Source organism: Nocardiopsis chromatogenes YIM 90109, assembly GCF_000341185.1.
Classification (GTDB): Bacteria; Actinomycetota; Actinomycetes; order Streptosporangiales; family Streptosporangiaceae; genus Nocardiopsis_A; species Nocardiopsis_A chromatogenes.
Map to the genome: position 1 here is coordinate 1 of NZ_ANBH01000048.1, position 108,094 is coordinate 108,094.

General features: G+C 74.0%; 79 protein-coding genes and 5 pseudogenes. 47 read left to right on the top strand and 37 right to left on the bottom strand.

The features are described from left to right. The coding region (locus D476_RS0104330) for an NHL repeat-containing protein (protein ID WP_017622748.1) at positions 1 to 980 on the top strand (980 nt) is incomplete at its 5' end. A gap of 378 nt (positions 981 to 1,358) precedes the next feature. Here the strand turns inward: D476_RS0104330 and D476_RS0104335 are convergent. Then, entirely contained in the window at positions 1,359 to 2,342 is a 984-nt protein-coding gene (locus D476_RS0104335; RefSeq protein ID WP_017622749.1) for an NAD(P)-dependent alcohol dehydrogenase, read from the bottom strand. Between the two features lie 88 nt (positions 2,343 to 2,430). Between D476_RS0104335 and D476_RS0104340 the strand changes: the two genes are divergently transcribed. Beyond that, a complete protein-coding gene (locus D476_RS0104340) occupies positions 2,431 to 3,081 on the top strand; it encodes a TetR/AcrR family transcriptional regulator (RefSeq protein ID WP_017622750.1) in 651 nt (216 codons plus the stop codon). Positions 3,082 to 3,089: 8 nt separating this feature from the next. Here the strand turns inward: D476_RS0104340 and D476_RS0104345 are convergent, their stop codons facing one another. From D476_RS0104345 to D476_RS0104355, 3 genes are all read right to left on the bottom strand, one after another. Then, positions 3,090 to 4,085 carry a glycerophosphodiester phosphodiesterase family protein gene (locus tag D476_RS0104345; RefSeq protein ID WP_017622751.1) on the bottom strand — a complete coding sequence of 332 codons (996 nt, stop codon included), beginning with the start codon at positions 4,083 to 4,085 and terminating at the stop codon, positions 3,090 to 3,092. 94 nt (positions 4,086 to 4,179) lie between these two features. Continuing rightward, positions 4,180 to 5,310: a phosphoserine transaminase gene (gene serC, locus D476_RS0104350; RefSeq protein WP_026123232.1), complete on the bottom strand. Its 1,131-nt coding sequence runs from the start codon at positions 5,308 to 5,310 to the stop codon at positions 4,180 to 4,182. Between the two features lie 460 nt (positions 5,311 to 5,770). Then, positions 5,771 to 6,886 (bottom strand): citrate synthase 2, encoded by a 1,116-nt coding sequence (locus D476_RS0104355; protein WP_017622753.1) that lies wholly within the window; start codon positions 6,884 to 6,886, stop codon positions 5,771 to 5,773. A 48-nt stretch (positions 6,887 to 6,934) separates the two neighbouring features. On the opposite strand from D476_RS0104355, the gene pdxH reads away from it, so the two are divergent. The 3 genes from pdxH (at position 6,935) to D476_RS0104370 (ending at position 10,907) form a co-directional block, all read left to right on the top strand. Further along, positions 6,935 to 7,597 carry a pyridoxamine 5'-phosphate oxidase gene (gene pdxH / locus D476_RS0104360; RefSeq protein ID WP_026123233.1) on the top strand — a complete coding sequence of 221 codons (663 nt, stop codon included), beginning with the start codon at positions 6,935 to 6,937 and terminating at the stop codon, positions 7,595 to 7,597. Positions 7,598 to 7,774: 177 nt separating this feature from the next. Beyond that, positions 7,775 to 8,482: a metal-dependent transcriptional regulator gene (locus tag D476_RS0104365; protein ID WP_017622755.1), complete on the top strand. Its 708-nt coding sequence runs from the start codon at positions 7,775 to 7,777 to the stop codon at positions 8,480 to 8,482. A 160-nt stretch (positions 8,483 to 8,642) separates the two neighbouring features. Beyond that, on the top strand, positions 8,643 to 10,907 hold the full coding sequence (locus tag D476_RS0104370; RefSeq protein ID WP_017622756.1) for an ATP-binding SpoIIE family protein phosphatase: 2,265 nt from the start codon (positions 8,643 to 8,645) through the stop codon (positions 10,905 to 10,907). Between the two features lie 204 nt (positions 10,908 to 11,111). Here the strand turns inward: D476_RS0104370 and D476_RS38180 are convergent, their stop codons facing one another. Both D476_RS38180 and D476_RS0104380 read right to left on the bottom strand, forming a co-directional pair. Next, the gene (locus D476_RS38180; RefSeq protein ID WP_017622757.1) at positions 11,112 to 11,279 is read right to left on the bottom strand and encodes a hypothetical protein; all 168 of its coding nucleotides are present in this window, start codon (positions 11,277 to 11,279) and stop codon (positions 11,112 to 11,114) included. Between the two features lie 42 nt (positions 11,280 to 11,321). Beyond that, the gene (locus tag D476_RS0104380) at positions 11,322 to 12,464 is read right to left on the bottom strand and encodes an acyl-CoA dehydrogenase family protein (protein ID WP_017622758.1); all 1,143 of its coding nucleotides are present in this window, start codon (positions 12,462 to 12,464) and stop codon (positions 11,322 to 11,324) included. 218 nt (positions 12,465 to 12,682) lie between these two features. On the opposite strand from D476_RS0104380, the gene D476_RS0104385 reads away from it, so the two are divergent. Both D476_RS0104385 and D476_RS0104390 read left to right on the top strand, forming a co-directional pair. Continuing rightward, positions 12,683 to 14,737, top strand: a complete 2,055-nt coding sequence (locus D476_RS0104385; protein ID WP_017622759.1) for an MFS transporter — start codon at positions 12,683 to 12,685, stop codon at positions 14,735 to 14,737. A 121-nt stretch (positions 14,738 to 14,858) separates the two neighbouring features. Next, on the top strand, positions 14,859 to 16,001 hold the full coding sequence (locus D476_RS0104390) for an acetyl-CoA C-acetyltransferase (RefSeq protein WP_017622760.1): 1,143 nt from the start codon (positions 14,859 to 14,861) through the stop codon (positions 15,999 to 16,001). Here D476_RS0104390 and D476_RS0104395 read toward each other — a convergent pair. The 4 genes and pseudogenes from D476_RS0104395 to D476_RS32060 all read right to left on the bottom strand — a co-directional run bounded on the left by D476_RS0104395 (position 15,985) and on the right by D476_RS32060 (position 21,979). After that, positions 15,985 to 17,199: a winged helix-turn-helix domain-containing protein gene (locus tag D476_RS0104395; protein ID WP_017622761.1), complete on the bottom strand. Its 1,215-nt coding sequence runs from the start codon at positions 17,197 to 17,199 to the stop codon at positions 15,985 to 15,987. The two genes, D476_RS0104390 and D476_RS0104395, sit on opposite strands and share 17 nt — an antisense overlap. A gap of 476 nt (positions 17,200 to 17,675) precedes the next feature. After that, on the bottom strand, positions 17,676 to 19,625 hold the full coding sequence (locus D476_RS0104405; RefSeq protein WP_017622762.1) for an acyl-CoA dehydrogenase family protein: 1,950 nt from the start codon (positions 19,623 to 19,625) through the stop codon (positions 17,676 to 17,678). 150 nt (positions 19,626 to 19,775) lie between these two features. Continuing rightward, positions 19,776 to 21,263: a sensor histidine kinase gene (locus tag D476_RS0104410; RefSeq protein WP_017622763.1), complete on the bottom strand. Its 1,488-nt coding sequence runs from the start codon at positions 21,261 to 21,263 to the stop codon at positions 19,776 to 19,778. Further along, positions 21,264 to 21,979 (bottom strand): annotated as a pseudogene (locus D476_RS32060) (response regulator transcription factor). 397 nt (positions 21,980 to 22,376) lie between these two features. Here D476_RS32060 and D476_RS0104420 point away from each other — a divergent pair. From D476_RS0104420 to D476_RS38740, 3 genes and pseudogenes are all read left to right on the top strand, one after another. Then, positions 22,377 to 23,165, top strand: coding sequence for an exodeoxyribonuclease III (locus tag D476_RS0104420; RefSeq protein ID WP_192826352.1), 789 nt, complete (start codon positions 22,377 to 22,379; stop codon positions 23,163 to 23,165). Between the two features lie 111 nt (positions 23,166 to 23,276). Further along, a pseudogene (locus tag D476_RS38735) lies at positions 23,277 to 23,906 on the top strand (PfkB family carbohydrate kinase); the annotation flags it as partial. A gap of 67 nt (positions 23,907 to 23,973) precedes the next feature. Next, positions 23,974 to 24,342 (top strand): annotated as a pseudogene (locus D476_RS38740) (PfkB family carbohydrate kinase); the annotation flags it as partial. 430 nt (positions 24,343 to 24,772) lie between these two features. Here the strand turns inward: D476_RS38740 and D476_RS0104430 are convergent. Further along, on the bottom strand, positions 24,773 to 25,399 hold the full coding sequence (locus tag D476_RS0104430; RefSeq protein WP_017622767.1) for a YceI family protein: 627 nt from the start codon (positions 25,397 to 25,399) through the stop codon (positions 24,773 to 24,775). 1,242 nt (positions 25,400 to 26,641) lie between these two features. Here D476_RS0104430 and D476_RS35435 point away from each other — a divergent pair. Next, positions 26,642 to 27,394, top strand: a complete 753-nt coding sequence (locus tag D476_RS35435) for a hypothetical protein (RefSeq protein ID WP_017622768.1) — start codon at positions 26,642 to 26,644, stop codon at positions 27,392 to 27,394. A gap of 822 nt (positions 27,395 to 28,216) precedes the next feature. Here the strand turns inward: D476_RS35435 and argS are convergent. Beyond that, positions 28,217 to 29,953 (bottom strand): arginine--tRNA ligase, encoded by a 1,737-nt coding sequence (argS, locus tag D476_RS0104440; protein WP_017622769.1) that lies wholly within the window; start codon positions 29,951 to 29,953, stop codon positions 28,217 to 28,219. Positions 29,954 to 32,140: 2,187 nt separating this feature from the next. Beyond that, the gene (plsX, locus tag D476_RS0104450; RefSeq protein WP_017622771.1) at positions 32,141 to 33,235 is read right to left on the bottom strand and encodes a phosphate acyltransferase PlsX; all 1,095 of its coding nucleotides are present in this window, start codon (positions 33,233 to 33,235) and stop codon (positions 32,141 to 32,143) included. A gap of 372 nt (positions 33,236 to 33,607) precedes the next feature. Here plsX and D476_RS0104455 point away from each other — a divergent pair, with 372 nt between their 5' ends. Then, on the top strand, positions 33,608 to 34,948 hold the full coding sequence (locus D476_RS0104455) for a KamA family radical SAM protein (protein ID WP_017622772.1): 1,341 nt from the start codon (positions 33,608 to 33,610) through the stop codon (positions 34,946 to 34,948). A 90-nt stretch (positions 34,949 to 35,038) separates the two neighbouring features. Here D476_RS0104455 and D476_RS0104460 read toward each other — a convergent pair whose 3' ends face one another. After that, entirely contained in the window at positions 35,039 to 36,664 is a 1,626-nt protein-coding gene (locus D476_RS0104460) for a DHA2 family efflux MFS transporter permease subunit (RefSeq protein ID WP_017622773.1), read from the bottom strand. A 578-nt stretch (positions 36,665 to 37,242) separates the two neighbouring features. On the opposite strand from D476_RS0104460, the gene D476_RS32085 reads away from it, so the two are divergent. Then, complete coding sequence (locus D476_RS32085; RefSeq protein ID WP_017622774.1) at positions 37,243 to 38,280, top strand: ROK family glucokinase; 1,038 nt, start codon at positions 37,243 to 37,245, stop codon at positions 38,278 to 38,280. An 841-nt stretch (positions 38,281 to 39,121) separates the two neighbouring features. On the opposite strand, the gene D476_RS38395 is transcribed toward D476_RS32085, so the two are convergent. Beyond that, positions 39,122 to 39,604: a hypothetical protein gene (locus D476_RS38395; protein WP_017622776.1), complete on the bottom strand. Its 483-nt coding sequence runs from the start codon at positions 39,602 to 39,604 to the stop codon at positions 39,122 to 39,124. A gap of 274 nt (positions 39,605 to 39,878) precedes the next feature. Here D476_RS38395 and D476_RS32095 point away from each other — a divergent pair, with 274 nt between their 5' ends. After that, entirely contained in the window at positions 39,879 to 41,423 is a 1,545-nt protein-coding gene (locus tag D476_RS32095; protein WP_083939411.1) for an APC family permease, read from the top strand. A gap of 79 nt (positions 41,424 to 41,502) precedes the next feature. Here the strand turns inward: D476_RS32095 and D476_RS0104485 are convergent, their stop codons facing one another. Beyond that, on the bottom strand, positions 41,503 to 42,258 hold the full coding sequence (locus D476_RS0104485) for a CTP synthase C-terminal region-related (seleno)protein (RefSeq protein ID WP_017622778.1): 756 nt from the start codon (positions 42,256 to 42,258) through the stop codon (positions 41,503 to 41,505). Positions 42,259 to 42,297: 39 nt separating this feature from the next. On the opposite strand from D476_RS0104485, the gene D476_RS32100 reads away from it, so the two are divergent. Together D476_RS32100 and D476_RS0104495 are read left to right on the top strand one after the other, a co-directional pair. After that, on the top strand, positions 42,298 to 43,269 hold the full coding sequence (locus D476_RS32100) for a LysR family transcriptional regulator (protein WP_017622779.1): 972 nt from the start codon (positions 42,298 to 42,300) through the stop codon (positions 43,267 to 43,269). Between the two features lie 161 nt (positions 43,270 to 43,430). Continuing rightward, a complete protein-coding gene (locus D476_RS0104495; RefSeq protein WP_017622780.1) occupies positions 43,431 to 44,201 on the top strand; it encodes an SDR family NAD(P)-dependent oxidoreductase in 771 nt (256 codons plus the stop codon). Between the two features lie 85 nt (positions 44,202 to 44,286). Here the strand turns inward: D476_RS0104495 and D476_RS32105 are convergent, their stop codons facing one another. Further along, positions 44,287 to 45,600, bottom strand: a complete 1,314-nt coding sequence (locus D476_RS32105; RefSeq protein ID WP_017622781.1) for an MFS transporter — start codon at positions 45,598 to 45,600, stop codon at positions 44,287 to 44,289. Between the two features lie 96 nt (positions 45,601 to 45,696). On the opposite strand from D476_RS32105, the gene D476_RS0104505 reads away from it, so the two are divergent. After that, positions 45,697 to 46,011, top strand: coding sequence for an ArsR/SmtB family transcription factor (locus tag D476_RS0104505; RefSeq protein ID WP_020380432.1), 315 nt, complete (start codon positions 45,697 to 45,699; stop codon positions 46,009 to 46,011). Positions 46,012 to 46,290: 279 nt separating this feature from the next. On the opposite strand, the gene D476_RS0104510 is transcribed toward D476_RS0104505, so the two are convergent. The 3 genes from D476_RS0104510 to D476_RS0104520 all read right to left on the bottom strand — a co-directional run bounded on the left by D476_RS0104510 (position 46,291) and on the right by D476_RS0104520 (position 48,684). Further along, entirely contained in the window at positions 46,291 to 47,586 is a 1,296-nt protein-coding gene (locus D476_RS0104510; RefSeq protein ID WP_017622783.1) for a M20 metallopeptidase family protein, read from the bottom strand. A 138-nt stretch (positions 47,587 to 47,724) separates the two neighbouring features. Next, the gene (locus tag D476_RS37860) at positions 47,725 to 47,889 is read right to left on the bottom strand and encodes a hypothetical protein (protein ID WP_160167432.1); all 165 of its coding nucleotides are present in this window, start codon (positions 47,887 to 47,889) and stop codon (positions 47,725 to 47,727) included. A gap of 54 nt (positions 47,890 to 47,943) precedes the next feature. After that, positions 47,944 to 48,684 (bottom strand): GntR family transcriptional regulator, encoded by a 741-nt coding sequence (locus D476_RS0104520; protein ID WP_017622785.1) that lies wholly within the window; start codon positions 48,682 to 48,684, stop codon positions 47,944 to 47,946. Positions 48,685 to 48,933: 249 nt separating this feature from the next. Here D476_RS0104520 and D476_RS0104525 point away from each other — a divergent pair, with 249 nt between their 5' ends. From D476_RS0104525 to D476_RS0104580, 12 genes and pseudogenes are all read left to right on the top strand, one after another. Beyond that, positions 48,934 to 49,956, top strand: coding sequence for a Gfo/Idh/MocA family protein (locus D476_RS0104525; protein WP_017622786.1), 1,023 nt, complete (start codon positions 48,934 to 48,936; stop codon positions 49,954 to 49,956). 211 nt (positions 49,957 to 50,167) lie between these two features. Next, on the top strand, positions 50,168 to 51,154 hold the full coding sequence (gene iolC, locus D476_RS0104530; protein WP_017622787.1) for a 5-dehydro-2-deoxygluconokinase: 987 nt from the start codon (positions 50,168 to 50,170) through the stop codon (positions 51,152 to 51,154). After that, positions 51,144 to 52,019, top strand: coding sequence for a Cgl0159 family (beta/alpha)8-fold protein (locus D476_RS0104535; protein WP_017622788.1), 876 nt, complete (start codon positions 51,144 to 51,146; stop codon positions 52,017 to 52,019). The genes iolC and D476_RS0104535 overlap by 11 nt, the downstream gene beginning before the upstream one ends. A 100-nt stretch (positions 52,020 to 52,119) precedes the next feature. Continuing rightward, positions 52,120 to 53,031 (top strand): 5-deoxy-glucuronate isomerase, encoded by a 912-nt coding sequence (gene iolB, locus D476_RS32110; RefSeq protein WP_017622789.1) that lies wholly within the window; start codon positions 52,120 to 52,122, stop codon positions 53,029 to 53,031. Next, entirely contained in the window at positions 53,031 to 54,917 is a 1,887-nt protein-coding gene (iolD, locus tag D476_RS0104545; RefSeq protein ID WP_017622790.1) for a 3D-(3,5/4)-trihydroxycyclohexane-1,2-dione acylhydrolase (decyclizing), read from the top strand. Before iolB ends, iolD begins: the two co-directional genes overlap by 1 nt. Before the next feature lie 35 nt (positions 54,918 to 54,952). Beyond that, positions 54,953 to 56,439, top strand: a pseudogene (locus D476_RS32115) (CoA-acylating methylmalonate-semialdehyde dehydrogenase). A gap of 50 nt (positions 56,440 to 56,489) precedes the next feature. After that, positions 56,490 to 57,410 (top strand): TIM barrel protein, encoded by a 921-nt coding sequence (locus D476_RS0104555; RefSeq protein WP_017622791.1) that lies wholly within the window; start codon positions 56,490 to 56,492, stop codon positions 57,408 to 57,410. A gap of 272 nt (positions 57,411 to 57,682) precedes the next feature. Further along, positions 57,683 to 58,615, top strand: coding sequence for a substrate-binding domain-containing protein (locus D476_RS32120; protein WP_449289392.1), 933 nt, complete (start codon positions 57,683 to 57,685; stop codon positions 58,613 to 58,615). Continuing rightward, complete coding sequence (locus D476_RS0104565; RefSeq protein ID WP_017622792.1) at positions 58,522 to 59,586, top strand: ABC transporter permease; 1,065 nt, start codon at positions 58,522 to 58,524, stop codon at positions 59,584 to 59,586. Before D476_RS32120 ends, D476_RS0104565 begins: the two co-directional genes overlap by 94 nt. Positions 59,587 to 59,591: 5 nt before the next feature. Beyond that, complete coding sequence (locus tag D476_RS0104570) at positions 59,592 to 60,491, top strand: ATP-binding cassette domain-containing protein (RefSeq protein WP_017622793.1); 900 nt, start codon at positions 59,592 to 59,594, stop codon at positions 60,489 to 60,491. A gap of 101 nt (positions 60,492 to 60,592) precedes the next feature. Continuing rightward, positions 60,593 to 61,597, top strand: coding sequence for a Gfo/Idh/MocA family protein (locus tag D476_RS0104575; RefSeq protein ID WP_017622794.1), 1,005 nt, complete (start codon positions 60,593 to 60,595; stop codon positions 61,595 to 61,597). 40 nt (positions 61,598 to 61,637) lie between these two features. Beyond that, positions 61,638 to 62,513 carry a sugar phosphate isomerase/epimerase family protein gene (locus D476_RS0104580; protein WP_017622795.1) on the top strand — a complete coding sequence of 292 codons (876 nt, stop codon included), beginning with the start codon at positions 61,638 to 61,640 and terminating at the stop codon, positions 62,511 to 62,513. A 43-nt stretch (positions 62,514 to 62,556) separates the two neighbouring features. On the opposite strand, the gene D476_RS0104585 is transcribed toward D476_RS0104580, so the two are convergent. Then, entirely contained in the window at positions 62,557 to 63,135 is a 579-nt protein-coding gene (locus D476_RS0104585; RefSeq protein ID WP_026123237.1) for a Uma2 family endonuclease, read from the bottom strand. 101 nt (positions 63,136 to 63,236) lie between these two features. After that, positions 63,237 to 64,949: an ABC-F family ATP-binding cassette domain-containing protein gene (locus D476_RS0104590; protein ID WP_017622797.1), complete on the bottom strand. Its 1,713-nt coding sequence runs from the start codon at positions 64,947 to 64,949 to the stop codon at positions 63,237 to 63,239. A gap of 495 nt (positions 64,950 to 65,444) precedes the next feature. Here D476_RS0104590 and D476_RS0104595 point away from each other — a divergent pair, with 495 nt between their 5' ends. The 3 genes from D476_RS0104595 to D476_RS0104605 all read left to right on the top strand — a co-directional run bounded on the left by D476_RS0104595 (position 65,445) and on the right by D476_RS0104605 (position 67,392). Next, a complete protein-coding gene (locus tag D476_RS0104595) occupies positions 65,445 to 65,726 on the top strand; it encodes a hypothetical protein (protein ID WP_017622798.1) in 282 nt (93 codons plus the stop codon). A gap of 101 nt (positions 65,727 to 65,827) precedes the next feature. Continuing rightward, on the top strand, positions 65,828 to 66,601 hold the full coding sequence (locus tag D476_RS0104600; RefSeq protein WP_017622799.1) for an SDR family NAD(P)-dependent oxidoreductase: 774 nt from the start codon (positions 65,828 to 65,830) through the stop codon (positions 66,599 to 66,601). Between the two features lie 8 nt (positions 66,602 to 66,609). Continuing rightward, entirely contained in the window at positions 66,610 to 67,392 is a 783-nt protein-coding gene (locus D476_RS0104605; protein ID WP_017622800.1) for a crotonase/enoyl-CoA hydratase family protein, read from the top strand. A gap of 417 nt (positions 67,393 to 67,809) precedes the next feature. Here D476_RS0104605 and D476_RS32130 read toward each other — a convergent pair whose 3' ends face one another. The 14 genes from D476_RS32130 to D476_RS0104685 form a co-directional block, all read right to left on the bottom strand. Continuing rightward, entirely contained in the window at positions 67,810 to 68,523 is a 714-nt protein-coding gene (locus tag D476_RS32130; RefSeq protein WP_017622802.1) for a GAP family protein, read from the bottom strand. A gap of 58 nt (positions 68,524 to 68,581) precedes the next feature. Further along, positions 68,582 to 71,230 (bottom strand): class III lanthionine synthetase LanKC, encoded by a 2,649-nt coding sequence (gene lanKC / locus D476_RS0104620; RefSeq protein ID WP_017622803.1) that lies wholly within the window; start codon positions 71,228 to 71,230, stop codon positions 68,582 to 68,584. A 10-nt stretch (positions 71,231 to 71,240) separates the two neighbouring features. Continuing rightward, entirely contained in the window at positions 71,241 to 71,867 is a 627-nt protein-coding gene (locus tag D476_RS32135; RefSeq protein ID WP_160167433.1) for a flavoprotein, read from the bottom strand. An 82-nt stretch (positions 71,868 to 71,949) separates the two neighbouring features. Then, positions 71,950 to 72,216 carry a hypothetical protein gene (locus D476_RS0104630; protein ID WP_017622805.1) on the bottom strand — a complete coding sequence of 89 codons (267 nt, stop codon included), beginning with the start codon at positions 72,214 to 72,216 and terminating at the stop codon, positions 71,950 to 71,952. A 111-nt stretch (positions 72,217 to 72,327) separates the two neighbouring features. Continuing rightward, positions 72,328 to 73,092 carry a thioesterase II family protein gene (locus D476_RS0104635; RefSeq protein ID WP_017622806.1) on the bottom strand — a complete coding sequence of 255 codons (765 nt, stop codon included), beginning with the start codon at positions 73,090 to 73,092 and terminating at the stop codon, positions 72,328 to 72,330. After that, the gene (locus D476_RS32140; protein ID WP_017622807.1) at positions 73,086 to 80,438 is read right to left on the bottom strand and encodes a type I polyketide synthase; all 7,353 of its coding nucleotides are present in this window, start codon (positions 80,436 to 80,438) and stop codon (positions 73,086 to 73,088) included. Before D476_RS32140 ends, D476_RS0104635 begins: the two co-directional genes overlap by 7 nt. Continuing rightward, positions 80,435 to 81,628, bottom strand: coding sequence for a hypothetical protein (locus tag D476_RS0104645; protein WP_017622808.1), 1,194 nt, complete (start codon positions 81,626 to 81,628; stop codon positions 80,435 to 80,437). Before D476_RS0104645 ends, D476_RS32140 begins: the two co-directional genes overlap by 4 nt. Before the next feature lie 77 nt (positions 81,629 to 81,705). Continuing rightward, positions 81,706 to 82,599 carry an ACP S-malonyltransferase gene (locus D476_RS0104650; protein WP_017622809.1) on the bottom strand — a complete coding sequence of 298 codons (894 nt, stop codon included), beginning with the start codon at positions 82,597 to 82,599 and terminating at the stop codon, positions 81,706 to 81,708. Beyond that, on the bottom strand, positions 82,586 to 83,506 hold the full coding sequence (locus D476_RS0104655) for an ACP S-malonyltransferase (RefSeq protein ID WP_017622810.1): 921 nt from the start codon (positions 83,504 to 83,506) through the stop codon (positions 82,586 to 82,588). Before D476_RS0104655 ends, D476_RS0104650 begins: the two co-directional genes overlap by 14 nt. After that, positions 83,503 to 84,273, bottom strand: coding sequence for an SDR family oxidoreductase (locus D476_RS0104660; protein ID WP_017622811.1), 771 nt, complete (start codon positions 84,271 to 84,273; stop codon positions 83,503 to 83,505). Before D476_RS0104660 ends, D476_RS0104655 begins: the two co-directional genes overlap by 4 nt. Next, a complete protein-coding gene (locus tag D476_RS0104665; protein WP_017622812.1) occupies positions 84,270 to 84,899 on the bottom strand; it encodes a GNAT family N-acetyltransferase in 630 nt (209 codons plus the stop codon). Before D476_RS0104665 ends, D476_RS0104660 begins: the two co-directional genes overlap by 4 nt. Positions 84,900 to 84,910: 11 nt before the next feature. Continuing rightward, positions 84,911 to 85,144 (bottom strand): hypothetical protein, encoded by a 234-nt coding sequence (locus tag D476_RS32145; protein ID WP_017622813.1) that lies wholly within the window; start codon positions 85,142 to 85,144, stop codon positions 84,911 to 84,913. Between the two features lie 10 nt (positions 85,145 to 85,154). Continuing rightward, positions 85,155 to 86,192, bottom strand: a complete 1,038-nt coding sequence (locus D476_RS32150) for a 3-oxoacyl-ACP synthase III family protein (RefSeq protein ID WP_160167434.1) — start codon at positions 86,190 to 86,192, stop codon at positions 85,155 to 85,157. 324 nt (positions 86,193 to 86,516) lie between these two features. Continuing rightward, on the bottom strand, positions 86,517 to 87,122 hold the full coding sequence (locus D476_RS0104685) for a hypothetical protein (protein ID WP_152529211.1): 606 nt from the start codon (positions 87,120 to 87,122) through the stop codon (positions 86,517 to 86,519). A 640-nt stretch (positions 87,123 to 87,762) separates the two neighbouring features. Between D476_RS0104685 and D476_RS0104690 the strand changes: the two genes are divergently transcribed. The 10 genes and pseudogenes from D476_RS0104690 (at position 87,763) to D476_RS0104740 (ending at position 99,205) form a co-directional block, all read left to right on the top strand. Beyond that, positions 87,763 to 88,809 (top strand): sensor histidine kinase, encoded by a 1,047-nt coding sequence (locus D476_RS0104690; protein ID WP_017622817.1) that lies wholly within the window; start codon positions 87,763 to 87,765, stop codon positions 88,807 to 88,809. Next, positions 88,806 to 89,441 (top strand): response regulator, encoded by a 636-nt coding sequence (locus tag D476_RS0104695; protein ID WP_026123241.1) that lies wholly within the window; start codon positions 88,806 to 88,808, stop codon positions 89,439 to 89,441. The genes D476_RS0104690 and D476_RS0104695 overlap by 4 nt, the downstream gene beginning before the upstream one ends. Positions 89,442 to 89,910: 469 nt before the next feature. Continuing rightward, positions 89,911 to 90,960, top strand: a complete 1,050-nt coding sequence (locus tag D476_RS32155; RefSeq protein ID WP_083939414.1) for a CDP-alcohol phosphatidyltransferase family protein — start codon at positions 89,911 to 89,913, stop codon at positions 90,958 to 90,960. 258 nt (positions 90,961 to 91,218) lie between these two features. Further along, positions 91,219 to 92,670, top strand: a complete 1,452-nt coding sequence (locus D476_RS0104705) for a gamma-aminobutyraldehyde dehydrogenase (protein WP_017622820.1) — start codon at positions 91,219 to 91,221, stop codon at positions 92,668 to 92,670. Between the two features lie 11 nt (positions 92,671 to 92,681). Then, positions 92,682 to 93,860 (top strand): ABC transporter ATP-binding protein, encoded by a 1,179-nt coding sequence (locus tag D476_RS0104710; RefSeq protein WP_017622821.1) that lies wholly within the window; start codon positions 92,682 to 92,684, stop codon positions 93,858 to 93,860. A gap of 117 nt (positions 93,861 to 93,977) precedes the next feature. Then, complete coding sequence (locus D476_RS0104715) at positions 93,978 to 95,153, top strand: ABC transporter substrate-binding protein (RefSeq protein WP_017622822.1); 1,176 nt, start codon at positions 93,978 to 93,980, stop codon at positions 95,151 to 95,153. Between the two features lie 10 nt (positions 95,154 to 95,163). Next, the gene (locus D476_RS0104720; RefSeq protein WP_017622823.1) at positions 95,164 to 96,042 is read left to right on the top strand and encodes an ABC transporter permease; all 879 of its coding nucleotides are present in this window, start codon (positions 95,164 to 95,166) and stop codon (positions 96,040 to 96,042) included. Further along, a pseudogene (locus D476_RS32160) lies at positions 96,039 to 96,882 on the top strand (ABC transporter permease). Before D476_RS0104720 ends, D476_RS32160 begins: the two are co-directional and overlap by 4 nt. A 337-nt stretch (positions 96,883 to 97,219) precedes the next feature. Then, entirely contained in the window at positions 97,220 to 98,644 is a 1,425-nt protein-coding gene (locus D476_RS0104735) for an NAD(P)/FAD-dependent oxidoreductase (protein WP_026123243.1), read from the top strand. A gap of 90 nt (positions 98,645 to 98,734) precedes the next feature. Then, a complete protein-coding gene (locus D476_RS0104740) occupies positions 98,735 to 99,205 on the top strand; it encodes a hypothetical protein (RefSeq protein WP_017622827.1) in 471 nt (156 codons plus the stop codon). Positions 99,206 to 99,337: 132 nt separating this feature from the next. On the opposite strand, the gene D476_RS0104745 is transcribed toward D476_RS0104740, so the two are convergent. Further along, on the bottom strand, positions 99,338 to 100,228 hold the full coding sequence (locus D476_RS0104745) for an NAD(P)-dependent oxidoreductase (protein ID WP_017622828.1): 891 nt from the start codon (positions 100,226 to 100,228) through the stop codon (positions 99,338 to 99,340). Between the two features lie 169 nt (positions 100,229 to 100,397). Between D476_RS0104745 and D476_RS32165 the strand changes: the two genes are divergently transcribed. The 5 genes from D476_RS32165 to D476_RS0104765 form a co-directional block, all read left to right on the top strand. Then, on the top strand, positions 100,398 to 101,480 hold the full coding sequence (locus D476_RS32165; protein ID WP_040725239.1) for an AfsR/SARP family transcriptional regulator: 1,083 nt from the start codon (positions 100,398 to 100,400) through the stop codon (positions 101,478 to 101,480). A gap of 2 nt (positions 101,481 to 101,482) precedes the next feature. Next, positions 101,483 to 104,101 (top strand): ATP-binding protein, encoded by a 2,619-nt coding sequence (locus tag D476_RS32170; RefSeq protein ID WP_152529212.1) that lies wholly within the window; start codon positions 101,483 to 101,485, stop codon positions 104,099 to 104,101. Between the two features lie 1,044 nt (positions 104,102 to 105,145). Next, positions 105,146 to 106,435, top strand: coding sequence for a sensor histidine kinase (locus D476_RS0104755; protein WP_017622829.1), 1,290 nt, complete (start codon positions 105,146 to 105,148; stop codon positions 106,433 to 106,435). A gap of 148 nt (positions 106,436 to 106,583) precedes the next feature. Beyond that, positions 106,584 to 107,810 (top strand): sensor histidine kinase, encoded by a 1,227-nt coding sequence (locus tag D476_RS32175; RefSeq protein WP_017622830.1) that lies wholly within the window; start codon positions 106,584 to 106,586, stop codon positions 107,808 to 107,810. After that, positions 107,807 to 108,094, top strand: a 288-nt coding sequence (locus tag D476_RS0104765) for a response regulator (RefSeq protein ID WP_017622831.1), incomplete at its 3' end; no start/stop codon positions are given. The genes D476_RS32175 and D476_RS0104765, both read left to right, overlap by 4 nt.

Genomic DNA, 108,094 nt, shown 5'->3' on the forward strand with positions numbered 1-108,094 from the left:
TCGGGGCGACCCCCGAGCCCGACGCCTCGTCCTCGGTGCCCGAGGGGACGGGGGAGGTCTTCACCGTCAACGACCCCCGCATCTCCGAGTCCAGCGGCATGGCCGCCTCGATCCGCCACGAGGGCGTGGTGTGGACGCACAACGACAGCGGCGACCACGCCCCCCAGGTCTTCGCCGTCGACGGGGACGGGGACACGGCGGCCACCCTGACCCTGGGCGGAGCGGGAGTGGAGCTGCGCGACTGGGAGGCCGTGGCGGTCGCCGAGAGCGGTGACGGCGGGCCCGCCGTGTACGTGGGGGACATCGGCGACAACTTCCAGGGCGGGTGGCCGGACATCCGGGTCTACCGGTTCGGCGAACCCGACAGCCTCACCGACGCGGCGGTCACGCCCGAGGTGTTCACCTTCACCTACGCCGATGGAGGCCGGGACGCCGAGGCGATGATGGTCGACCCGCGCGACGGCCGCCTATACGTGGTCAGCAAGGAGATCGCCGGGGGACTGTACGCCGCCCCCGAGGTCCTCGACCCGGACGGCCCCAACACCCTGGAGCGCGTGGACTCGGCGCCGCTGTACGCCACCGACGCGGCCTTCTCGCCGGACGGGTCCCACTACGCCATCCGCACGTACTGGGGCGTGACGTTCTACGACGCCGCGGACGGCGTGCCGGGCAAGAGCGTGGGGCGGATCGGCCTGCCGGAGTCCGAGCAGGGCGAGTCGCTGACTTACACCCCCGGCGGGACGTCGGTGCTGGTCGGCACCGAAGGCGTGGAGAGCCCGGTGTGGGAGGTCCCGATCCCGGACCACATGCGAGGCGAGGACGGTGGCGAGGACGAGCACTCCCCGTCGGAGGACGCATCGTCGGCCCCGGACGTGGCGACCGAAACGACGGGCCCGGGTGCCTTGACGTTCATCCTCACGGGCGCGGGCGTGGCTGCGGCGGTCATCGCCGGAATCGTCCTGCTGGTCCGAAAGGCGTAGGTCCGCGCGGACCAAGGCGGACCAAGAGCGGCCGGGCATGTCACGGGCCGCGTGACCAGGACGTAGTTCCGAGGTGGGGGCGTAGCGCTGTCGGGTGGCGGGCGTGTGCGTGGTCGCCGCCCACCACGGCGACTCCCCGCACGCCGGACGGCCGACGACGCCGCGCCGAGGGCCGCCGACCGTTCCTCGTCGTCGCCCTTGCGGCCTCGCGCTCCGTCGGCCTGCCGCCCGGTCGGGGTCCTGAAGCGGGGTACCTGCTCAGCCGCCCGCCCGGACCGCGAGTGACCGGACGGGCGGCAAGCGGGATCCGGGAATCACCCTCTTCCACCGTCCCCGCCCCCTCATCGGCGCTTCTCCGACCTGCCTCCCGCTCGGTGGTCAGGAAGCGGCGACATTCACGACCGTCTTTCCCCGGCGGCGGCCCCTCGCCTGGGTGGTCAGTGCCTCGGCGGTCCGAGCCAGTGGGTACTCGGCCTCGATGACCGGTGCCACCTTCTCCTCGTCCATCAGGCGGGCGAGCTCCGCGAGGTCGTCTGCGCTCTGCTTCGCGGCGAACACGCGCATCCGCGGGCTGGGCCCCAGTGACGACAGGCCCACCCGGCCGAGGTAGGGCAGAGGCCCCAGCACGGCGCCGCCCGGCCGCCCGGTGGCCGCCACGTACACGCCTCCGGAGCGCAGCGCGCGCCGGAAGGTGCGCAGCGGACGGTCACCGGCCAGGTCGAACACCACGTCATAGCCGTGCCCGAGGTCCTCCCCAGCACGGTCCAGGGCCTCGTCGGCGCCGATCGACAGGACCAGGTCGCGAGCGTGCGCGCCGCAGGCCGCGGTCACGTGCGCCCCGTAGGCCTTGGCGATCTGCATCGCGAACGTGCCCACGCCGCCGGACGCCCCGTTGACCAGGACCCGGAGGCCGGGCCGGTCCGGGCGCACCCCGCCGGCGTCCCGGACGCCCTGCAGCGCCGCCACACCCGCCACGGGGACGGCGGCCGCCTCCGTGAAGGCGACGGACTCCGGCTTGTGGGCCAGGAGGTCCTGACCGGCGACCGCGTACTCGGCATAGGCGCCGCTCGGAAGCTCCCCGAACACCTCGTCTCCGGGGCGGAACCGGGTGACGCCGGGCCCGACCTCCTCGACGGTCCCGGCGACGTCCTTGCCGGGAACCCGGTGCCGGGGACGGGACAGGCCGAATACGGCGCGCAGCACGTACGGGCGCCCGGCGGAGACCATCCGGTCCGCGGGGTTCACCGACGAGGCGGCCACGCGCACCAGCACCTCGCCGCCGCGCGGCTGGGGGCGGCCGTGTTCGCGGAGCCGCAGCACCGCCGTCGGCTCTCCGTACCCGTCCTGGACGATCGCCCGCATGTCCGCTCCCGCTATTTACGCCGTAAATATTTACGCCGTACGTTAAGCTGCGGCCGACCGGACGTCAAGGGGATGGGGAGAGCCGCACATGGCCGAGAGAGGACGCCGCACCACGCTCAACCGCCCGCGCGTGGTGGAGGCCGCCGTCGGTCTCGCGGACGCCGAGGGGGTGGAGGCGCTGACGATGCGCCGCCTGGGGCGGGAGCTCGGCGTGGAGGCGATGGCGCTGTACAACCACGTCGGCGGCAAGGACGACCTGCTGGACGCCATGGTCGAGAGCACCGCTGAGGAGATCGTGCTGCCCGAGGACGGCACCCCCTGGCGGGCCTACGCGCGCGGGCGGGCCCTGAGCGCGCACGCCGTCATGCTGCGCCATCCGTGGCTGCCCGCGCTGTGGACCTCGCGCCTGGCCGTGGGGCCCGCCCGGATGCGCTACATGGACGGCGCCCTGCGCAGCCTTCGGGAGGCCGGCTTCCCGCCCGGCCTGCTCGACCGCGCCTACCACGCCGTGGAGAACCACATCGTCGGCCACGCGCTGCAGGCGGTCGGGTTCCCGCTGGACCAGGAGGGGATGCGCGAGGCGGGCGAACCCCTGCTGCGCTCACCGGCCCTGGAACCGTTCCCGGACCTGCTGGCCCACATCCGCCACCACCTCGCCGCCCCGCCCGGGGACGACGCCTTCGCGTTCGGGCTCGACCTGCTCCTCGACGGCGTCGACCGGCTGCGCGCGGCCTCCTGAGCGTGCGCTCAGCCCTGTTCGGCGTGGATCTCGCGGGCCAGGAGGGCGTGCCGGGAGAAGTCGGTGAACACCCCGTCCACCCCGGCGGTGAAGAACGCCGCGTACTCGGCGGCGAAGGACCCGTACTCGCCCTCCCCGCCCTCCGAGCGCAGGTCGGTCGGCAGGAAGCGGTTCTCGCTGCGGAAGGTGTAGGGGTGCACCAGCAGCCCGGCCTCGTGCGCGGCCTCCACCAGGCCGGTGGGCGCGCCCAGCGACCCGTCCTCCTCGCGGGCCACCACCATGCCCTTGTCCGGGCCGATGGCGTGCGCGAACGACGCGACCTCGGCCAGCCCCTCCGCACCGGTGAAGCGGTGCCACGGCTCGGCGTCCTCCATCAGGAAGACCAGCGGCACCCCCACGTCGGCGAGCTTCTTCAGGCTGCCGCTCTCGAAGGACTGCAGGAAGACGGGGACCTCCGGCTCGGGCCCGGCCAGCCCGTGCTCCCGCAGCGCCGCCGCCAGCGGCTCCTCCAGCCCCAGCCCCGCCGCCTCGTGGTAGGCCGGGCTCTTGGTCTCCGGGTAGATCCCGACCGGGCGCCCCAGCTCCGCCGTCATCTCCTTGGCGAGCCCGATGATCTCCTCAAGCGTGGGGATCGTGAACTCCCCGTCATAGGAGGCGTTGTCCGGCCGCACGTCCGGGATGCGCTCGACGGCGCGCAGCGTCCGCAGTTCCGCCAGGGTGAAGTCCTGGGCGAACCAGCCGGTGTGCTCGACGCCGTCGACGGTGCGGGTGGTGCGCCGGTCGGCGAACTCGGGCCGGTCGGCCACGTCGGTGGTGCCGCCGATCTCCGGCTCGTGCCGCGCCACCAGGGCCCCGTCGGCGGTGGCCACCAGGTCGGTCTCGATGAAGTCGCCGCCGTGCCGCGCCCCCAGCCGGTAAGAGGCCAGGGTGTGCTCGGGCCGGTGGCCCGGCGCGCCGCGGTGGGAGACGATGACGGTCTCGGGCTGCCGCTTGTTCCTGCGCACTGGGCGATCCACTCCCGGCCTGGGGCTCGTCGGAAAGAGAAGAGGGGGCCGGCCCAGGGCGGGCCGACCCCCATGTGTACCGGGTCCGGGGGAGCTAGGCCAACTCGCCGACGACGTGGTCGATGCAGGCGGTCAGCGCCTGCACGTCGGACGGCTCCACCGCCGGGAACATGCCGATGCGCAGCTGGTTGCGGCCCAGCTTGCGGTAGGGCTCGGTGTCCACGATGCCGTTGGCCCGCAGCGCGGCGGCCACCTTGGCGGCGTCCACCGACTCGTCGAAGTCGATGGTGCCCACCACCTGGGAGCGCTGTGCCGGGTCGGCGACGAACGGCGTGGTGGAGGAGTTCTTCTCCGCCCAGGTGTAGAGGGTCTGGGAGGACTCGGCGGTGCGGGAGACCGCCCAGTCCAGGCCGCCCTGGGCGTTGAGCCACTCGATCTGCTCGGCGAGGAGGAGCAGCGTGCCCACCGCGGGGGTGTTGTAGGTCTGGTCCTTGCGGGAGTTGTCGATCGCCGTGGTGAGCGAGAGGAACGTGGGGATGTAGCGCCCCGAGTCGGCGATCGCGGCGGCGCGCTCCAGCGCCTTGGGCGACATGATCGCGACCCACAGCCCGCCGTCGGCGGCGAAGCACTTCTGCGGGGCGAAGTAGTAGACGTCCGTCTCGGCGATGTCGACCGGCAGGCCCCCGGCGCCGCTGGTGGCGTCCACCAGCACCAGGGAGTCGGTGTCGGCGCCCGCGGGGCGCCGGATCGGGGCGGCGACGCCGGTGGAGGTCTCGTTGTGGGTGAGCGCGTAGGCGTCCACGCCCTCCTCGGCCCGCGGCTCGCCGTGCGTGCCGGGGTCGGCGGAGACCACGGTCGGCTCGCCGAGCCAGGGCGCGCCCTTGGCGACCTTGGCGAACTTGGAGGAGAACTCGCCGAAGTCGAGGTGCTGGGAGCGCTCGCGGATCAGGCCGTGGGCGGCGATGTCCCAGAACGCGGTCGTGCCGCCGTTGCCGAGCACCACCTCGTACCCCTCGGGCAGGGAGAACAGCGACGCGAGCCCGCTCCGCACCCGCCCGACGAGGGACTTGACCGGCTTCTGCCGGTGCGAGGTGCCGAAGTAGGCGGATCCGGAATCGGCGAGGGCCTTCAGTTGCTCGGGGCGGACCTTCGACGGGCCGCACCCGAATCGTCCGTCTGTGGGCAGCAGGTTCGCAGGAATCTGAATGTCGCTCACCCGGGTCATGGTAGTGGCCGCGCCCATTGCGCCGCAGGTGAGGGGTGCCCGTAGTGGCCCGATACCGTGCCGCGGGCCGAAAATCCGCGCCCTGACCACCGGATGTGAATCGGTGTTAATCCGTGGTTCCCGCGACCCCTCCGGCGGAATGGCGGAGGAATGTCGGAATCGGCGGCGGGGAAGGGGCGGCGCCCCGGTGCGGCGCCCCGGTGCGGCGCCCCGGTCCGGCGTCCCGGAGCCGCGTCCCGGAGCGGCGCCGTGCGCGGCCGCTACCGCGCCGGGCGGGAGGGCAGGATTTTCAGATCGGGCCCTCCCGTGCGACGCCCGGGCCCGGCCCCGCGGCGTTCCCGTCGTTCCCACCGGTCGGCGGTGTGCCGACCGGCTCCCCGGTCGGGGCCTTGCGGTGACCATGCTTCCGCCGCCGCCGACGGATCCGACCCGCGAACGCACCCGGCCCGGTCACCACGCCTCAGACCCCCTGGGCGAGCGCCTCCTGGGCCCCGGCGACCTCCTCCAGGGGCCGCTCGGCCGGGCCCGCGTACTCGGCGCTCGGCCGCACCAGCCGACCGGTCAGCCGCTGCTCCAGCACGTGCGCCGACCACCCGGCCAGCCGCGCGGCCGTGAACATCGGCGTGAACAGCTCCGCCGGGATCCGCGCGAAGTCGAGCACCACCGCCGCCCAGTACTCCACGTTGGTCGCCAGCACCCGGTCCGGCTTGCGCTCGGCCAGCTCGGCCAGGGCCGCCTCCTCCACCGCGGCCGCCGCCTCGTACCGGGGCGCGCCCAACTCGCGGGCGGTGCGCCGGAGCACCCGGGCGCGCGGGTCCTCGGCCCGGTACACCCGGTGCCCGAACCCCATCAGCCGCTCCCCGCGGTCCAGGACCCCGCGCACATGGGCCCGCGCGTCCCCGGACCGTTCGGCCCCGTCCAGCAGGTGCAGCACCCGGGCCGGGGCCCCGCCGTGCAGCGGGCCGGACATCGCCCCCACCGCACCGGACATCGCCGCGGCCGCGTCCGCCCCGGTGGAGGCGATCACCCGGGCGGTGAAGGTGGAGGCGTTCATGCCGTGCTCGGCCGCCGAGGTCCAGTAGGCGTCCACCGCCCGCACGTGGTCGGGGTCGGGGTCGCCGCGCAGCGCGATCATGAACCGCTCCACCGCCGTGGCGCCCTCGGCCGCCCGCGCCTCGGGCACCTCCGTGCCGCCGCCGGCGGCCGCGCGCGCCGCGCGGGCGATCACCGCCAGCGCGGCGGAGGCCACGTGCGCCACGTCCTCGCGCGCCTGTTCGGGTTCGGTGTCCAGCAGCGGGGACAGCCCCATCTGCGGGGCGAACGCGGCCAGCGCGGCCTGCACGTCCACCCGCACGTCCCCGGTGCGCACGGGGGACGGCGGCGCCTCGGCCGCCGGCAGCCCCGGGTCCAGGGCGTCGTCGACGAGCAGTCCCCACACGCGGCCGTAGGTCACCTTCCCCACCAGGTGCTCGATGTCGACCCCGCGGTAGCGGAGGGCGCCGCCGTCCTTGTCCGGCTCGGCGATCTGGGTGCGGAAGGCCGTGACTCCTTCGAGCCCGGGTCTGAACTCGGTCATGGCGCCGTCCTTTGCGCTCGGCGGGCGAACCGTGGAGGATGCACGATTGTGAGCAATTGTGACCCGGCTGAGCTGCGCGAACCCTATTCCGGTGCACCTTTGGGCCGCTCTGAGCTGCCCGATGACCCGATGGAGCTGTTCGACCTGTGGTTCTCCCAGGCCGCGAAGGCGGGGCTGGCCGAGCCCAACGCGATGGTGCTGAGCACCGTCGACCCCGGCGGCGCGCCGCGCTCGCGCACCGTGCTCCTGAAGGGCTTCGACGCGGCCGGGCTGCGCTTCTTCACCAACCGCCGCTCCCGCAAGGCCCGCGCGCTGGAGCGGGAGCCGCGCGCCGCGGTGCTCTTCCCCTGGCACCCGATCCGGCGCCAGGTCTCCTTCATCGGGCGCGCCGAACCGCTCGGGGACGCCGAGAACGACGCCTATTTCCGGTCGCGTCCCCGGGGCTCCCGGATCGGTGCGTGGGCGAGCGCGCATCAGTCCTCCCCTGTCACCGACCGTTCCCTGCTGCAGGAGCGGTATGCCCACTGGGAGGCGTTCTGGGAGGATGAGGAGGAGGTGCCGCGGCCCGAGTACTGGGGCGGCTACCGGATCGTCCCCTACGAGGCCGAGTTCTGGCAGGGGGGATCGGACCGCATGCACGACCGCTTCCGGTATCTGCGCACCGGAGTGGGCGGCGGCGGGCACTGGAGCATCGACCGCCTGTCGCCGTGAGCGCGCGCCGCCGCACACGGGGTCCCCGCGGCCGGAACGCGCCCCTTTCCGGACGCTATGATGGAGGCCATCGGCAGGCTGTTCGACTCCGCTCGGAGCGGGGAATCCGTTGCCGCCGACCGGTGTTGAGAGTTCTGCGGCGGCCGGCTCTCAACGGCCGACGAGGGGAGGAGAGCGTTGACCGCACACGGGCTCATCGACACCACGGAGATGTACCTGCGTACCATCTTCGAGCTTGAGGAGGAGGGCATCGTCCCGCTCCGCGCGCGCATCGCGGAGCGCCTGCACCAGAGCGGCCCCACCGTGAGCCAGACGGTGGCCCGGATGGAGCGCGACGGCCTCCTGCGGGTGGAGAACGACCGGCACCTCGTGATGACCTCCGAGGGGCGGCGCCTCGCCATGCACGTCATGCGCAAGCACCGGCTCGCCGAGCGCCTCCTCGTCGACGTGATCGGCCTGGCCTGGGAGGACGTGCACGTGGAGGCGTGCCGCTGGGAGCACGTCATCTCCGAGGCGGTCGAGGAGCGCCTGGTCGGGCTGCTCAACGCCCCCTCCGTGTGCCCGCACGGCAACCCCATCCCCGGCCTGGACGAGCTGGGCCTGGCCGACTACTCGCCCGAGCCGTTCTCCGACGACTCCATCGCCCCCATGACCGAGATCGCCAACGGCGCCGAGACCACGGTCACGGTCCGCCGGATCAGCGAGCACCTGCAGACCGACACCGAGGTCATGCGGCAACTGAAGGACGCCGGGGTGCGCCCGGGCGGCGAGGTCCGCCTGACCGCCACCGAGGACGGGGTGCGGGTGCTGCCGCGCTCCGGCGACGGCACGGCGGGGGAGCTCTCACGGGAGGTCGCCGGCCACGTCTTCGTCGCCAAGCACTGACCGTGCCCGGGCGCGGCGGCCGGAGCGCCCCTGTCCCCGAAATGTCGCGTTGCTCTGCGGATTTGCGCCCTGTGGGGCTATGCTCGGGCGAAAGCGGGGGCGATCCGGAGAACGCGCGGGTCGGCACGGTGCGGATCCTTGACGGCAAGGTGGCGGCTGAATGAAGCGGTGGGGGGAAGCCTTTTACGACGACAGCGCGATCACCGGGGAGACGGTCGTCGAGCAGGCGCAGATCGCCGTCATCGTGGCCGACCGCTTCAGCCACCTGCGCTACTGGAACGCCTACGCCCGCCGCCTGTTCGGCTTCACCGGGCGCGCCGACCCGATCGGCGCGTCCCTGCTCGACATCGGCGTGCACGAGTCCGACCGCGAGCGCGCCTCCCAGCTCGCCCGCCAGGTGCTGCGCGGCCAGACCTGGGAGGGCACCTTCGCCGTGGTGCGCGCCGACGCCGCCTGGATGCACGTGCGCGCCCAGGCGGTGCCGATGTGCGGCGAGGACGGCGCCGTCGAGGGCATGGCCATCTTCGCCTACGAGGCGATGCGCAGCGGCCGCGTGGAGGAGCAGTACGGGCTGCTGGAGCGCATCGGCGCCCGGCTGGCCGGGTCGCTGCAGTTCGACGGCGCGCTGAAGGCCGTCGCCGAGACCCTCGTCCCCCAGTTCGCCGACCACTGCTTCATCGACCTCTACGACCACGACCGGTTGGTGCGCCGCGTGTCGGTGCACGCCGAGGGGTGGTCGCCGCCCCCCGGCACCTGGCCCGACGTCGGCCAGGAGGTGCGCTACCCCGAGCGGCACTTCGCCGCCCGCGCCATGCGCCGCCTGGAGACCGTGTCCACGGGCGACCTGCGGCACCCGCCCGGCATGGTGGACGAGCGCTCCGCCCGCGTCGCCGACCAGGTGGGGCTGGCCTCCGCGGTGGCCGCGCCGCTGCGCGCCCGCGGCGAGCTGCTGGGGGTGCTCACCCTGGCGCTGTCCCGGCTCACCCCCCGGGACAAGACCGCCTACGACGGCTTCGACTGCGACCTGGCGGGGGCGGTGGCCTCCCGGGTGGCGCTGGCCATCGACAACGCCCGCCTCTTCGAGGAGGAGCGCAGCACCGCGCTGGCCTTCCAGAACAGCCTGCTGCCCACCTCGTTCCCGCCCTTCGACGGGCTGTCCATCGCCCACCGGTACGTGCCCGCCAAGCCGCTGGAGGCGCACGGGCACGGCATCCAGACCCAGGTCGGCGGCGACTTCTACGACGTCGTGCCGCTGTCGGCCGGGCGCGTGGGCATCGTCGTGGGCGACGTGGAGGGCCGCGGGCCGCACGCCGCCGCGGTGATGGGCCAGCTGCGCGCGGCGCTGCGCGCGTTCGCCCAGGCCGACCGCGAGCCCGCCGACATCCTGCGCGAGCTGGACGAGTGGGTGCGGCGGCTGGGCCGCCCGGACGGCACGGGCGGCCTGTGGGTGCCCAGCGTGAGCTGCCTGTACATGGTCTACGACGCCTGGTCCCGGCAGCTGTCCTACGCCAACGCCGGGCACCAGCCGCCGCTGCTCATCGCCGACGGCGAGGTGTGCGAGCTGGCCCTGGAGGTCACCGACTCGCTCCTGGGCGGCAAGGCCCGGGGCGTCCCCTACGACGAGGCCGTCTACCACCAGGCCGACGTGACCCTGCCGCCCGGTGCGGCGCTGCTGCTCTACACCGACGGGCTGGTGGACCGCCGCCCCGTGGGCGGGGAGGCCGACCCCCGGCGCGCCCTGGAGCGGCTGCGCGAGCGGGTGGACCGGGTCGCCGAGCGGGACGTGGAGCGGATCGCCGACGCCGCCCTGTCCTCGGTGCCCGGGGAGACCGACGACGACACCGCGCTGCTGGTGGTGCGCACCCACCCCGAGGAGCTGGCGCTGCGGGAGGAGCGGTACGCCGCCGAGGCGGCCACCGTGGCCCAGGCGCGGCACCTGGCCGCCTCCACCTTCGCCGAGTGGGGGATGGACCCGGGCCAGGCCGAGCTGGCCTGCCTGCTGGTCTCCGAGATCGTCACCAACGTGGTCATCCATGCCACCCCGCACCCGGTGCGCAGGGAGTTCACCCCCGAGGGGGTGCGGGACTCGGCGGCCGAGGCGGCGGGGCCGGGCGCCGGCGCCGGTGTCGACGGCGTCGCCGAGGACTTCTCCGAGGACTGGTCGGACCTGCTGGAGGAGCTGGCCGAGGAGGAGCCCGATGAGCCGGACAGCACCTTCTGGCTGCGGCTGCGGCGCGGTGCCGAGTCGGTGTGGGTGGAGGTCTTCGACAACGACCTGCGCCTGCCGCGGATCCGCAGCGCGGGCGCCGACGACGAGGGCGGGCGCGGGCTCTACCTGGTGGACCAGCTCGCCGCGCGGTGGGGATCGCGGCCCACGCCCACCGGCAAGGCCGTCTGGTTCGAGATCCCGATGAAGGCCGAATAGGCCCCGCCCCCACCGGCGGCGGCCGGGGGTCTAGGGCGTGTTGATTGGATCATGACCTACTGCGCGGCGCCCGGGCACGCCCTTCGCTGTGTTCTCATCAGTCGACAGCCTGCTGACCGGCTCTCTCCCCCCGGCCTTGCGATGGACATGACGCCGCCGGTGCCTTCTACGGCCGCGACCCACGCACCACTCCCCGGTCCGGCGTCAGCGCCAGGACCAGGCCCACAGCAGCAGCACCAGGAAGATGAAGAAGACCACGATCCCCCCGGTGGTCCAGGGGATGTGCATCCGGGGGCGCAGCTTGCGCACCCCGATCACGAGGAGGACGACCAAGAGGCCGAGGACGATCAGGCCGTCCCATGCACCGGTCATGCCGCCGACCCTTTCATGGTGGGGGGTGTGCCGCCCCCGGTGTCACAGACCCAGCGACCGGCCCACGATCTCCTTCATGATCTCCGTCGTGCCGCCGAAGATCGATTGGATGCGGGCGTCCTGCCAGGCCTTCGCCACGGGGTATTCCATCATGTACCCGTACCCGCCGTGCAGCTGCAGGCACCGGTCCATCACCTTGTTGGCCAGTTCCGAGCACCACCACTTGGCCTTGGCGGCGTCCTCCACGGTCAGCTCGTTCCGGTTGAGCAGGGTGATCGCCCGGTCCACGTAGGTGCGGGCCAGGTCCACCTCGGTGGCCAGTTCGGCCAGCAGGAACCGGGTGTTCTGGAACCGGGAGATGGGCCGCCCGAAGACGGTGCGCTCCTTGCAGTACGCGATGGTGGCGGCGAGCATCTGCTCGGCCCCGGCGGTGGAGGCTACCGCGATGGACAGCCGCTCCTGGGGGAGGCGCTCCATCAGGTGGACGAAGCCCTGGCCCTCCTCGCCGAGCAGGTTGGCGGCGGGCACCCGCACGTCGGAGAAGGACAGCTCGGCGGTGTCCTGGGCCTTGAGCCCGATCTTGTCCAGGTTGCGGCCGCGCTCGAAGCCGGGCATGCCCCGCTCGACCGCCAGCAGCGAGATGCCGTGCGCCCCGGCGTCGGGGTCGGTGCGGGCCACCACCACGACCAGGTCGGCGTTGATGCCGTTGGTGATGAAGGTCTTCTGGCCGTTGAGCACGTAGTCGCCGCCGTCGCGGACCGCGGTGGTGCGGATGCCCTGCAGGTCGCTGCCGGCGCCCGGCTCGGTCATGGCGATGGCGGTGATCAGCTCGCCGCTGCTGAACCCGGGCAGCCAGCGGCGCTTCTGCTCCTCGGTGGTCAGCTCCACCATGTAGGGGGCCATCACATCGTTCTGCAGGGTGAACCCGAGCCCGCTGGCGTGGGCGCGGCAGATCTCCTCGGAGACGACCGCGTTGAACCGGTAGTCCTTCACCCCGCTGCCGCCGTACTCCTCGGGCACGCCCAGCCCGAGCAGGCCCACCTTCCCGGCGGCGGTCCACACCTCGCGCGGCACGATGCCGTCGCGCTCCCACTGGCCGTGGTGCGGGACGACCTCGCGGGCCAGGAACGCGGCGACCGACTCGCGGAAGAGGTCGTGCTCCTCCTCGAAGATCTCCCTCTGCATGCGCGTGCTCCTCCTCGGGGGCGGGGCCGGGTGGGCCCGGGTCATGCCCACGGTAACCGAATCGCGTTCGGTTTTACAGCGCGGGGCCCGGTCCGGGCGGCTGGGCCCCCGGCCGCCCCGTCCATCGGCTCCGGCCCGGGGCCCAAAGCACCGTAAAGTCCGCACCGGCGCCGGAGCGGCGGCGTGCGGGGCCGCCGGGGGCGGTCCACCCTCGGGGCATGGGCAGGCACGAGGCACCGTCGCGCACCCGCGGCCGCCGGGGCGAGGGCGCACCCCGGCTCGCGGTGATCCTGACCGCCCTGCTGCTGGCGGTGATGCTGGCCGCCCTCGACCAGACCATCGTGGCCACCGCCCTGCCGCGGATCGCCTCGGACCTGGGCGGGCTGAGCCACATCTCCTGGATGGTCACCGCCTACCTGCTGGCGGTCACCGCCACCACCCCGCTGTGGGGCAAGCTCGGCGACCTGCTCGGCCGCAAGTGGGTGCTGATCACCTGCCTGGGCGTGTTCCTGCTCGGCTCGGCGCTGTGCGGCACCGCCCAGAGCTTCGTGGCGCTGGTGCTGTTCCGCGCGGTGCAGGGCATCGGCGGGGGCGGCCTGATGGTGCTGGCCCAGTCGGTCATCGGCGACGTGGTCCCGCCGCGCCGCCGCGGCCGCTACATGGGCCTGTTCGGTGCGGTGTTCGGGGTGGCCAGCGTCGCCGGGCCGCTGATCGGCGGGTTCATCGTGGACCACCTGTCCTGGCGCTGGGTGTTCTACGTCAACCTGCCGCTGGCGGCGGTGGCGCTGGTCGCGCTGGTGGCGGCGCTGCCCCGGGGCGGCGGGCGGGCCGCCGTCCGGATCGACTACGCGGGCATCGTGCTGATCGCCCTGACCGCCGTGTGCCTGGTGCTGGTCACCTCCTGGGGCGGCAACGAGTACGGCTGGGCCTCCCCGCAGATCCTGCTGCTGCTCCTGGCGGCGGCGGTGTGCGGCACCGGCTGGTGGCTCAGCGCCCGCCGCGCCGCCGACCCGGTGCTGCCGCTCGGGCTGTTCTCCAGCCCGGTGGTGGTCATCGGCGGCCTGGTCAGCTTCGCCGTCGGCTTCGCGATGATGGGCGCGATGACCTACCTGCCGCTGTTCCTGCAGATCGTGCACGGCTACACGCCCACCGAGTCGGGCCTGCACCTGCTGCCGATGGTGGCGGGCATGCTCATCTGCTCGATCGGCAGCGGGCAGCTGGTCACCCGCACCGGCCACTACAAGCTCTACCCGGTGGCCGGAACGGCGCTGGTGGCGGTGGCGCTGTACCTGCTGTCCACGCTCCGGCCGGAGACCGCCTACCCGGTGATGAGCCTCTACCTGTTCCTCATGGGGTGCGGCCTCGGGCTGACCATGCAGGTGGTGGTGCTGGCGGTGCAGAACGCCGCCGCCCAGCGGGACCTGGGCGCGGCCACCTCGGCGGCGACCTTCTTCCGGTCCATCGGCGGCGCCTTCGGCGCCTCGGCCTTCGGTGCGGTGTTCGCCGCCCAGTTGAGCGGCAATATCGCCGACCGGCTGCGCGGGGTGCCGGTCCCGCCCGGCTTCGACCCCTCGGCGCTGGAGTCCAGCCCCGACGCGCTCGCGCGGGCGCCCGAGGCGGTCCGCACCGCGGTGCTGGCCGCCTACTCGGACTCGGTGGACACGGTGTTCCTGTACGCGGTGCCGGTGGCGGCGGCCGCCTTCGTGCTGTCCCTGTTCCTGCGGCAGGTGCCGCTGCGCACCACCATCGAGGCGCCCGCCCTGGACGAGGCGGTGGCGCCGGTGCGTGCGGACGGGCCCGACCGGGGCGTCCTGGGCGCGGCCGAGCGGGCGGTGTACCGCGCCTGCGGGGTGCGGGGCGCCCGCGACATGTACGCCAGGCTGGCCGACGCGGCCGACCTCGACCTGTCGCCCGGCGCCTGCTGGGTGCTCACCCACCTGGCGGAGACCGGGCCGCTGGCCCCCGGCGAGCTGGAGGAGCTGTCCCGGGGGGAGGTGTCCCCGGCGGCGGGGATCCGCGGCGAGCTGGAGTCGGCCGGGCTGATGGAGCGGGCGGGGGAGGGGGAGGCCTGGCGCCTCACCGCGCAGGGCCGGGACGCCGCCCGCCGCCTGTTCGACGCGCAGGAGGAGGCGCTGCGCCGCCTGGTGCGCGGGTTCGGGCCCGACGCCGACCCGGAGCTGGCGGCCGAACTGCACCGGCTGGCCCGCAGCACGCTCGGCGACGAGGAGGACGCGGGGCTGGCGGGCGAGGAGCCGCCCCGCAGACCGCTCTGACGTGCGCCTCCCCTCCGCCGGACCCCCGTGGCGGTACCCCGGTGCTGGGCGCCGCGGGCCAAACCGAATATGATTCGGTAAGACTCGTTGGAACGTCCCGCGCCACCCCCTGGAGGACCGCATGGCCGAGGCATACATCGTCGGGGCCGTCCGCACCCCCGTCGGCACCAAGAAGGGCGCGCTCGCCGGGGTCCATCCCGCCGACCTCGGCGCCCACGTGCTCAAGGAGCTGATGGTGCGCACCGGCGCCGATCCGGCCGCCGTGGAGGACGTGGTCATGGGCTGCGTGAGCCAGGTCGGCCCGCAGTCGCTCGACCTGGCCCGCACCGCCTGGCTGTCGGCCGGGCTGCCCGAGACCGTCGCCGGGGTGACCATCGACCGCCAGTGCGGCTCCTCCCAGCAGGCGATCCACTTCGCCGCCCAGGGGGTCATGTCCGGCACGCAGGACCTGGTGGTCGCCTCCGGTGTGGAGAACATGGGCATGGTGCCCATGGGCTCCAGCGTCAAGTACGCCCTCGACGAGGGGCTGCCGCTGTTCGGCGACGGGTGGACCGGGCGCTACGGCACCCAGGAGATCTCCCAGTTCCGCGGCGCCCAGCTGATGTGCGAGAAGTGGGGCTTCAAGCGCGCCGAGCTGGAGGAGTTCGCGCTGCAGAGCCACCAGAGGGCGGCGGCCGCGCTGGAGGCCGGGCGCTTCGACGCCGAGACCGCGCCGCTGGCCGGGGTCGAGCGCGACGAGGGCGTGCGCCCCGACACCAGCCTGGAGAAGATGGCCGGGCTGGACCCGCTGCGCGAGGGGTGGGAGCTGACCGCCGCCGTGGCCAGCCAGATCTCCGTCGGCGCCGGGGCGGTGCTGATCGCCTCCGAGGACGCCGTGGAGCGGCACGGGCTGACCCCGCTGGCGCGCATCGTGCAGCTGTCCCTGATCGGCGACGACCCGGTGTACATGCTCACCGCGCCCATCCCCGCCACCCGCCTCGCGCTGGAGAAGGCGGGCCTGGCCATGGGCGACATCGACGTCACCGAGATCAACGAGGCCTTCGCGCCGGTGCCGCTGGCCTGGGCCCACGAGCTGGGCGCCGACATGGCCACGGTCAACCCCAACGGCGGCGCGATCGCCCTGGGGCACCCGCTGGGCGCCACCGGGACGGTGCTGATGACCAAGCTCGTGCACGAGCTGCGCCGCACCGGCGGCCGCTACGGCCTGCAGACCATGTGCGAGGGCGGCGGCCAGGCCAACGTGACGATCATCGAGCGTGTGTGACGCCGCCCTCCAGGCCGAGCCAGGAGGCCATCGACTCCAGCTCGGCCTGGAGGGCCGCCGACGTGTCCGCGGGCGCGTCCGGCTCCAGCGTGGTGCGGCGCGCCAGCAGCCGCCCCGAGGCCCGGTCGGCCTTCAGGTCGACCCGGGCCACCAGGCGGTCGCCCAGCAGGAACGGCAGCACGTAGTACCCGTGCACGCGCTTGGGTGCGGGCACGTAGATCTCCAGCCGGTAGCGGAAGCCGAACAGCGCCTCGGTGCGGTTGCGCTCCCACACCAGTGAGTCGAACGGGCTGAGCAGCGCGCGGGCGTCCACCCGCCGCGGCACCCGGGCGTCCCGGTGCAGGTAGGCGGGGGCGTCCCAGCCCTCCACCCGCACGGGCACCAGCTCGCCGGAGTCGACCAGGTCGGCCACGGCGGCGCGGCCCGGAGCGGACTTCAGCCGGAAGTAGTCGCGCAGGCAGGGCTCGGTTGCCACGCCATGGGCGCGCGCGGCGATGCGCACCAGCTCGCGGCGGGCCTCGTCCGGGTCGGGGTCGGGCGCCTGGTGCACCTCGGGCGGCAGGACCCGCGACACCAGGTCGTAGCGGCGCTCGAACTGGGGGGTGCGTCCGTCGGCGGTGACCTCGCCGCACCAGAACAGGTACTCCAGGGCGCGCTTGACCAGCGACCAGTTCCAGCCCCAGTGCTCCTTGGGGCGCGGCGCGTCGTGCTCCAGGGCCGCCTCGATCTCCCGGGAGGTGGCCGGGCCGTGCCGCTCGACCTCCTCGCGGACCGCCTTGACGAGGTCGCCGTGGTCGACCGCGACCTCCTGCATGAAGCCCCAGGACTCGTCCCGGGCGCGCGCCATCCGCCAGCGCAGCAGCCGGTGCGTCCGAGGCGGGACCAGGCTGGCCTCGTGTGCCCAGTACTCCACCAGGCGGCGGCCCCCGCGCCGGGTGGCGGCACGGTCGGGCAGCTCCCGGTCGTAGGGGCCCAGCCGGGAGAAGAACGGCAGGTAGTGGCTGCGGGAGAGCACGTTCACGCTGTCGATCTGCACGACGCCCACCCGGTCCACGACCCGCTGCACGTGCCGCATGGTGGCCGCCCCGGAGGGGCGCCGGTCGGTGAACCCCTGAGCGGCGAGCGCGATGCGCCGGGCCTGCGCCTTGGACAGGACGGAATCGCGCCGCGGGTGGGGAGCGGGGGGCGTCTCGTACATGAGTACTAACGTACTGGTGGTGGGCGGCACCACGCCACCCGCACGGCACGATCCGGGGCGGTGGCCCGGCCCTGCCCGCCGGGGGCGGGTTCTCCGCGGTCCGGAAACGCGGCTTGACCCGGTCCCCCGCTCACGGCCCCGGCCGTCCGGCGGGCCGGTGGGGCGCGGGGTGGAGGGCGTCGGCGAGGCGGGCCCGCGCCCTTTGCGGCAGCGTCGTCGGCCGCCCGGCGTGTGCGTGGTCGCCGGAGGGCGACAGCGAGAGCGGGGCGGTTCCCGGCCGTGCCTGCCGGGCGGCGGGCCGGTGCCCCCTGAGGGGGCCGAATCAGGGGGCATTCCGGGGATATCGGGCGCGGAGCCGTCCGTTCGGGCATCCAGGGTGGTGGAAGGGGCACTTCAGGGGCGGATCGTGTGGTGGAGACTCCACCCTCGCCGCCCTCTGGAGGCCGCCGCCGCGGACGGGCCGCCGCCCGGCCTGCTCAGCCCATCTTGCGGTGCTGGTCTTCGGCCTCGGACGGGCCCGGGGTGGACGGGGCGATCGCCGGGCCGGGCACCGACGGGTCCAGGACACCCTCCTCCAGCCAGGTGTAGCGGTCGTCCATCACCCGCCGTGCCAGCTTGCCGTCGGTGTCGTCGGAGTTGTCCCACAGTTCGGCGAAGAGCCGCTCGACCCGCCGCCGGGACTGGCGGCAGAAGGCGTCGGCCAGCTCCATCCCGGCCGTGCCCCGCCCGTCGCCGCCCTCCCGGTCGGCATCGTGCTCGTGGCGGGCGCGCACCACCGCCGCGCTCATCGCGAACAGCTCGGCGCCGATGTCCACGATCCGCGCCAGGAACGCCTGCCGGGTCTCCATGCCGCCCTGCCAGCGGGACATGCCGTAGAAGGTCGAGCGCGCCATCCGCCGGGCCGCCCGCTCCACGAAGCGCAGGTGGCCCGCCAGCGGGCCGAAGTCGGCGTAGGACCCCGGGCGCTGGCCCTGGCCCACCACCAGCGTCGGCAGCCAGGAGGCGTAGAACCCGCTCGCCTTGGCGAAGGCGCGCGCCTTGGCCTGCGGGTCGGCGGAGGGGTCCACCAGGTCCCCGGCGACCGACAGGTGGGCGTCCACGGCCTCCCGGGCGATCAGCAGGTGCATGATCTCGGTGGAGCCCTCGAAGATGCGGTTGATGCGCAGGTCCCGCAGCAGCTGTTCGGCGGGCACGCCGCGCTCGCCGCGCGCCGCCAGGGAGTCGGCCGTCTCGTACCCGCGCCCGCCGCGCACCTGCACCAGCTCGTCGGCGATCTCCCAGGCCCGCTCGGACGCCCACAGCTTGGCGATCGCCGCCTCGATGCGGATGTCCTTGCGCCGGTCGTCGGCCATCTGGCCGGACATCTCCAGCATGGCCTCCATCGCGTAGGTGGTGGCGGTGATGAACGCGATCTTCTTGGCGACCTCCTCGTGGCGGCCCACCGGGCGGCCCCACTGCACCCGCTCGCGCGCCCACTCGCGGGCGATGCGCGTGCACCACTTCCCGGCGCCCACGCACATCGCCGGAAGCGACAGGCGCCCGGTGTTCAGCGTGGACAGGGCGATCTTGAGGCCCTGGCCCTCCTTGCCCACGAGGTTGCGCGCGGGCACGCGCACCCGGTGGAAGCGGGTGACGCCGTTCTCAAGGCCGCGCAGCCCCATGAAGCGGTTGCGCCGCTCGACGGTGATCCCCGGGGAGTCGCCCTCGACGATGAACGCGCTGATCCCGCCGCGGTGCCCCGCGCCCTCGGGCACCCGGGCCATCACCACCAGCAGGTCGGCGACCACCCCGTTGGTGGTCCACAGCTTCACCCCGTCGAGCAGGTAGGCCTCCCCGTCCTCGGTGGGTACGGCGGTGGCCTGCAGGCGCGCCGGGTCGCTGCCCACGTCGGGCTCGGTGAGCAGGAAGGCGCTGATGTCGGAGGCGGCGCAGCGCGGCAGGAAGGCCTGCTTCTGCTCCTCGGTGCCGAACATCGCCACGGGCTGGGGCACCCCGATGGACTGGTGGGCCGAGAGCAGTGCGCCGATCGCCGGGCTGACCGACCCCACCAGGGTGAGCGCACGGTTGTAGTGGACCTGGCCCAGGCCGAGCCCGCCGTAGGCGCGGGGGATCTTCATGCCGAGCGCGCCCAGCTCCTTCAGGCCGCGCACCACCTCGTCGGGGATGCGCTCCTCGTGCTCGATGCGCTGGGCGTCGATGGTGGCGCAGAAGTCGCGCAGCCGCGCGAGGAACCGCTCGCCCTCCTCCTCGGCCGCGGCGTCCGGCCGGGGGTAGGGGTGGATCAGGTCGAGCCGGAACCGGCCCAGGTACAGCTCCTTGCCGAAGCTGGGCAGGCTCCACTCGGTCTCCCGTGCGGCCTCTGCGACCGCCCGTGCCTGCCGTTCGTCAGCACCGGCCGCCGCGGGGCGGCCGTTGACCGTCGTCATTTCGGGGATCACCTCACCGGTGGATGGAGTATGGCCTCCATCACACCCGTACCCGCGGGTAGGTCCGACCACGCCTCGCCCCGGGGCCCGGCCGCCGGTCGAACCGCCGCCGGGTCTCCGACGCCCCTGCCCGGTCCCAGGCCGGCTCCGTCAGGGGGCCTGGTCGCGCCCCTCCGGGCGCGCCGGGGGCTCCGGCGCCCCCGGCCGCTCCGGGCGCCTCGTCCGATTCGGCTCCTCGTCCGTGTGCTCCGGTGCGAACGGAAAGCGCACCGTGACCTCCGTGCCCGCGCCGGGGGCCGAGGTGATGCCCGCGTCGCCGCCGTGCGCCGCGGCGATGGCCGCGACGATGGACAGCCCCAGCCCGCTGCCGCCGCCGGGGGAGCGGGTGCCCCGGTGGAACCGGTCGAAGGCGCGGTCCAGGTCCTCGGCGCCCATCCCGGGCCCCGAGTCGCGCACCCGCAGCGCCGCGTACGGACCGGCCGTGCCCAGCCGCACCTCCAACCGTGTGCCCTCAGGGGTGTGCTCGGCCGCGTTGGCCAGCAGGTTGGCCACGACCTGCCGGAACCGGGCCTCGTCGACCCGGCACTCCAGCTCCTGCGGGGCGTGCAGCTCCACCGGGCGCTCCGGGTGCACCACCCGGTGGTCCTCGACCATGTCGCGGACCACCCGCACCAGGTCGCAGGAGTCCAGGTGCAGCGAACCGGTGCGGTCCAGCCGGGCCAGCTCCAGCAGCTCGGCCACCAGGGTGCCCATCCGCTCGGCCTCGCCCTCGATGCGGCGCATCGCCCCGGACAGCTCCTCCTCGGGGATGGCGCCCTGGCGGCACAGCTCGGCGTAGCCGCGGATGGTGGTCAGCGGGGTGCGCAGCTCGTGCGAGGCGTCGGCGGCGAACGCCCGCACCCGCTCCTCCGAGGCGCGCTGCGCGGCGAAGGCCTGCTCCAGCCGCCCCAGCATGGTGTTGATCGCCGATGCCAGCCGCCCCACCTCGCTGCCGCCCTCGGCCACGGGCATCCGCGCCGACAGGTCCGAGCCGGTGGAGATGCGGTCGGCGGTGGTGGCCATGCGGTCCAGCGGGTCCAGGCCGCGGCCGATCAGCCAGCGCCCGGCCAGCAGCAGGCCGCCCAGCAGCAGCACCGCGGTGACCAGCTGGGTGAGCACCAGGCTCCAGGAGTACTCCTCGCGCTCGTTGGTGGGCACCGCGGTGACCATCAGCGCCTCGCCGCGCTGGCGCACCGTGGCCCGGTAGGGCGGCACGGCGGACTCCCGGCCGTCCAGGTCGAAGACCTCCTGGGAGAGGGACAGGCGGCGCAGCTCGCGCAGCGGCACCTCGCCCAGGCGGTCCAGCACCACGTCGTCGCGCTCCAGGTCGCCGTAGACCTGGTTCACCCGCCCCGAGGACCGGTCCACCAGCACCACCAGGTAGGGGGAGGGGCTGGGGGCCTCCACGCCCACCGGCGGGGTGTCGTTGTCCAGCCGCACCATGGCCCGCTCGGCGGCCAGCACCACCTGGTCGTCGATCCGGTCGGTGATGTAGCCGCGCAGCGTGATGAACCCGACCACGAGCGTCACCAGCAGCCCGGCGGCGGTGACCGCGACCAGGCCGACCAGCAGCCGGAAGCGCAGCCGCCCGGGAGCCATCTAGGCGCCGTCCGGGGACTGCAGGACGTACCCCACGCCGCGGCGGGTGCGGATCAGCGGCGGGCCCAGCGGGTCCAGCTTGCGGCGCAGGTAGCTGACGTAGGTCTCGACGATCTGCGACTGCCCGGCGTAGTCCCAGCCCCACACGTTCTCCAGGAGCTGGCTCCGGGTGACCACCTGCCCGGCGTTGTGCACCAGGAAGGCCAGGAGCCGGAACTCGGTGGGGGACAGCTCCACCGGGACACCGGCGCGCTCCACGCTCCACTGGCGGTCGTCCAGCACCAGGTCGGCGTAGCGCAGTTGGCCGCTGTGGTCGCGCACGGCGGCCCCGGCCCCGGCCGGGTCGCGGCGGGCGCGGCGGAGCAGGGCGCGGATCCGGGCGACCAGCGCCTCCACCGAGAAGGGCTTGGTGACGTAGTCGTCGCCGCCGAGGGTCAGCCCGGTCACCGTGTCGGCGGGGGTGTCCCGCGCGGTCAGGTAGATCACCGGCACGTCGTCGCCGTCCTCCCGGAGCTTGCGGCACACCTCGAAGCCGCTGATGTCCGGGAGCAGTACGTCCAGCAGGATCAGGTCGGGCCGGGCGCGGCGGGGGGGGGGGGGGGNTCGGCGGCGTCGACGGCGAAACCGTGGAACTGCAGCGCCGCCCGGACGAGGTCCCGGATGTTCGGCTCGTCGTCGATGACGAGGATGCGGTGGGTGGGGGCGTCGTCGGTCATGGCTCGCTACCTCGGTGGGGCCGCACGGGTTCGGGTCCGGCTCCCCATGATGCCGCAGGTGCGGGGCGCCTCCGGCGTCCGGCGGGAGGGGCGCGGGTGCGGGCCGCGGCGGTGGAGCGGGCGCGGGTGCGGGCGCGGTTCGCGGCAGCGGGGCGGGCGCTGGCGGGACGACGGTGAACCAGGCGGCGGAACCGTGCGTCGTACAGATGGAGGGCGTGCGCCCCCGCGGCGCACGGACCGGACGGGCGGGCGGGGCCGGTGCGGAGGACGGCCGCACCGGACCCGCCCACTGCCCGAACTATGGCAGCGCCGGGGCGCCTTGTCCTCCCCGACACTCTCCCGCCCCGCCGTTCTGCCGCATCCGGCCATGTCGTCCCGGAGCACTAGGCTGGTCGCCGTGCGAATCGCTACCTGGAACGTCAACAGCATGAGGGCCCGCAAGGACAGGGTCGCGGCCTGGCTGGAGCGCAGCGACGTCGACGTGGTCGCCGTCCAGGAGACCAAGTGCCGGGAGGAGCAGTTCCCGGGCGGCGTCTTCACCGAGGCCGGATACGAGGTCGCCCACTACGGCCTCTCCCAGTGGAACGGCGTCGCCATCGCCTCGCGCGTCGGCCTGGACGACGTGCAGACCTCGTTCCCCGGCCAGCCCGGGTGGGGCGACCCGGAGCAGGTCGAGGCGCGGGCGATCTCCGCGGTGTGCGGGGGCGTGCGGGTGTGGAGCCTGTACGTGCCCAACGGGCGGGAGATCGACGACCCCCACTACGACTACAAGCTGCGCTGGCTGGAGGCGCTGCGCGCGGACGGCGCCGCGCGCCTGGCCGAGGACCCGCGGGCGCAGATCGCGTTCTGCGGGGACTTCAACGTCGCCCCGCAGGACGACGACGTGTGGGACATGGAGGCCTTCGAGGGCAAGACCCACGTCACCGACAAGGAGCGGGCCGCCTTCACCGCCCTGAACGACGCCGGGTTCACCGACGTCGCGCGCGCCTACACGCCGGGGCCCGGCGTGTACACGTTCTGGGACTACCAGAACCTGTCCTTCCCCAAGAAGAAGGGGATGCGGATCGACTTCGTGCTCGCCTCGCCCGAACTGGCCGGGCGGGTGACGGGTGCGCGGATCGACCGGGAGGAGCGCAAGGGCAAGGGCGCCTCGGACCACGCCCCGGTCATCGTCGAGACCGACTGAGGGAACTGAGGGACTGGTCGGGGTCGGCTGACGGTCCGGTGGGGAGCGGCCGAGGGGCCGGTCGGGGTCGGCTGAGGTCCCGACCCGTCGGACCTGGGTAGAGTCGGCTCCGTGACATCGACATCCGGAAACGTCCCGCGCATCGCGGTGTACGGCAGCATCAACATGGACCTGGTCGCCTACGTGCCGGTGCGTCCGGCCAGCGGGGAGACCGTGGCGGGCACCGAGTTCCGCCAGGTTCCCGGCGGCAAGGGCGGCAACCAGGCGATCGCCGCGGCGCGGGCCGGCGGGGACACGGCCTTCCTCGGTGCCGTGGGCGACGACCCGTTCGGCGTGCAGATGCGCAGTGCCCTGGTGGACTCGGGGGTCGACGCCTCCGAGCTGCGCACCGTGCCCGGTGCGTCCGGGGTGGCGCACATCGTGGTCGAGGGCGACGGGGCCAACTCCATCATCGTGGTCCCCGGCGCCAACGCCGCGATGACCGGGATCACCGAGTCCGAGCGGCGTGTGCTGGCCGGGTGCGACGCCCTGCTGCTGCAGCTGGAGCTTCCGATGGAGGGCGTGGTCGCCGCGGCCCGCGCCGCCCGCGAGGCGGGGGTGCGCACCGTGCTCACCCCGGCCCCGGCCCGGGAGCTGCCCGACGAGCTGCTGGACCTGGTCGACCTGCTGGTGCCCAACCAGCACGAGGCGGCGGCGGTCACCGGTGAGCAGGACCCGCGCCGCGCCCTGGAGGCGCTGCTGCGGCGGGNGGCGCACCGTGCTCACCCCGGCCCCGGCCCGGGGGCTGCCCGACGAGCTGCTGGACCTGGTCGACCTGCTGGTGCCCAACCAGCACGAGGCGGCGGCGGTCACCGGTGAGCAGGACCCGCGCCGCGCCCTGGAGGCGCTGCTGCGGCGGGTGCCGGAGGCGGTGGTCACGCTCGGCGGGGACGGGTCGCTGCACGGCGAGCGCGGCGGCGAGCCGGTGCTCGTGCCCTCGCGCCCGGTCGAGGCGGTGGACACGACGGCGGCCGGGGACACCTTCTGCGGCGCGTTCGCGGTCGCCCGCGCGGAGGGGCGGGACGCCAAGGAGAGCATGGAGTTCGCGGCCGCGGCGGCGGCGCTGTCGGTGCAGCGGCAGGGCGCCAGCACGTCGATGCCCCGTCGTGCGGAGATCGAGGCGCTGCTGGCCGGCTAGGGCCGTGGGTGCCGGGGCGGTGGGGCGCCGGGGGCCGCGATGCACTGAGCGCGAGGCACTGAGGCGGGGCGGTACCTGCGGTACCTGCGGAATCTGCCGGACCTGCAGATGTGCGTGGCCGTCGTCGTAGGCGGGGCGCGGTCGGGGCCGCGGCACCGCGGTCCCGGCTTGTCGGCCTGCCTGTTGCTGATTGTCGGCCGCCGGACGGGGCGATTGCCCGAGGCCGACTCTGGTCAGGGTTTTCGGCCGGGCCTTCGCGGCGACTGTTCGGCCCGGCCGTGTCTTCGTCCTCGCCGCTCCGCCGTGGTCTCCCCCGTGGTGTCCCCGTGGTGCCGTGGCCGCATCCGGCCTGATCGCGCCGATCCGGTCGCTCGGCGCCGGGCGGGGGTCGGACGGAGGCCGGGCGAGGGCGGCGCCGCCGCACGTGCGGCTACTGGAAGTGGCCGATCTGGCGGAGCCACTCGGTCGGGTCGGCGTTCTGGACCCGGACCTCCAGCACGATGTCGACGGTGTCGCCGATGACGCGGGTGCCCCATGCGGTCGGGCCCACATCGGCGATGCCGAAGTCGGACAGGGCGATCGAGCCGTTGGCGGCGAAGAAGTGCGCCTGGATGCCTTCGGGGTCCTGCAGGTCGGGGGCCTGGCCGCCCCACTGGCAGTCCAGCTCCAGGGGCCGGGTGGCGCCGTGCAGGGTCAGGTCCCCGTACATCCGGAAGGCGTTGCGCCCGCGGCCGCGCGGCTCCAGCGCGGTCGAGGTGAAGCGCATCCGCGGGTGGGTGTCGGTGTCGAGCAGGTCGGGGGAGCGCAGGTGGGCGTCGCGGGCCTGCACGCCGGTGTTCAGGCTGGCGGTGCGCACGGTCACGTCGACCTTGGAGGCGAGTGGGTCCTCGGCGACGTCGACGGTCCCCCAGGCGTCGCCGAAGGTGCCCTGGACCCGGCCGAACCCCAGGTAGCGCGCGACGAAGATGATGCAGGAGTGGGCGGGGTCGACGTACCAGGTCCCCGGCTCGGGCTGCGGCGGCCGCGCATCGGGCGGCGGCCCGGCATCGTGCACCATGTCTGATTCCCCCTGTTAACTCCGTTTTGCCGGGTTCCAGGCTAAACCCCGTGGATGCGTGGCGCCCAGCACACCCGGCGGGTGTCGGGCGCGCCCACCGACCAACGGGTACCGGGCGGCGCTGTCGGTGTGCTTTCACCCTCCTTCCACCTGTTCCCCCTGGTGTCCGCCCCTGTCGTATTCCTCACACGCCCGGCGGGCGGATCGTGCCCGATCGTCCGCGGGTGCGGGGGATGGGGGAGAGCGGGGGCGGATGGGTAGGGTGGGCCGGGTATCGCGGAGTGCGAGCGGTTGTTTACAGTTCCTTCCGGAACCCCTCCCCAGCGCCTTCCCGGGCCGACATGTTCGGCCCTCCCCACCCCGGAGCGCGTGATCCCCATGACCGGAGACCCCAGCAGCACACGGCCATTCGAGCCTGACGACCCTGACGGGTACGGCGAGCAGGCCGTGCCCGGTGAGCGTGCTGCCCGCGACGGGCGCGGCGCGCGCGGTGGGCACGCAGCCCCTGGAGCGTCGGGCGGCCCCGGTGCGGCTGGTGTGGCCGGTGCGGCCGCGTCGGGGACTGCACCTGAGTCGGGCTCCGTGCCCGCGCCGGGCGAGCGCCCGCGCGGCGGCGCGGCGGGGGCGTCCACCGGCGGTTTCGCCTACGATGTCCCCGTCTATGACGTTCCGCTCGGCCCTGTCGGCGGCGGATCCGCGGCGACGACCGCGGACGGGATGCGGGCGGGCGTACCCATCGAGCCCCAGGGCGTGCACAGTGGCAACGGCGCTCACGGCGGGCGCGGTGCTCACGGCGCTCATGGTGCGCACGGCCGGGAGCACGGGGTCACCGGTCGGATGCAGGGCGGCGACTTCTCCTACGAGGTTCCTCCCGAGGAGTCCGGTCACGAGTCCGCGGCGGCCCCCAAGGGCGGCGCCCCTGCGGATCGGGCCGGTGGCTCTGCTGAGGCGCCGACGGACGACGCGACGACGGCGTTCGGGGCTGCGCCGCCTGCTCCGTCCGCTGGGAGGATCCGTGGTGCGGTCCCCGGTGCGTCGCCGAGTGGGGCGCACCGCGCCGAAGCGCCGCGGGGTGCTCCGGCGGGCCCCGACGGCGGTGCCCCCGAGGCTCCGACGGCTGAGGAGACGATGGCCTTAAGGCCTACGCCGCCCGGTGGCGGTATTCGCCGTGCCGTCCCCGGCGCTGCGCCAGGTGAAGCCCGCGGTGCGGCCCCGCAGCCGGACATCCCTCCTGACGACGCGTTGGAGAGCCTCTGGGCCGTCGGCGGTTCCGGTGCGGATGACGCGGGGTCCGCTCCGACCGGCGCGTTCGATGCCGCCGCCCCGGCCACGGGCCTCCTGCCTCCCCTTCACGAGGGCGGACTCGACGCCGCACCTTCCGCCGACGGCTCGGATCCGCCGCAGGCGTGGGACGGGGTCGGCGACACCGGACCGCAGGACGCCTGGGACGGCGATGCGCAGATGTCCCGGTCCGAGCGCCGCAGGGTCGAGCGGCGCCGGTCGCGCAACCGGAAGGTCGCCGCGGGCGCGGTGACCGCCGTGCTGGCCGTCGGCGCCATCACCGCGGTGGGGGCCGGGCTGTCCAAGGCCCAGCCGGAGATCGGTGTGGACGACCCTCCGGCCCCTACCGGCATGCCCGACACGGAGACCACCGGTGGCGGGGGGCCGTCCGGAACCGGCGGCGCCGACCGCCCGGAGGCATCGTCCGAGGCGCGGACCGGGGTGGCGGAAGGCGCCGAGTCCGGGAACGCGCCCGCGGCGCCGGACTCCGGGCGCCCGGACTCGGCCGGTGGCGGGGCCGCTCCGGACCGGGGCGGTGACCGGTCCCAGCGCCCGACGCGGGAGCCGGGTCCGCCGACCGGGCAGCCCGGTCGGCCCACCTCGGACCCGGAGCCGCCCGACCCCGAACCCACCGAGCCGGAACCGTCCCCCGACCCCCAGCCGACGGGCTCGCCGGATCCCGGAGAGTCGAACGCCGCGCCGTACGTCTACTGACAACGGGCCTTCGCCGGAGGCGGCGCCGACAAGGGGCGGCGGCTTTTGCCGGAGCGTTGTCGGCCGTCGGGCGTGTGCGTGGTCGCTGTGGTGGGCGGCGACGGCGGGTGCGGGGCGGTTCCCCGGCCTTGCTTGCCGTCCGGCGGGTATCTCGTGGTCCGGGAGGGCGGCGCGGCACCGGGGTTCGTGGTTTTCGGCGCCCGGGGAGGCCGCGGGGCCTGCACGGCGAGATTCTACGGGGTCGTGACCTGGGTAAATACTCCGCGTTAGGTGCGGGTGGAGGCGGGGAGCGCGCCCAGCGGCGTCCCCGGCGGCCCCGAGGTGACGAAGACCGCGATTCCAGAACAGGTTCTCGGAACGGAATGCCCTGTTCCTGCCCGATTGGGGTGTCCGGATCGGGTGTGGGGGTGGACGCGGGGTCGCCCGGGCGTCTCCGCCGGGCTTCCGGAGGCCACGCGGGGCCGATATCGGCTACACACGGTGATGCCGGGCCCGGCAATCGGCCCGGGTGTTCCGTTTAGGGGCCTTTTGGCGCCGAATCGCGTTCACATATCGCGATGAACGCAGGTCCGCACCGTCCGTCGGGCTGCCCGGGCCGTCGAACAGGGCGCGGGAGGCGCCCCGGCGCCCGGGGAACCGGGTGAACCGGACGCCTGGGCCGGGAGTCTGGGATACCCGGTGGTTCGGGCGTCCTCCGGGGTGGGGCTCGACGGAAACTGTTCCAGATAGTGATACATCGGTACCGATATGTGGCCATCCAGGGGTGATCTCGGGGAAGCCGGCCGGTACGGGCCGGCTTCCCCGAGATCGACGCGGGGGCGGCTACATCTGCTCCGGTGCGCGGACGCCCAGCAGGTCGAGGCCCTGGACGAGGATGCGCAGCGCCGCCGCGCACAGTGCCAGCCGGGATGCGCGCCGCTCCTCGGAGTCGGCGGTCAGCACCGGGCAGTGCTCGTAGAACGTCGTCAGCTCCTGCGCCAGGTCGAACAGGTACCCGCACAGCCGGTGCGGCTCCAGGCTGTCGCCGACCAGCGCCACGGTCGGGCCGAAGCCCAGCAGGCGCAGCGCCAGGTCGCGCTCGGCCTTCTCGCCGATGCTGATCGCCCCGGCGGCGGCCTCCTCCGGTGCCACCCCGCCCTTGCGGAAGATGGACCGCAGGCGCGCCTGGGCGTACTGCAGGTAGGGGCCGGTGTTGCCGGTGAGCGCCAGCATCCGGTCGAAGTCGAAGACGTACTCGGTGTCGTGCGACACCGACAGGTCGGCGTACTTGACCGCGCCGATGCCCACCTCGCGGGCGATGTGCGCGCGGGTCCCGGCGTCCAGGTCGGGGCGGTTCTCCTCGACCACCGCCGAGGCGCGCTGCACCGCCTCGTCGAGCAGCTCCATCAGCCGGATCGGCTTGCCGCTCCGGGTGCGCAGGATCTTGCCGTCGGACCCGAGCACGTTGCCGATCTGCACGTGGACCGGCTCGGTGCCCTCCGGCACCCACCCGGCCTTGCGGGCGGTCTCCCACACCATCCGGAAGTGCAGGTTCTGCGGGGCCCCGACGACGTAGAGCACGCGGTCGGCCTCCAGCTCCCGGGCGCGGTAGCGGATGGTGGCCAGGTCGGTGGTGGCGTAGCCGTAGCCGCCGTCGCTCTTGCGGATGATCAGCGGAACCGGCTTGCCCTCGCGGCCGGTGTAGCCGTCGAGGAAGACGCACAGCGCGCCCTCGCTCATCACCGCCAGCCCCTGGTCCTCCAGCTCCTGGCACACGCCTTCGAGCATGTCGTTGTACATGCTCTCGCCGGCCAGGTCGCCGTCGGTGAGGGTGACCTCCAGGGTCGAGTAGACCCGGTTGAAGTAGGCCTTGGACAGCTCGATGAGCTCGCGCCAGATCTCCAGCGTGCCCTCGTCCCCGGCCTGCAGGGACACCACCCGCTTGCGGGCGCGCTCGGCGAACTCCTCGGAGCCGTCGAACTTGGCCTTGGCGGCCTGGTAGAAGGCGTTCGGGTCGCTCTTGAGCAGTTCGGCCTCGGCGGAGGTGTCGCCCACGTCGAGCAGGTGCTCGATGAGCATGCCGAACGGGGTGCCCCAGTCGCCGACATGGTTCTGCCGGATGACGTTGTGCCCGAGGAACTCCAGGGTGCGGGCCAGGGCGTCGCCGACCACGGTCGTGCGCAGGTGCCCGACGTGCATCTCCTTGGCGACGTTGGGCGCGGAGTAGTCGATCGGGATGTTCTGCCGCCGCTGCAGCGGCGTGCCCAGGCGCGCGTCGTCGAGCAGGGCGCGGGCCTGCGCGGCGATCCAGTCGTCGCGCAGGGTCAGGTTCACGAAGCCGGGGCCGCTGATCTCGACCTCGCGGCACAGGTCGTCGGCGTCCAAGTGCTCGACGATCTGCGCCGCGACCTCTCGCGGCTTTCGCCCCAGACGCTTGGCCAGCGCGAGCGCGGCGTTGGCCTGGTAGTCGGCGAACTGGGACGGGCGGATGACGGGGTCGGCGTCGGCGTACTCGGGGCCGAAGGCGGCACCGAGGGCGGACTGGACCCGTTGCGCGAGGATCTCTTGCGGGTCGGCCATGGGTAAAGCCTACCGACAGCACTCACCTGGATGGCCTGACCTGCACAGACGTGCTCAGGGGCGGGAGATGGGGGCCTCGTCGGGGCGCGACGGGGCGCGGGCGGTGCGCCAGAGGGCCCACCACGCGGCGGCGGTGGCCAGCCCGACGGCGGCGTACCAGGGCGCCCGCCACCAGGACGGGGGAGCGTGGGCGGAGGGCGAGGCGCCGTCCGGTGGCGGGACGGGGCGGGGGTGTTCGCCTCCGGCCGTGAGGGACCACACCAGGAACGCGTCGCCGACCGGGACGGCGCCGCCGAGGTAGCGGCGCTCGCCGCCGAGCCCGACCGGCAGGCCCCGCNGCCTCGGCGAAGCCGGTGAGCGCGGCGGCCGCGGCGGTGTCGCCGTAGACCACGGTGTTGCCGAGGGCGACCGTGCTGGCCGACGCCGACAGGCCCAGGATGAGCGGTCCAGAGTCGACGTCGCCGGGGGAGTCGTCGCCGCGGGGGTACTCGCGCACGCCGGGCAGCGGGCCGTAGGGGGAGGCGAACTCCTCCTGGAACGCGGCGCGGTCGCGGGCGGCCCACACCGGGTCGATGTCGGGCAGGAAGCGCAGCAGCATCGCCTGCGAGCTGCCCCGGGCGACCTCGGCGGGGGCGCCGGTGGCGGCGTCGACCCGGTGCGGGAGGAGGCCGGTGGCCGGGTCGGTGCGGTCGGCCGCGGCGTCCTGCCAGGCGGCGAGGACGGCGTCGTGGTCGCCGGTCCCGCGCACCCGGGCGTCCCGGGCGAGGGCGGCCGCGGCGACCACGCTGTCCACCGGCCAGGCCTGGCCGGGGTAGGCCTCCAGGAAGGGGGTGCCCCGGTCGAGGGAGGCGGCGAAGGCGTCGCGGAGTTCGGCGGTGTCCTCCTCCAGGCGGGCGGCCTCGGCGGGGGCGGCGTCTGGGCCCCCGGCGAGTTCGACGATGCGGACCCGCAGGTAGGTGCTCCAGCCCGCGTGGAAGACGCCGTGGGCGGGGTCGGCGTCGGCGGGGAAGGGGGCGGCGCCCTCGGGGGAGTCGAGGCGGTCCAGCGCCCACCGGGCCTCGCGCAGGGAGGTGTCGCGGCGGTCGGGGTCGAGGGTGCCGGTGTTGGCCTGGGCGAGGCCGTAGAGGACGTGGGTGAAGAAGTACCCCTCGGGGAAGAGCGCCTGCATGTCCCCGCCTGCGCCGCTGTGGAGGGCGGAGCGCAGGAATGCGAGCCGTGGGGCGGCGTCGGCGGCGACGGCCTCGGGGGCGCGCTCCAGTGGTGAGGGGGTGTGCGCCCGCACGGCGGAGACGGCGGCGAACGCGGTCACGGCGAGTGCGAGGAGGAGCGCGGCGACCACCCCGGCCAGGCGCGCGGGGGAGTACCGGCGACCGACGCGAGGGGGGCGCGGGGAGGCGGAGGCGACCATGCGGCCGATGCTAAGGGGGCTGCGGTGCCACCCCGCCTCAGGAGTCCCGCCTCGTCCGGTCGTGGAAGGGCCCGCCCACGGGGGACATCGGGCGGAACGGCTGGTGCCAGGCTCGTGGGCCCAGGCCGGACGGCGGGCCGCCGGAGTGTGAAGTGGCAGGCGGCGAGGAAGGCCGACCGGCCCTCGCGACGGCGCCGCCGACCGCACGGAGTGCGCGGGGCCGTTGTGTGGGTCCGATCCGGGAAAATCGCGCACGGGTTCGGCCGTTCGGGCATCGAGCGTGGCGAAAAGGTCACTCCAGAGCGGATCGGGTGGTGGAACCATCTCCCCCAGCGCCTCCGGACCGGCCGCGGAACCCGAAGCTGCACGCTCCTCGGACCCGGCGCACCACGCCGCGGCCCCGGGCACGGGAACCGACCGGGCCCGGGCATCCCTGCCCACCACTGTCGCCGCCCATGACAACGACCACCCGCACGCCCGCCGCCCGATGACGCTGCCGCGAGGGCCGCTGCCCTTCGTCGTCGGTGCCTTCTCCCTGACGCTCCGGTGGCCCGCCGCCCGGCCGGGGCCCGTGAGCGGGGTACCTGCCCAGCCGCCTACCCGGACCGCGAGGGGCCGGGCGGACGGCAGGCGCGGCCCGGGAGCCGCCCCGCTCACTCCGTCGCCGCCGAACCACACCGACCATGAACACTCCGTGCCATCGAACGACGCCGCCGCACGGGTCGCCGACGTCCCGACTGAGCCCCCCTGGTCAGACACCCTCGCTCGAACGTCTCCGCTCAGTGGTCGTCGGGGTGGCCCAGCCGGTGCAGCCATCCCGTGCTGCGGCCCGGTGGGGTCACCCGGCGCCTGATCTGGTCCACGATCCTGCCCGCGGCCAGGTCCGCCGCGAGCATGCACGCCCGTTCGATGCCCCGGGCGCGGCTCGCCCCGTGGGCGATCACCACCGTCCCGTTCAAGCCCAGCAGCACCGCCCCTCCGGTGCTCTCGCTGTCCAGGCTCTCCCGCAGCCCCCGCAGGGCCTTGCGCTGGAGCAGCGCCCCCGCCCGGGCGCGGCGGGTGGAGGTCAGCGCGTCGTGCACCGCATCGAAGGCGAAGCGCACCGTCCCCTCGACGGTCTTCAGCGCCACGTTCCCGGTGAAGCCGTCGGTCACCACCACGTCCACCTCTCCGGAGAGCAGCTCGTGGCCCTCGATGTGCCCCCGGTAGTCCAGCCGTGGCGGCTCGGTGGCCGTCGCGGCCAGCAGCTCGGAGCTCTTGCGCGCCAACCGGTTGCCCTTGCCCGGCTCGGCGCCGATGGTCAGCATGCCCACGCGCGGCTCGGCCACCCCGTGCGCCGTGTGCGCGTAGGCGGCGCCCAGGTGCGCGAACTGCACCAGCATCTCCGGCTTGGCGTCGGCGTTGGCCCCCGCGTCCAGCAGCACCGTGGGGTGGGGCCGCGTCGGCAGCACGACCGCCAGCGCCGCCCGCAGCACCCCCGGCTGGGTCCGCAGCCGCACCGTGGACGTGGCCACCACGCCCCCGGTCGACCCGGCCGACACCAGCGCCGACGCGTCCCCCTGCCGGATCAGCTTGCACGCCACCGCGACGCTGGAGCGGGGGCGCCGCCAGCTCGCCAGCGCCCCCTCGTTCATCGCCAGGGTGTCCTCGGCGTGCACCACCGGCACCTCCCCGGCCGCGCCGTGCTCGGCCAGCAGGCCGGTGAGCTCGGCGAGCCGCCCCACGAGCACGACCCGCATCCCGTGCTCGCGCACCGCGGCCACCGCACCGGCCACCGCCTCGGCGGGGCCGTGGTCGCCGCCCATGGCGTCCAGGGCGATGACGGGGCCGCCGCGCGGCGGCCCGGCCGTCCCCGCGGGTCCGGCTTGGTTCACGTGTGGATCCTCACTGCTCCGCCGGGGTTCGGCGGTCGCCCGCCGTGCCCCGGTCCGACGTCTTCTCGCACGTGGTGGGGGGTGTGCCCGCCCCCGGGGCAAGCGTATGCCTCGGGGGCTCCGGGCGCGCGGGGCGCCCCCGGTCGTCCGAGGTCAGGAGGGGATTTGTGGAAAGTGGGTAAGAATCAGCGAAGATCGGGTATATCGGACCGCTGGTCAGGAGGGTGACCACTCCGGGCCCGACAACCGATATGAGATCTCGCCGGGCGCCCCCGCTCTGCCGGGGGCGTCCGGATCAGGCCTGCCCTGCCGACCGCGGGGCGCCTGCCGCACCCTGAAGGGAGACGCGTGAGCTTGACGCAAGACGCGGCTATGTCCCCGTCCGCGGGACGTCGCTTCCGTGCCTACACCTCGAAGCACCTGGACGAGTTGACGGCGCGGGCCGGCCTCGGCGAGGACGAGCGGCTCGCCGTTCGCGCCGTCGCCACGGTGCTGCCGTTCCGGGTGAACAGCTACGTCATCGACGAGCTGATCGACTGGGACGCCGCCCCCGACGATCCGATCTACCGGCTCGTCTTCCCGCAGGCGGACATGCTGCCCGCCGAGGACGTGGCCCGGATGGCCGATCTTCTGCGCCAGGACGCGCCGAGGAAGGAGATCAACGCGGCCGCCAACGAGGTGCGGGCCAAACTCAACCCGCACCCCGCCGGCCAGATGGATCTCAACGTGCCCAAGGTCGACGGGCAGGACCCGCTGGAGGGGATGCAGCACAAGTACCGCGAGACGGTGCTGTTCTTCCCCAAGCAGGGGCAGACCTGCCACGCCTACTGCACCTACTGCTTCCGGTGGGCGCAGTTCGTGGGCGAGCCCGACCTGAAGTTCGCCTCCGGGGAGGTGGACCACCTGGTCCGCTACCTCAAGGAGAACCCGCAGGTCACCAGTGTCCTCTTCACCGGTGGCGACCCGATGATCATGGGCGAGGGGGTGATCTCCAAGTACATCGAGCCGCTGCTGGAGGTCGAGACCCTGGAGTCCATCCGGATCGGGACCAAGGCGCTGGCCTACTGGCCGCAGCGGTTCGTCACCGACCCGGACGCCGACGACACGCTGCGGCTGTTCGAGAAGGTCGAGGCGTCCGGGAAGAACCTGGCCTTCATGGCCCACTTCAGCCACCCCAAGGAGCTCGAACCCGAGCTGGTGCAGGAGGCCGTGCGGCGGATCCGCTCCACCGGCGCGATCATCCGCACCCAGGCGCCGCTGATCCGCACGATCAACGACGACCCGAAGGTCTGGGAGCACATGTGGCGCACCCAGCTCCGGATGGGCATGGTGCCCTACTACATGTTCGTCGAGCGCGACACCGGCCCGCAGGACTACTTCGCGGTGCCGCTGGCCCGCGCCTACGACATCTTCCGGGACGCCTACAAGAACGTCTCGGGGCTGGCCCGCACCGTGCGCGGCCCGTCGATGTCGGCCACACCGGGCAAGGTGTGCGTGGACGGCGTCACCGAGATCGCCGGTGAGAAGGTGTTCATGCTCCACTTCATCCAGGCGCGCGACCCGGAGCTGGTGGGCAAGCCGTTCTTCGCCAAGTACGACGAGAAGGCGGCCTGGCTCTTCGACCTGGAGCCCGCCCTCGGCGCGACCCACTTCCCCTACGAGGAGGCCCCGCCCGCGGACGTCTCCGCGCTGGTGGACCCCGCCCGCGCCTGACCGGGGGCCGGACACCGCGAACAGGACGCCGACCCGGGGCGCCCCGCCCGTTCCGTGCGAGCGGGGCGCCCTGCCGGGGCCGACGAGGGCTCAGTCCTGTGACGGCCGCCGCGCCGCCGCGGGGGAGGGCCTGCCCTGCGGCCCGCGCATGTTGCGGGAGAAGGCGGTGGCCACCAGCCCGGCGGCCATCGCCCCCACCGCCACCCAGCCGACCTCGCGGAAGGTGTCGGTGAAGGCGTGCGAGAAGACCTGCCCGGCCAGCTCGGCCATGCGGTCGGCCGCCGCCCCGGACATGCCCTCGGGCGGCGTCGGCGGTGCCGGGCCGCCCAGCTCCACCCCGGCGCCGTGCTCGGGCTCGACCGCCGTGATGAACGCTTCGCGGTGCTCCGGCGGCAGCGCGTCGGCGGCCGTGCGCGCCTCGCGCACCGTGTTCGCCGCCAGCGACGCCTGCATCAGCGCCCCCACAACGGCGCCGCCCAGCACCGACCCGAGCTGCCTCAGGGTGTTGAGCACCCCCGAGGCGGCCCCGGCCATGCGCGGATCGACCCGGTACATGGCCAGCGCGTTCATCGGCCCGAACACCGAGGCCACCGCCAGTCCCATCAGGGTCAGCGGCAGCGCGAACTCCCACCACCGCGAGTCCGGCCGGGCGCCCAGCAGCAGCCACCCCAGCCCGCCGCAGAACAGTGCGAACCCGCCCATCAGCAGGTACTTGCCGCCCAGCCGGTCGACCCACCGGCCCACCACCGGCGCGGCCACCATGGACAGCACCGACATGGGCGCCATCGTCAGCCCCGCCGCCAGCGCGGTCATCCCCAGGGCCGACTGCAGGTAGATGGTGAACAGCAGGGAGTGCCCGATCATCGTCACCGACACCAGGGCGGCGTTGAGGCTCATCAGGCTGAAGTTGCGGTCGGCGAACAGCCCGAACGGCACCAGCGGGTCGCGGCCCTGCCGTGCGCGCTGCTGCGCGATCAGGGCGGCGAACAGCACGGCGCTCAGGGCGAACAGCAGCGGGATGCTGATCGGCCCGTAGACCGTCCCCCAGCCGAAGCGCTCCCCCTCGACCAGGGCGAAGGCGAGCAGCCCGAGGGCGCCGGTGGCCAGCGCCACCCCGGCGGGGTCGAACCTCGGGCGGCGCTCGGGCTCGGGGTCGGGCGGGATGAGCACCGCCCCCAGCACCAGGGCGACCGCACCGAAGGGGATGTTGACGAAGAAGATGAACCGCCAGTCGAAGGCGGTCACCAGCAGCCCGCCCAGCGTCGGCCCGGCGACCGTGGCCAGGCCCGCCACCGCGCCCCACACGCCCATGGCGGTGCCGCGCCGCTCCGGCGGGAAGACCCGCACCAGCAGGGCCATGGTCTGGGGCATCATCACCGCCGCGCCGACCCCCTGCACCGCGCGGGCGGCGATCAGCCATCCGGCGCCGGGGGCCAGCCCGCACAGCACCGAGGCGGAGGTGAACGCGGCGACCCCGACCAGGAAGAGGCGGCGCTGGCCGTAGAGGTCGCCCAGCCGCCCGGCGGTGATGATCAGGACCGCCAGGGCGAGGGTGTAGACGTTGACCACCCACAGGACCTCGTCGGCGGCCGCGCCCAGGCGCCGGATCATGTCCGGGATCGCGATGTTGACGATCGTCAGGTCCAGCAGGGTCATGAAGAACCCCAGGCACAGGGCGGCGAGGACGGCCCACGGGTTGCCCCTGATCGAACGCATTCGGCCCCTTCCTGCGCGGACCCGGTCATCCTATGTGCGCAGGCCCGGCTGGTCCGGGCGAATCCGGCCGAATCCGGCGCGCCGCGCGCGGGGTCGGGGACGGGGCGCGGCCGAGGGCCGGGGAACCGTGCCGCTGCCTTGGGGGACCCGCCGCCGTCCTCCCCCCGCCCGCGGAGGCCCCCGCGCTCCGGGGCACCGCCCGCGGCGCGCAGGCCGTCCTCGATCCCTTCCAGGGAGCGGCCGCGGGTCTGGGGGATGCCGGACCGGGCGAACGCGATCGCCCCCGGCCCCGCCACCGCGAGCGGGAAGAACGCAGTGGTGGTGCCGCCCCCCGCCGCCAACGGGGCGGGAGGGCCGGGCCCACCGCGAGGTGTCGGCGGATGGGTTCGTCGGGTCAGGGCTCCGGCCGGAGCGGGTTCATGGGTGGGGGCGCGGCGCTGTCGGACGCCCCACACGGAGCTGTGATGGGCGCCCCAGCGCTGACGGAAGGTCGGCAGCGCACCGGGCCTTGTCAAGACAAGTGCACATCAGGACCAACGGCCCGACCGGGGGTGCGGCGGCGGTAAAGTGGGCAGGCCATGGCACTGAGAAGCAGGGGGCGTCGGCGCGGGCTCGTCATCGGCGTCGACATCGGGGGCACCAAGGTCGCCGCAGGGGTGGTCAACCCGGCGGGGCGGGTGCTGGCCCGCGGGCGCGCGCAGACCCCCAACCGCAGCAAGAGCCCCAAGGTGGTCGAGGACACCATCGCCGGGGTCGTCGACGAGCTGCGCCGGGAGTACCCGGTGACCGCGGTCGGCGTGGGCGCGGCCGGGTTCGTCGACCGGAGCCGCTCCTCGGTGCTGTTCGCCCCGCACCTGTCGTGGCGCGGGGAGCCGCTGCGCACCGCCCTGACCGCCCGCCTGGGGCTGCCGGTGGCGGTGGAGAACGACGCCAACGCCTCGGCCTGGGCGGAGATGCGGCTGGGCGCCGGGCGCGGGTCCTCCGACGCGGTGGTGGTGAACCTGGGCACCGGCATCGGCGGCGCCGTGGTGCTGGACGGGGCGCTGTACCGGGGGCGGCACGGCATCGCCGGGGAGTTCGGGCACATGGCGGTGGTGCAGGACGGGCACCGCTGCGAGTGCGGCAACCGGGGGTGCTGGGAGCAGTACGCCAGCGGCAACGCGGTCACCCGCGAGGCGCGCGAGCTGGCGGCGGCCGACTCGCCGGTGGCCCGCGGGCTGCTGCAGGCGGTCGGCGGCGACCCGTCGCGCATCACCGGCCCACTCGTCGCCGAGCTGGCGGCGGAGGGCGACCGCGCGTGCGTGGAGGTGCTGGAGGACGTCGGCCGGTGGCTGGGCAAGGGCCTGGCCGACCTGGCGGCCGCCTTCGACCCGGAGGTGTTCGTGATCGGCGGCGGGGTGTCCGAATGCGGCGACCTGCTCCTGGGCCCGGCGCGCACGGCCTACCGCAGGCACCTGACGGGGCGGGGGTACCGCCCCGAGGCGAGGATCGTCCGGGCGCAGCTCGGCAACGAGGCGGGCCTGGTCGGCGCCGCGCTGCTGGCCAGGGAGGAACCGCCGCAGAGATTCCGCGGCGTAGGGCGCACCTCCCGCGCCCCCCGCCGGAGGCCCCGCTAGATCGTCGACGGGCGATCGCTGAACCGGCTGCGGACACGGCGAAGGGCGCCCATGGTCTGACCGCACTCTACGTCCATCTGGACGGCCACGCCCTGCCCTCCGCCCGAAAACCGGCCCGCCGGGGGCGTCCCCGGCTGCTCACCGACGCCGAACTCGTCCGCGTGGCCATCGCCCGAGTCCTGCTCGGATGCGACTCCGAACGCCGGGGGATACGCACCGCCCCGGCCCTGCACGCAGCGGCGATCTAGGCGAGTTTCTCGGGTCGGGTCCGTAGCGAGCGGCGTCCAGGGGCGGTCATCGCAAGGCCGCTGTGCTCCCGAAATGCAGGAGGAGTCGGCCTGGGCGCGCTGTCGACCGATGAGAACGCGGCGAGGGCCGTGCCTGGGCGCCGCGTAGTAGGGCCTGATCCGAGGAACACGCCCGAGCCCTCGGCCCCTGTCCCTCTCGGCGGTCGATGCCGGGGGCGGTGGGCGTAGGGGCCCCGGGCCATGCTCGCCATCGGCCGAGCCCGCGGCACGGGTGGGCGGCTCGGCTGGTACCCCGTTCACGGCCCTGGGCCGCCCGCCTCTGTCGTCGCTGCCCTTTTCCCTGCATTCCGGACGGGGCCGGTGGGCTGGGTACCCGCTGTGCCGTCGTCTTCCCGGACCGCGAGGAACCCGCCGCCCGGCGGGTGGGGTAGGGAAACCGTCCTGCTCACTCCGTCGCCGCCGATCACGGCGACCACGCACACGCCCGCCATTCGACGACGCTGCCGCACGGGGCGCCGACCCCCCCTCCTCGCGGCCTGGCGAAGGGGTCCGAAGCCGACGGGGAGCCGTCGGCCCGGAGGGATATGGCGCCGTTACGGCAGGGCGACCGTCATCGTCTCGCCGCCGTATCCGTTGGCGCTGTCCCGGGCCTCGACGGTCACCTCGTCCGTGCCGTCCGGGATGTCCACGCCGCGCTGGGTCCGCGTGAAGGGCTGTTCGTCCGCATGGTCGTGGGCCAGCACGTGCTCGCCGAAAACGGTGCCGTCCGGCCCCAGCACCCGCCATCCGTCGGCGTACCGTTCGGGCGTGTCATAAGGGGAGCTGATGGTGACGGCGAAGTCGTACCCCGCGTCCCCCTGGGTGACGGTCACGTCGACGACGTCGGGGAAGTCATGGTCCTGCGCCGCACCGTCCTCCGCCTCCCCCGTGGGCGCCGTGTCCGCGGTGTCGGGCGCGTCGGCCGGAGTGCTCGTGCCGCCCTCGGGCGCGGCGGGCGGGGAGGGCTCCGGTCCGGTGCACGCGGCGGCCGCGAGGAGGGCTCCGGCGAGAAGGGCGGTCGTCGGGAAGCGTCCCATGCGGCCGTCCCTACCCCCGCCTCTCCGGCGGCACACCGGACGCCGCCCCACGGTTCGGCGGCACATCGGACCCTGCCCACCGCCGTCCGGGCGGCCCGCTGCGCACCGGGTGGACGCAGGGGGCCGTCCGGGCCGTCCCGATGACGTCCGTTGTGCACCACGGACATACGTTCGCGCATATTGCGCCGTTTCGGGACCTTGATCACTCCCCCGCGGCGGTGGTTTAAAGGTCCCCTGATCACCGTCCCTACCCCCTGAGACGGAGGGGACCTCCATGTCGGACGCCCCGAACACCCCTGACTCCCCAGGAGCCCCCGCATCCCCCGGCCCCTCCGGCGCGCCTGGAGCGCCCGGCGGGTCGGCCGGGCCGCCCGCAGCGGGACAGGACGGCTTCCTGAAGGTCCTCGGCCGCGGCGACGTGCTCGCGCTGGCCTTCGGCGCCATGATCGGCTTCGGCTGGATCGTGCTGACCGGCGACTTCATCGACGCCGCGGGAAGCCTCGGAGCCGCGTTCGCCTTCGTCCTCGGCGGCGTGGTCATCGCCCTGGTCGGGCTCACCTACGCCGAGCTGGTCGCGGCCATGCCCCGGGCGGGCGGCGAACACCACTACGCGCTGCGTGCGCTCGGCGCCCGGGGCGCCTTCACCGCCTCCTGGGCGATGGTGCTCGGCTACGTCTCCGTCGTCGCCTTCGAGGCCGTCGCCGTCCCGCAGACCCTCGGCTACCTGTTCCCCGGCGCGATGGACGCCGGGCACCTGTGGACCGTCGCCGACTACGACGTGTCCGCCGCCCAGGTCGCGGTCGGCGTCCTGGCCGCTGCGGTGATGACCGGCGTGAACTACATCGGCATCCGCCCCGCCGGGGTCTTCCAGACCATCGCCGTGCTGTTCCTGCTGGCGGCGGGCGCGGCCATGGTCGCCGGAGCCGCCGTCGGGGGCTCCGCGTCCACCATGGAGCCGCTGTTCACCGGCGGCGTGGCGGGCATGTTCACGGTCCTGGTGGCGGTGCCGTTCCTGTTCGTCGGGTTCGATGTGATCCCCCAGTCCGCCGGGGAGATCCGGCTGCCGTTCCGGCAGGTCGGCCGGTTGCTCGTGGTCTCGGTGGCCTGCGCGGCCGCCTGGTACGTGATGATCATGCTCACCTCCGGGGCCGCGCTCGGCCCGGAGGAGCTGACCGCCGCCGACCTGGCCTCGGCCGACGCCATGGCGGCGCTGTGGAACAGCCCCGCCATGGGCAACCTGCTGGTCGCCGGGGGCCTGGCCGGGCTGCTCACCAGCTGGAACGCGTTCCTGATCGGGGGTAGCCGCCTGCTGTACGCCATGGCCGAGTCCCGCATGGTCCCCGCCTGGTTCGGGCGCCTGCACCCCCGTTTCCGCACCCCCGGCAACGCACTGCTGTTCATCGGCGCGCTGTCGGTGCTGGCCCCGCTGTTCGGCCGGCCGATGCTGGTGTGGCTGGTGGACGCGGGCGGCGTGAACATCGTCGTCGCCTACATCGTGGTCGCCGTCTCCTTCCTGGTCCTGCGGCGGCGCGAACCGGGCATGGAGCGCCCGTTCCGCACCGCGGCGGGCCCGGCGGTCGGCGTCGCGGCGCTGGTGCTGAGCTTCGGGCTGCTGGCGCTCTACCTGCCGGGCATGCCCGCCGCGCTGGTGTGGCCCTGGGAGTGGGTGATCGTCGGGGCGTGGTGGATCGCCGGGCTGGCGATGATGGCCCGCCTGCCGAAGGTCGCCCCGGGGGCGGACGCCGAGGAGCGCCTGATCGCCGAGATCGAGCGCCGGACCCGGGGGCGGTCGGAACCGGCGGGACCGCCGTCCCGCTGAGGGGCGGTGGGACGCGGGCGCGGGTGGCGGTGTCCCGGCCGGCGCCCGGCCGTGGGCCGGGCGCCGGGGCCCGGAGGGGTCAGCGGACCGGGCCGGGGACGGCGGCCCGCTCGCCCGCCCGTGCGGCGGCCGCCTCGGCGAAGGCGCGCACCACGGGGTGCGGGCGCGGGTCCTTGGCCAGCTCCGGCTGGAACAGGGTGGCCAGGAAGAACGGGTGGCCGTCCAGCTCGGCGACGCGGGCGTGGCCGTCGTCGTTGTGGCCGGTGAACCGCAGCCCGTGCCCGGCGAGCCGCTCGTGGGTGTCGGGGGCCGGGCCGTAGGAGCACTGGTACCGCTCCACCCGGGGCTCCGTCCCCAGGACCCGGGAGGCGAGCGAGCCCGGCGCGCACCGGACCCGCCCCTCCTGGCCCACCAGGGAGCAGGCGAGCGGGGCGATCAGCGGCCGCGCGGCCCCGGGGTCGGACTCGGCGTGCCGGGCGTCGGCCAGGCCGCACACCCCGCGGGCGAACTCCAGGAGCGCGTGCTGGAAGCCGCCGCACGTGCCGAGGAAGGGCACCCCCTGGGTGCGGGCGGCGCGGACGGCGGCGAGCGCGCCCTCCTCGCTCCGGTAGGGGCTGCCGGGGAGGAGCCAGATGCCGTCGAACCTCTCGATGCGCGGGTCGGCGGCCTCCTCGGTGGAGATCCAGTAGGCGTCGGCGAGCAGGCCCTCGTGCCGCCGAAGGCCCTCCAGCAGGGCCGGGACACGGGTGTGGGCGCGCACGTGCGGGGAGCGGTCGGCGACCAGGGCGATGCGGGCGCTCGGCAGGGCCGGGCCCGGAGTGGCGTCTCGGAGCATGGGGAGAGCATCGCCCGTCAGGGGTGAGAAGATCCAACGATGATCCCGGATACCTCGATAAGCGATCGCGATCGCGCAGCGCGGGGCGGCCGCGACCCGCTGAACGCCCAATGGCTGCGGACCTTCGCCGCGGTCGCCCGGCTGGGGTCGTTCTCGGCGGCGGCCGAGGAGCTGCGCTACACCCAGTCGGCGGTCTCCCAGCAGGTGGCGGCGCTGGAGAAGGACCTGGGCACGGCCGTGCTGCGGCGCCGCCCGGTGGAGCCGACCGAGGCGGGCGCGCGCCTGTTGGAGCACGCCGGGCCGATCCTGCTGCGGTTGGACGCCGCCCGCACGGACGCGGCGCGGGCGCGTGAGCCGGGGCTGCTCCGCCTGGCGGTGGCGGCCTGCCCGGGGGCGTTCGGGGCGGCCGCGGCGCAGGCCCTGGCGGAGGTGCGCGCGGCCGAACCCCGGCTGGAGGCGGCCGTATGCACGGTGCCGCTCCCGGCGGTGGTCGAAGGCGTCGCCTCCGGGGAGTTCGACGTGGGGCTGGTCGACGGCGTGGCCGCGCCGAGCGACCCGCTGCGCCTGGGCACGGGGGAGGGCGGGCGGGAGGCGCTGCGGACGGAGCCGGTGTCCGAGCGGCCGCTGGCGGTCGCCCTGTCGGCCGCGCACCCGTTGGCGGGACGGGGCGGGGTGCGCCTGGCCGGTCTCGTGGACGCACTGTGGATCGACGCGCCGGGGGTCACCGTGCCGCTGGAGGTGCTGCGCGACGCGGACCCCAACGCCTCCCCGCGGGTGGCCCTGCGCCTGGACGGCGGGGACGCCGGGGCGTTGGAGGCCCTGGTCGGAGCCGGACACGGGGTGGCGCTCGTGCCTCGTGGACGCCTGCGGGACGTGGCCGAGTCCCCGGTCACCGAGCCGAGGCTGGTCCACCGGACAGAACTCCTCCACCTCGACCCGCAGGGCCCGGCCCTGGACTTCGCCGAGGCGCTGGTCCGGCAGGGGACGGCAGCCGTGTCCCCGGCGCGGTGACCTCCCCGCGGACGGGGCGACGGGGACGGAGCAGGGGCCGGGGCCATGGACGGCGCCGGGAGACCCCGAACGCTGCGCCAGCGGTTATCGGCCACCGCGTCCCTTGTGCCGCGTCCGATTCCTGCCGGTACACCGGCGCGCTTCCCGGCAGGATCGAACACATGAACACCACACCGGACACCGACACGAACCACCTGCCCCTCCTCGGGGCCGCCGCGCTCGTCACCGGTGGCAGCCGCGGGATCGGGGGCGCCACGGCCGTCCGCCTCGCCGAACTCGGGGCCGACGTCGCCATCACCTACCGCGAGCGCGAGGAGCGCGCCGCCCAGGTCGTCGACCGGGTCAAGGCCGTCGGCCGACGGGCGCTCGCGATCCGTGCCGACGCCGCCGACCTCGGCGCCGCCACCGCGGCGGGGCGCCGCACCGCCGACGCCTTCGGGCGCCTGGACATCCTCGTCAACAACGCGGCCGCCTTCATGATGGGGGCGACCGAGGAGGTCACCGACGAGGACCTGGACCGTGCGGTCGCCGCCAACGTCGAGGCGCCGTTCGCGGTGGCCCGCGAGGCGCTCCGCCACATGGGCGAGGGCGGCAGGATCATCAACCTGGGCAGCAACGTCTCGGAGCGGCTGCCGTTCCCCGGCCTGACCCTGTACTCGATGACCAAGTCCGCCATGGTCGGCCTGACCAAGGGCCTGGCCCGGGAGGGCGGCCCGCGCGGGATCACGTCGGCCCTGGTGGTTCCCGGCCCGACCGACACCGAGACGAGCCCGGCCGACGGCCCGATGGCCGGGACCATCAGCGGGATCACCGCGCTCGGCCGCTACTTCCGCCCGGAGGAGGTGGCCGAGACCGTCGCGTTCCTGGCGGGGCCCGGCGGACGCGCCACCACCGGAACGGCGGTCTACGTGGACGCGGGCTTCACCGCCTGAACGGGCGCGCTTCGTCTCCCGCCGCCCGCCACCGGCCGCCGGGACACCGTGCACGGGGGGTGCAGGCCCGTGATGCCCCGACGCGTCATTCCGACGGGGTGAGCCTCCGCTCGGGTGACGCGGTCGCGGTCGCCTCGCCCGCCCGGTTCCGGACCGCGGTGAGCCAGGCGACCGCGATGAGCATCGTGAGGATGAGGAGGGCCAGCACCGCTACGGTCAGGTGGAACGCGTCGGCGAACACCTCCCGGTGCGCGGTCCCGCCGACACCGCTGAGCACGCGCCCGGCGAGGTCGGTGTCCGGAATCCGCCGGGCGATGGTGGTGGTCATGGTGAGGCCGTAGACGGCGACGAAGACGGCCTCGCTCCCCATACGGAAGAAGTTGAGGACCCCGGCGGCGGCACCGGCCGCCGCGGGCGGGACGGTCGCGGTCGCCTCACCGTCGACGAGTCCGAGGGTCAGCCCGAAACCCGTGCCCACCAGCAGCGACGGCAGGACAACGCCGGTGGGCGCGCCGTGCGGCGTGACCAGGAGGAGCCCCGCGACCCCGGCCAGGAGCAGGGTGAGGCCCACGAGGTTCACCCGCGCGGCGCCGATCGCGGCGGCCAGCCGGTTCCCCGCCACCGGACCGAGGAGGACCGGCACGCTCAGGGCGAGCATGAAGAGGCCGACGCGGCCGCTGTCCAGGGCGAACAGCGCGCTGTAGGCGGTGGGCAGGTAGGTCAGGAGCGTCACGAACCCGACCGATCCGGCCATGGTCACGATGCAGCAGATGATGAAGCCGCGGTTCCACAGGGCGCGCAGCCCTTCTTCGCTCCGCTGCGCCGTGGTGCGCGGCGGTGCGGCGATGGCCGCCGTGCCGGCGAGGGCGAGCGCGAGCAGGGCGGTGTGGGCGCCGTACATGCCGCGCCATCCGGCGAGCGTGATGAGGGCGCCCGCGGCGCTGGGGCCGAGCGCGAGCCCCAGCCCGATGGCCGATCCGTAGAGGGAGAAGAGCCTGGCCCGATGCGCGCCGGAGAACATCGTCGAGATCAGCGCCGACCCCGAGGTGAAGATCGCGGCTCCGCCGACCGCCGCGAGGGTGCGACCGCCGGCGACGACCGCGACGCTCGGGGCGACCGCGCACAGGGCGGAAGCTCCGAGGTAGAGCAGGATGCCCAGGCGCAGCGTGTTCCCGTGGCCGAGTCGGCCCGTCGACGCTCCCCAGACGAGCGTGGACAGCGCGAAGGCGATGTTGAAGCCGTTCACGACCCATTGGAGGGGGCCGGGGGCGGTGCCCAGGCCGTCCGCGATGCCCGGCAGGGCGACCGCGGTTCCGGACAGGCCCAGGGGGACGAGTGTGACCGCCGTCAGGACCACCGTGCCCACGACGGCACGCTGCCGTCCGGTCGGATTGTTCATCTCCGAAGGTTCCCTATCTTACGCACGTTCGATGAGTGGCGAACCTACCATGCGTGCGGCGTCCAGGTACCATGTGAGGCGAACCTGGGAGGTGGCATGGCGGGAGAAGCGCCCGAGCCGACGATGGATGAACTGGACCTGGGCCGGATCTTCGCGGCGTTGGCCGATCCGTCCCGGCGGAAGGTGGTCTCCGACCTGCTCAACGAGCCCGTCGGAACGGTTCGCACCTGCTGGTCGTTCGAGCTGCCCGTGGCGAAGTCCACGCTCAGCCACCACTTCAAGGTGCTTCGTGAGTCGGGGCTCGTCTCCAGCATCGACCTCGGCAACCGGCGTGAGGTCGTCCTCCGCAAGGAGGAACTCGACCAGCGGTTTCCGGGCCTGCTCGCCCTGGTGAAGGACGACCGGGTCTAAGGCGCTGATGGGACGTCACTGACTGACCCGGCTGCGGACACGGCGGAGGGCGCCCGGGGGCAGTGTGCGAGGACGGACACGGACGCCCTTGTGACGGCACTCTGCGCCCGACCCGTAGGGGCGGGCGTGAGGCCCACTCCTGGAGCAGGGGCTGGTGGAAGCGCTCACCCCTGCCGTTGGCCTGCGGCCGCCAGGGCGCGGATCCACCGGGGCGAGGGGATACGCCGCCTCCCGCTCGTGTCCGCCGTCGGCGGACTCCCGGTGTTCGACCGGCCGCCCTCAGCGGCCCACCCCCAGCCGCTCCGACAGGTGGTCGACGGCGACGTTGGCGTGCAGGCGCACGCCCGTCTTGAGGACGGAGTCGTCGGTGTAGAAGGCCGGGTTGTGGTTGAAGACCATCCCGCGCCCGCCGGGCACCGCCTCCATCGTCCCGTCGTCGCGGTACCGCAGGTCCTGGCAGCCGAGGTTCACGTACAGCCCGCCGAAGCGGTCGATGAACTCCGAGACGTCGTCGTAGGGCAGCCCCGGCGGCGTCTCGTGGACGTTCTGCGCGCCCGCGACGCGCCGCAGCGTGGGCAGGGCAGCGTCCACCCACTCCGGCGTGTTGTGCACCGGCGGCACGTTCTGCAGGAACTCGGTGGTCGCCGTGCACCCGTACGCCCGCGCCATGTGGTCGGCGGTGCGCCGGATGTGGTCCTGCACGGTGTTCATGTCCGACTGGATCAGGCACCGGATGGTGCCCCACAGGGTGACCTTCCCGCCGATGATGTTGAACCGGCCCACGTCCTCCACGTGCCCGATGGAGACGGTCACCGGGGACGTCGCCGGGATCTGCCGGTACACCTGCCCGAGCGCCGAGATCGTGTCGGCGGCGGCCGGCATGGGGTCGGTTCCCTCCCAGGGCGTGGACCCGTGCACCTGCTTGCCGTCGATGCGGATCCTGATCACGCAGGAGGCGGCGTAGGTGTTGCCGCTGCCGTACCCGACGGTGTTCGCGGGAAGCGGTGCGACGTGCATGCCGAAGGCCATCGTCGGCACCGGGTCGGCCAGGGAGGGGTCGCCGGCCATCGCCCGCGCGCCGCCGGTCTCGTCCACCGGCGGGCCCTCCTCGGCGGGCTGGAAGATGAACACGACCGACCCGGGCAGGTGTTCGCGCAGTCCGGCCAGGACCTCCGCCGCACCCATGAGCATGGCGGTGTGGCAGTCGTGCCCGCAGGCGTGGGCGACGGGGAACGGGCCGCCCGGGTAGTCCCGGTCGACCACGGTCGACGCGAAGTCCACCCCGGAGGCCTCCTTCACCGGCAGGGCGTCGATGTCCGCGCGCAGCGCGGCCGCCCGTTCGCCGGGGCGCCCGCCCCGCAGCACCCCGACCACCCCGTGCCCGGCGATGCCGGTGCGCACCTCGTCCAGGCCGGTCGAACGCAGGTGGTCGGCGACGAGCGCGGCGGTGCGCTCCTCGCGGTTGGACAGTTCGGGATGGCGGTGGATGTCGTGCCGCCAGCCGACGACCTTGTCCTGGATCCGGTCGGCGGCGGCGTCGATGGCCCCCGCGATGTCGACGTCGGCCGTGGTCATCGCTCCTCCAAACGGTAACGGTAGGTGACCCGCAGTCACGAAGTTAGGCCGCGGCGGGCAATGCCCACCACGGCCCCGCGCCAAGCCCGGGTCGAGATCCGGCCACCCGGTCGGCCCCCGGCAGGGGACCGGAGCCGGTCAGAAGGGGAAGCCGACCGCCGTGTGGCCGCCGGACAGGGCCCACGCACCGGCCGCCTCGAAGAGCGGCTCCGCACGTTCCCCGGGGCGCTTCCCGGTGGGGGCCTCGAACCGCCGAGCCTCCTCGGCGGCGGTGCGGGCGTCCGGGAGGTGGTCGCCGCCCATGGGCGACGGCCCGCGGTCCGCCGTCCGGGCCATTCCCCGGGCCGGGGGCGGGGGTCAGCTCGTGAGGGTCAGCTCGAAGGAGTACCTCGACGCCCGGTAGACGTGCGAGCCGACCTCCACCACGCGGCCGATGTCGTCGTAGGCCGTGCGGTCCATGGTCAGCAGCGGGGTCCCCTTGGTCTCGCCGAGGGCCTTGGCCTCGGCGGCGGTCGCCCCCCGGGCGCCGATGCTCTGGGACGCGATCTTCAGCGTCACGCCCGCCGTCCTCAGCAGCCGGTACAGCCCCGTGTCCGCCAGCGTCTCGCGGGTCAGCTCCACCAGCCCCAGCGGCAGGTAGTTGTGCATCAGTGCCAGCGGCTCGTCCCCCACATGGCGCAGGCGCTCCAGGACGTACACGTCCGTACCGGGGTCCACCTCCAGCGCCCGGGCGACCGACTCCGGGGCCGGGCGCACGCTCAGCTCGCGCACCTCCGTCCACGGGCGCTGCCCGGCCTGCACCAGGTCGTCGTAGAGGCTGGACAGCTCCACCGGGCGCCGCACGCGCGGGGTGACCACCTGGGTGCCGACCCCGCGCTTGCGCACCAGCAGCCCCTGGTCGACCAGGTACTCGATGGCGCGGCGCAGCGTCGGGCGGGACAGCCCGAGCCGGTCGGCGAGCACGATCTCGTTCTCCAGGCGGGTCCCCGGGGGCATCTCGCCTTCACGGATGCGCCGTTCCAGTTCCTGGGCCAGCTGGAAGTACAGCGGCACCGGGCTGGTGCGGTCGAGAGCCACCTGCGGCTGCGATTGGGCCACGCGGTTCCGATCGGTCGGGGGACGGGTGCGGTCGGCGCGGGAGGGGCGCGTGTCCCGCGATGGGACGCGCTCGCCCGCCCTTCCAGTCTACGGCTCCGTCCTGTTGATGGCAGATGAGGAAGTGTATATGTCTAGACATACTATTGACATGCAGGTCAACGAGGCGTAGAAATCTCCCCAGACGTGACCCAGGGGACCGGCCCCTGTGTCCCGGGCCACAGGGGCCCGGATCCGGTAAGGAGGCGGCACATGCGCATCGGACTCGTCGGCGCCGGCCGGATCGGAGCCTCGCACGCCGCGGCCGTCGCCGCGCGCCCCGAGGTGGACGAGGTGCTGGTGGCCGACATCGACCCGGGGCGCGCCGCCGCGGTCGCGGGCGCCGTCGCCGGGGCGCGCCCCGCCGCCTCCCCCGAGGACCTGCTCGCGCCCGGCGCCGTCGACGCCCTGGTGGTCGCCTCCGCCACCGCCTCCCACCCCGACCTGATCCTGGGCGGCGTGCGCGCCGGGACCCCCGTCTTCTGCGAGAAGCCGGTCGCCCCCGACGTCCCCGGAACCGTGCGGGTGCTGCGCGAGGTGGAGCGGACCGGCGCCCTGGTGCACATCGGCCTCATGCGCCGCTTCGACGCCGGATACGCCCGCGCCCGGCAGGCCCTCCGCTCCGGAGAGCTCGGCGACGTGCACCGCGTGCACGCCGTGACCTGCGACGCCGCACCGCCGCCCGCCGGGTACGTGCCCACCTCCGGCGGCATCTTCCGCGACTGCCACGTGCACGACTTCGACATCCTGCGCTGGGTCACCGGCCGCGAGGTCGAGGAGGTGCACGCCTACGGCGCCAACCGCGGCGCCGCCTACTTCGCCGAGGCCGGGGACGTCGACACCAGCGCCGCCGTGATGCGCCTGGACGACGGCACCCTGGCCACCCTGCAGGGCTCGCGCTACAACGGCGCCGGGTACGACGTGCGCATGGAGGTGGCGGGGACCCTCGGAACCATCGCCGTGGGCCTGGACGACCGCACCGCCCTCGTCTCCGCCGAGCCCGGCGCCGCCTTCCCGGAAGGGCGGCCGTGGCAGGAGTTCTGGTCCCGCTTCACGCCCGCCTACGAGGCCGAGATCGCGGCCTTCCTGCGCATGGCCGCGGAGGGCGGCCCCAGCCCGTGCACCGTCGCCGATGCCTTGGAGGCCGTGCTCATCGCCGACGCCGCCGACCGCTCGATGCGCATGGGCCGCCCCGTGCGCCTGGCCGAGGTGCGCGAGGAGGCGGTCGCCGCATGAACCCCGATCCGGCGGCGCGACATGGAGCCGCGCCTTTGCACGGACCTCGGGGAGGGGGCCGCCATGGCTGATCACCGGTCATCCCTCTGGGACGCGGCCCACCACAGGGGAATATCGGAGTGTGCGAGCCCCACCGGGGGAGCCGCCGTCCGGAGACCGCCACGACCAGGGCGGACGCACCGGCGTCCGCCGCGACCGACGGAGGTCCGAGTTGAGTCCCACTGACCGCCGGCCCGACGGCGACCCGTTCGAGGTCGTCACCATGGGCCGCGTGGGCGTCGACATCTACCCTGAACAGGTCGGCGTCGGCCTGGAGCACGTGCGCTCCTTCGCCAAGTTCCTCGGCGGCAGCCCGACGAACGTGGCCGTGGCCGCCGCCCGCCACGGGCGCCGCACCGCGGTGGTCACCCGCACCGGGGACGACCCCTTCGGCCGCTTCGTCCGCGAGGCGCTCGACTCCTACGGCGTCGACGCGCGCTACGCCGCCCCGGTCCCCGGCGCCGCCACCCCGGTGACCTTCTGCGAGATCTTCCCGCCCGACGACTTCCCGCTGTACTTCTACGGCCGCACCCCCAAGGCCCCCGACCTGGAGATCCGCCCCGAGGAGCTGGACCTGGACGCGATCGGCGCGGCCGACGTCCTCTGGGTCACCGTCACCGGACTGTGCGCCGAGCCCAGCCGCACCGCGACCCTGGAGGCGCTGCGCGCCCGCGGCCGCCGCGGCACCACCGTCCTCGACCTGGACTACCGCCCCATGTTCTGGGAGTCCCGCGAACAGGCCCGGCGCTGGATCGCCGAGGCGCTCCCGCACACCACCGTCGCCGCGGGCAACCTCGACGAGTGGGAGACCGCCGTGGGCACCCGCGACCCCGGGGCCGCCGCCGACACCGCCCACGACCGCTTCGGCGTCTCGCTGGCCGTGGTCAAGCAGGGTCCCGCCGGGGTCATGGCCTCCGACGCCTCCGGCCGCACCACCGTGCCGCCGGTGCCGGTGGAGGTGGTCAACGGCCTGGGCGCGGGCGACGCCTTCGGCGGCGCGCTCTGCCACGGCCTGCTCGCCGGCTGGGACACCGGGCGCACCATGCGCTTCGCCAACGCGGCCGGGGCGATCGTCGCCTCCCGCCTGTCCTGTTCCGACGCCATGCCCACGTCCGACGAGGTCGAGGCCCGGATGGAGGAGGCGGCCGATGCGCGCTGACACCCTGCGCGAGCTGGCCGCGACGCGCGTCGAGCGGCCCGAGGCCATCGCCGAGGCCGCCGCCGCCCGGACCCGCCCCGCCTCCCCGCTGGGCGAGCACGGCAAGGCGATGATCATCGCCGCCGACCACCCCGCGCGCGGCGCGCTGCGCTCCGGGGACCGCCCCATGGCCATGGCCGACCGCGCCGACCTGCTCGACCGGCTGTGCGCGGCGCTGGCCCGGCCCGGCGTCACCGGGGTGCTCGGCACCGCCGACATCCTTGAGGACCTGCTGCTGCTGGGCGCTCTGGAGGGCAGGACCGCCATCGGCTCGATGAACCGCGGCGGCCTGACCGGCGCCGCCTGGGAGATCGACGACCGGTTCACCGGATACGACGCCGCCGGGCTGCGGGCCATGCGGTTCGAGGGCGGCAAGATGCTGCTCCGCCTGCACTACGGCGACCCGCGCACCGCCGACACCATGGAGGCCTGCGCGCGCGCCGTGGACGAGCTCAACACCGCCGGGCTGACGGCCATGGTCGAGCCGTTCATCTCGCACACCGTCGACGGGGCGGTCCGCAACGACCTGTCGCCCGACGCCGTCGCCCGGTCGGTGGCCATCGGCTCCGGCCTGGGCCGCACCACCGCGCACACCTGGCTCAAGCTGCCCGTCGTCGACGAGATGGAGCGCGTGGTCGCCGCGTCGACCCTGCCGGTCGTGCTCCTGGGCGGCGAGGTGTCCGCCGACCCCGACGCCGCCTACACCCGCTGGGCCGAGGCCCTGAAACTGCCCACGGTCAAGGGCCTGACCGTCGGGCGCTCCCTGCTCTACCCCGCCGACGACGACGTCGTCGGGGCCGTCGACACCGCCGTGGGGCTGCTGTGAGAGCGCGACACGCCCCGGCGGCCGCACCACGCCCCGGACCGGATCCGGTCCCGGGGCGCGAACCACGACCGAGGAGGCAGAACGTGCCCGGAGGCCGCCGATGACCGCGAACCACCATGTCCCCGCGGGCGCGACCGCGCAGGGCCCCTACGCCGCGGTCGTGACCCCCTTCTCCGCCGGGTGGGGCTACTCCGGCCTCAAGGTGCTGGAGCTGGCCCCCGGCCGGAGCGCCGAGTTCTCCACCGGCGACGCCGAGACCCTGGTCCTTCCGCTGAACGGCTCCTGCACGGTGGAGTGCGGAGGCGAGCGCTTCGACCTCGTCGGCCGCCCCGACGTGTTCTCCCGCGTCACCGACTTCGCCTATGTGCCCCGTGACGCCGCCGCAACCGTCACCAGCGCCGGGGGCGGCAGGTTCGCCCTGCCGTCCGCGCGGTGCGAGCGGCGGGGGGCGGCTCNCGTGCCGGTCGAGCTGCGCGGCGCGGGCCAGTCCAGCCGCCAGGTGAACAATTTCTGCACCCCGCAGGCCTTCGAGGCCGACCGGCTCATCGCCTGCGAGGTGCTCACCCCCGAGTCGAACTGGTCCTCCTACCCGCCGCACAAGCACGACGAGGCGACCGGGACGGAGTGCGAGCTGGAGGAGATCTACTACTTCGAGGTCGGCTCCGGCCCCGGCGGGCCGGGCGTGGCCTACCAGCGGGTCTACGGCACCGAGGACCGCCCGATCGACGTGCTCGCCGAGGTGCGCACCGGTGACGTGGTCACCATCCCGCACGGCTGGCACGGACCGTCGATGGCCGCCCCCGGCTACGACCTGTACTACCTGAACGTGATGGCCGGTCCCGGTGAGGAGCGCGCCTGGCGCATCTGCGACGACCCCGCCCACGGCTGGGTCCGTGCCACCTGGGAGCACCAGGAGATGGACCCCCGCCTACCGCTGTGCACCGCCGACGGGCCGACCCCGAACCGCGCCGACGGCGCGGAGGACGCCGAAAGCGCCGGAGAGGGGGAGTGATGGGCGCCACCGACACCGTCCGCCTGACCACCTCCCAGGCCCTCGTGCGCTTCCTCGCCGCCCAGTACAGCGAGCGCGACGGCGAACGGCAGCGCCTCATCCCCGGCGTGTGGGGCATCTTCGGCCACGGCAACGTGGCCGGGCTGGGCCAGGCCCTGCTCCAGGCCGCCACCACCGGAGAGGCCGACCTGCCCTACTACCCCGCCCGCAACGAGCAGGCCATGGTGCACGCCTCGGCCGCCTTCGCCAAGATGCGCGACCGGCTGCAGACCTTCGCCTGCACCGCCTCCACCGGCCCCGGCTCCACCAACATGGTCACCGGAGCCGCCCTGGCCACCACCAACCGGCTGCCGGTCCTGCTGCTGCCCAGCGACATGTTCGCCACCCGCGGCCCGGACCCCGTCCTCCAGCAGCTGGAGGACACCCGCGGCGGCGACGTCACCGTCAACGACGCCCTGCGCCCGGTCTCCAAGTACTGGGACCGCGTGGCCCGGCCCGAGCAGCTCGTCCCGGCCGCCCTGGCCGCGCTGCGGGTGCTCACCGACCCCGCCGAGACCGGCGCGGTCACCCTGTGCCTGCCCCAGGACGTCCAGGCCGAGGCGTACGACTGGCCGGTCGACCTCTTCCGCGAGCGCACCTGGCACATCGACCGCCCGCAGCCCGACCCGGCGTCGGTGCGCCGCGCGGCCGAGGCGATCCGCGACGCCCGGCGCCCGCTGATCGTCGCGGGCGGCGGCGCGGTCTACTCCCGCGCCACCGGGGAGCTGCGGGCCTTCGCCGAGGAGACCGGCATCCCCGTCGCCGACACCCACGCCGGGAAGGGCGCCGTTCCGTGGGACCACCCCTGCGCGGTCGGCGGCGTCGGCTCCACCGGCACCTCGGCCGCCAACGCCCTGGCCCGCGAGGCCGACGTGGTGATCGGGATCGGCACCCGCTACAGCGACTTCACCACCGCGAGCCACACCGTGTTCGCCGACCCGGACGTGGAGTTCGTCAACCTGAACGTGGCGCGCCTGGACGCCGCCAAGCACTCCGCACACCAGATCGTCGCCGACGCACGCTCCGGCCTGCAGGCCCTGCGCCGCGAGCTGTCCGGCTGGCGGGTCGAGGACGACTACCGGGAGCGCGCCCGCGCGCTGGCCGGGGAGTGGGCCCGCACCACCGACGCCTGCTACGCGGCCGACGACGGCGCGCTCCCGGCGCAGACCGCCGTCCTGGGCGTCCTCAACGACGTCCTCGACGACACCGACGTCATCATCAATGCCGCCGGGAGCCTGCCCGGCGACATGCAGATGCTCTGGCGCGCCCGCGACCCCAAGTCCTACAACGTCGAGTACGCCTACTCCTGCATGGGCTACGAGGTCGCGGCGGGGCTGGGAACCAAGATGGCCGCCCCCGAGCGCGAGGTCGTGGTGCTCGTCGGCGACGGCTCCTACCTGATGCTCTCCCAGGAGATCACCACCATGGTCGCCGAGGGCGTCAAGGTCGTCATCGTCGTCCTGCAGAACCACGGGTTCGCCTCCATCGGGGCGCTCTCGGAGGACCTGGGCTCGCAGCGGTTCGGCACCCGCTACCGCTACCGCGACCCCGCCACCGGACTCCTCGACGGGGCCGTGCTCCCCGTCGACCTGGCCGCCAACGCCGCCAGCCTGGGCGCGGAGGCCATCCGCGCCGACGGCCTCAAGGAGCTGCGCGAGGCGGTCGAGGCCGCCAAGGCCGCCGACACCGTGACGGTCGTGCACATCGAGACCGACCCGACCGGCCCCAACCCGCCCTCCAGCGGCTGGTGGGACGTCCCGGTGAGCGAGGTGTCCGAGCTGGACAGCACCCGCCGGGCCTACCGCACCTACGCCGAGCACAAGCGCGACCAGCGCCACTACCTGTGACGCGCGCAGAAGCCGTGCCTCTGAAAGGCAAGACCATGGAATACATCCGGCACTGGATCGACGGGGCCGCCACGACCGGGGTCTCCACCCGCACACAGCCCGTGTGGGACCCGGCCACCGGCGCCGAGCAGGCGAAGGTGCTCATGGCCGAGACGGCCGACGTCGACACGGCCGTGGCCGCCGCCGCCAAGGCGTTCGAGACCTGGGGCGAGTCCCCCCTCACCAAGCGTGCCCGCGTCATGTTCCGCCTGCGCGAGCTGCTGGTCGAGCACGAGGACGAGCTGGCCCGCACCATCGCCTCCGAGCACGGCAAGGTCGTCGACGACGCCCGCGGCGAGATCGTCCGCGGCCGCGAGGTCGTCGAGTACGCCTGCGGGATCGTCTCCGCCCTCAAGGGCGGCTACTCCGACCAGATCTCCACGGGCGTCGACGCCTTCGACTTCCGCCAGCCCCTCGGCGTCGTCGCCGGGATCACCCCGTTCAACTTCCCGATCATGGTGCCGCTGTGGATGCACCCGGTCGCCATCGCCTGCGGCAACACCTTCGTGCTCAAGCCCAGCGAGCGCGACCCCTCGGCCTCCAACCTCGTCGCCGAGCTGTACAAGGAGGCCGGGCTGCCCGACGGCGTGTTCAACGTCGTGCACGGCGACAAGACCGCCGTCGACGCGGTGCTCGACCACCCCGGCGTCTCCGCGGTGTCCTTCGTCGGCTCCACCCCGATCGCCAAGTACGTGCACGAGCGCGCCACCGCCTCCGGCAAGCGCGTGCAGGCCCTCGGCGGCGCCAAGAACCACGCGGTCGTGCTGCCCGACGCCGACCTGGACGACGCCGCCTCCCACCTGACCGCCGCCGCCTTCGGCTCGGCCGGGCAGCGGTGCATGGCGATCTCGGTCGCCGTGGCCGTCGGCGAGGCCGCCGACGCACTCGTCGGGGCCCTGGCCGACAAGGCCCGCGCGGTCAAGGTCGGCCCCGGACACGACGCGGGCAACGATATGGGCCCCGTCATCACCGCCGAGGCGCGCGAGCGCGTCGCCTCCTACGTGGCCTCCGGCACCGAGCAGGGCGCGGTCGCCGTCGTCGACGGGCGCGGCCTCAAGGTGGACGGCCACGAGGACGGGTTCTTCATCGGCCCGTCGGTCCTCGACAAGGTCACCGCCGACATGGACGTCTACACCACCGAGGTGTTCGGCCCGCTCCTGGCCGTCGTCCGCGCGGCCGACCTGGACGAGGCCATCGACATCGTCAACGCCAACCCCTACGGCAACGGCACCGCGGTCTTCACCGGCGACGGCGAGGCGGGGCCCCCCCCCCCNGCGTCGGGATGATCGGCGTCAACGTGCCGATCCCGGTGCCCATGGCGCACTACTCCTTCGGCGGGTGGAAGGACTCGCTCTTCGGCGACACCCACATCCACGGGCCCGAGGGCGTGCGCTTCTACACCCGCGCCAAGGCCGTCACCAGCCGGTGGCCGCGCGTCGACCGCTCGGTCCAGGCCGCCTTCAACTTCCCGACCCACGGCTGAGCCCGCCCCGGCCGCCCGCACCCCTTCAGCCACAGCAAAGGACGGCAGCAATGAGCACCGTGAAGGACAAGCTCGTCCTCGGATCCGCCCCCGACTCCTGGGGTGTGTGGTTCCCCGAGGACGAGTACCAGACCCCGTGGAACCGCTTCCTCGACGAGCTGGCCGAGGCCGGTTACGCGTGGGTGGAGCTGGGCCCCTACGGCTACCTGCCCACCGACCCCGACCGGCTCGCCGACGAGGTCGGCAGGCGCGGCCTCAAGGTGTCCGGCGGGACCGTCTTCGGCGCCCTGCACGACGACGACCGGTGGGACGGCATGGTCTCCACGGTGCGCAAGGTCGCCGGGCTGACCCAGGCCATGGGCGCGCACCACCTGGTGTTCATCCCGCCCATGTTCCGTGACGAGAAGACCGGCGGGTTCACCGAGACGCCCGCCCTCGACGACGGGCAGTGGAGGACCCTCTACCGCAACGCCGACCGGCTCGGCCGACTCCTGCTGGAGGAGTACGGGGTGCGGCTGTGCCTGCACTCCCACGCCGACACCCACATCCAGACCCAGCCCGAGATCGAGCGGTTCCTCGACGGCACCGACTCCGCATACGTCTCCCTGTGCCTGGACACCGGCCACGTCGCCTACGGCGGCGGCGACGCGGTCGACCTCATCCGCCGGTACTCCGAGCGCATCGGATACGTGCACATCAAGCAGATGGACCCGGAGGTGCTGCGGCAGAAGGACGCCGAGGAGCTGTCCTTCGGCGAGGCCGTCAAGCGCGGGGTGTGCGTCGAGCCGCCCGCGGGCGAGCCGGTGCCCTCCGAGGTCCTCGACGCCCTGGACGACGTGGACGCGCGCGTGTTCGTCATCGTCGAGCAGGACCTCTACCCGTGCGAGCCCGACGTGCCGCTGCCCATCGCGGTGCGCACCCGCGAGTACCTGAACAGCTGCGGACTCGGCGCCCGCTACCAGCAGGCCTGAGGACCGCACACCGGCCCCGGCCCCGGGCCCGTACATCCCCCATCCGAACGACCGGGACGACCGGACAGCGCCGGCGCCCCAGAAAGGCCCCACCGCAGCACCTTTGACACAGCAGAGCAGAGGTACCAGCAATGAACCGCACCCCTAAGCTCCCCGCCTACCTGGCAGCGGCGTCGGTCCTGGCCCTGGCCGCGGCCGCGTGCAGCTCCGGCGGGGGCGCACAGCAGGAAGAACAGGGCGCCAACGCCGAGGCCGGGGACCTGACGATCGCGATGATCACGCACGAGGTGCCCGGAGACACCTTCTGGGACCGGATCCGCGCCGGTGCCGAGGACTCGGCCGCCAAGCACGGCATCACCCTGGACTACAACTCCGACCCCAGCGCCTCCGAACAGGCGACCCTGGTGCGGACCGCGATCGACAAGGGCGTGGACGGTATCGCCGTCACCCTCGCCAAGCCCGACGAGCTCAAGGGGGCGGTGCAGGAGGCGGAGGACGCCGGGATCCCGGTGGTCGCCTTCAACTCCGGCATCGAGGAGTGGCAGGACATGGGCGTCACCGAGTACTTCGGCACCGACGAGTCCCTGGCCGGGGAGGCCTTCGGTGAACGGCTCAACGAGGTCGAGGCCGAGAAGGCGCTCTGCGTCATCCAGGAGCAGGGCCACGTGGCGTTGGAGACGCGCTGCTCCTCCCTGGAGGAGGCCTTCGACGGCGACACCGAGACCCTCTACGTCGACGGGTCGAGCATGCCCGACGTCAAGTCCTCCATCACCTCCAAGCTCCAGTCCGACGAGGACATCGACCACGTCGTCACCCTGGGCGGCCCCTTCGCCATGGCGGCGCTGGACTCGGTGTCCGACGCCGGGAGCGACGCGAAGGTCGCCACCTTCGACCTGAACAAGGAGGTCGTGGCCTCCATCGAGGACGGCACCATCGAATGGGCCGTCGACCAGCAGCCCTACCTGCAGGGGTACATGTCCGTCGAGGGACTGTGGCTGATCAACGCCAACGGCAACGACATCGGCGGGGGGGCCCCGCCGNCAGCTTCGTGGACGCCGACAACGTCGGCGAGGTCGCCGAGTTCGCCGAGAAGGGAACCCGGTGACGCGCAATGGCGAGCACCCTCGCGCCGCGGCCGGCGCCCGCGGCCACCACTGAGAAGGAGCTGCGGGCCGGGCGCCGCCCGCTGCTCAACCGCCTGCTGAGCCGCCCCGAGCTGGGCTCGCTCATCGGCGCGGTGGCGGTCTTCGCGGTCTTCTTCGCGATGGCCCCCACCTTCCGCCAAGGGGACTCCTTCGCGACCGTGCTGTACGCCGCCTCCGTGGTCGGCATCATGGCGGTCGGCGTCGCGCTGCTGATGATCGGCGGCGAGTTCGACCTGTCCGCCGGTGTCGCGGTGGTGACCGCGGCGCTGACCGCGGGCATGACCGGCTACTACCTGAACCTGAACGTGTGGGCGGCCGCCGGTATCGCGCTGCTGGCGGCCCTGGCCATCGGGTTCGCCAACGGCGCCATCCTGGTCCGCACCAAGCTGCCGAGCTTCCTGGTCACCCTGTCGATGTTCCTGATGCTCCAGGGCCTGAACATCGCCGTGACCAAGCTCGTCACCGGCAGCGTGTCCGGGCCCAACATCTCCGACATGGACGGCTACGCCTCCGCGCGGGCGGTGTTCGCCTCCTTCGTGCCGGTCCCGGTCCTGGGCAGCGTGCGCATCACCGTGATCTGGTGGCTGGTGTTCGTCGCCCTGGCCACCTGGGTGCTGATGCGCACCCGCGTGGGGAACTGGATCTTCGCGGTGGGCGGCAATGTCGAGAGCGCCCGCGCCGTCGGCGTCCCGGTCACCCGGGTCAAGATCGGCCTGTTCATGACCGTGGGCTTCTTCGCCTGGTTCAGCGGCATGCACCTGCTCATGGCCTCCGGGCGCCAGCAGTCCGGCGAGGGCGTGGGCATGGAGCTGCTCTACATCATGGCCGCCGTCGTCGGCGGGTGCCTGCTGACCGGCGGCTTCGGATCCGTCATCGGCGCCGCGATCGGCGCGTTCATCTACGGCATGACCACGATGGGCATCGTCTACGCCGGCTGGGACAACAACTGGGTGATGTTCTTCGTCGGCGCGATGCTGCTGCTGGCCGTGGTCGTCAACGCCTGGGTGCGCCGCCAGGCGAGCAAGAGGTGAGGACCATGACCGACACGACGCGGCCGAGAGCCGCCGACACCGCCGACCCTGCCGCGACGAACGGGGGCGGGGCCGACGCGCCGCTGCTGGAGCTGCGCGGCGTGGGCAAGTCCTTCGGCAACATCAAGGCCCTGACCGGCGTCGACCTGAAGGTCGGCGCGGGCGAGGTCACCTGCATCCTGGGCGACAACGGGGCGGGCAAGTCCACCCTGATCAAGATCCTCGCCGGGCTGCACGCCCCCACCGCCGGGACCTACCGGGTGGACGGGCGGGAGGTCGCCTTCGGCTCGCCCCGCGACGCCCTGGACCACGGCATCGCCACCGTCTACCAGGACCTGGCCATGGTGCCGCTGATGCCGGTGTGGCGGAACTTCTTCCTCGGCTCCGAGATCCGCACGGGGTGGGGCCCACTGTCCCGCCTCGACGTGGCGGCGATGCGCCGCATCGCCGACGAGGAACTGAAGAAGATGGGCATCGACCTGCCCGACATCGACGCCCCGGTGGCCAACCTGTCCGGCGGCCAGAAGCAGGTCGTGGCGATCGCCCGCGCGGTGTACTTCGGCGCCCGCGTGCTGATCCTGGACGAGCCCACCGCCGCGCTCGGCGTCAAGCAGTCCGGGGTGGTGCTGAAGTACATCAGCGCCGCCCGGGAGGCGGGGCTGGGGGTCGTGTTCATCACGCACAACCCGCACCACGCCTTCATGGTCGGCGACCACTTCGTGATCCTGCGGCTCGGCGAGACGGAGCTGGACTCCCCGCGCGCGGAGCTGACCCTGGAGGACCTCACCCACCACATGGCCGGGGGAGCCGAGCTGGACGCCCTGGAGCACGAGCTCGCCCGGGGTGAGGGCCCCGACGGTCGCCCGGCGGTGCCGCACCCGGCGCCGGGCGACGGCGGCCCCTGACCGCTCCCGACCACCCCTGATGTCCCGGCCGGTGCCGCGGCCCCCTCGCGCGGCACCGGCCGGGCCCAGCCCCCACCCCTTCGTCCGGAAGGAACGAGAAGATGACCGTGAACGTCGGCGTCATCGGCGCCGGGATGATCGGCACCGACCACATGCGCAGGCTGGACCGGGTGGTCAGCGGCGCCCGCGTCGCAGCGGTGACCGACATCGACCCCGCGCGGGCCGCCGAGGCGGCCGCCGGTGTCGGTGCCCGCCCCCTGGCCTCCGACGCCGAGGTGATCGCCGACCCGGAGGTGGACGCGGTCCTCGTCGCCTCCTGGGGGCCCGCGCACGCGGCGTCCGTGCTGGCCGCCATCGGGGCGGGCAAGCCGGTGCTGTGCGAGAAGCCGCTGGCCACCACCGCCGAGGACTGCCGCCGCATCATGGAGGCCGAGCGGGAGTACGGCTCTCGGCTGGTCCAGGTGGGTTTCATGCGCCGCTACGACACCGGGTACCGGGCGATGAAGGCGCTCATCGACGAGGGGGCGATCGGTGCCCCGCTGATGGCGCACTGCGCGCACCGCAACCCGACCGTGCCCGAGGCCTACCACTCGGAGATGGCGACCAAGGACACCGCCATCCACGAGATCGACACGCTGCGCTGGCTGCTCGGCGAGGAGCTGGCCACGGCCCAGATCATCCGGCCGCGCCGCACCTCCCGGCGGTTCGCCCACCTGGTGGACCCGCAGATGATGCTCTTCGAGACCGAGTCGGGCGCCCGCATCGACCTGGAGGTCTTCGTCAACTGCCGGTACGGCTACGACATCCGCTGCGAGGTGGTCGGCGAGGAGGGCGCGGTGCGCCTGCCCGAGCCGCAGGAGGCGGTCCTGCACGCGGCCGGGCGCCGAGGGGCGGCCGTGCACCAGGACTGGAAGCAGCGCTTCGGAGCCGCTTTCGACGCCGAGGTGCAGGCATGGGCGGACGCGGTCGCGGCGGGGCGGATCGAGGGGCCGAGCTCCTGGGACGGCTACGCCGCCGCGATGGTCGGCGACGCGGCCGTGCGCTCGCTGGAGACCGGCGAGGTCGTCCCCACGAAGGTGGAGGAGCGCCCGGACTTCTACGCCTGATGCCGACCGTCCTGCCGCCCCATTCGGAAAGGAGCCGACCGTGAAGATCGCGCTCGACCCGTACATGTTCCGCAAGCTGCCCATGGCGGAGATGGTCCGCACGGTCGCCGACATCGGCTACTCCTCCATCGAGCTGTCCCCGCGCGAGGAGTTCATGCCCTTCTTCCTGCACCCCCGCGCCGACGACGAGAGGGTCGCCGAGCTGAAGGGGGTGCTGCGGGAGACGGGCGTGGAGCTGGCCAGCGTGCTCCCGCTGTACAAGTGGTCCAGCCCGGACGAGGAGGAGCGGCGCGCCGCCGTGCGCTACTGGAGGCGCATGATCGAGGTGACCGTCGAGCTGGGATGCACCCTGATGAACTCCGAGTTCAACGGGCGCCCCGAGCGGGCCGCCGAGAGCGAGGCGGCGTTCTGGAGGTCGATGGAGGAGCTGCTCCCGGTGTTCGAGCGCGAGGGGATCGCGCTGAACCTGGAGGCCCACCCCGACGACTTCTGCGAAGTGAACGAGCCCGCTGTGGACCTGGTGCGGGCCATCAACAGGCCGTGGGTGAACTACCTGTACTGCGCCCCGCACACCTTCCACCTGTCGGGCGACGACCCGGGGGCGGACGTGCGGCGGATGATGTCCTACGCCGGGGACAAGCTGAAGCACGTGCACATCGCCGACACCTTCAACCACAAAGGGTCGAGCGGGCTGCGCTACATCCTCAACCCGCCCGGCACCCCCGCCCGGATCCACCAGCACCTGGACATCGGCCAGGGCGAGGTGGACTGGGACGCGTTCTTCGGCACGCTCCGCGACATCGGGTTCGACGGCGTGGCCACCGTGTGCGTGTTCGCCTGGGAGGAGCGCGCCCGCGAGTCGAGCGCGTTCATGCTGGAGCGCGTCACCAAGGAGCTGGGGGCCCTGGTGGCGTAAGGAGGCGGGGCGGACTCCGCTGCCCCGTCCTTCCGCTGCCAGGTCAGAGCCGGTCGACCTCGGTGAGGTCGATGTCGATCGGGAACGGCGTGGCCACCTTCAGCCGGTCATGGTGGATTCCGGTGGGGACATAGGAGGAGACCGCGGGGTCGAGCTCGTACACGTAGACGATGGGCCTTCCGCCGTCCGTCTCCACACGCCAGAAGTGCCGGATGCCTGCGTGCGCGTAGAGCTGCGGCTTGCGTTCGCGGTCCCGGACGCGTGATTCCGGAGATACCACTTCGACGACCAGTTCGACCGAGTCGGCGGGATAGGACGTCTGGTCCTGCTCTGTATCGGCGGAAGCCCGGACCACCATGATGTCGGGTTCCGGCCGTTGGCGCGGCCCGAGAACGGTGGTCATCTCTCGGCGGACTCTGAGATACGCAGGACAGTGCGATCGCAAGCCTGGAACGAGGACGTCGAGTATGAGCGTGTGAAACCTCTTCTGCGGACTCACGAGAACGAGGCTCCCGTCGATGAGCTCCGTGTGCGGCGGCAGGTCGGGAAGCCTGTCGAGGTCTTCGGCGGTGAACCCGTCAGTGGGCGGGATCATCCAGTCGGGGACCGGCTGGGCGCACACAGCCGCCACCTCCTTAGCCATCGGCCTGTGGGTACAGATTAGCCGCAAGCGGCCCAGGCGCTCGGTATCACCGCACATCCCTGGGCCGCTCGCGGGCTCCTTCACCGTCTCGGCGCCCCGTTCTCCAGGTACAGGTGGTCCCCCTCCCAGGTCCGGCGCAGCCACCGGTCGTGGCTGGCGACCGCCACCGCCCCCGGCGCGGTCTTCAGCGCCTCCTCCAACTCCTCGCTCAGCGCCAGGGAGATGTGGTTGGTCGGCTCGTCCAGCAGCAGCACGTGCGGGGCGGCGGCCACCATCAGGGCCAGTGCCAGCCTGCGGCGCTGGCCCACGCTCAGCTCGCCGACGGGGCGCCGGACGTCGCGCCGGGCCATCAGCCCCAGCTCGTCCAACGACGGCGCGTCCGCGATCCTCAAAACCCCCTCCTCGTTCAGCCGGGCGAGCTCCGCGGTGTAGATCTCCCGCGGGGTGCGCTCCGGGTCGGGGAACTCCACGTCCTGCTCCAGCAGCGCCACCCGGGTGCCGCCGCGCACCTCGACGCTGCCCGACACGGGCGCGATGCGCCCGGCCAGGACGTGAAGCAGCGTCGACTTCCCGGCGCCGTTCGGCCCGGTCACCAGCAGCCGCCCGTCGGGGAGCAGGTCGAGGCGGTCGAGACGCAGCCTCCCCGGCACCTCCAGGCCGCGTGCGCTCAGCGCTGGGCCCCCGCCCGCGGTCGCGCCGCCGGTGAGCGTCCCGGAGAACGACAGGGGCTTGGGCGGCCTGCGCACCTGCGTGCTCTCCAGCTCGTCGAGGCGGCGCTGGGCGTTGCGCACCCGGCGCGACAGCTGCTTCTGTACACGCCCTCCCTTGAAGTCGTAGAGCATCTTGCTGTTGTTGCCTATCGGCCGCCCCGGGGCGACCTGGCGTGCGGTCACGTCCACCGACACGCGCAGGGCGCGCAGCTCCTCCTGTTCGTCCCGGAACCGCTGCTCCCACCGCTGGTGGGCCTTGCGCTTCTCCTCCAGGTAGTAGGTGTAGGCCCCGCCGTAGTAGGTGGGCCCCTGCTCGGAGGACGGGTCCAGGTCGAGCAGGCCGGTGCAGACCGCGTCCAGGAAGGCGCGGTCGTGGCTGGCCAGGACCACGGCGCCGGGGAGGTCGGACAGGAACCCCTCCAGGAACGCCACCGCCTCGTCATCGAGGTGGTTGGTCGGCTCGTCCAGGATGAGCGCCTGCGGGCGGCGGATCAGCAGGGCGGCCAGGGCCAGCCTGCTGCGCTGCCCACCGGACATGGCGGAAACGGGCCGGTCGGACTCCACACCGGCCAGGCCGAGCCCGGCGAGCACCAGTTCCGCACGGCGGTCGGCGTCCCAGACGTCCAGGGCCTCCGCGCGTTCCAGCGCCGCCGCGTAGGCCCGCTGGGCCGCGTCGCCGCCGTCCTCCAGCGCCTGGGCGCACGCGGTGAGCTCCCGCTCGGCCGCGTGCGGCTCGGACAGCGCCTCGGCGACCGCCTCCCCCAGGGTGGTGGTCTCGGTGAAGGGCGGCTCCTGGGCGAGGTAGCCGGTGTCGCGGGGCCGGGACACGGCGCCGACGTCGGGGTCGGCGGTCCCGGCCAGCAGGGACAGCAGGGTCGACTTGCCCGCGCCGTTCTCGCCGACCAGCCCGAGGCGCTGCCCCGGGGCGACGTCGAGCCGCAGGCCGTCGAGGACGGGCCGGGTGCCGTAGGCCTTGGACAGGTCGCGGGCGCTCAGCAGCGGGGTCGGGCCCTCGGCCGCGCCCCCCTCTGCGGGGGAGCGGTGGGTGCGGCGGAATCGCGGTTCGGTCGTACGAGAGGTCAAGGCCACCTCCGAGAAAGGTCGGGGCGGGCCGCGGCGCCGGCGTCCATGGGTGCCCGAAGGCGGGCCCAGACGCGCGGAGCGCGCCGGACGCCGTCGTCGAGACCACGCCGGATCAGCAGAGAGCACGTCCCGGACAGGGGACGGGCCGAAACGGACGGGAGGCGCCGGGAGGGGGCCTGCTCCAGCCTCGGAGGGCGAGCGGCCGCGGCTCCCGGCGCGTGGTCTCGACGGTCAGTTACGCATCGCCGGAGACGTTACCCCGGCGCCCGGAGGAGGGCAACGGATTTTTCCGGCCCCGTCCGGTTTTCCCTTGCCGCCCTCCGGCCCACGCCGCGACGGCCTCGGCGGCGGTGCTGCCGCCGAGGCCGTCGAAACCGCCGGAATGGCGGCACTTTCCCCGAGATCGTCGCGGGCGCGTCCGGGCGGATGGCAGGCTGCAGGCAGCGGCCGCCCCGAGGGCGCGGCCGCGCACGGACCCCCTCCCGAGGAGAGAGCATGGCCTGGCCCCCCACGGACCCGCTCGGCAGGATCCTCATGGACCTGGCCGGAGCCAAGGTCGTCGAGTACCACGGCACCGAGCGCACCGACCGCGGCCGGGTGCACCGGATCACCACCGCGCACGGGTACGAGATCGCGCTCGCCGACGACGAGGTGCTGCCCTTCGCGGTCGGCGCGGGCGCCGCCGACTTCAACCGCACGCACGCCTACACGCTCGCCGCCGAGCTGGTCGACGAGGCCGTCTACGAGCGCTGGCAGAGCGGCCTCGACCAGGCGTGACGGCGCCGGTGCGGGGGCGGGCGCGGCCGTCCCGGCGGCCGCGGCAGGAAAACCGAACCCGGTTCTAGTCGTCGGCGGGGCGGGTCTGTAGTGTTCCGCACATGGATCTCAACGGAATTTCCGCCGTCGTCTCCGGCGGTGCGAGCGGGCTCGGGGAAGCGACCGTCCGGCAGCTGGCCGACGCCGGCGCCACCGTCGTGGTGGCCGACCTCAACGCCGAGCGCGGCGAGGCCGTCGCCAAGGAGGTCGGCGGCGTCTTCGCCGCCACGGACGTCTCCGACGAGGAGCAGGTGCAGGCCGCGGTGCAGGCGGCCGTCGACACCGGCCGCCCGCTGCGCGCCGCCGTGGCCTGCGCCGGGATCGGCTGGGCCACCCGCACCGTCAACCGCGAGGGGCAGCCGCACGACCTGGCGAGCTACAAGAAGGTCATCGACGTCAACCTGATCGGCACCTTCAACCTGCTGCGCCTGTCGGCGGCGGCCATGGCCAAGACCGAGCCGGTCAACGAGGACGGCGAGCGCGGCGCCATCGTCAACACCGCCTCCCTCGCCGGGATCGAGGGCCAGATCGGGCAGATCGCCTACTCCTCCTCCAAGGGCGGCGTCATCGGCATGACCCTCCCGGCCGCGCGCGACCTGGCGGCCGTGGGCATCACCGTGAACACCGTGGCCCCCGGCATCCTCGACACCCCCATCTACGGGCAGGGCCCCGAGTCCGAGCAGTTCAAGGAGCGCCTGGCCGCGCCGGTGCCGTTCCCCAAGCGGCTGGGCACCGCCGACGAGTTCGGCCGCCTGGTGCGCTCGCTGCTGGAGATCAGCTACATCAACGGCGAGGTCGTGCGCATCGACGGCGGCCTGCGCATGCCGCCGAAGTAGGAGGGCCGATGGCAGCGGAAGAGGGACGGGGCCCCGAGGTCGCCTTCGAGGCGGCCGACGGCGTCGCCGTGGTCACCATCGACCGGCCCGAGGCCAAGAACGCGGTGAACGCGGCCGTGGCCACGGGCATCGCCGAGGCCCTGGACGAGCTGGACTCCCGCAAGGACCTGACGGTCGGCATCCTGACCGGCGCGGGCGGCACGTTCTGCTCGGGCATGGACCTCAAGGCCTTCATGAAGGGCGAGGTGCCGGTGGTGGAGGGGCGCGGCTTCGCGGGCTTCGCCCAGCGCCCGCCGCGCAAGCCGCTCATCGCCGCGGTGGAGGGCTACGCCCTGGCCGGGGGGTTCGAGGCGGTGCTCGCCTGTGACCTGGTGGTCGCGGCCGAGGACGCGAAGTTCGGCATCCCCGAGGCCAAGCGGGGACTGGTGGCGGCGGGCGGCGGACTGCTGCGGCTGCACCGGCGCATTCCCCGCAACATCGCCATGGAGTTCGCCCTGACCGGCGACTTCGTCGGTGCGCAGCGGATGGCCGAGCTGGGCCTGGTCAACGCGGTCACGCCCGGCGGCGGCGCCCTGGAGGGCGCCCGCGCGCTGGCGGGGCGCATCGCCGAGAACGCGCCGATGGCGGTGCAGGTGTCCAAGGAGGTGATGGCGGCCTCCGACGACTGGTCCACCGAGGAGATGTGGACCCGCCAGGACGCGATCACCGGCCCGGTGTTCGTGAGCCACGACGCCATGGAGGGCGCGGCGGCCTTCGCCGAGAAGCGCAAGCCGAACTGGAAGGGCGAGTAGCCGCAGGTCTTTCGACCCTTTCGGCGGGGGCCGTCCCGGGACGCCGGGGCGGCCCGTCGGCGTCCTCGTGCGGAGGCGGCCGGAGCGGGCGCGGCCCCGGTGGGAGAGACGGGCGGCGGACGGAGCGCGCCGTCCACCCCGGGGCCGCTATTTGGCCTTCACGATGATGACGAGTGCGATCACGACGACGGTGAGGACCAGGCCGAGGGCGCCGATATTGACCTCCCACGGGCCGATGCCCACCGTTGCATCAAGGATTCTGGTCACGTCTTCGTATTCAGGTCCGTGGGGGTCGATGCCGAGGTCGATGCGGGGGTCGGTGTCGGTCCGGAGAGGACAACTATGGAACACCCGGCCGCTTTGCGCATCGTTCCCCGAGAGGATCTCCGTGTCATGAGAAATATGTAGGCGTGCCGTTCAGGCGGCGTCCCTGAGGGCGTCCAGAAACCGCTGGAAGAGCGTGGAGTCCGACAGGAGCAGGAACCCGGCGATCGCGAGCAGCCACGCCGTGTTCTCCTGCGCGTTGTCCCGCAGCCAGGTGTCGACCCGGTCCAGGACCGGGCGCAGCGCCCCGCGCGAGGCCTGGAACAGCAGGGTGGCCAGGAGGGCGGGGGCGACCATGGCCAGGCAGTAGACCGCGAGGACGGGGGCGGCGCCGGCCCCGGTGAGCCCCTGCCCGGACAGGATGTCCATCGCGGCCAGGTAGGGGAACATGGTGGGGACCTCGAGCGCCACGGCGAGGAGCGCCACCGTGAGGACCCCGCCCGCCGAGGCGTCCTCGCCGACCGCGGACTCGCGCCACCGGGTCAGGCGGCCCAGCCCGGAGGCGGGCCGCCTGCGCATCCCGTACCACAGCCCGGCCAGGATGAGCGCGGCCCCGGCCGCCCCGAGCGCCGTGTCGGCGGCCGGTGAGGCCAGCACGTCGCCCAGCGGGTCGCGCAGCCGGTCGACCGCGCCCGTGAGCAGCACGCCGAGCAGCAGGTAGCCGCCGCCGACGAGCGCCAGGTAGAGCAGGACGTTGCCGATCCGGGGGCCCCGGGGGGCCAGCAGGAACCAGACCGGGATCGCCAGCGTGGCGACGCTGACGGTGTCCAGGAGTGCGAGCGGGAGAAGCTGTCCGAGGGTTTCCACGTGGTGCCGTTCCTAGGTCGGGCGGTCCCGCCGGGGCGGGGACGCCCCGGCGGCGGCCTCAAAAGAGCCCGGGCAGCCAGTCGTCGCGGCGGCCGGTGGCGAACGCGACGCCGGTGAGCACCCCGGCGCCGCCGGTCCGCAGGTCGCCGGAGATCCGGAAGTTCCCGGAGCCCGGGTAGTGGAGGCCGCGGCCGTTCGGCCGCAGCTCGTGCAGTCCGAGCCGGTCGGCGTGCCGCCGGACCAGGGGGTCGGCCGACGCGCCGTGGCCGTCCCGCGCGAGCTGGGCCAGCCCCGCGAGGAACCCGGCGCGGCCGCGGAACAGCCCCGCCTGCACCATGAGCTCGGGACCCAGCGCCCGCATCAGGTCCGGCACCGAGGCGCCGCGCGGGCGCCACCCGTCGCGGCGGCCCAGCTCGGCGACGGCGAGCGCCGTGCCGCACGACCCCTCCTCCAGGTAGGCGAGGGTGCGCCTGCCCTGCTCGTTGTACTGCAGCGACCCGTCCGCGCACCGCACGTAGGCGGCCAGTTCGCGCTCCACCAGCTCCCGGGCCGTGTCCACGGCCGAGGGGTCGTCGGCCAGGACCCCGTACCGGTGGGCGGCCAGGCCGACCCCGGCCAGGCCGTGCATCAGCCCGTGGACGGCCCCCGGCCCGCCGTCGGGGGAGTGCGGCCGGGCGGCGAGCCCGTGGGCGCGGTCGGCCAGCTCGGCGCCGATCCGTTCGGCCTCCGCCCGCTCCACGATCGGGTCGGGGCCCACGGCCATCGCGGCGACGGCGAGGAAGATGCCGGCCGTCCCGCCGAACACGCCGGTGCCGCAGCCGGAGCGGTCCTTGGCCAGGGCGGCGTCCACGCACCAGCGGGCGTGGTCGGGCCATCCGGCCCTCCACAGCGCGTAGCCCGCGCCGAGCTCGCTGTCGTACAGCCCGCAGTGCGGCCGGTCCGTCGCGCCGCGGGCGTTGGCGACGGTCCACTCGGCGATCCTGCGCACGAGGCCGGGCTCGTGCACGCCGTCGGTGCCCAGGAGGGACCACAGGACACCGGCGCTCCCGGTGGCCAGCGACACCGGGGACAGCGAGAACCCCGTGGGGTCGCAGGGGAACAGGCGGTCGGTCCTCTCTTCGGACATGGAGGCGCGGAACCCCTCCACGACCTGCCCGGCCCACCCCTCGAACCCGAGGGCGCCGTCGAGGTGGCCGGAGGCCGCCGGGGCCACACCCGCGGCCCCGCCCGTCGTGACCGGAACGGGGTCCGGCGCGGGGGCGGGCGCGGTGTCGGGCGTGCCGGTGAACGCCCGGCGGATCCGCTCCGCCCACGCGGCGGGGAGGTCGAACATCTCCCGGGCGGCCGCCAGGAACGGGGCGAGCTTGGCCGGGTCGAGCCGCAGGAGCGGGGTCAGCGGCAGGTAGCACGACAGCTCCAGCAGGCGCAGCCCGTACTCGTCGCCGTCCCGGCCCTGGCGCCGCACGTCGCTGAAGCCGGGCGCCCCGGGGAACGGCCGCTGCTCGCCCAGGGGGACGCAGGCCTCCAGGTCGATGAGGGTGGCCTCGCCCTCGGGCGAGACCATGATGTTCCCGGGGTGCAGGTCCCCGATGGCGTAGCCGCGCTCCCAGGCCGCCTCCACCGCCCGGGCCACCTGTTCCAGGACCGCCTCGATCCGCTCCCGGTAGTCCTTGGCCTCGGCGGGCGCCGGAGGCGCGAAGGGGTCGGGCCGCAGCAGGTAGGGGTGGTTGGCTGCGGACCACTCCTGGAGGGTCGTGCCGCGGATGTACTCCATGGACGTGAAGACGTGCGACTGCCAGGTGAACCGGTCGTAGACCTCGGGGAAGCCGGGCAGGCCGGACAGGGCGCGCAGGGCCTCGTACTCGCGGTCGGACCGCCGGACGGCGTCGCCGCCGACGAGGTCGAGCCCGGCGTAGGGGCGCGCCTCCTTGAGCACGATCCTGCGCCCCGAGCCCGAGGCGCCCTCCGAGGCGAGGTAGACGCCGCCGCCGTTGCTGAAGTGCAGGGCCTTGTCGATCCGGTAGGGCAGGCGGTCGCCGCCGTCGCGGGATCGCGGGGGCGGCCGGAAGAGGGAGGGGACGCTCACGAAGCCGGGGGCCTTGAACGGCACCGTGCGGGGGTCGGGGACCGGCCGCCCGTCGCCCCCCGTCATCGCCTGGCGGACGCGGCCCCGCTCGTCCCGGCAGTACCGGCGCACGAAGGCGCCGTACCGTGCGTGCACGACGGTGTCCCCCACCCGGGCGTCGGACAGGATCCGCGGCCCCTCGGTCCCGCGTGTGCGCTCCGCCAGCTCGGCCGCCAGCGCGACGGACTCGTGCTCGTCGGCGGGGTAGACCGCGATGCCCTTCCCGCTTCCGGACCGCGCCGCGTACTTGGCGTTGACCAGCCAGGCGTACTCGTACCGGGAGAGGAACTTGAACGGGACGCGCCACTGGTGGCACACCTCGGCGACGGTGTGCAGGAGCGGCTCGAAGGTGTCGGGCGTCACCGAGATGTGCAGCTTCCACCCCTGCTGGGGCAGCGGCCGGTCCTCGGGGCGGCACAGGGTCCAGATCCCGGTGCCCGAGCGCGTCCAGCCCTGGGCGTAGGGCAGGGGGACCGGCCCCTTGCGGACGCGGGTGAAGCGCGGGTCGCCGGGGTCGCACCGCCAGCGGCCGATGTCGTCGTAGAAGTGGGGATCGGCGAAGGTGAAGTAGAAGCGTTCCACACCGGGCTCCTCAGGGGGCGGGGTCCGCGGCGGGGCCGTCCTGCGGGCCGTCCGTCCCCTGCCTGGCCTCTTCAAACGCGCTGACGGCCTCCCACAGGGGCGCGGCGACGTCGGCCTCGCGGTCGACGCTGCTGCTCGCCTTCTTCCGGGTGGGCACCAGCCGGTACCCGGGGACCTCCGCGAGGCGGGCGAGCACGCCGCGCACGATCGGGTTGTCGGCGACGCCCGGGGGCAGGGACGGCGCCAGGACCACGGGGACCTGGGCCCCCAGCGCGGCCAGGGTGAACGGCTTGTCCCCGGACCCCGAGGCGAGTGCGGACAGGAAGGCGACGGAGGCCGGGTAGACGATGATCCCGTCGTGGCCCTCGGCGATGGAGGTGTGCACCGGCCGCAGCCCGTCCGGGGTGGTCCAGGTGTTGGAGACCACCGGCGAACCGGTCAGCGCCGCGAGCGCGGCCGGGCTGACGAACCCCTTCGCGGAGTCGGTGAGCCCGGCGGTCACCGTGTAGTCCGGCCGGTTCGTCGCGAGCCAGTTGAGCCAGAAGGGCAGGTGGGCGGTGGACAGGGTGCCCGTCGCGATGAGGAAGAGGTCGGCCTTGTAGGACCGGGCCTCATCGTCGTGGCGGAATTCGGCCATGCGGTTCTCCATCCGGTCGGCCCGGTCTCCCGGGGTGTTCTGCGACTCCTCTCTCCCGGTGCGGAACCGGCCGCCCCGGGGCTCACCGGTCCCGGTCGTCCCGGCGGTCCCCGGACCCGGACGACCGGCCGCCGAAGCCGATGTCGTCCTTGATGTCCTCGAACAGGGACTTGGGCTTGTGGCCCCGGGACCGGCGGAACTCGTCGCCCAGGTCCAAAACGCCGATCAGGATGAGCAGAAGGCCCAGCGGGCCGCCCTGGAACCAATAGAATTCGAGGTCCCAGAAGAAAATGGAAAGAATCGCGCCGGCGGCCACGAGTGCAAGTCCGATGATCGTCTTGAAGCCCATGGCTCCCCCCTTCGGAATCGTCGTCCACCACTGCCTCCCGCAGCCTAGCGCGGTCCCGGGGGGCGGTGACTCCTGCGATCCGAGGAGATCCGGCCGGGCCGGTGTACATCTTTATGCGTATTGGCGGCACCGGTCGGCGATGCCGAAAACGGCGTTCCGTATGCGGCCGGAATCCTCCGCCAGAAGGAAGTGGCCGCCCGGGTGGAATACGACCTCCACCTCCTCGGCCACCTCCGTCCAGGCCCGGACCGCCTCGGGCGGGAAGAGCAGGTCCTCCTCGCCGCCGAAGACGTGCACGGGCACGCCCAGCGGGCGCTCCTGCGGCCGGTGGCGGTAGGAGGCGCACAGGTCGGCGTCGTCGCGCACCAGCCCCAGGAAGGGCTCCAGCCACTCCGGGTTCCTGACGAGCCACTGCGGGATCCCTCCGATCTCGTACAGGCGGCGGGCGAGTTCCCGGTCGTCGCCGGTGGAACCGAGGTCGGGACGGGACAGGTGCGGGGCCCCGAAGGCGGCGACGGCCAGCGCCGCCGGGCGCGGCCCGCCCCCCTCGCAGAAGCGCCGGGCCAGCAGGTAGGCCAGCAGGCCGCCCATGCTGTACCCGAACAGGACGTATCCGCCGTCGTCCACCTCGCGCTCCAGCCGGTCGGCGAGGACGGGGACGAGCCCGTCGGCCGTGCGGTGGCGGCGCCTGCGCACCCTCCCCCCGGTCGTCGGCAGCACCACCGGGGCCACCTCGACGCCGTCGGGGGCGGCCCGGCTCCACGGCCGGAACAGCGAGGGGTGCCCGCCCGCGTGGTGCAGGCACACCAGGGTCACGGGCGGCCCCGGGCCGCGGCTCCCGGTCGGGGGCGGCCCCGTCGGGTCCGGTGTCAGCACGCGGACCCCTCCTCTCCGGCCTCTCCGGCCCCGTCGACGGCCCGCAGCAGGTGGTCGGCGAGGGCGTCGACGGTGGGGTGCTCGAACACGACCGCTTGGGGCAGGCCGACGCGCGCCGCCTCCTGCAGGCCGTGGCGGAGCCGGATGGCCGTCAAGGAGTCGAGCCCGTCGGCGAACAGGTCGCCGTCGCCGTCCACCTCCTCCGCGCGGCCGAGCACGGTGCCGACCTGCCGCCGCACCTCCTGCACCAGCAGCGCGCGGCGCTGCTCCCCGCGGGCCGCGTCCAGGGCGGCCCGGAAGTCCGCCGGACGGGCCGCGGCGCCCGCAGGGGGCCGGTCCGGCAGCAGGGGAAGCAGGCTGGGCAGGGTGTCGGCGGCGTGGTCGNTCGGCAGGACGGCGACCGGATCCGCGAACGGCCGCTCCGCCAGCAGCCCGAGGAGCGCGGCCCCGCCCTCCTCGACGGGGATGGTGCCCTCACCGCTGCGCTCCAGGTCCTCGTCCAGCCCCGCGCGGTGGCTCATCCCGGTGCCCGCCCACGACCCCCACTGGACGGCGGCCGTCGGCGCGCCCAGCGCGTTCCGGTAGGAGGCCAGGCCGTCGAGGAACGCGTTGCCCGCCGCGTAGCCCGCCTGCCCCGGCGTCCCCAGGAGCGCGGACGCGGAGGAGTACAGGACCAGGGCGTCCAGGTCCGTGCCGCGGGTCAGCAGGTGCAGGTTCCAGGCGCCGACGGCCTTGGCCGCCATGACGCGGCGGACGCGGTCGCGGGTCTGGAGCAGGAGGGCGCCGTCGTCGAGCGCTCCGGCCAGGTGCAGCACGGCGGCCAGGGGCGGCAGCTCCGCCTCCCGCCCGACCGCGTCGAAGACCGCGGTCATCGACTCCAGGTCGGCGGCGTCGGCGGTGAACGTCCGGACACGGGCGCCCGCGTCCCGGAGCCGTGCGATGCCCCGCGCCGCCTCGGCGCCGGGTGCGCCGCGGCCGACCAGGACGAGGTGGCGGGCGCCCGCCGCGTGCAGGGTCCGCGCCGCCTCCAGTCCCAGGCCGCCCGTCCCTCCGGTGATCAGGTAGGTGCCGTCGGGCCGGACCGGGGCGGGGGCGGCGCCCGGCGCGGGGCGCCGCGGGTGCACGCGGGCGACATGGCGCCGCTCGCGGGCGTAGCCGACCTGTTCGCGGGGGAGCGGCCCGGCCCCGGCGGACAGGGCGGCGAGTTCGTCGAACAGCGTCTGGGCCTGCCGGTCGGGCGGGGTCCGGGGGTCCAGGTCCACCTGGGTCAGCGCCAGGTCGGGCAGTTCCAGGGCGGCGACCCTCGCCATGCCCCACAGGGCGGCCGCCGACGGGTCCGTGACCGGCCGGTCGGCCACCGGCTGCGCGCCGACCGTCACCAGGCAGAACCGGGGGACGGCGCCGTCCGAGCCCGCCGCGGTTCCGGCGCGCTGGACCAGGTCGAGCAGGCGGCCGCTCACCTCGACGGCGGCCCGGCCGTGGTCGGCGGTGCCTCCGGTGTCGCCGCCGGTGCCGCCGGTGCCGCCGGTGTGCGGTTCGGCGGGGCAGGCGGCGATCAGGTCGTAGCCGTCGAGCGGGAGGGCTCCGGACGCGTCGGACGCGTCGGCCGGGCCGCCGTCGGCCACGTCGCAGGGGATCCCCCGGCTCCGGGCCTCCTCGGCCAGCCGCCGCCCCGGTCCGGTTCCCGGGGAGACGACCAGCCACCGCCCCCGTGCCTGCGCGGCCGGGACGGCGACCGGCTCCCAGCCGGTGCGGTACAGCCACCGGTGCCAGCGCTCGACCCCCGGCAGCATCGCCGCGCGGTCGGTCCGGGTGAGCAGGACCCCGGCCATGGACAGGATCCGGCTCCCGTCGGGGGTGAACAGGTCCACGTCGGCCCGCAGGGTGCGCGGGTCCTCCTCCTGGGGCGGGCGCAACCGGGCATGGCACCACACCTCGGTTCCGGCGGGCCGTTCGGCGACCACCGACTCCGCGCCGAGGGGGACATAGGTGCGTGGGCCCGTCCTCTCGGGGTAGGCGACCGTGAGCGCCAGGAAGCAGGCCTCCAGCAGGACGGGGTGGACGCGGTGGCGGGCCGCCTCNAGGACCGCCCTGGACAGAACGGCCAGGCCGTCGCGCGACAGGTACTCGGTGGCCTGGAAGGCGGGGCCGAGGTCGATCTCGCGCTCGCGTTCGCGGCGGTAGATCTCCGCCACGTCGATCTCGTGCCCGGCCAGTGCGGAGCGGGCACCGTCCAGTGTCCCGAGGGGGGCGGTGCCGGTGGAGCCGGGCGGGGCGGGGGCCAGCCTGCCCGACGCGTGCAGGGTCCACGCGCCGTGCTTGCCCCCCTCCTCGGCGGGCAGGGAGCGCGCGTACACCTCGAAGGTCCGCACGCCGCCGTCCGGAGGGCCCAACGCGGTCTGCACCTGGCGGGCGCTCCGCTCGTCGGGGAAGGCCATCGCCCGGTGGATGTGCAGGTCCCGCAGCTCGACCGGGGCCGCACCGCCGTGCAGCCGCGCCGCCGCCGCCAGGGCGACCTCCTGGTAGGCGACGCCGGGCATCACGACCGACCCGAAGACACGGTGGTCGGCGAGCCACGCCGGGGCGGCGGGGTCCACGACGGCCTCGAACCGGGTCCCGCCGTCTCCGGCCAGGTCCATCCGGTCCCCGAGGAGGGGTGCGTCCCGGTCCTGCCTAGGCTCCGCACGGCCCGGGTGCGCGGCCGGTGCGTCGACCCAGTGGCGCTCGCGCTGCCACGGGTAGGTCGGCAGGGCCGTCCGCCGGTGGCCCCGGCCGCGGTGGAAGGCGTCCCAGTCGATCTCCGCCCCGCCGGTGTACAGCTCGCCGACGGATTCGAGCATCCGCCCCCACGGGCGGTCGGGATGCAGGCTCGGCACGGCGACCATGCCGGCCGAGCCCTCGCGCTCCTCCACCACCGGCAGCAGCGTGGGGCGCGGCGAGACCTCGACCAGCACCGCGGTCCCCAGCCGTTCGAGGGACGCGCACCCGTCCATGAAGCGCACCGGAAGGGCGAGCTGGTCCACCCAGTAGCGCCAGTCGGCCATCCGCGCGCCGATCGGCCGCCCCGTGGCCGTCGACACCACTTCGGTCCGCGGCGGGTGGTAGCTCACCGAGCGCGCCACCTTCTCGAACTCGGCGAGCATGGGGCGCACCAGCGGCGAGTGCGAGGCGTAGGAGATGTCCAGTATGCGGTGGCGGATCCCGCGCCCGTCCAGTTCGGCGCAGGCCCGCTCGATCTCGCCGGTCGGCCCGGAGATGACGGCCGACGCGGGGCCGTTGACCGCCGCGACCGCCGAGTTCGGGCCCAGCAGCGGGGCGAGGGCCTCCTCACCCGCCGACACCGCCGCCATCGCGCCGGTCTCGGGCAGCGCCTGCATCATCCGCCCGCGCTCGCACACCAGGAGCAGCGCGTCGTCCAGGGAGAACACCCCGGCCAGGCAGGCGGCCGCGTACTCCCCGTGGCTGTGCCCCATCAGGATGTCGGGCTCGATCCCCCACGACGTCCACACGCGGGCCAGGGCGTATTCGAGGGCGAACAGCGCGGGCTGGGCGTATCCGGTCTCCCCGATCGGGGAGGGCGCGCCGTCTTCGGGGAAGAGTACGGAGGTGAGCGGGCGGTCGAGGCGGTCGCGGACCAGCTCGTCGCACAGGTCGACCGCCTCGCGGAAGACGGGCACCCGTTCGTAGAGCTCGCGGCCCATCCCCGGGTACTGCGAGCCCTGCCCCGGCATCAGGAAGGCCGTGGGGCCCCGCCGCCCCCGGAGCGGCCGGCCGGAGGGCGGGGCCGCCGTCCCGAGCCGGTCGCGGGCCTGCTCCGCGGAGTCGGCGACCACGGCCATCCGGTGGGGGAAGTGGCGGCGGCCCACGGCGGCGGTGAAGCAGGCGTCGCCGAACTCCGAGCCGGTCCGGCCGCCGAGGAAGGCCCGGTACCGGGAGCGGAGCTCGTCCAGGGCCCCGGGGTCGCGACCGCTGAGGACCAGCAGGTGTTCACCGCCGTGCTCCCGTCCGGCCCCGTCTCGGACGTCGGCCCCGCCCCGGGCCTCGGCAGCGGGCAGGGCGCGCCCGCCGTGCCCGTCGTCCTCCGGCGGAGGGGGCTGCCGGAGGACGACGTGGCAGTTGGTCCCGCCGACCCCCAGCGAGGTGACCCCGGCGGTCCGCCCGGCCCCCTCCTCGGGCCACGGCTCGGCCTCGGTCCCCACGCGGAACGGCGTGCGGGCGAAGTCGATCTCCGGATTCGGGGAGCGGAAGTGCAGGCTGGGGAGCTTCACCCCGCGCTGGACCGACAGCGCGGCCTTGATCAGGCCCACGATCCCCGCCGCCTCGTCCAGGTGGCCGACGTTCGTCTTCACCGAGCCGATGGAGCAGCGCCCCGGGGCGCCGCCGGTGCCGTCCCCACCGCCGAACGCGCGGGTCAGGGCGGCCACCTCGACGGGATCGCCCAGGGCGGTCCCGCTCCCGTGCGCCTCGATGACGCCGACCTCCTCGGGGGACACCCCGGCCGCCTCCTGGGCGGCGCGGACCACGTCCGCCTGCCGGTCCACGCTGGGCGCGGTGAAGCCCGCCTTGTCCGCACCGTCGTTGTTGACCGCCGTGCCCTTGATGACGGCGACGATCCGGTCGCCGTCCGCCTGGGCGTCCCGCAGGCGCTTGAGCACGACGACCCCGCACCCGTTGCCGAAGAGCGTCCCTCCGGCGTCGGCGTCGAAGGCCCGGGTGTGCCCGTCCGGAGAGAGCACCATCCCTTCCTGGTGCAGGTACCCCGCCCCCTGGGGGACGCCGATGCGCACCCCTCCGGCGACCGCCGTCCGGCTGTCGCCGTCCCGCAGGCTCCGGCAGGCCAGGTGGACGGCGACCAGCGAGGTCGAGCACGCCGTCTGCACGGTGACGCTGGGCCCGCGCAGGTCGAGGGCGTGCGAGACGCGGGTGGCCAGGTAGCTCGGGTCGTTTCCGAGCTTGATCTGGAACTGTTCGAGCGAGGACTCGGTGAAGGCCGTGCCCGCGCCGTACCCGAAGTGCGGGAGCACGTTGTTGACCAGGTAGGTGCTCACGGCGCACCCGCCGAAGACGCCGACCGCCGCGCCGGGGCCGCTGTCGGACGCCGAGGCGCGGCCGGCGTCCTCCAGCGCCTCCCAGGCGCACTCCAGGAAGAGGCGGTGCTGCGGGTCGAGCAGCTCGGCCTCCCTGGGCGAGAGGCCGAAGAACCCCGCGTCGAAGGCGTCGATCCCGGGCAGGGGCGCGCCCATGCGCACGTACTCCGGGAGGTCCCGCAGGGCGGGGTCGCGCCGCGCGCGGTCGGCGTCCCCGAGTGGGCCCACCGACTCCACGCCGTCGACCAGGTTGCGCCAGAGCGCCTCGACGCCGTCGGCACCGGGGAAGCGTCCGGCCATCCCGATGATGGCGATGTCGCCGTCCCGGTCGTCCGGGTCCCTGTCGCGGCGGGGCGGGGCATCGGCCCCGGGGTCGTCGGCACGGTCCAGGTGCGCGGCGAACTCCCCGAGCGTGCGGTAGCGCACCAGGTCGACCATGGGGATGGCGCGGCCGGTGCGCCGGACCAGCTCCGCCCGCACCTCGGTGAGCAGCAGGGAGGTCCCGCCGAGGTCGAAGAAGCCGTCGTGCACGGAGATGTCGGGCAGCCGCAGCACGGTCCGCCACACGTCGGCGAGCAGCCGCTCGGTCGCGGTCCGGGCGGGCACGACCGGCGTGTCGGCGAACCGGTCGAAGGTGTCGGGCGCCTGCAGCCTCCCCCGGTCGGTCTTCCCGCTGGAGGTGCGGGGCAGCCGGTCGTGGAGCACGTAGGCCTCCGGGCGCATCACCGGCGGCAGGGCGGCGGTGATGCGTTCGTGCAGCAGGCGCCGGATGCGGTCCCCTGCCGGGCCTTCGGCCCCGGCCTGCCCGGCCTCCCCGGGGCGCGGGGCGACATGCGCGACGAGCCGGTCGTACCCGTCCACCTCGTGCGCCACGACGGCGGCCTCGGCGACGGCCGGATGGTCCAGCAGGACGGCCTCGACCTCACCGCACTCGACCCGGACCCCCCGGATCTTGACCTGGTCGTCGATCCGCCCCAGCAGTTCGATGTCCCCGTCCGGGCCGCGCCGGGCGAGGTCCCCCGTGCGGTAGAGGCGCCCGCCGCCGTGCGGGTCGGTGACGAACCCGCGCGCCGTGGGCCCGGGGCGGCCGAGGTAGCCGGGCGAGACGCCGGCGCCGCCGATGACCAGCTCGCCTTCGGCGCCGTCGGGGACCTCGCGCAGCCCCTCGTCGGCGATGCGCGCCTCGACCCCGTCGATCGGCCGGCCGATCGGTGCCAGGTCCGGCCACCGGTCCGGGTCGCCGTCGAGGGTGTAAACGGTGGCGTCCTGGAACTCGGTCGCGCCGTAGTGGTTGTGCAGGCGGGCACCGAGCAGGCGGAACATCTCCCGGATGTCGGAGGTGATGCGCAGCCGCTCCCCGGTGGTGACGACCTCGCGGACGCGCAGGCGCCGCGCGGGCGTCGTCTGGGCCCCGGAGCCGCCGTCGGCGTCCGCGGCGCCGACCGCCCGCGCGAGCTGCTCCACCATGGTCACCGGGAGGAAGAACCGTTCGATCCCCTCCCGCTCGGCGAAGGCGGCCAGGGCGAAGGGGTTGCGGCGGGCCTCGTCGCCGGCGAACACGAGTGTCCCGCCGAAGGCGAGGGTGGAGAAGATCTCGTGGACGGAGAAGTCGAAGCTCAGCGCGCACACCTGGGCGGTGCGCAGCCGGTTGGCGCCCGGCCTGGCCCGCTCGTGCCACCGCAGCAGGTTGACCATCGCCCCGTGGGTCATCACCGCCCCCTTGGGGACACCGGTGGACCCGGAGGTGAAGATCGCGTACGCGGGGTCGCCGCCGCCTGCGGCGCCGGGGCGGCCGTCCGGGGAGCCGCCGGGGGCGTCCCGCCCGTCCGCCGGACGGCACCCCTCGCCCAGCGCCAGGCGGGGGACCCGGCCCAAGGGCCCCGGCGCCTCCGGCGGGGGCGCCGCCCCCGGGGCGCCGGTGACCAGAAGCGCGGTCCCGGCGGTGCCGATCACGTGCCCGGCCCGCTCGTCCGGGTCGTCCGGGTCGATGGGGACGTAGGCCGCGCCCGCGCGCATGATCCCCAGCATCGCGGCGACGGCCTCCGGCCCGCGCTCCATCCGCACGCCGACGAACGCGCCGGTCCCCACGCGGCGCCGGACCAGCTCCGCCTCCACGCGGGCGGACATGGCGCCGAGCTCGGCGTAGGTGATCCGCCGGTCCCCGTGCACGAGCGCGAGGGACCGCCCCGGGGCTCCGCGTGTGTTCCGGTCGACCAGCGCGTGCACGGTGGCCGGTGCGGTGTCCGTCCCGGCGCTCACCGGCCCGCCCCCGCCGGTGCGGGCACGCCGCCGGGCCCGGGCAGGCCGCCCAGCTCGGGGAGGCCGCCCAGCTCGGGGAAGTAGTCCTCCGGGCCGCCGTCGCGCCGGATGTCCCAGGTGGCGCAGTGCAGCGACCCCCCGTACTCGAAGACGTTGCGGAACGGCACGGTCAGGACCTCCATCCCCATGCCGCTCAGCAGCTCCTGGAGCGGCCGCTCCCGCTCCTCGCAGACCACCGTCGTCGGGGACAGGCTGAGCACGTTCATCGACAGCCAGATGGAGGACTGGCAGTACTCCGGCATCTGCTCGTCGGCCAGCACGGGCTGCGGGGCCTCCACGAGCTTCCAGCCGTTCTCGGTGAACATCCTGCGCTCGCCGTCGCGGATCGGCCGCTCCGGGTTGGTGAGCACGAGGCCGGGGGCGAGGGGGACGAAGGTGCAGTCGATGTGCGAGGGGAAGTGGTCGAGGGGGAAGTGGACGGGGTGGACGCGGAACCCCCGGGGTTCGAGGTGCCTCTTCAGCCAGCGGATCCCGGGCCGGTTGGTCGTCATCGACTCCTGCACGATGATGTCGCGGCCCAGGCGGCTCATGTCGGCGGCGTCGAAGACCACCTGGTCCTGGGTGACGCAGAACTCCGACTCGTGCATGCGCCGGTACCGCTCCTCCAGCGGCCACTCCCAGAACTCCTCGCGGTACATCTCCGGGCCCATGGTCGGCTTGGGGGCCACCGTCCACTCCACCCGGGGGTCGGACTCCCAGTACCCGTAGACCAGCGGCCGGTAGGGCTCGTACTCGAAGAAGCGGGCCCGCCGCGACATGGTGGCCTCGATGATCCCGTTGCCGACCGTGGCCATCACGTCGCGGGGGCACACGGCGCAGTACTGGTTGGCCACCTCGAAGCGGGGGGTGCTGACCGGCCGGGAGAAGTCGTGCTCGGCGGGCCGCCTCACCACGATGCCGCGCGACTCCAGCAGCGCCGCCAGGCCGTCCAGCTCCTCCTCCGCGCGGGCGATGCGCTCCCGGGGCTTGGGGCCGGTGGGGAAGGGCCGGTCCGAGCCGCGGACCCTGGGCCGGTTGCCCGGTTCCACGGGTTCGTAGCAGGCCCCGGCGGCCGACCCCACCACCACCTCGCGCAGGGGGTCCCACTCGTTCCAGGCGTTCACCGCGGGCGTCTCGTCACTCGTCGTCATGAAACCTCTCCTGTCGTCCCCAGTCCTTGATCCGGATGCGTCCCGCGGTGCGGCGCCGGACGCGGTCGGCCCGGGCGTCAGCCCGGCAGGGCGAGGAGCCGGTGCCCGCCCCGGCCGCGGACGAGGTCGCGCATCCGCGCGACATAGACCGACCTGGCCGGTGACACCAGGTCCACCGCGTGTACCCCCTCGGCGCCGAGCAGGCCGTCGACCAGGCGCGGCAGGCTGGCCGTGTCGAACCACTGCTCGACGAGCATGGCGCGCAGCGCCTCGGGGCCGCGGTCGACGGCCTTGCCCGTGAGGGGGGACACGACGGGCACCCGCGCCGGACCGATCGGCGCGTCGGCGAGGATCCCGGCGAACTCGTCGCGGGTCGGCGCGGCGTAGGGGCAGTGCTCCGCCCGGTCGGCGGTGTCCAGCACCATGACGCCCAGGCGCCGCAGCCGCTCGGCCAGCGGCTCCGGGTCGTGCGCCGGGACGGCGATCCCGACCACCCCGCCGCCCAGGTCGATCGACCACCACGGGTCGTGCCCCTCCTCGGCGAGCAGGCGCATCAGGTGGACGGCGTCGGCCTCCGACGGGGCGAGCACCGCCACGGTGGTGCCGGTGCGCCGCAGGCCCGTGCGCGCGGCCTGCAGGGTGTTGATCTCGTGGGCCAGGCGCAGGCAGGTGCGCTCGCCGATGGCCCCGGCGGCCAGCAGCGCGGGAAGGCACCCGGCGCTCAGCCCGCCGACGGCGTCCCAGCCGCCGCCCTCCTCCTCCATCCGGCGGACGACCGCGACCGTCAGAAGGGCCTCGTGCACGGTGGTCGGCAGGCGGGACGGGTCGTCGGCGCGCACGCGGGCCGGGTCGAACCCGCACACCTCGGCGGCCAGCTCCAGGTGGGCGTCCTCCACCCCGAGGATCGCGGCCAGGTTCCCCGGCGCCAGGGGGACGAGGCCGGGGAGGACCAGCGCTCTACCGTGCGCCATTCCCGATCCCGCCCGCCTGGGCGGCCAGGCCGCACTCGGGGTCGAACGCCATCGACTTCAGCACGAAGTCCGAGGGCTCCAGGACCACGCAGGTGTCCAGGCCCAGGCCCTCCAGGTAGCGCAGGACCCTCCGCCAGTCCAGGACGGTCGTGTACTGCTCGATCGCCAGCTTCCAGATCGCCTCGGAACCGGTGTGCGGCCGGCCGTCGTTGATGCTGATGGTCGGGATGGCGAGGTTCCCGCACGGGTCCCGGAAGCGCCACTCGGCCGCGAACCGCTCCTGGACCTGGCCCATCAGGTCGCAGTGGCCGGGGTAGCTGTAGGGGATCACCTTGAAGAACGCCCCGAGCTCGGCGAAGGCCGGTTTGAGCTCGGGCAGGTCCCCCTCGTGGCAGGCGGCGATGAACTGGTTGCCGGACATCAGCACGGACATGTGGAGCAGGTGGTCCAGGCCGCGGTCCTTGAGCGCGGCGAACACCGCCTCGTGGTCGCAGTTGGAGAAGAAGACGCTCTTGTACCCGGTGCCCTCGAAGGCGTCCATCTCGATCGCGGCCATGGTGTTGGACATGCGCACCATGTCCTCCAGGGACACCCAGCCCGCGGCGGCGGCCGCGCTCAGGAAGCCCAGGCTGATGCCGGTCACGCAGACCGGCCGGAGGCCGCGCCTGCGCTGCTCGGCCCGGTACCCGGCGATGCCCATCATGTTGATCAGGGGGCGGCGGAAGCGCGGATCGTTGGCCTCCTCCTCGGTGCCGTCGCGCAGGACGGCGCGCAGATCCATGTCCAGCGTGTCACCCGCGAGGTCGAGCAGCAGGTCCATCTCGTCGGACTCCAGGCAGCGCCGCCGCAGCTCGTCGTCCAGATAGACCTGCGAAGGGAAGATGTAGGCGCCCTTCTCCTGCGTCATAGCGAGAACCCTTCGTCGACGGTGACGATCTCTCCGTTCACGGCCGCGAACTCCGGACCGGTGACGGCCCGGATGACGTCGGCGACCCGCTCGGGGGGCAGCAGGCGGTCCTCGAAGTCGGGGCCGCCCATGATCTCCTCGACCGCCTCGCGGGGCACGGAGCCCAGCAGCCGGGTGTCCCTGATCGGCCCCGGGGACACGGTGGTGAAGCGCAGGCCGAGCTTTCCCCATTCGCGGGCGAAGCCGCGCGTCATCGCCTCGATCGCGGCCTTGCTGGTGATGTAGCCGATCGCCCCGGTGATGTACTTCCGGGTGAGGATCGAGGACACGTTCACCACCGTGCCGCCGCCGGAGGCGGCGAGGGTCTGCGCGCTCACCGCGTTGACCTGGTAGGCGCCGAAGATGTTGGCGTCGATGACCGCCTTGAACCGGTCGGCGTTGGCGATGGTGGTGACCGCGGCGTCGTTGGCCACGGCGCAGTTGACCACCGCGTCGCAGGGCATCGCCGCCATGAGCAGTTCGCGCACGCGCGGGCCGCGGGCGTCGGGGTCGGGCAGGGCGAGCCGGTGCACGCGGGCGGCGCCGCCGGCCTTGGCGACCTCCTCGGCGACCTGCTCGGCCTCCTCGCGGCGGCCGTTGTAGGTGAGGTGGACCCGCTCGGCCACCGGGGCGAACACGCCGGCCACCGCGCGCCCCAGACCGCTGGTTCCGCCGATGACCAGCACGTTGCGGTACTGGGGGGCACCGCCGCCCGCCGCGGCCGTCACCGCTCCGCCAGCAGGCGGTCGGCGATGGCGCGGGCGTCCAGCCCCTCGGCCAGGGCGCGGTTGCGCTCCTCCAGCCGCCCGGCGTCCAGGCGGCGTCCCACGCGCGGCTGGTAGTGGGGGTAGGGGCGGTAGTACTCCTCCCGGGTGAGCGCGGACTTCACCGCCGCCACCGGTCCGTTCGGGGTATCGAAGTAATCGCGGCAGATGGCCTCGAAGAACATGTCGTCACCGAATCCCAGATCGATCGTCGTCGTGTTGTGGGCGCCCGTGGTGAATTCGACCCGTCGGCAGTTCAGGACTTCGAAGAGGTAGTCGACGAGGAGCGCGGCGGCCTCCATCCCGATTCCGGTCCGCCACAGGCGCTCGTCGCCGGTGGCGCCGCCGACCTCGTAGACGCCTTCGCCCAGCCGCCACCAGTGCACCAGGCCCACGACCCGCCCGCGGGCGTCGGCGACCAGCGCCGCGCGGCGCCCGTCGCCTTCGAGGCCGGCGTAGGCCGCGGCCCGGGGCAGCGAGGCGGACGTGCCCCGCAGGAGCGTTTCGCATTCCGTGCCGGTCAGCCATTGGGCGATCCGGGGCAGGTGCTCCTCCGAAACCGGGAGCAGACGGCAGGTCAGGCCTCTCATGGCGCGGCGCCTCAGGCGCCGCCGAGCTGCTCGTGCACGCTGCGCAGCGTCGTCAGTTCCTCGACCTTGAGGTCGTAGACGCTGTCCCCGTACAGCGGCAGCAGCTCGGAGACGAATCTCAGCGTCTCCATCGACTCCAGCGCATAGGTGCTGTCCGGTCCGAACACGGTGGTGTCGGGGCCGGGCGGGCCGCCCTCCAGCCGGGACTCGAACAGGCGGGCGAAGATCTTCTGCAGCTCGTCCATCACTCACTCCTCACACGCGGATGTCGTCGGCCAGCCGGAAGCAGAGCGACCCCCACAGGAAGCCGGCGCCGATGGCGGACACCACCAGCACGTCGCCCCCGCCCACGCGCCCGTCCCGGGCGAGCCGCCACAGCGACGTCAGCGGCGAGGCCGCGCCGGTGTTGCCCAGGGTGTCGGCCGTGACCGGCATGCGCTCGGGGTCCACCCCGATCGAGCGGGCGATGTGCTCGACCATGCGGGCGTTGGCCTGGTGGACGGCGAACCCGCCGACGTCGTGCACGTCGACGCGCGAGGCCTCCAGCGCCTGGTGGATGGACTTGGGGATCTGGGTGGTGGCCTCCTGCCACACCGCCCGGCCGTCCATCTGCAGGTACCGGCTGTGCACCTCCTCCCCGTACACCGCCCGCTCGTGGCACAGCTTGGAGGGGGAGGCCATCTCCACGGCGTGGGAGTAGGAGTTGCCCAGGTCGTAGCCGAGCAGGCCGACCGGGGGCGGTGCCGCGGCGCCTCCCCCGGGTGCGGGGGCCTCCTCCGGCGGGGTCTTGCGCAGCACGGTGGCGCCCGCCGCGTCGCCGAAGAAGATCCGGGTGGTGCGGTCGAGGGGGTGGGTGTTGCGCGAGATGCACTCGGCGCACACCACGAGGGCGGTCTCCAGCCCGTCCTCCTGGAGGAGGAGGGACGCGGTGTACATCGAATACACCGCCGAGGCGCACGCGTGCTGGGTGATGTCGATGATCCGGGGCGTCGTGATGCCGAGGGAGTCGGCGATGATCACCCCGAGGGAGGGCATGACCCAGTCCGGGCTGCTGCTGCCGACGACCAGGACATCGACCTCGTGCGGCTCCATGCCGGCCGCGGCGACGGCTCTCTCGGCGGCCTCGGTCGCCAGACCGGTGATGTCCTGGTCGTCGGCGACGTAACGGCGCTCCATAATGCCGGTCTTTTCCGCGATCCACTCGGGGGTGGTCCGCATCTCCATGGACTCGCACAGCTCGGTGTTGGGGACGACTCGGTCGGGGACCGCTACGCTGACACTGCAAGGGCTCACGGGAGCCAGAGTCCATGTGGGCATGGATGTCCTTTCTTGGTACAGTGCTGCGAAGGGAAGGTGGGCCGGGTCTTCCAGGCGCAAATGTGAAATACCCGGGCCCACCCCCTGGCTAGCCGCCTCAGCAGCCGTCGCTGGCAGTGCTGGCGGGCAGCTCGACGCCGTCGGCGACGACCTCCTCGCCCTGAAGGTCCATCACGTCCGCGATGTCCATCATTTCCTTACCTCCCTTCCCGGAGTCGTGTTCCTTTGATTCACCGCCGGGGGCGGTGGCTCGGTGGGCCGGGATCGCCCGGCGCGATTCTTCAAAGGCCGCCGTATTATTCAGAGGCCGCCGTCGGGGTCGGAGGGGGCCTCACGGGCGGCGCCGAGGCCTTTGGACGTCAGATCCTCGATGGTCTTCTCGTGCAGCCGCCGCATCAATTCCTCGCGGTGTTCGTCCGGTTCGCGGCGCGCCGGGCGGAACAGTTCCATGTCGGCGCTGCACAGGACGCCGGGCCAATGGCGTCCGTCGATGAAGAACCGGTCGCGCAGGATGCCCTCGACATCGAAGCGGCCGCGTTCGGAGGTGACGTACTCCAGCAGGGGCTCGTTGTAGGCGCCGAAGAGCAGTTCGACGCGCCGCACGTGCGACGTGCGGGTGATGTGGTCCATCGCCCGTTCGACCGCGGCGGCCACCGTGGCCGCGTGCCAGGCCGCGTCGTCGTTGGACACGATGTCCAGGCGCAGGAAGCCCGGTGTGTGGCCGGGGCGCCAGGTGACCGCCCCGATGGTGTCGGCGGGCGCGCACACCGCGATGCTCGAGCGGCCCGGGTCGTCGCGGAACCGGTCCCGCTGCGCGGCGGTCCGCCACAGCGGCCCCTCGGTGGAGACGTGGGAGAACGGCTCCGACAACACCGCCTCCAAGAGCTCCTCGGAAGTCGGGGACACGACGGGAAAGAATTGGAGTTTCTGTTCCCCTTCCGCGTTATGCCGTTCCAACTTCCCTCCCCGATTGGCGGGTGCAGTTCTTCGCTGAACCGGTCATGAACGTAGTTGTCCGTTGATATGAGTGTCAACGGTCATACTGTAATTATGTGAGTACGCTGAGTTGTGTACGTTCTTTTCGGTCGTTTCCGCTGGTCTCGGGCGTCGTTCCTGGACAGTGCGCATGATCGGCTGGCCCCGGTGACCTGGAAAAAAGGTTCGTGCCTGCGGGAAATCGCGGTTCCGGTGGAATGCGTGATGACCTGGGTGTACGACGAAAGGAGGCCGGAGAACGGCGTGCTCCTCCCGCGGGCGTGGCCGGGGCGGCCGGCCGAAGGATCATCAGCGGGTCGGAAGGGGCCTACATACAAATATGTACGTGCGCCTTATCCTCGGGGAGGATTGATCGGCTCTCGGGGGGTGTGGTCGCATTAGGCTCATGCACACGGGCGTATTGGCCACCCGGGACGGGAAGGCCCGGGCGATGGCCTGCGTTCTTTTCGCCGGCGGAGTGGTCCTCCTGCATGCGGGGGGATACGCCTCCAGTGACGCCTCCGTCCCGTGGGCGCGTACACAATACGGATTCCCGTCCCAGATCCTGGTCGTGACCCTGGCGCTGGTATGCCTCGGGGTCGCCCTGCGCTTCCAGGCCCCGCTCATCGCCCTCGGCATCGGGACCGCCGCCTTCATCGGCGATGTCGTGATGGGCGCGTCGCTGGCCACCATCCTCATCTACACGGACAACATCTACGCCGCCTGCGCCTATGGGCCCCGGTCGATGTGGCGGCTGATGCTCATGGTCACCACCACGGTGAGCCTGGCCATGGGCGGTGTGGTGTACGTGGCCCAGCAGCAGCAGCTGGGCGGGAGCGTCGTCCTGACGGTGGTCGTCGCGATCGTGCTCGTCACCCCGGTGGTCACCGCGGCGGTCGTGCGCCAGCAGCACGACCGGGCCGCGGACGAGAGGATGCGGGCCGACCGCCTGGCGCGGCTGTCGGAGCTGGAACGGCGCAACGCGGTGGCCGCCGAGCGCGGGCGCATGGCGCGCGAGCTGCACGACGCCGTCGCCAACCGCTTCAGCGTCATCGTCGTCCAGTCCAGCGCCCTGCTGCGCCGGGACGACCTGGACGCACAGACCCGGACGCGGCTGCTCACCCGGATCCACGACGACGGCCGGCAGGGGCTCGAGGAGCTCCGCATGATGATCGACGTCCTGCGCAGGGAGACCGGCGAGGACGGCGGCGACGAGCCCTCCGTGACCGCCTTCGGCGGGGCGGAGGACATCGGGTCCCTCGCGCGGAGCTACGGCGCGGACGTGGACCTCGAGGTGTCGGGGACGGTGCGCCCCCTGTCGGCCGCGGCCGGGCACGCCGCCTACCGCATCACCCAAGAGGCGATCACCAACGCGCTCAAGCACTGCGGGGGACCCGTCCGCGTCCGCATCGCCTACCGTGAGGAAGAGGTCGAGTTGTCCATAGAGAACACGCTCTGCGGGGGCGCCCGGCCGGGGCCGCCCGGCGGCGGATTCGGCGTCCCCGGCATGCGGGAGCGCGCCGAGTTCCTGGGCGGGCGCATCACGGTCGGCCCCGCCGGGCACGGGGTGTGGCGCGTGTGCGCGGTCCTGCCCGCGCCCGTGGGGGCGGGCCGGTGATCCGCGTCGTTCTCGCCGACGACCAGGACGCCGTCCGCACCGGGCTGTCGCTGATCCTGAACGGGGCCGAGGACATCGAGGTGGTCGCCGAGGCGGCCGACGGCCAGGAGGCCGTCGACCTCGCGCACGAGCTGGTCCCGGACGTGCTGATCATGGACATCCGGATGCCGCGCAGGGACGGGATCTCCGCCACCCGGGAGATCGGTCAGACCTGCGACGTCCTCATCCTCACCACCTTCGACCTCGACGAGTACGTCTTCGCCGCACTGCGCGCCGGCGCGGCGGGCTTCCTGCTCAAGAGCACCGACAGCGACACGCTCATCCACGCCGTGCGCCTCGTCGCCCGGGGGGAGGGCATGATCGCCCCGGCCGTGACGCGCCGCCTCATCCGCTCCTTCGCGGCCTCGCCCGCGGACGCCTCCCCGGAACCCCGGCTGGAACGCCTGACCGGCCGCGAGCGCGAGGTACTCAGGTGCATCGGCCGGGGGCTGTCCAACCTGGAGATCGCCGAGCGGCTGGACATGGCCGACGCCACCGCGAAGACCCATGTCAGCCGGATCCTGTCGAAGCTGGAGCTGAAGAGCCGGGTCGAGGCGGCCATCCTCGCCCAGGAACAGGAACGGGGGCTGTGAGCCCGGCGGAGGGGGCGGGCGGCGGGCCGCCCGCGCCTCCCCGCCGTGCAGCGTGAGCCGGGCTGGAAAGGCGAACGGCCCCGAGCCGTCAGAGAATACGGGCCGCCCCGGGACACCGGGGCGGCCCGTCGTCGTAGGCGGGGAACGTGCGCGCGGGAAGGGATGTAAGGAACCTTCATCATTGAGTAAACCCGTCTCATGCAAAGGGCGTCTAACGGGTGAAATCTGGGGGGACGAGAGGTCCGTGTTCGCCGCTGTCCCGGGAACGGCGGGCGGACCCCCGGTCTCCCGGCAGTGCCGAGTGCTCTGGGATGCGCAGGTCAGAGGTCCACGACGAAGAGAAGGGTGAAGCGCATCCCTCGACGGCCGTGCGCGCTCGAATGAGCGCGCCGCCGTTCCATCCCCCGTTTCCAGGGTGCCCGACGCTGTCTTTTCCGTGCCCGCCGTCAATTACACGGAGTAGTCATCGATGCCCTCTGACGGGTTCACTCTCGCCGATGTCCGCGAGAAGACCTATAAGAAGCGTGATTCGTGGTGGACGGTCTACCTTGTGGACCCCGTCGCCGCGCGCCTGGTCCTGTTCACCGCGAACCGGACCTCCCTGACGCCCGACCACCTGACGATCGCCGCACTCCTCCTGGGCGTCGCCGCCGCCTTCTCCTTCGGCCGGGCCGACGTCCTCGGGCTGGTCCTGGGGGCGGCCGTGTTCCACGTCAGCTTCCTGCTGGACTGCATGGACGGCAAGATCGCCCGGTTGAAGGGCAACGGCACCGTCTTCGGGTCCTGGCTGGACTACGTGTTCGACCGGGTGCGCGTCCTCATCTGCACGATCGGCCTCATGGGCGGGCAGTACGCCGCCACCGGGGACACGGTCTACATCTGGTTCGCGCTCGCCGTCGTCTTCACGGACATGTTCCGCTACCTCAACTCCCCGCAGATGGCGAAGGTCCGCAAGAAGATGCGGCGTGCGCAGAGGGCGCGCGTGCGGCGCGGGCTGACCGAGGGGGAGATCGGGGAGGAGGAGTTCATCCGGGTGCTCGGGGAGAAGCGGTTCGGTGAACTGAGGCCCCGGCTCCTCGACGACGAGTCCGACGCACCCGACGGGTCCGCCGAGGGCGGCGGGGAACGGTTCGGCGGGTCCGGCGACCCCCGGCCCCTCCACCTGCCCGAGGAGCCTCCGTCGGGCAGCCTCGCCGAGCGCTTCCCCGCCTATGCCCGCTTCCGGGACGCGCTGCTGCGCCACCGCGTCCGTCCCCACCTGTTCAGCGGCATCGAGTTCCAGATGGGCGTGTTCATCGTCGCCCCGCTGGTGGGCGCCGTCTTCCCGGGCGCCATGCTGTGGGTCGTGGGAGCCTCCTGCGCGGGCCTGCTGTTCTTCGAGTCCTTCATCGTGGGGCGGCTCTGGCAGGCGTCGCGGCGCTATGAGCGCGAGCGGATCGTCCTGGAGGAGCTCCTGCCGGAGGAGGACGAAGGCGCCGCGCCCGGCGGGGACCGGGCTCCGGAGAAGGCCGCCGTGTAGCGCGGTCCGGGCCGGGGTGCGGCCCCGGAGAAGGCCGCCGCGGGGCGGGCACCGGCACTGCGTCGGCGCCTGCCCCGCCCGCGTCCGGGGGTGCGTGCACCTATACAAGGAAACAGTGGCTGGCGTGGCCATCGCGTGAGGGATCGATGGCGAAACTGGATTTTTACAACGGAATCCCTTGTCGTAAGCCTGTGACCTCTGTCAAGGTACCGGGGACAGCAAATGTGCCCTGCATCACCTTCGTCAGGAGTGCCACGCATGACCGAGCAGGCCAGGCCGCGCCAACTGCGGAACTTCGTCAACGGCGACCACGCCGACGCCGCCGACGGGCGCACCAGCGACATCGTCGACCCGGCGACCGGGCGGGTCATCGCGCAGGCGCCGGTCTCCTCGGCGGCCGACGTGGACGCGGCCTTCCAGGCCGCCCGCGCCGCCTTCGAGGGCTCCTGGCGCGACAGCACCCCCGCCGAACGCCAGATCGCCCTGAACCGGTTCGCCGACGCCGTCGAGGAGCGCGCCGACGACCTGGTCGCCGCCGAGGTCGCCAACTGCGGCAAGCCGGTGCACAGCACCCGCGACGAGGAGCTGTGGCAGGTCACCGACGCGCTCCGGTTCTTCGCCGGGGCCGCCCGCAACCTGGAGGGCAAGGCCGCCGCCGAGTACCTGGCCGACCACACCTCCTGGGTGCGCCGCGAGCCCATCGGCCCGGTCGGGCAGATCACCCCCTGGAACTACCCGATGGCGATGGCCGCCTGGAAGATCGGCCCCGCCCTCGCGGCGGGGAACACCGTCGTGCTCAAGCCCTCCGACACCACCCCGGTGTCCACCCTGCTGCTCGCCGAGATCGCCGCGGAGTTCCTGCCCGCCGGGGTGTTCAACGTCGTCTGCGGCGACCGCGGCACCGGCCGGGCCCTGGTCGAGCACCCCGTCCCCCGGCTCATCTCGCTCACCGGCTCCACCCGCGCCGGGTTCGAGGTCGCCCAGAGCGCCTCCACCGACCTCAAGCGCCTCCACCTGGAGCTGGGCGGCAAGGCCCCGGTCGTCGTGTTCGACGACGCCGACGTGGCCAAGGCCGCCCGGGGCATCGCCGAGGCCGGGTTCTTCAACGCCGGGCAGGACTGCACCGCCGCCACCCGCGTGCTGGCCACGCCCGGCGTCCACGACGACCTGGCCGCCGCCCTCGCCGAGCAGGCGCGCACGACCCGCACCGGCGGCCCCGACGACACCGGCGCCGACTTCGGCCCGCTGAACAACCCCGACCAGCTCGCCCGCGTCTCCGGCTTCCTCGACCGGGCGCCCGGCCACGCCGAGGTGCTCGCGGGCGGCAAGCGCACGGGCGAGGCCGGGTACTTCTTCGAGCCCACCGTCGTCGCCGGGCTCCGCCAGGGCGACGAGATGGTCACCGACGAGGTCTTCGGCCCGGTCATCACCGTCCAGCAGGTCCCCGACGAGGACACCGCCGTCGCCTGGGCCAACTCGGTCCGCTACGGCCTGGCCTCCAGCGTGTGGACCCGCGACCACGCCCGCGCGCTGCGCGTCTCCCGCCGCCTGGACTTCGGATGCGTGTGGATCAACACCCACATCCCGCTCATCGCCGAGATGCCGCACGGCGGGTTCAAGCACTCCGGCTACGGCAAGGACCTCTCCCTGTACAGCCTGGAGGAGTACACCCGCGTCAAGCACGTCATGAGCCACATCGGCCGGGACTAGGGGAGGGCACGATGGAGAGCATGACCGAGCCGACCCCCGTCGGCGCCGCCGAGGCGCCGCCCCCTTCCCCCGACGTTCCCGCCATCGCGCTGGAGGGCGTCGCCAAGACCTACCGCTCCGGCCGCGAGGAGGTGCGCGCCGTCTCCCGGATCGACCTGGAGATCGCCCAGGGCGAGTTCTTCTCCCTGCTCGGCCCCTCCGGGTGCGGCAAGACCACCACCATGCGGATGGTCGCCGGGTTCGAGGACCCCACCGAGGGGACCGTCCGGCTCAAGGGCGCCGACGTCACCCGGGTGGCGCCGGACCGCCGCGACGTCAACATGGTCTTCCAGAGCTACGCGCTCTTCCCGCACATGACCGTCTTCGACAACATCGCCTTCGGGCTGCGGCGCAAGGGCACGCCCGCGGACGAGATCCGCCGACGGGTCGGCGAGATGCTGGAGCTGGTGGAGCTGTCCGGCCGGGAGAGGACCAAGCCCGGACGCATGTCCGGCGGCCAGCAGCAGCGGGTCGCCCTGGCGCGGGCCCTGGTCAACCGGCCCAGCGCGCTTCTGCTGGACGAGCCGCTGGGCGCCCTCGACCTCAAGCTCCGCCAGTCCATGCAGATGGAGCTCAAGCGCATCCAGCGGGACGTGGGCATCACCTTCGTCTACGTCACCCACGACCAGGGCGAGGCGCTGACCATGTCGGACCGCATCGCGGTGATGAACAACGGCTCCGTCGAGCAGCTCGGCGGCCCCCGGCAGATCTACGAGCGGCCCGCCTCGCGGTTCGTCGCCGGGTTCATCGGCACCTCCAACCTGCTGTCGGGGAGCGTCGCCGACGCCTCGGGCGGCCTGGTCACCTTCCCGGCCGGCGACGGCGGCGCGGTCTGCGCCACCGCCGAGGCCGCCGTCGGCGCCACGGTGGAGGTCACCGTCCGTCCGGAGAAGATCGCGCTGCACACCGCGCGCCCGGACGGGGCGGGCACGCGCTCGCGGGTGCCGGGCACGGTCCGGGAGGTGGTCTACCTGGGCGCGTCCACGCACTACACCGTCGCCCTGGAGGGCGGTGGGCCCGGCGGCGGGAGCGCCGCGCCCGAGCTCACCGTCTACACCCAGAACGCCGCCGGGACCGACGACGGGCCGGTCCGCGGCGACCGGGTCTGGCTGGAGTGGAGCCCCGAGCACTCCTACGTGCTGCCCGCCTGAGGCACCGGGCCGCCGGACGGCCCGCACCACCGGGAACCACCATCCCCCGACACGGAAGAGAGTCCTCCCGTGAGCAGAATCGACCGCGCCCTCCTGCGAGGGATGACCCGTGCCCGCATGAGCCGCCGCGGCCTGCTGGGGGCGGCCGGGCTGGCCGCCGCCGGTGCGGCGCTGACCGGCTGCGGCGTCGGCGGGCAGGGGGGCAAGGCCCCCGAGTCCGAGGACTTCTGGGCGGGCAAGGAGAGCAACGGCAAGCTGAACTTCGCCAACTGGCCGCTGTACATGGACGCCGACCGCACCCAGCTCAAGGAGTTCACCGAGGCCACCGGGATCAAGGTGGACTACGACGAGGCGGTGCAGGAGAACCACTCGTTCTTCGGCAAGATCCAGCCCAAGCTCGCCGACGGCGAGTCCATCGGCTACGACCTGATGGTGCTGTCCACCGGCATCGAGCTGGCCAAGCTGGTCGAGCTGGGCTACCTGGCGCCGCTGGACCACACCAAGATGCCCAACTTCGCCGACTACGCCGGGGACAAGTACCAGGACCCCGGCTACGACCCGGGCAACCGGTTCACCGTGCCCTACACCTCCGGCATCACCGGCATCGCCTACAACCCCGAGTACGTGGACCGGGAGATCACCGGCATCGCCGACCTGTGGCGGCCCGAGTTCGAGGGCAAGGTCGGCATGATGGCCGACCCGCAGGAGATCGCCAACTTCGGGCTCCTGCTCAACGGGGTGGCCCCGGCCGACTCCACCGAGGAGGACTGGGAGAAGGCCGCCGACAGGCTCAAGGAGCAGCGCGACAAGGGCATCGTGCGCCGCTACTACCAGCAGGACTACATCCAGCCGCTGACCAACGGCGACGTGTGGCTGTCCATGGCCTGGTCGGGCGATGTGTTCCAGCAGAACGCCGAGGAGGGCGCCGGGCTGGAGTTCATCGTCCCCGAGGAGGGCGCCACGCTCTGGAGCGACCTGATGATGATCCCGCGTACCGCCGCCAACCCGGTCGACGCCCTGATGCTCATGGACTTCCTCTACGAGCCGCAGGTGGCCGCCGGGCTGGCCGAGTACATCAACTACATCCCGCCGGTGCCCGAGGTGCAGAACATCCTGGAGGAGAAGGCGGCCGACGCCTCCGGCGAGGAGAAGGAGTTCCTGGAGGACCTGGTGGGCAGCCCTCTGGTGTTCCCCACCGAGGAGGACTACGCCAAGCTGCACAACTACGTCCCGCTGTCGGTGGACCAGGAGGAGTCGTTCTCCCCCTTGTTCCTGTCGGTGACCCAGTCCTAGGGCGGCGCGCATGACCGACGAACGCAGACCGCGGCTCGCCGCGCGGGCCGCCCCCTACCTCCTGGTCGCCCCGGCCTGGCTGTGGCTGGCGCTGTTCTTCGTGGTGCCGATCGCCACCATCCTGTCGATGTCCCTGATGAGCGGAAACCTCTACGAGGGCTACTCGCTCACCTGGGAGTTCGGCAACTATGCCGCGGCGATCGGCACCTACTGGGAGCAGATCGGCCGCTCGCTGGTGTACGGCGCCTGCGCGACCGTGCTGTGCATCCTCATCGGCTACCCGTGCGCCTACTGGATCGCCTTCCGGGGCGGGGCGTACAAGAACGCCTACCTGCTGCTGCTCCTGCTGCCCATGTTCGTGTCGTTCGTGCTGCGGACGATCTCCTGGAAGGCGTTCCTCGCCGACGAGGGCGTCATCCTCGGCACGCTCAAGGGCATCGGCCTGCTGCCGGAGGACGCCTACGTCCTCAACAGCGCGGTGGCGGTGGTGTTCGGGCTGGCCTACAACTTCCTGCCGTTCATGGTGCTGCCGATCTACGCGGTGCTGGAGCGGATGGACCACCGGGTGGTCGAGGCCGCCCGCGACCTGTACGCCGGGCCGGTGCGCGCCTTCACCCGGGTGGTGCTGCCGATGTCGCTGCCGGGCGTGTTCGCCGGGGTGATCATGACCTTCATCCCGACCTCGGCCGACTACGTCAACGCCACCGTGCTCGGCGGCGCGCACAACACCATGGTCGGCAAGGTCATCGAGAGCCAGTACCTGGTGAACAACGCCTACCCGATGGCGGCCTCCATCACCTTCGTGCTGATGGCGGTCCTGCTGGTGGGCATCTTCAGTTACGCCCGGGCGCTGGGCACCGAGCGAGTGATGGAGGCGAGTGCCCGATGACCGCGACGAGCGCGCCCGCCCCCGCCGCGGCCCCCGCACCGGCCCCGGCCCGCGCCCGCCGGCCGCGGCGGCGCGTCGACTGGGGCAAGTACGTCACCTGGGCGGTCATCGCCTGGCTGCTGTCCCCGATCGCGTTCATGATCGTGTTCAGCTTCAACGACATCAAGGGCCGCCACAACGTGACCTGGCAGGGGTTCACCCTGCGCTGGTACGCCGACGCCTTCGCCTACCCGGACCTGACGCAGGCGCTGGTGAACTCGCTGCTGATCGCCCTGCTGACGATGGTCTTCGCCGGGCTGCTGGGCGGTCTGCTGGGCCTGGCCCTGGGCCGGTACACCTTCCGCGGGCAGGGCGCCACCAACCTGGTGATGTTCTCGGCCATCTCGGCGCCCGAGGTGGTGCTGGGCGCCGGGCTGCTGTCGATGTTCCTGACCATGAACATCGCCACCGGGTTCTGGACGATCGTGATCAGCCACGTGATGTTCTCGGTGTCGTTCGTGGCGATCACCGTGCGGGCCCGGGTGCTGGCGCTGGACCCGGCCCTGGAGGAGGCCGCCCGCGACCTGGGCGCCTCGGCCTGGACCACGTTCCGGCTGGTGNACCCTGCCGATGCTGACCCCGGCGCTGATGGCCGGCGGGCTGATCGCCTTCGTGCTGTCCATCGACGACTACATCATCACCACCTTCGTCAGCGGCAACACCAGCACGTTCCCGCTGTGGATCTGGGGCACCACCCGGGTGGGCACCCCGCCGCAGGTGAACGTGATGGGGACGCTGATCTTCGCGGTCGGCGTGCTGCTCGCGGTGGTGAACGCGGCCATGGCCCGGCGCCGGGGCTGACCCGGGCGTCCCCGGCTCCCTCCCTGGGGAGGAGGGAGCCGGAGACGCCTGACTGTCCGTTTAATCGATGAACCGTCCGCGATGGACGATTCGGCTGGATCCCCTGGCCGACCCGACCGGCCCCAGGACGTCCAGGGCCGTCCGCCGCCGAGGAGTGAGAATTTGAAGGCTCCCCCGCCTGAAGGCGGGGGATTCCAGCCTCCATGGCGTGCACGGGGATTCACGGCTTAGGCAGCCACCCGGACCAGCGGCCTGGGTGGACTCACACCGTCGACACCGTCCGGGGTCCAACCCGCCCGGTCCAGCTCCACAACAGCCTATGAGGAAGGTACGACAGATGCGGAGACCATTGGCCTCCCTCGTGGAGGAGTCCCTGGCGGGGGTCCGCCCCCGCACCTTCTGGCTCGACCCGTCCGTTCCCGGGCACGACGAGCCCGAGGCGGCCCCGCCGCTGGGCGGGGAGTCCGCCGCCGACCTGGCCGTCGTCGGCGGCGGCTACGCCGGGCTGTGGGCCGCCCTGCTGGCCAAGGAGCGCGACCCGGGCCGGGACGTGGTGCTCATCGAGGCGCGCACCTGCGGGTGGGCGGCCTCCGGGCGCAACGGCGGCTTCTGCTCCTCCAGCATCACCCACGGATTCGGCAACGGCGCCGAGCGCTGGCCCGACGAGATCGCCGAGCTGGAGCGGATGGGCCGGGAGAACCTCGACGGCATCGAGGAGGCCGTGCGCCGGTACGGGATCGACTGCGAGTTCGAGCGCACCGGCGAGATGGCGGTGGCCACCGAGTACTGGCAGCTGGAGGAGCTGGAGCGGGAGGCCGGGGAGCTGGCGGAGCTGGGGTACGCCCCCGAGGTGCTCACCGCCTCCCAGGTCCGCGCCGAGGTGGACTCGCCCACCTACGTCGGCGGCACGATCGACCGCTCGGCCTGCGCCATGGTGCACCCGGCCAAGCTGGCCCGGGGCCTGCGCGAGGCCTGCCTGCGCCTGGGGGTGCGCATCCACGAGCACTCGCCGGTCCGCGGCATCGCACCCGTGCGCGGCGGGCTGCGCCTGGCCTGCGACGGCGGCGCCGTCACCGCGCGCCGCACCGCCTGGGCCACCGGGGCCTTCCCCGGGCCGCTGCGCCGCCTGCGGCACTTCGTGGCGCCGGTGTACGACTACGCGCTGATGACCGAGCCGCTCACCGCCGAGCAGAAGGCCGCCATCGGGTGGAAGGGCCGCCACGGGATCGGCGACTCGGCCAACCTGTTCCACTACTACCGGCTCACCGCCGACGACCGCATCCTGTGGGGCGGCTACGACGTGGTCTACCGCTACGGCGGCCGCATCCGCCCCGAGCACGACCAGCGGCCGGAGACCTTCCGCCGCCTGGCCGAGCACTTCTTCACCACCTTCCCCCAGCTGGAGGGGGTGCGGTTCGGACACTCCTGGGGCGGGGTGATCGACACCTGCAGCCGCTTCTGCGCCTTCTACGGCAGCGCCTACCAGGGGCGGCTGGCCTACACCGCGGGCTACACCGGCCTGGGGGTGGGGGCCACCCGCTTCGGCGCCCAGGTGCTGCTGGACCGGCTGGAGGGCGCCGACACCGAGCGCACCCGGTCGGCGATGGTGCGGGAGCGGCCGATCCCCTTCCCACCCGAGCCCGCCCGATATGCGGGGATCGCGCTGACGCTGCGCGCGACCGCGGCGGCCGACCGGGACCGCGGCCGACGGAACCTGTGGCTGCGCACCCTCGACCGCCTTGGAATGGGATTCAACAGCTGATCGGAGCCCGGGGCCGCGCTCTTGGCAGGTCACGGGAGGGTGTGCTTCGATTCACACCGGTACTTGCTCGGGGGAGGGGCGAGGACGGTGATGGCTTCGGAGTATCGGGCCGGGCCCGCACAGGGGCGGACGGAGGGGGCCGACGGCGCCTCGGGCGCCTCGGACGGGGGAGCGGTGACGCTGACACTGCCCCGGGGCTTCGCGTCCTGGCTGACCGGGACCGACGCGATCCGGACGCCGGGCGGGGACCCGTTCCACGCCTCGGCCCGCCGCGCGGTCGCCGGGGCGCGGGCCCGGCCCACCGGTGACGTCGACGTCACCTGCGACATCGGCGGCATCTGCGTGATCGGCGAGCAGGCCTACAAGCTGGCGCACACCCCGGGCATCCCGGAGGCGCTGCTGGACGAGGCCCTGGTGACCCTGGAGCGGTTCCACTCGGCGATGGACGCCTGGACCGCCAAGGAGGGCATGTGCGTGGACTGCGGCGGCAGCGGCCGCGGTCCCGACGGGGAGCCGTGCCCGCAGTGCAAGGGCACGGGGCGGATCCCCACGGGCTGGTGAGGCCCGTGGCCCGGGAGGGCGCGGTGACCGCGCACCCGGTGGACGGGGCGGCCCCGCAGCGCACCGGTCCGTTGCGGACGGGTGCGCTGCGGGGCCGCCCGGCCGGGCCCGGCGGCCCGCCGGGGCGACCGGTCAGGCCTTCTTGTCCATCAGGGTGATGAGCCGGGCGAAGGCGCTCTCGCCGAACCCGGCGTCGATGCCCCGCCGGAACACGGCCAGGACGGCCTCGGGCAGCGCGGTGTCCACACCCGCGTCCCGCGTGGCCTGCACGACGTGCTCCATGCTGGCGGTGCCCATGGCCAGGCGGTCCTCGTCGCCGGGGAAGCGGCCCTCGGCGACGACCGCGGCCGTCGTCTCGAAGAACCCCGCCATGTCGTTGCCCTCGATGATGTACGGCGTGATGGTCTCCACCGGGATGCCCTCGGCGCGGGCGACCGCGAGGGCGTGCAGGAAGCCGGTCATGGTGGTCCAGAAGAGGTCGAGCTGGATCTGGTAGTAGACCTGGGCCAGGCCGGGGTCCTCGCCGCGGAAGTCGGTGGAGGTCAGGACCTCCAGGAGCGCCCTGTTCTCCTCGAAGGCGGCGCGGTCGCCGCTGTAGTAGGTCGACATCGACGGGTCGCCGATGCCCGGGGCGGGGGACATGACGCCGCCGGTGAGGTAGCGCGCGCCGTGCCGCCCGGCCCACGCCGCGGCCTCGCGGGACGCGGCTGGGGTGTCCGAGCCGAGGTTGACGACGGTGCGGCCGTCGAGGTCGGCCTCGGCGCCCTCCAGCACGCTGTACATGGCCGCGTGCTCGGTGAGGCTGAGGAGGACGGGGCCTCCGGCGCGCAGGGCCTCGGCGGGGGAGGCGGCGACGTGGGCCCCGCGCTCGGCGAGGGCGTCGGCCTTGGACCGGGTGCGGTTCCAGACGGTCAGGTCGTACCCGGCCTTGAGGAAGGCGTCGGCCATCGCCTGGCCCATGGGGCCCAGGCCGATGAGGGTGACGGGGGTCGTGGCCGGAGTGGTCGGCTTCGTGTTCGCCATGGTGGGTGTCCTTGTCCTCTGCATCCGCTGTGTCCTCTGCCGCCGGGCGCCGGTCTTCGATGCCTCCGGCCGTCGGCCCGGTCGGTCGCGATGGGTCCACAGTGGCGGCGGGCGCTACGGATCGGCTGTCAGGGCGCTACGGGAGGCGCTACCGGTAGCCTTGGGCGCCATGCGCTTGGGGGTGCTCGGTCCGCTCGTACTGTGGGACGACGAAGGCGGCGAGGTGCCGCTGCCGGGCGCCAAGGTGCGCGCGCTGCTGGCGTCCCTGGTGGTGCGCCGTGGTGGGCCGGTGCCGGTGGACACGCTGGTCGACGACGTGTGGGGCGACTCCCCGCCGTCCGACCCGGCAGGAGTGCTGCAGGCGCGGGTGTCCCAGTTGCGCAAGGCCCTGAAGGGGGCGCGCACCGGCGCCGGTGAGGCCCCGGGGGTGGTGTTCCGGTCCCCCGGCTACCAACTGCACGGAGCCCTGAGCGTCGACGCCGACGCCTTCGAGCAGAAGGCCGATCGGGCGTCGCGGCTGCTGAGGGGGGCCGATGCCGGTGGTGCCGGTACTGCTGCCGTCGCGGCGGCGGGGCTTCTCGACGAGGCCCTGGCCCTGTGGCGGGGCCGCGCCCTTGCGGAGTTCGCCGACGAGCCCTTCGCGCGCGCCACCGCCGCCCGCCTGGAGGAGCGCAGGCTGACCGCCGTGGAGGACAGGGCCGAGGCCCGGTCGGCGATGGGGGAGGACGCGGCGCTCGCGGGGGAGCTGCGGGCGCTGGTGGACGCCCATCCGTTCCGGGAGCGCCTGCGGGCGGCCCACATGCGGGCGCTGTACCGCGCCGGGCGCCAGGGCGAGGCGCTGGACTCCTACGAGGAGCTGCGAGCGAGACTGGCCGACGAGCTGGGCACCGACCCGGGACCGGACATCGCGGCGCTGCACACGGCCGTTCTGCGACACGACCCGGCCCTGGGGCCGGGTGCGGGCACGGCGGCCCGTGCGGGTACCGGGATCCGCCGCCCGGGGGCCGGGGCGGTGGGCGAGGCAGGTGCGTCCGCGGTCTCCGCCTCGCCTGCCGGGTTCTCGCCAGGGGCCGCCATACCGGCGGGGCCCCNGAGACGCCGTCCGGGGCCGACGCGACCGCCGCCGGGACGCCTGCTGAAACCGCCGTGTCCGCCAGGGCGCCCGGCGCCGACAGGCCCGCCGCCGGTTCCGGCGCCGGTTCCGTCGACGGTGAAGAGGGATCCGCGGGCTCTGTCCCGTCGGAGCAGATGAGGGTGACGACGGCATCGCCCGTCCGCGCGTCGGCGGCCTCCCCGGGTGCGCCGTACCCCGGAGCGGAGGGGCCGCGCGGGCGGCGGGGGCGCCTCCCCGTCCCCGTCGGACCGCTGATCGGCCGGGACGGGGAGGCGGTGCGCGTCGGCGCCATGGTCGAGAACGGGCGCCTGACCACGCTGACCGGGCCGGGCGGCGTCGGCAAGACACGGCTGGCGGTCGAGGCGGCCTCCAGGATCGAGGAGCGGTTCCCCGGCGGGGTCGTCCTCGTCGACCTGGCGCAGGTGGACTGCGGGGGCGACTCGGCCCCCGCGGTGGCGGCCGCGCTCGGGCTGCGCGACGACGCGCAGACGGCCGACCGCGACCCCGTCGCCCGCGTCGCCGCCGCGCTCGCCGGTGAGCGGGTCCTGGTCCTCCTGGACAACTGCGAGCACGTGATCGGCGGTGCGGCCGAGCTCGCGGCGCGCCTGACGGCCGAGGCCCCGGAGGTGCGCGTGCTGGCGACGAGCCGGGAGCCTCTGGGCGTGCCGGGCGAGCGGGTGCGCCCGGTCGCTCCCCTGGGGCTCCTCGCGCCCGGCGCCCCGCCCGACGCGGGGGCGCTGCGCCGGACCGGCGCCGGACGCCTCTTCGCCGAGCGCGCGGCGGCGGCACGGCCCGGGTGGGAGCTGACGGACGCCAACGCGGCTGCGGTCGCGGCCGTCTGCCGCCGCCTCGACGGGATTCCGCTGGCGTTGGAACTGGCCGCCACGCGGGTCAGGGCGATGAGCGCGGGCGAGCTGGCGGAGCGGCTGGACGACCGGTTCCGGGTGCTGTCGGGCGGGCGCCGAGGGGTCCCCGAGCGGCAGCGGACCCTGCGCGCGGTCATCGACTGGAGCTGGGAGACGCTGGAGGCCGACGAGCGCGCCCTGCTGCGGCGCCTGTCGGTGTTCCGGGGCGGCTGGACGCTGGAGGCCGCCGAGGCGGTGTGCGGGGACGAGGCGGCGCTCCTTCCGGCGCTGGTGGACCGGTCGCTGGTCGTGGCCGTCGACGAGGGCGACGGGACGCGGTACCGGCTGCTGGAGACGGTGGCGGCCTACGCCGCCGAGCGGCTGGCGGAGGCGGGCGAGGAGAAGGGGATCGGCGTCCGGCACGCCGTCTACTACGCGGGGTTCGCGGAGCGGGCGGATGCGGGGGTGCGTGGGCCGGAGCAGGGGGTGTGGCTGGAGCGCCTGGACCGCGAGTACGCGAACGTCAAGGCCGCCGTGGGGGCGGCGGCGCGGACGGAGGACGTGGAGGCGGCGCTGCGCATGGCCGTGGCGTGCGCCTGGTTCGGTGCGGTTCGCGGACGGCTGGGGGAGGTGCGCGCCCTGCTGGAGGAGGCCCTGGCCCTGCTCCCCGGCGACCGGCTCGACGGGCCTGACCGACCCGACCGGCCCGACGACATCGCCGCCCTCTCCCTGGAGGCCGAAACGGTCCATGCCGCCGTCACGGCTCTGGGCGTGGCGTTCGACGGGGAGGAGCGTTCCGTCGACACCGCCCTGCGGGAGCGCCTGGCGCGGGGCAGGGGACACGCGCGCCTGCGGCGGGCCGAGTGGTTCCTCACCTACGCCGAGTGGGGGATGGGCGACTTGGAGGAGGGCGGCAGGCGCGCGGCGCGGGTCCTGGAGGCGGCCAGAGCGGCGGGCGACCGGTGGGGGACGGCGGCGGCCTTGGTCGTGGACGCGTGGTGCGCGCAGATCCGGGGGGACCTCGGCCGCCACCGCAGCGCGGCCCGGGAGAGCGAGCGCCTGTTCCGGGCGGAGGGGGACGGCTGGGGGGTGCTCCAGGCGTCGGACCTGCTGGCGCAGGCCGCCGAGATACGGGGCGAGTACGGGGAGGCCGAGCGCCGCCTCCGGGAGGGGCTGGAGGACGCCGAGCGCCTGGGGCTGTGGGGCGTGGTCGCGGCCCGGCTGTCGGGGCTCGGGAGGATCGCGATGCTGCGGGGGGACCTGGCGGGGGCGCGGCGGTCGCTGGAGCGGGCGCGCGCGATCGCCGTGGAACGGGGCGACGAGGGCGGCCGGGAGTTCGCCGACGCGGGGCTGGCGCTGGTGGCCCGGAGGGAGGGGCGCCTGGACGAGGCCGAGGAGCGTACCCGGGCGTCCATCGCCCGCAATGATCACGGGCAGGGCGACATCGGGCTGGCGTTCATCGAGGCCCAGCTGGGATACGTGGCCGAGCAGCGGGGGGACGCGGAGGCGGCTCTGGACCACCAGAGGCGGGGATTGGACCGGGCGAGGGTGTCCGGTGACCCGCGCGCGGTGGCACTGGCCCTGGAGGGGATGGCGGGGGCGCTGTCCTTGGCGGCCGGTGCGGAAGCCGTAGGCGAAGCGGACCTTGCGGGTGCGGCGGATTCCGAAGGCGAAGCCGAAACAGCGAGTGCGGCGCGCAAGGCTGCGGAGCTGCTGGGCGAGGCCGATGCCCACAGGCTGTGGACGGGCGTTCCGCTGCCGGAGGCGGAGCGGTTCGACGTTCGGAGGGCGGAGGGACGCATCCGGGCGGCGTTGGGCGAGGAGGACTTCGAGGAGTCACGGACCCGGGGGAGGTCGCGGGCCCGGTCGGCGGCCGCATCCCCGACGTGCGGAGGCGGAGGGGACCTGTACTGAGGCCCGTGGACCACAGGCGCACGTGTGCGGGCTCCCCGGCGCCCGGCCATGTCCGCTCGACAGGCGTCATTCCCGTTCGACCCCCGCGATGACCCCGACGATGGTGCCGTCGAAACTGCTGGCTCGATGGCACCATCGCCCAGGAGGTCCGGCGTGCGGCAGGGAAGGAAGACGCCCGCTGGAGTGGTGGAACCTTGTGGCCGCCACGGGCGGGCGGCCGAAGGCCGATCGCCGACAGGCAGGCCGCCGGGCAGGGCGCCGACGCCGAGGAGGGCCCGCCCCGAGGCCGTGACGGTCGCGCTGGCCTGGGGAGACGGGGATGACATCACCCCAGCGGACACGGCCTGTGGAAGGCCGCCCCCCGACGGACACCATCCGGGGCCCTGTCGACCCGGACCGCGAGGAACCCGCCGCCCCGCCTCCGTCGCAGCCTTCCACCCTGCACACCGGAACCGTCCGCCTCCGCTGGAGTGGTGGAACCTCGCTGCCCCGACCGCCCTACGCCGCCTGGGCCTTCGGCCGCCCGCTAAGGGACCCGCGCTGCTCGGCGCGCCCGCCGACCGGCGAGGCCCGACCGTCGGTGCGGCTGCCGCGCCGACCCGGGTGGACAGGAGCGACACCACTCCAGTGAACGCGGGCCGGGGCACGGCGCACGGCCAGGGGGAGCGGGGGACCGGTCGGCCCCCGCCGAGCTCGTCGCTGTCGCTCTTCATGTGCTCAGAAGGCGGGATGCGCCATCGGCCGGCCCGCCCGTCGGAACCTGACATCTGTCACCCGACCGGCGCTCCTCTGCGTCAGCGGGGAGCGGTGACAGCGGCATCTGTCGGTGGCGGTCCCGTGGCGGGCATTCTTGGTCACCGCACGGGATCGATCGGCCTCGGCCGCGGGTCCCGTCCCCGGGTGGACGCGGGCGCCCGCCCGGGGCCACGGCGGGGCCGGGAGGACGGCCCGGTCCCGCCGGACACCTCCGAGTGCCGTCCGGACGCGGCCGGACTCTCCGACCCCGGTTTTGCCCGGCCGCGGCCCGGCGGGGACCATCAGTGCATGTTCCGTATCCGCGAGGCCCGCCGTCGGGGCCGAACCGAGGGCGCCACCGAGGGCGGCCGCCCGGACCGCCGTGTCCAGGGCGGCGGCGGGCGCTTCGGCTCCCGGGCAGCGCCCTCCCGACTGGACCGGCGGGTGCGGACCGCCCAGTGGGTGGCCTTCTCCATGCTGTGCTTCACCTCGGTCCAGATCCTCATCTACGCGGTGGTCGCCCTCACCCTCCCCGCATTCCTCGGGATCGGCGACCCCCGCTGGCAGGACGGCGTCGGCATCGCGGGCGCGGTGGTCCTGGCAGGGCTCACGCTCTGGATGCTGGTGATCCGGGTGTTCTCCGGGGTCTTCCCCTCCCCCCGGCTCTACTGGTCCTCCTTCGCGCTGGCCCTCGCCGTGATGTGGGCGCTCGGGCTCTGGTTCTGGACCATGCTCCTCCTGGGCGCCTGGTGGTCCGCCGCCTACCTGTGCGCGCGGGGCAGGGCGCTGTGGTCGGCCACCGCCGTGCTCCTCGTCGCGCCGTGGGCGCTCGCCGCCTGGCAGGAGTACTCCGGCGTCGGGGTCCCCTGGGGCCAGTTCGCGCTGGTGTGGGTGGTCGCGGCCGTCTACGGGCCGCTCGCGATGAGCGGCAACCTCGTCTCCGTCTGGCTCTACGAGCTGGCCCGGGACGCCGTCGCAGGGCGGGAGGCGCAGGCGCGCCTGGCGGTGAGCGAAGAGCGGCTGCGGTTCGCCCGGGACGTGCAGGACCTGCTCGGCCACAGCCTGTCCGGCATGGCGGTCACGAGCGAGCTGGCGACCCGGTCGGCCGACAGGGGCGACCCGGGCGCGGCGGCGCGGCACATGCGCGAGGTGCAGTCGGCGGCGCGCACGGCGCTGCGCGAGATGCGCAGCGCGGTGGCCGGGTACCGCGAGATGGACCTGGCACAGGAGCTGGACACCGTCGGCGGCGTCCTGGCGGCGTCCGGGATCAGGGTGTCGGTGGAGGGCGGCCCGGAGGAGGTCCCGGCCGAGGTGCGCGGACCGGCGGCGTGGGTGGTCCGCGAAGGCGCGGCGAACGTGGTCCGGCACAGCGACGCCGGGCACTGCGCCATCGTGCTCCGGTGCGAGGAGGGGCGGGCGGTCGTCGAGGTGCGCAACGACGGGGCGGCCCGGTCGGGAGGGGCGGCGCCGGGCTCCGGGATCACGGGGCTGACCGAACGGGTCGCGGCGGTCGGCGGCACCCTGGAGGCCGGGCCGAGCGGTGAGGACGGGTTCGTGCTGCGGGCGGTCCTGCCGGTGGACGAACCGGACGGGGAGTGACGGCGGGACTGGGGCGTGACCGGCGGGCCTCGGGGGCTCCGCTCCGCGGGGCCGTCCGTCGCGTATGGGGCCGATCGCCGGGATGATGGGCGTCGGGGATCGCACCCGGGTGCGGTGCGGCGCCCCCGGAGAAGGGACGGCAGGACGGATGGCGAGCGGTAGCGGGGTCCCCGGGGCCCGCGGGGACGCGGTGGACGACCCCCGGTGGCGGACGGCGTGGTGGATCGTCTTCGGCGCGCTCGCGTTCCTCGCCCTGGCCATCGCCGTGTTCAGCCTTCAGACGGTGCTCGTGGTCGGCGACTCCATCGCGCTGTGGCGGCGGGTCGCGGCGGTGGTGCTGTCCGTGCCCCTGGCCGCCCTGTCGATCCGGATGGTGTGGCGGCGGGTGAACGGTGCCACGTCGACGAAGGCCCTGTTCTGGGCGTCGGTCCTGTTGCTGGCCGCGGAGGCGGCCGCCCTCGACATGTGGGTCGGCACGGCCATGGTGGCCGGAACGTGGTGGTCGGCGGCGGGTGTGGCCAATTCCGCCGCGCGGATGGCCGCCCCTACGGCGGCGCTGCTGGCCGCGCCCTGGGTGCGGGCCGCCTTCTTCGACGAGGCCGACTGGGGGCTGGTGGCGCTGCTGGTCGTCGTCGGCGCCGCGTGGGCGGTGCTGATGTACCTCGGCCATGTCGGCCTGCTGTTCCTGTGGGACCTGGCGGGCGCCGCGGCCGCGGGCACCAGGGCGCGGGCGCGGCTGGCGGTGAGTGAGGAGCGCCTGCGCTTCGCCCGGGACATGCACGACCTGCTGGGGCACCGGCTGACCGGCATCGCCGTGGGCAGTGAGCTGGCGGCCCGGCTCGCCGAGCGCGCCCCCGACCAGGCGGCCGACCAGATGCGGCAGGTGCAGGCGGCGACCCGGGAGGCGCTGCGCGAGATGCACGGCGCCGTGTCCGGCTACCGGGAGGTGGAGCTGGCGAGGGAGCTGGACGGGCTCCGGGCCGTGCTGGACTCCACCGGGGCCCGGTTCACGGTGGAGGGCTCACCGGAGGACGTCCCCGAGGAGGCGCGCCCGCTCGCCGCCTGGGTGGTCCGCGAGGGCGGGACGAACGTGGTCCGGCACAGCAGGGCCGAGCACTGCGGCGTCGTGCTGCGGCGCGAGGAGGGGCGGGTCGTCGTGGAGGTGCACAACGACGGCGCGGAAGGCGACGCCGCCCCCGGGCGGGGCAACGGTCTGACAGGGCTCGCGGAGCGTGTGGCGGCGGTCGGCGGCACACTGGAGGCGCGGCGCAGCGGGCGCGACGGCTTCCTGCTGCGGGCGGCGCTGCCCGCAGGGCCGCCCGCCGGACGGGACGGGGGCGCCCGGGAGCGGGCGCCGAAGGGAGCGGATACGTGATCAGGATCGTGCTGGCCGACGACGAGCACCTGGTGCGCGGGGCGATCGCCGCGCTGCTGGGGCTGGAGGAGGACCTGGAGGTCGTGGCCCAGGTGGGGCGCGGCGACGAGGTGGAGGCCGCCGTCGCCGAGCACGCCGCGGACATCGCGGTGCTCGACATCGAGATGCCGGGAGCCACGGGGCTGGAGGTCGCCGGTCGGCTGGCCGGGAGCGCGCCGGGGTGCGGGGTGCTGGTGCTGACGAGCTTCGGGCGCCCGGGCTACCTGCGCCGGGCGCTGGACGCG

Excerpts from the sequence above, each read along its gene's own strand:
- D476_RS0104645 (WP_017622808.1), bottom strand. The coding sequence starts at position 81,628 with ATGACGACGAGTGACGAGACGCCCGCGGTGAACGCCTGGAACGAGTGG.
- D476_RS0104495 (WP_017622780.1), top strand. The coding sequence starts at position 43,431 with ATGAACACCACACCGGACACCGACACGAACCACCTGCCCCTCCTCGGG.
- D476_RS38180 (WP_017622757.1), bottom strand. The coding sequence starts at position 11,279 with ATGACCGGTGCATGGGACGGCCTGATCGTCCTCGGCCTCTTGGTCGTC.
- D476_RS32175 (WP_017622830.1), top strand. The coding sequence starts at position 106,584 with ATGGCGAGCGGTAGCGGGGTCCCCGGGGCCCGCGGGGACGCGGTGGAC.
- D476_RS0104335 (WP_017622749.1), bottom strand. The coding sequence starts at position 2,342 with ATGCGGGCGATCGTCCAGGACGGGTACGGAGAGCCGACGGCGGTGCTG.
- D476_RS0104630 (WP_017622805.1), bottom strand. The coding sequence starts at position 72,216 with ATGGGCTTCAAGACGATCATCGGACTTGCACTCGTGGCCGCCGGCGCG.
- D476_RS0104720 (WP_017622823.1), top strand. The coding sequence starts at position 95,164 with ATGACCGACGAACGCAGACCGCGGCTCGCCGCGCGGGCCGCCCCCTAC.
- D476_RS37860 (WP_160167432.1), bottom strand. The coding sequence starts at position 47,889 with ATGGGCGGCGACCACCTCCCGGACGCCCGCACCGCCGCCGAGGAGGCT.
- D476_RS0104525 (WP_017622786.1), top strand. The coding sequence starts at position 48,934 with ATGCGCATCGGACTCGTCGGCGCCGGCCGGATCGGAGCCTCGCACGCC.
- D476_RS0104735 (WP_026123243.1), top strand. The coding sequence starts at position 97,220 with ATGCGGAGACCATTGGCCTCCCTCGTGGAGGAGTCCCTGGCGGGGGTC.
- D476_RS0104405 (WP_017622762.1), bottom strand. The coding sequence starts at position 19,625 with ATGACGACGGTCAACGGCCGCCCCGCGGCGGCCGGTGCTGACGAACGG.
- D476_RS32155 (WP_083939414.1), top strand. The coding sequence starts at position 89,911 with ATGCCCTCTGACGGGTTCACTCTCGCCGATGTCCGCGAGAAGACCTAT.
- D476_RS0104755 (WP_017622829.1), top strand. The coding sequence starts at position 105,146 with ATGTTCCGTATCCGCGAGGCCCGCCGTCGGGGCCGAACCGAGGGCGCC.
- D476_RS0104650 (WP_017622809.1), bottom strand. The coding sequence starts at position 82,599 with ATGGCGCACGGTAGAGCGCTGGTCCTCCCCGGCCTCGTCCCCCTGGCG.
- D476_RS0104740 (WP_017622827.1), top strand. The coding sequence starts at position 98,735 with ATGGCTTCGGAGTATCGGGCCGGGCCCGCACAGGGGCGGACGGAGGGG.
- D476_RS0104355 (WP_017622753.1), bottom strand. The coding sequence starts at position 6,886 with ATGACCGAGTTCAGACCCGGGCTCGAAGGAGTCACGGCCTTCCGCACC.
- D476_RS0104710 (WP_017622821.1), top strand. The coding sequence starts at position 92,682 with ATGGAGAGCATGACCGAGCCGACCCCCGTCGGCGCCGCCGAGGCGCCG.
- D476_RS32105 (WP_017622781.1), bottom strand. The coding sequence starts at position 45,600 with ATGAACAATCCGACCGGACGGCAGCGTGCCGTCGTGGGCACGGTGGTC.
- D476_RS0104555 (WP_017622791.1), top strand. The coding sequence starts at position 56,490 with ATGAGCACCGTGAAGGACAAGCTCGTCCTCGGATCCGCCCCCGACTCC.
- D476_RS38395 (WP_017622776.1), bottom strand. The coding sequence starts at position 39,604 with ATGGGACGCTTCCCGACGACCGCCCTTCTCGCCGGAGCCCTCCTCGCG.
- argS (WP_017622769.1), bottom strand. The coding sequence starts at position 29,953 with ATGGCCGACCCGCAAGAGATCCTCGCGCAACGGGTCCAGTCCGCCCTC.
- D476_RS0104510 (WP_017622783.1), bottom strand. The coding sequence starts at position 47,586 with ATGACCACGGCCGACGTCGACATCGCGGGGGCCATCGACGCCGCCGCC.
- D476_RS0104385 (WP_017622759.1), top strand. The coding sequence starts at position 12,683 with ATGGGCAGGCACGAGGCACCGTCGCGCACCCGCGGCCGCCGGGGCGAG.
- D476_RS0104340 (WP_017622750.1), top strand. The coding sequence starts at position 2,431 with ATGGCCGAGAGAGGACGCCGCACCACGCTCAACCGCCCGCGCGTGGTG.
- D476_RS32100 (WP_017622779.1), top strand. The coding sequence starts at position 42,298 with ATGATCCCGGATACCTCGATAAGCGATCGCGATCGCGCAGCGCGGGGC.
- D476_RS0104455 (WP_017622772.1), top strand. The coding sequence starts at position 33,608 with ATGTCCCCGTCCGCGGGACGTCGCTTCCGTGCCTACACCTCGAAGCAC.
- D476_RS32135 (WP_160167433.1), bottom strand. The coding sequence starts at position 71,867 with ATGGCCGAATTCCGCCACGACGATGAGGCCCGGTCCTACAAGGCCGAC.
- D476_RS0104655 (WP_017622810.1), bottom strand. The coding sequence starts at position 83,506 with ATGACGCAGGAGAAGGGCGCCTACATCTTCCCTTCGCAGGTCTATCTG.
- D476_RS0104570 (WP_017622793.1), top strand. The coding sequence starts at position 59,592 with ATGACCGACACGACGCGGCCGAGAGCCGCCGACACCGCCGACCCTGCC.
- D476_RS0104715 (WP_017622822.1), top strand. The coding sequence starts at position 93,978 with ATGAGCCGCCGCGGCCTGCTGGGGGCGGCCGGGCTGGCCGCCGCCGGT.
- D476_RS0104745 (WP_017622828.1), bottom strand. The coding sequence starts at position 100,228 with ATGGCGAACACGAAGCCGACCACTCCGGCCACGACCCCCGTCACCCTC.
- D476_RS0104535 (WP_017622788.1), top strand. The coding sequence starts at position 51,144 with ATGCGCGCTGACACCCTGCGCGAGCTGGCCGCGACGCGCGTCGAGCGG.
- D476_RS0104605 (WP_017622800.1), top strand. The coding sequence starts at position 66,610 with ATGGCAGCGGAAGAGGGACGGGGCCCCGAGGTCGCCTTCGAGGCGGCC.
- D476_RS32095 (WP_083939411.1), top strand. The coding sequence starts at position 39,879 with ATGTCGGACGCCCCGAACACCCCTGACTCCCCAGGAGCCCCCGCATCC.
- D476_RS0104505 (WP_020380432.1), top strand. The coding sequence starts at position 45,697 with ATGGCGGGAGAAGCGCCCGAGCCGACGATGGATGAACTGGACCTGGGC.
- D476_RS0104600 (WP_017622799.1), top strand. The coding sequence starts at position 65,828 with ATGGATCTCAACGGAATTTCCGCCGTCGTCTCCGGCGGTGCGAGCGGG.
- D476_RS0104575 (WP_017622794.1), top strand. The coding sequence starts at position 60,593 with ATGACCGTGAACGTCGGCGTCATCGGCGCCGGGATGATCGGCACCGAC.
- D476_RS0104430 (WP_017622767.1), bottom strand. The coding sequence starts at position 25,399 with ATGGTGCACGATGCCGGGCCGCCGCCCGATGCGCGGCCGCCGCAGCCC.
- D476_RS32145 (WP_017622813.1), bottom strand. The coding sequence starts at position 85,144 with ATGGACGAGCTGCAGAAGATCTTCGCCCGCCTGTTCGAGTCCCGGCTG.
- D476_RS0104370 (WP_017622756.1), top strand. The coding sequence starts at position 8,643 with ATGAAGCGGTGGGGGGAAGCCTTTTACGACGACAGCGCGATCACCGGG.
- iolD (WP_017622790.1), top strand. The coding sequence starts at position 53,031 with ATGGGCGCCACCGACACCGTCCGCCTGACCACCTCCCAGGCCCTCGTG.
- serC (WP_026123232.1), bottom strand. The coding sequence starts at position 5,310 with ATGACCCGGGTGAGCGACATTCAGATTCCTGCGAACCTGCTGCCCACA.
- D476_RS32085 (WP_017622774.1), top strand. The coding sequence starts at position 37,243 with ATGGCACTGAGAAGCAGGGGGCGTCGGCGCGGGCTCGTCATCGGCGTC.
- D476_RS0104460 (WP_017622773.1), bottom strand. The coding sequence starts at position 36,664 with ATGCGTTCGATCAGGGGCAACCCGTGGGCCGTCCTCGCCGCCCTGTGC.
- D476_RS0104410 (WP_017622763.1), bottom strand. The coding sequence starts at position 21,263 with ATGGCTCCCGGGCGGCTGCGCTTCCGGCTGCTGGTCGGCCTGGTCGCG.
- D476_RS0104565 (WP_017622792.1), top strand. The coding sequence starts at position 58,522 with ATGGCGAGCACCCTCGCGCCGCGGCCGGCGCCCGCGGCCACCACTGAG.
- D476_RS0104485 (WP_017622778.1), bottom strand. The coding sequence starts at position 42,258 with ATGCTCCGAGACGCCACTCCGGGCCCGGCCCTGCCGAGCGCCCGCATC.
- D476_RS0104665 (WP_017622812.1), bottom strand. The coding sequence starts at position 84,899 with ATGAGAGGCCTGACCTGCCGTCTGCTCCCGGTTTCGGAGGAGCACCTG.
- D476_RS0104395 (WP_017622761.1), bottom strand. The coding sequence starts at position 17,199 with ATGTACGAGACGCCCCCCGCTCCCCACCCGCGGCGCGATTCCGTCCTG.
- D476_RS0104595 (WP_017622798.1), top strand. The coding sequence starts at position 65,445 with ATGGCCTGGCCCCCCACGGACCCGCTCGGCAGGATCCTCATGGACCTG.
- D476_RS0104390 (WP_017622760.1), top strand. The coding sequence starts at position 14,859 with ATGGCCGAGGCATACATCGTCGGGGCCGTCCGCACCCCCGTCGGCACC.
- D476_RS0104705 (WP_017622820.1), top strand. The coding sequence starts at position 91,219 with ATGACCGAGCAGGCCAGGCCGCGCCAACTGCGGAACTTCGTCAACGGC.
- D476_RS0104380 (WP_017622758.1), bottom strand. The coding sequence starts at position 12,464 with ATGCAGAGGGAGATCTTCGAGGAGGAGCACGACCTCTTCCGCGAGTCG.